The organism is Haladaptatus caseinilyticus (assembly GCF_026248685.1).
Lineage (GTDB): Archaea > Halobacteriota > Halobacteria > Halobacteriales > Haladaptataceae > Haladaptatus > Haladaptatus caseinilyticus.
In genome coordinates this window covers 1-107016 of the sequence record NZ_CP111036.1, presented here as the reverse complement: position 1 = coordinate 107016, position 107016 = coordinate 1, and the positions used below count along the sequence as shown (strand labels likewise).

General features: G+C 59.3%; 127 protein-coding genes, 2 tRNA genes and 1 pseudogene. 64 read left to right on the top strand and 66 right to left on the bottom strand.

The window, feature by feature from the left end; all coding sequences use genetic code 11:
* Window positions 1-27 precede the first annotated feature (27 nt).
* On the bottom strand, window positions 28-447 hold the full coding sequence (locus OOF89_RS00645) for an RNA-binding protein (RefSeq protein ID WP_266077614.1): 420 nt from the start codon (window positions 445-447) through the stop codon (window positions 28-30).
* 29 nt (window positions 448-476) lie between these two features.
* Window positions 477-665 carry a DUF1918 domain-containing protein gene (locus OOF89_RS00640; protein ID WP_266077612.1) on the bottom strand — a complete coding sequence of 63 codons (189 nt, stop codon included), beginning with the start codon at window positions 663-665 and terminating at the stop codon, window positions 477-479.
* 177 nt (window positions 666-842) lie between these two features.
* Between OOF89_RS00640 and OOF89_RS00635 the strand changes: the two genes are divergently transcribed.
* Window positions 843-1397: an NUDIX hydrolase gene (locus OOF89_RS00635; protein ID WP_266077610.1), complete on the top strand. Its 555-nt coding sequence runs from the start codon at window positions 843-845 to the stop codon at window positions 1395-1397.
* 40 nt (window positions 1398-1437) lie between these two features.
* On the opposite strand, the gene OOF89_RS00630 is transcribed toward OOF89_RS00635, so the two are convergent.
* A complete protein-coding gene (locus tag OOF89_RS00630) occupies window positions 1438-2262 on the bottom strand; it encodes a hypothetical protein (protein ID WP_266077609.1) in 825 nt (274 codons plus the stop codon).
* A gap of 128 nt (window positions 2263-2390) precedes the next feature.
* On the opposite strand from OOF89_RS00630, the gene OOF89_RS00625 reads away from it, so the two are divergent.
* Window positions 2391-2648 (top strand): hypothetical protein, encoded by a 258-nt coding sequence (locus OOF89_RS00625; protein WP_266077607.1) that lies wholly within the window; start codon window positions 2391-2393, stop codon window positions 2646-2648.
* Between the two features lie 75 nt (window positions 2649-2723).
* Window positions 2724-3866 (top strand): acyl-CoA dehydrogenase, encoded by a 1143-nt coding sequence (locus OOF89_RS00620; protein WP_266077605.1) that lies wholly within the window; start codon window positions 2724-2726, stop codon window positions 3864-3866.
* A gap of 220 nt (window positions 3867-4086) precedes the next feature.
* Here OOF89_RS00620 and OOF89_RS00615 read toward each other — a convergent pair whose 3' ends face one another.
* Complete coding sequence (locus tag OOF89_RS00615) at window positions 4087-4377, bottom strand: helix-turn-helix transcriptional regulator (RefSeq protein ID WP_266077603.1); 291 nt, start codon at window positions 4375-4377, stop codon at window positions 4087-4089.
* 100 nt (window positions 4378-4477) lie between these two features.
* Here OOF89_RS00615 and OOF89_RS00610 point away from each other — a divergent pair, with 100 nt between their 5' ends.
* The 3 genes from OOF89_RS00610 to OOF89_RS00600 all read left to right on the top strand — a co-directional run bounded on the left by OOF89_RS00610 (window position 4478) and on the right by OOF89_RS00600 (window position 6471).
* On the top strand, window positions 4478-4747 hold the full coding sequence (locus OOF89_RS00610; RefSeq protein WP_266079815.1) for a DUF7111 family protein: 270 nt from the start codon (window positions 4478-4480) through the stop codon (window positions 4745-4747).
* A gap of 134 nt (window positions 4748-4881) precedes the next feature.
* Window positions 4882-5694 carry a diadenylate cyclase DacZ gene (gene dacZ / locus OOF89_RS00605; protein ID WP_266077601.1) on the top strand — a complete coding sequence of 271 codons (813 nt, stop codon included), beginning with the start codon at window positions 4882-4884 and terminating at the stop codon, window positions 5692-5694.
* Window positions 5695-6471, top strand: a complete 777-nt coding sequence (locus tag OOF89_RS00600; RefSeq protein WP_266077600.1) for a mechanosensitive ion channel domain-containing protein — start codon at window positions 5695-5697, stop codon at window positions 6469-6471.
* Window positions 6472-6531: 60 nt separating this feature from the next.
* Here OOF89_RS00600 and OOF89_RS00595 read toward each other — a convergent pair whose 3' ends face one another.
* The 5 genes and pseudogenes from OOF89_RS00595 to OOF89_RS24725 form a co-directional block, all read right to left on the bottom strand.
* On the bottom strand, window positions 6532-7053 hold the full coding sequence (locus tag OOF89_RS00595; RefSeq protein ID WP_266077597.1) for an acyltransferase: 522 nt from the start codon (window positions 7051-7053) through the stop codon (window positions 6532-6534).
* Between the two features lie 31 nt (window positions 7054-7084).
* The gene (locus tag OOF89_RS00590; RefSeq protein WP_266077595.1) at window positions 7085-7381 is read right to left on the bottom strand and encodes a DUF7344 domain-containing protein; all 297 of its coding nucleotides are present in this window, start codon (window positions 7379-7381) and stop codon (window positions 7085-7087) included.
* Window positions 7382-7450: 69 nt separating this feature from the next.
* Window positions 7451-8740, bottom strand: coding sequence for a phosphoribosylamine--glycine ligase (gene purD / locus OOF89_RS00585; protein WP_266077593.1), 1290 nt, complete (start codon window positions 8738-8740; stop codon window positions 7451-7453).
* 72 nt (window positions 8741-8812) lie between these two features.
* Entirely contained in the window at window positions 8813-8977 is a 165-nt protein-coding gene (locus OOF89_RS24730) for a DUF7522 family protein (protein ID WP_456071282.1), read from the bottom strand.
* A gap of 173 nt (window positions 8978-9150) precedes the next feature.
* A pseudogene (locus OOF89_RS24725) lies at window positions 9151-9234 on the bottom strand (DUF7522 family protein); the annotation flags it as partial.
* 80 nt (window positions 9235-9314) lie between these two features.
* On the opposite strand from OOF89_RS24725, the gene OOF89_RS00575 reads away from it, so the two are divergent.
* On the top strand, window positions 9315-11432 hold the full coding sequence (locus OOF89_RS00575; RefSeq protein ID WP_266077589.1) for a thioredoxin domain-containing protein: 2118 nt from the start codon (window positions 9315-9317) through the stop codon (window positions 11430-11432).
* A 24-nt stretch (window positions 11433-11456) separates the two neighbouring features.
* On the opposite strand, the gene OOF89_RS00570 is transcribed toward OOF89_RS00575, so the two are convergent.
* Complete coding sequence (locus OOF89_RS00570) at window positions 11457-11828, bottom strand: thioredoxin family protein (protein ID WP_266077587.1); 372 nt, start codon at window positions 11826-11828, stop codon at window positions 11457-11459.
* 100 nt (window positions 11829-11928) lie between these two features.
* Between OOF89_RS00570 and OOF89_RS00565 the strand changes: the two genes are divergently transcribed.
* Window positions 11929-12939 (top strand): PLP-dependent cysteine synthase family protein, encoded by a 1011-nt coding sequence (locus OOF89_RS00565; protein ID WP_266077585.1) that lies wholly within the window; start codon window positions 11929-11931, stop codon window positions 12937-12939.
* A gap of 18 nt (window positions 12940-12957) precedes the next feature.
* On the opposite strand, the gene OOF89_RS00560 is transcribed toward OOF89_RS00565, so the two are convergent.
* The 10 genes from OOF89_RS00560 to OOF89_RS00515 form a co-directional block, all read right to left on the bottom strand.
* Window positions 12958-13791 (bottom strand): alpha/beta fold hydrolase, encoded by an 834-nt coding sequence (locus OOF89_RS00560; RefSeq protein WP_266077583.1) that lies wholly within the window; start codon window positions 13789-13791, stop codon window positions 12958-12960.
* A 51-nt stretch (window positions 13792-13842) separates the two neighbouring features.
* Entirely contained in the window at window positions 13843-14145 is a 303-nt protein-coding gene (locus OOF89_RS00555; protein ID WP_266077581.1) for a hypothetical protein, read from the bottom strand.
* A 302-nt stretch (window positions 14146-14447) separates the two neighbouring features.
* Window positions 14448-14921, bottom strand: coding sequence for a hypothetical protein (locus OOF89_RS00550; RefSeq protein ID WP_266077579.1), 474 nt, complete (start codon window positions 14919-14921; stop codon window positions 14448-14450).
* Between the two features lie 62 nt (window positions 14922-14983).
* Window positions 14984-15448 (bottom strand): DUF5804 family protein, encoded by a 465-nt coding sequence (locus tag OOF89_RS00545; RefSeq protein WP_266077577.1) that lies wholly within the window; start codon window positions 15446-15448, stop codon window positions 14984-14986.
* Between the two features lie 80 nt (window positions 15449-15528).
* Window positions 15529-15903, bottom strand: coding sequence for a CBS domain-containing protein (locus OOF89_RS00540; RefSeq protein WP_266077575.1), 375 nt, complete (start codon window positions 15901-15903; stop codon window positions 15529-15531).
* An 82-nt stretch (window positions 15904-15985) separates the two neighbouring features.
* Window positions 15986-17155 (bottom strand): tRNA sulfurtransferase, encoded by a 1170-nt coding sequence (locus OOF89_RS00535; protein ID WP_266077573.1) that lies wholly within the window; start codon window positions 17153-17155, stop codon window positions 15986-15988.
* A gap of 44 nt (window positions 17156-17199) precedes the next feature.
* Window positions 17200-18399 (bottom strand): methionine adenosyltransferase, encoded by a 1200-nt coding sequence (locus OOF89_RS00530; protein ID WP_266079813.1) that lies wholly within the window; start codon window positions 18397-18399, stop codon window positions 17200-17202.
* Window positions 18400-18458: 59 nt separating this feature from the next.
* Complete coding sequence (gene cyaB, locus OOF89_RS00525; RefSeq protein WP_266077571.1) at window positions 18459-19004, bottom strand: class IV adenylate cyclase; 546 nt, start codon at window positions 19002-19004, stop codon at window positions 18459-18461.
* Between the two features lie 66 nt (window positions 19005-19070).
* A complete protein-coding gene (locus OOF89_RS00520; protein WP_266077569.1) occupies window positions 19071-20222 on the bottom strand; it encodes a hypothetical protein in 1152 nt (383 codons plus the stop codon).
* Window positions 20223-20356: 134 nt separating this feature from the next.
* A complete protein-coding gene (locus tag OOF89_RS00515) occupies window positions 20357-21286 on the bottom strand; it encodes a complex I NDUFA9 subunit family protein (protein WP_266077567.1) in 930 nt (309 codons plus the stop codon).
* A gap of 157 nt (window positions 21287-21443) precedes the next feature.
* Between OOF89_RS00515 and OOF89_RS00510 the strand changes: the two genes are divergently transcribed.
* Both OOF89_RS00510 and moaC read left to right on the top strand, forming a co-directional pair.
* Window positions 21444-22868: an NAD(P)H-hydrate dehydratase gene (locus OOF89_RS00510; protein ID WP_266077566.1), complete on the top strand. Its 1425-nt coding sequence runs from the start codon at window positions 21444-21446 to the stop codon at window positions 22866-22868.
* Window positions 22861-23382 carry a cyclic pyranopterin monophosphate synthase MoaC gene (gene moaC / locus OOF89_RS00505; protein ID WP_266077565.1) on the top strand — a complete coding sequence of 174 codons (522 nt, stop codon included), beginning with the start codon at window positions 22861-22863 and terminating at the stop codon, window positions 23380-23382. The genes OOF89_RS00510 and moaC overlap by 8 nt, the downstream gene beginning before the upstream one ends.
* Here the strand turns inward: moaC and OOF89_RS00500 are convergent.
* Window positions 23372-23746, bottom strand: coding sequence for a winged helix-turn-helix transcriptional regulator (locus OOF89_RS00500; protein WP_266077564.1), 375 nt, complete (start codon window positions 23744-23746; stop codon window positions 23372-23374). The two genes, moaC and OOF89_RS00500, sit on opposite strands and share 11 nt — an antisense overlap.
* A 283-nt stretch (window positions 23747-24029) precedes the next feature.
* Here OOF89_RS00500 and OOF89_RS00495 point away from each other — a divergent pair, with 283 nt between their 5' ends.
* Window positions 24030-24191, top strand: a complete 162-nt coding sequence (locus tag OOF89_RS00495; protein WP_266077563.1) for a DUF7331 family protein — start codon at window positions 24030-24032, stop codon at window positions 24189-24191.
* Here OOF89_RS00495 and hflX read toward each other — a convergent pair.
* A complete protein-coding gene (gene hflX, locus OOF89_RS00490) occupies window positions 24188-25483 on the bottom strand; it encodes a GTPase HflX (RefSeq protein WP_266077561.1) in 1296 nt (431 codons plus the stop codon). The two genes, OOF89_RS00495 and hflX, sit on opposite strands and share 4 nt — an antisense overlap.
* On the bottom strand, window positions 25480-25794 hold the full coding sequence (locus OOF89_RS00485) for a DUF2209 family protein (RefSeq protein ID WP_266077559.1): 315 nt from the start codon (window positions 25792-25794) through the stop codon (window positions 25480-25482). The genes hflX and OOF89_RS00485 overlap by 4 nt, the downstream gene beginning before the upstream one ends.
* A gap of 308 nt (window positions 25795-26102) precedes the next feature.
* Between OOF89_RS00485 and OOF89_RS00480 the strand changes: the two genes are divergently transcribed.
* A complete protein-coding gene (locus OOF89_RS00480; protein ID WP_266077557.1) occupies window positions 26103-26423 on the top strand; it encodes an FUN14 domain-containing protein in 321 nt (106 codons plus the stop codon).
* 1 nt (window position 26424) lies between these two features.
* Here OOF89_RS00480 and gvpO (OOF89_RS00475) read toward each other — a convergent pair whose 3' ends face one another.
* Window positions 26425-26910 carry a gas vesicle protein GvpO, halophile-type gene (gvpO, locus tag OOF89_RS00475; RefSeq protein ID WP_266077555.1) on the bottom strand — a complete coding sequence of 162 codons (486 nt, stop codon included), beginning with the start codon at window positions 26908-26910 and terminating at the stop codon, window positions 26425-26427.
* Between the two features lie 13 nt (window positions 26911-26923).
* Entirely contained in the window at window positions 26924-27172 is a 249-nt protein-coding gene (gvpA, locus tag OOF89_RS00470) for a gas vesicle protein GvpA (RefSeq protein WP_266077553.1), read from the bottom strand.
* 247 nt (window positions 27173-27419) lie between these two features.
* Here gvpA (OOF89_RS00470) and gvpO (OOF89_RS00465) point away from each other — a divergent pair, with 247 nt between their 5' ends.
* Together gvpO (OOF89_RS00465) and OOF89_RS00460 are read left to right on the top strand one after the other, a co-directional pair.
* On the top strand, window positions 27420-27851 hold the full coding sequence (gene gvpO, locus OOF89_RS00465) for a gas vesicle protein GvpO (protein WP_266077552.1): 432 nt from the start codon (window positions 27420-27422) through the stop codon (window positions 27849-27851).
* A gap of 13 nt (window positions 27852-27864) precedes the next feature.
* On the top strand, window positions 27865-28455 hold the full coding sequence (locus OOF89_RS00460; RefSeq protein ID WP_266077550.1) for a hypothetical protein: 591 nt from the start codon (window positions 27865-27867) through the stop codon (window positions 28453-28455).
* Between the two features lie 14 nt (window positions 28456-28469).
* Here OOF89_RS00460 and gvpA (OOF89_RS00455) read toward each other — a convergent pair whose 3' ends face one another.
* Entirely contained in the window at window positions 28470-28712 is a 243-nt protein-coding gene (gene gvpA / locus OOF89_RS00455; RefSeq protein WP_266077548.1) for a gas vesicle protein GvpA, read from the bottom strand.
* A 188-nt stretch (window positions 28713-28900) separates the two neighbouring features.
* Here gvpA (OOF89_RS00455) and OOF89_RS00450 point away from each other — a divergent pair, with 188 nt between their 5' ends.
* The 10 genes from OOF89_RS00450 to OOF89_RS00405 all read left to right on the top strand — a co-directional run bounded on the left by OOF89_RS00450 (window position 28901) and on the right by OOF89_RS00405 (window position 34247).
* A complete protein-coding gene (locus OOF89_RS00450; protein WP_266077546.1) occupies window positions 28901-29527 on the top strand; it encodes a GvpL/GvpF family gas vesicle protein in 627 nt (208 codons plus the stop codon).
* Complete coding sequence (gene gvpG, locus OOF89_RS00445) at window positions 29524-29778, top strand: gas vesicle protein GvpG (protein ID WP_266077544.1); 255 nt, start codon at window positions 29524-29526, stop codon at window positions 29776-29778. The genes OOF89_RS00450 and gvpG overlap by 4 nt, the downstream gene beginning before the upstream one ends.
* Window positions 29778-30185 carry a gas vesicle protein GvpH gene (gene gvpH, locus OOF89_RS00440; RefSeq protein WP_266077542.1) on the top strand — a complete coding sequence of 136 codons (408 nt, stop codon included), beginning with the start codon at window positions 29778-29780 and terminating at the stop codon, window positions 30183-30185. The genes gvpG and gvpH overlap by 1 nt, the downstream gene beginning before the upstream one ends.
* Window positions 30178-30951 carry a hypothetical protein gene (locus tag OOF89_RS00435; RefSeq protein ID WP_266077540.1) on the top strand — a complete coding sequence of 258 codons (774 nt, stop codon included), beginning with the start codon at window positions 30178-30180 and terminating at the stop codon, window positions 30949-30951. Before gvpH ends, OOF89_RS00435 begins: the two co-directional genes overlap by 8 nt.
* Entirely contained in the window at window positions 30944-31327 is a 384-nt protein-coding gene (gene gvpJ, locus OOF89_RS00430) for a gas vesicle protein GvpJ (protein WP_266077538.1), read from the top strand. Before OOF89_RS00435 ends, gvpJ begins: the two co-directional genes overlap by 8 nt.
* Window positions 31314-31631 (top strand): gas vesicle protein K, encoded by a 318-nt coding sequence (locus OOF89_RS00425; RefSeq protein WP_266077536.1) that lies wholly within the window; start codon window positions 31314-31316, stop codon window positions 31629-31631. The genes gvpJ and OOF89_RS00425 overlap by 14 nt, the downstream gene beginning before the upstream one ends.
* Complete coding sequence (gene gvpL, locus OOF89_RS00420; RefSeq protein WP_266077534.1) at window positions 31624-32418, top strand: gas vesicle protein GvpL; 795 nt, start codon at window positions 31624-31626, stop codon at window positions 32416-32418. The genes OOF89_RS00425 and gvpL overlap by 8 nt, the downstream gene beginning before the upstream one ends.
* Window positions 32415-32663 carry a gas vesicle protein GvpM gene (gene gvpM, locus OOF89_RS00415; RefSeq protein WP_266077532.1) on the top strand — a complete coding sequence of 83 codons (249 nt, stop codon included), beginning with the start codon at window positions 32415-32417 and terminating at the stop codon, window positions 32661-32663. Before gvpL ends, gvpM begins: the two co-directional genes overlap by 4 nt.
* An 88-nt stretch (window positions 32664-32751) precedes the next feature.
* Entirely contained in the window at window positions 32752-32991 is a 240-nt protein-coding gene (locus OOF89_RS00410) for a PRC-barrel domain containing protein (RefSeq protein WP_266077530.1), read from the top strand.
* Window positions 32992-33287: 296 nt separating this feature from the next.
* Entirely contained in the window at window positions 33288-34247 is a 960-nt protein-coding gene (locus tag OOF89_RS00405) for a hypothetical protein (protein ID WP_266077528.1), read from the top strand.
* Window positions 34248-34258: 11 nt separating this feature from the next.
* Here the strand turns inward: OOF89_RS00405 and OOF89_RS00400 are convergent, their stop codons facing one another.
* The 5 genes from OOF89_RS00400 to OOF89_RS00380 all read right to left on the bottom strand — a co-directional run bounded on the left by OOF89_RS00400 (window position 34259) and on the right by OOF89_RS00380 (window position 38000).
* Complete coding sequence (locus OOF89_RS00400; protein WP_266077526.1) at window positions 34259-34984, bottom strand: ribosome assembly factor SBDS; 726 nt, start codon at window positions 34982-34984, stop codon at window positions 34259-34261.
* Window positions 34985-35038: 54 nt separating this feature from the next.
* The gene (gene psmA, locus OOF89_RS00395) at window positions 35039-35797 is read right to left on the bottom strand and encodes an archaeal proteasome endopeptidase complex subunit alpha (RefSeq protein ID WP_266077524.1); all 759 of its coding nucleotides are present in this window, start codon (window positions 35795-35797) and stop codon (window positions 35039-35041) included.
* A gap of 4 nt (window positions 35798-35801) precedes the next feature.
* Window positions 35802-36281 (bottom strand): Rpp14/Pop5 family protein, encoded by a 480-nt coding sequence (locus OOF89_RS00390; protein WP_266077522.1) that lies wholly within the window; start codon window positions 36279-36281, stop codon window positions 35802-35804.
* A gap of 416 nt (window positions 36282-36697) precedes the next feature.
* Window positions 36698-37312 carry a class I SAM-dependent methyltransferase gene (locus OOF89_RS00385; RefSeq protein WP_266077521.1) on the bottom strand — a complete coding sequence of 205 codons (615 nt, stop codon included), beginning with the start codon at window positions 37310-37312 and terminating at the stop codon, window positions 36698-36700.
* Window positions 37296-38000, bottom strand: coding sequence for an RNase P subunit p30 family protein (locus OOF89_RS00380; protein WP_266079811.1), 705 nt, complete (start codon window positions 37998-38000; stop codon window positions 37296-37298). Before OOF89_RS00380 ends, OOF89_RS00385 begins: the two co-directional genes overlap by 17 nt.
* A 161-nt stretch (window positions 38001-38161) precedes the next feature.
* Here OOF89_RS00380 and OOF89_RS00375 point away from each other — a divergent pair, with 161 nt between their 5' ends.
* Window positions 38162-39226: a phytoene/squalene synthase family protein gene (locus tag OOF89_RS00375; RefSeq protein ID WP_266077519.1), complete on the top strand. Its 1065-nt coding sequence runs from the start codon at window positions 38162-38164 to the stop codon at window positions 39224-39226.
* Window positions 39227-39330: 104 nt separating this feature from the next.
* Here OOF89_RS00375 and OOF89_RS00370 read toward each other — a convergent pair whose 3' ends face one another.
* On the bottom strand, window positions 39331-40188 hold the full coding sequence (locus OOF89_RS00370) for a 3-hydroxyacyl-CoA dehydrogenase family protein (RefSeq protein WP_266077517.1): 858 nt from the start codon (window positions 40186-40188) through the stop codon (window positions 39331-39333).
* A 187-nt stretch (window positions 40189-40375) separates the two neighbouring features.
* On the opposite strand from OOF89_RS00370, the gene OOF89_RS00365 reads away from it, so the two are divergent.
* The 3 genes from OOF89_RS00365 (at window position 40376) to OOF89_RS00355 (ending at window position 42698) form a co-directional block, all read left to right on the top strand.
* The gene (locus tag OOF89_RS00365; RefSeq protein ID WP_266077515.1) at window positions 40376-40951 is read left to right on the top strand and encodes a DUF7409 domain-containing protein; all 576 of its coding nucleotides are present in this window, start codon (window positions 40376-40378) and stop codon (window positions 40949-40951) included.
* Between the two features lie 119 nt (window positions 40952-41070).
* A complete protein-coding gene (locus OOF89_RS00360; RefSeq protein ID WP_266077513.1) occupies window positions 41071-41862 on the top strand; it encodes a class I fructose-bisphosphate aldolase in 792 nt (263 codons plus the stop codon).
* On the top strand, window positions 41862-42698 hold the full coding sequence (locus tag OOF89_RS00355) for a class 1 fructose-bisphosphatase (RefSeq protein ID WP_266077511.1): 837 nt from the start codon (window positions 41862-41864) through the stop codon (window positions 42696-42698). The genes OOF89_RS00360 and OOF89_RS00355 overlap by 1 nt, the downstream gene beginning before the upstream one ends.
* 44 nt (window positions 42699-42742) lie before the next feature.
* On the opposite strand, the gene OOF89_RS00350 is transcribed toward OOF89_RS00355, so the two are convergent.
* Window positions 42743-45220, bottom strand: a complete 2478-nt coding sequence (locus OOF89_RS00350) for a hypothetical protein (RefSeq protein WP_266077509.1) — start codon at window positions 45218-45220, stop codon at window positions 42743-42745.
* Between the two features lie 335 nt (window positions 45221-45555).
* On the opposite strand from OOF89_RS00350, the gene OOF89_RS00345 reads away from it, so the two are divergent.
* The 3 genes from OOF89_RS00345 (at window position 45556) to OOF89_RS00335 (ending at window position 48354) form a co-directional block, all read left to right on the top strand.
* A complete protein-coding gene (locus OOF89_RS00345; protein ID WP_266077507.1) occupies window positions 45556-45978 on the top strand; it encodes a DUF7344 domain-containing protein in 423 nt (140 codons plus the stop codon).
* 144 nt (window positions 45979-46122) lie between these two features.
* On the top strand, window positions 46123-47826 hold the full coding sequence (locus OOF89_RS00340) for an acyl-CoA carboxylase subunit beta (protein ID WP_266077505.1): 1704 nt from the start codon (window positions 46123-46125) through the stop codon (window positions 47824-47826).
* Between the two features lie 174 nt (window positions 47827-48000).
* Complete coding sequence (locus OOF89_RS00335; protein ID WP_266077503.1) at window positions 48001-48354, top strand: DUF5658 family protein; 354 nt, start codon at window positions 48001-48003, stop codon at window positions 48352-48354.
* 9 nt (window positions 48355-48363) lie between these two features.
* Here the strand turns inward: OOF89_RS00335 and OOF89_RS00330 are convergent, their stop codons facing one another.
* A complete protein-coding gene (locus tag OOF89_RS00330; RefSeq protein WP_266077501.1) occupies window positions 48364-48813 on the bottom strand; it encodes a MaoC family dehydratase in 450 nt (149 codons plus the stop codon).
* A 166-nt stretch (window positions 48814-48979) separates the two neighbouring features.
* Here OOF89_RS00330 and OOF89_RS00325 point away from each other — a divergent pair, with 166 nt between their 5' ends.
* Together OOF89_RS00325 and gdhB are read left to right on the top strand one after the other, a co-directional pair.
* A complete protein-coding gene (locus OOF89_RS00325; protein WP_266077499.1) occupies window positions 48980-50359 on the top strand; it encodes an outer membrane protein assembly factor BamB family protein in 1380 nt (459 codons plus the stop codon).
* A gap of 230 nt (window positions 50360-50589) precedes the next feature.
* Window positions 50590-51864 carry a glutamate dehydrogenase GdhB gene (gene gdhB / locus OOF89_RS00320; RefSeq protein ID WP_266077497.1) on the top strand — a complete coding sequence of 425 codons (1275 nt, stop codon included), beginning with the start codon at window positions 50590-50592 and terminating at the stop codon, window positions 51862-51864.
* 121 nt (window positions 51865-51985) lie between these two features.
* Here gdhB and OOF89_RS00315 read toward each other — a convergent pair whose 3' ends face one another.
* The gene (locus OOF89_RS00315) at window positions 51986-52108 is read right to left on the bottom strand and encodes a hypothetical protein (protein WP_266077495.1); all 123 of its coding nucleotides are present in this window, start codon (window positions 52106-52108) and stop codon (window positions 51986-51988) included.
* Between the two features lie 140 nt (window positions 52109-52248).
* Complete coding sequence (locus OOF89_RS00310) at window positions 52249-52449, bottom strand: hypothetical protein (protein ID WP_266077493.1); 201 nt, start codon at window positions 52447-52449, stop codon at window positions 52249-52251.
* A gap of 72 nt (window positions 52450-52521) precedes the next feature.
* Here OOF89_RS00310 and OOF89_RS00305 point away from each other — a divergent pair, with 72 nt between their 5' ends.
* Both OOF89_RS00305 and OOF89_RS00300 read left to right on the top strand, forming a co-directional pair.
* Window positions 52522-53379: an HpcH/HpaI aldolase/citrate lyase family protein gene (locus OOF89_RS00305; RefSeq protein ID WP_266077491.1), complete on the top strand. Its 858-nt coding sequence runs from the start codon at window positions 52522-52524 to the stop codon at window positions 53377-53379.
* 68 nt (window positions 53380-53447) lie between these two features.
* On the top strand, window positions 53448-54704 hold the full coding sequence (locus OOF89_RS00300; RefSeq protein WP_266077489.1) for a Glu/Leu/Phe/Val family dehydrogenase: 1257 nt from the start codon (window positions 53448-53450) through the stop codon (window positions 54702-54704).
* A gap of 74 nt (window positions 54705-54778) precedes the next feature.
* On the opposite strand, the gene OOF89_RS00295 is transcribed toward OOF89_RS00300, so the two are convergent.
* Window positions 54779-55294: a hypothetical protein gene (locus tag OOF89_RS00295; protein ID WP_266077487.1), complete on the bottom strand. Its 516-nt coding sequence runs from the start codon at window positions 55292-55294 to the stop codon at window positions 54779-54781.
* Window positions 55295-55321: 27 nt separating this feature from the next.
* Here OOF89_RS00295 and OOF89_RS00290 point away from each other — a divergent pair, with 27 nt between their 5' ends.
* Window positions 55322-55756, top strand: coding sequence for a plastocyanin/azurin family copper-binding protein (locus OOF89_RS00290; RefSeq protein WP_266077485.1), 435 nt, complete (start codon window positions 55322-55324; stop codon window positions 55754-55756).
* Window positions 55757-55822: 66 nt separating this feature from the next.
* On the opposite strand, the gene OOF89_RS00285 is transcribed toward OOF89_RS00290, so the two are convergent.
* The 4 genes from OOF89_RS00285 to OOF89_RS00270 are packed head-to-tail and all read right to left on the bottom strand — an operon-like array spanning window position 55823 to window position 58309.
* Window positions 55823-56458 (bottom strand): 30S ribosomal protein S3ae, encoded by a 636-nt coding sequence (locus OOF89_RS00285; RefSeq protein WP_266077483.1) that lies wholly within the window; start codon window positions 56456-56458, stop codon window positions 55823-55825.
* Window positions 56451-56690 (bottom strand): KEOPS complex subunit Pcc1, encoded by a 240-nt coding sequence (locus tag OOF89_RS00280; protein WP_266077481.1) that lies wholly within the window; start codon window positions 56688-56690, stop codon window positions 56451-56453. Before OOF89_RS00280 ends, OOF89_RS00285 begins: the two co-directional genes overlap by 8 nt.
* Window positions 56687-57847 carry an exonuclease RecJ gene (locus OOF89_RS00275; protein ID WP_266077479.1) on the bottom strand — a complete coding sequence of 387 codons (1161 nt, stop codon included), beginning with the start codon at window positions 57845-57847 and terminating at the stop codon, window positions 56687-56689. Before OOF89_RS00275 ends, OOF89_RS00280 begins: the two co-directional genes overlap by 4 nt.
* Window positions 57848-58309: a 30S ribosomal protein S15 gene (locus tag OOF89_RS00270; RefSeq protein ID WP_266077477.1), complete on the bottom strand. Its 462-nt coding sequence runs from the start codon at window positions 58307-58309 to the stop codon at window positions 57848-57850.
* Between the two features lie 314 nt (window positions 58310-58623).
* On the opposite strand from OOF89_RS00270, the gene OOF89_RS00265 reads away from it, so the two are divergent.
* Window positions 58624-58695 (top strand) — tRNA-Ala (locus tag OOF89_RS00265).
* Between the two features lie 195 nt (window positions 58696-58890).
* On the opposite strand, the gene OOF89_RS00260 is transcribed toward OOF89_RS00265, so the two are convergent.
* Together OOF89_RS00260 and OOF89_RS00255 are read right to left on the bottom strand one after the other, a co-directional pair.
* Window positions 58891-59229, bottom strand: a complete 339-nt coding sequence (locus OOF89_RS00260) for a DsrE family protein (protein WP_266077475.1) — start codon at window positions 59227-59229, stop codon at window positions 58891-58893.
* A 111-nt stretch (window positions 59230-59340) separates the two neighbouring features.
* Window positions 59341-59784 carry a hypothetical protein gene (locus OOF89_RS00255; protein WP_328517182.1) on the bottom strand — a complete coding sequence of 148 codons (444 nt, stop codon included), beginning with the start codon at window positions 59782-59784 and terminating at the stop codon, window positions 59341-59343.
* Window positions 59785-59914: 130 nt separating this feature from the next.
* Here OOF89_RS00255 and OOF89_RS00250 point away from each other — a divergent pair, with 130 nt between their 5' ends.
* On the top strand, window positions 59915-60394 hold the full coding sequence (locus OOF89_RS00250; RefSeq protein ID WP_266077474.1) for a hypothetical protein: 480 nt from the start codon (window positions 59915-59917) through the stop codon (window positions 60392-60394).
* Here the strand turns inward: OOF89_RS00250 and OOF89_RS00245 are convergent.
* The 3 genes from OOF89_RS00245 to OOF89_RS00235 form a co-directional block, all read right to left on the bottom strand.
* Window positions 60379-60750, bottom strand: coding sequence for a hypothetical protein (locus OOF89_RS00245; protein ID WP_266077473.1), 372 nt, complete (start codon window positions 60748-60750; stop codon window positions 60379-60381). The two genes, OOF89_RS00250 and OOF89_RS00245, sit on opposite strands and share 16 nt — an antisense overlap.
* An 88-nt stretch (window positions 60751-60838) precedes the next feature.
* Window positions 60839-60988, bottom strand: a complete 150-nt coding sequence (locus OOF89_RS00240) for a hypothetical protein (protein ID WP_266077471.1) — start codon at window positions 60986-60988, stop codon at window positions 60839-60841.
* 44 nt (window positions 60989-61032) lie between these two features.
* A complete protein-coding gene (locus OOF89_RS00235; RefSeq protein ID WP_266077469.1) occupies window positions 61033-61164 on the bottom strand; it encodes a transporter in 132 nt (43 codons plus the stop codon).
* A 182-nt stretch (window positions 61165-61346) separates the two neighbouring features.
* Between OOF89_RS00235 and OOF89_RS00230 the strand changes: the two genes are divergently transcribed.
* A complete protein-coding gene (locus OOF89_RS00230; protein ID WP_266077467.1) occupies window positions 61347-63053 on the top strand; it encodes a DUF7289 family protein in 1707 nt (568 codons plus the stop codon).
* A gap of 16 nt (window positions 63054-63069) precedes the next feature.
* Here OOF89_RS00230 and OOF89_RS00225 read toward each other — a convergent pair whose 3' ends face one another.
* The 9 genes from OOF89_RS00225 to OOF89_RS00185 form a co-directional block, all read right to left on the bottom strand.
* Complete coding sequence (locus OOF89_RS00225; RefSeq protein ID WP_266077465.1) at window positions 63070-63828, bottom strand: DUF7289 family protein; 759 nt, start codon at window positions 63826-63828, stop codon at window positions 63070-63072.
* Complete coding sequence (locus OOF89_RS00220; RefSeq protein ID WP_266077463.1) at window positions 63825-64310, bottom strand: DUF7266 family protein; 486 nt, start codon at window positions 64308-64310, stop codon at window positions 63825-63827. The genes OOF89_RS00225 and OOF89_RS00220 overlap by 4 nt, the downstream gene beginning before the upstream one ends.
* The gene (locus OOF89_RS00215; RefSeq protein ID WP_266077461.1) at window positions 64300-65250 is read right to left on the bottom strand and encodes a DUF7261 family protein; all 951 of its coding nucleotides are present in this window, start codon (window positions 65248-65250) and stop codon (window positions 64300-64302) included. Before OOF89_RS00215 ends, OOF89_RS00220 begins: the two co-directional genes overlap by 11 nt.
* Window positions 65250-65837, bottom strand: a complete 588-nt coding sequence (locus OOF89_RS00210; protein WP_266077459.1) for a DUF7288 family protein — start codon at window positions 65835-65837, stop codon at window positions 65250-65252. The genes OOF89_RS00215 and OOF89_RS00210 overlap by 1 nt, the downstream gene beginning before the upstream one ends.
* A 1-nt stretch (window position 65838) precedes the next feature.
* Window positions 65839-66288 carry a DUF7287 family protein gene (locus OOF89_RS00205; protein ID WP_266077457.1) on the bottom strand — a complete coding sequence of 150 codons (450 nt, stop codon included), beginning with the start codon at window positions 66286-66288 and terminating at the stop codon, window positions 65839-65841.
* Between the two features lie 2 nt (window positions 66289-66290).
* The gene (locus OOF89_RS00200) at window positions 66291-68312 is read right to left on the bottom strand and encodes a type II secretion system F family protein (RefSeq protein WP_266077455.1); all 2022 of its coding nucleotides are present in this window, start codon (window positions 68310-68312) and stop codon (window positions 66291-66293) included.
* The gene (locus OOF89_RS00195) at window positions 68309-71599 is read right to left on the bottom strand and encodes a type II/IV secretion system ATPase subunit (protein WP_266077453.1); all 3291 of its coding nucleotides are present in this window, start codon (window positions 71597-71599) and stop codon (window positions 68309-68311) included. The genes OOF89_RS00200 and OOF89_RS00195 overlap by 4 nt, the downstream gene beginning before the upstream one ends.
* 531 nt (window positions 71600-72130) lie before the next feature.
* Window positions 72131-72203: transfer RNA gene (locus OOF89_RS00190), tRNA-Arg, on the bottom strand.
* Window positions 72204-72238: 35 nt separating this feature from the next.
* Window positions 72239-72532, bottom strand: coding sequence for a Sec-independent protein translocase subunit TatA/TatB (locus tag OOF89_RS00185; protein WP_266077451.1), 294 nt, complete (start codon window positions 72530-72532; stop codon window positions 72239-72241).
* 136 nt (window positions 72533-72668) lie between these two features.
* Between OOF89_RS00185 and OOF89_RS00180 the strand changes: the two genes are divergently transcribed.
* Window positions 72669-73490, top strand: coding sequence for an HD domain-containing protein (locus tag OOF89_RS00180; RefSeq protein WP_266077449.1), 822 nt, complete (start codon window positions 72669-72671; stop codon window positions 73488-73490).
* Here OOF89_RS00180 and OOF89_RS00175 read toward each other — a convergent pair.
* Window positions 73487-74599 carry a glycosyltransferase gene (locus OOF89_RS00175; RefSeq protein WP_266077447.1) on the bottom strand — a complete coding sequence of 371 codons (1113 nt, stop codon included), beginning with the start codon at window positions 74597-74599 and terminating at the stop codon, window positions 73487-73489. The genes OOF89_RS00180 and OOF89_RS00175 overlap by 4 nt on opposite strands.
* Before the next feature lie 42 nt (window positions 74600-74641).
* Window positions 74642-75688 carry a glycosyltransferase family 4 protein gene (locus tag OOF89_RS00170; RefSeq protein ID WP_266077445.1) on the bottom strand — a complete coding sequence of 349 codons (1047 nt, stop codon included), beginning with the start codon at window positions 75686-75688 and terminating at the stop codon, window positions 74642-74644.
* Window positions 75689-75851: 163 nt separating this feature from the next.
* Here OOF89_RS00170 and OOF89_RS00165 point away from each other — a divergent pair, with 163 nt between their 5' ends.
* The 3 genes from OOF89_RS00165 to OOF89_RS00155 all read left to right on the top strand — a co-directional run bounded on the left by OOF89_RS00165 (window position 75852) and on the right by OOF89_RS00155 (window position 77485).
* Entirely contained in the window at window positions 75852-76127 is a 276-nt protein-coding gene (locus tag OOF89_RS00165) for a ribonuclease P protein component 4 (RefSeq protein WP_266077443.1), read from the top strand.
* Window positions 76128-76403: 276 nt separating this feature from the next.
* Window positions 76404-76850 (top strand): DUF5799 family protein, encoded by a 447-nt coding sequence (locus OOF89_RS00160; protein WP_266079808.1) that lies wholly within the window; start codon window positions 76404-76406, stop codon window positions 76848-76850.
* Window positions 76850-77485, top strand: a complete 636-nt coding sequence (locus tag OOF89_RS00155) for a protein sorting system archaetidylserine decarboxylase (RefSeq protein WP_266079806.1) — start codon at window positions 76850-76852, stop codon at window positions 77483-77485. Before OOF89_RS00160 ends, OOF89_RS00155 begins: the two co-directional genes overlap by 1 nt.
* Here OOF89_RS00155 and OOF89_RS00150 read toward each other — a convergent pair.
* Window positions 77470-77625, bottom strand: coding sequence for a DUF7557 family protein (locus tag OOF89_RS00150; RefSeq protein WP_266077441.1), 156 nt, complete (start codon window positions 77623-77625; stop codon window positions 77470-77472). The two genes, OOF89_RS00155 and OOF89_RS00150, sit on opposite strands and share 16 nt — an antisense overlap.
* A 227-nt stretch (window positions 77626-77852) precedes the next feature.
* Between OOF89_RS00150 and OOF89_RS00145 the strand changes: the two genes are divergently transcribed.
* A complete protein-coding gene (locus OOF89_RS00145; protein ID WP_266077440.1) occupies window positions 77853-78086 on the top strand; it encodes a DUF7563 family protein in 234 nt (77 codons plus the stop codon).
* A 77-nt stretch (window positions 78087-78163) separates the two neighbouring features.
* Here the strand turns inward: OOF89_RS00145 and OOF89_RS00140 are convergent, their stop codons facing one another.
* On the bottom strand, window positions 78164-78394 hold the full coding sequence (locus OOF89_RS00140; protein ID WP_407661573.1) for a hypothetical protein: 231 nt from the start codon (window positions 78392-78394) through the stop codon (window positions 78164-78166).
* 274 nt (window positions 78395-78668) lie between these two features.
* Here OOF89_RS00140 and OOF89_RS00135 point away from each other — a divergent pair, with 274 nt between their 5' ends.
* The 3 genes from OOF89_RS00135 to OOF89_RS00125 all read left to right on the top strand — a co-directional run bounded on the left by OOF89_RS00135 (window position 78669) and on the right by OOF89_RS00125 (window position 80495).
* A complete protein-coding gene (locus OOF89_RS00135) occupies window positions 78669-79121 on the top strand; it encodes a ferritin-like domain-containing protein (RefSeq protein WP_266077436.1) in 453 nt (150 codons plus the stop codon).
* Between the two features lie 38 nt (window positions 79122-79159).
* Window positions 79160-79450, top strand: a complete 291-nt coding sequence (locus OOF89_RS00130) for a DUF5779 family protein (RefSeq protein WP_266077434.1) — start codon at window positions 79160-79162, stop codon at window positions 79448-79450.
* Window positions 79451-79697: 247 nt separating this feature from the next.
* The gene (locus OOF89_RS00125; protein ID WP_266077432.1) at window positions 79698-80495 is read left to right on the top strand and encodes a helix-turn-helix transcriptional regulator; all 798 of its coding nucleotides are present in this window, start codon (window positions 79698-79700) and stop codon (window positions 80493-80495) included.
* On the opposite strand, the gene OOF89_RS00120 is transcribed toward OOF89_RS00125, so the two are convergent.
* Entirely contained in the window at window positions 80462-81154 is a 693-nt protein-coding gene (locus OOF89_RS00120) for a VOC family protein (RefSeq protein ID WP_266077430.1), read from the bottom strand. The two genes, OOF89_RS00125 and OOF89_RS00120, sit on opposite strands and share 34 nt — an antisense overlap.
* 132 nt (window positions 81155-81286) lie before the next feature.
* On the opposite strand from OOF89_RS00120, the gene OOF89_RS00115 reads away from it, so the two are divergent.
* Together OOF89_RS00115 and OOF89_RS00110 are read left to right on the top strand one after the other, a co-directional pair.
* Window positions 81287-81961: a hypothetical protein gene (locus OOF89_RS00115; RefSeq protein ID WP_266077428.1), complete on the top strand. Its 675-nt coding sequence runs from the start codon at window positions 81287-81289 to the stop codon at window positions 81959-81961.
* Window positions 81962-82305: 344 nt separating this feature from the next.
* Window positions 82306-82716, top strand: a complete 411-nt coding sequence (locus OOF89_RS00110) for a hypothetical protein (protein WP_266077426.1) — start codon at window positions 82306-82308, stop codon at window positions 82714-82716.
* Here OOF89_RS00110 and OOF89_RS00105 read toward each other — a convergent pair.
* Window positions 82708-82917, bottom strand: a complete 210-nt coding sequence (locus OOF89_RS00105; protein WP_266077424.1) for a ribbon-helix-helix domain-containing protein — start codon at window positions 82915-82917, stop codon at window positions 82708-82710. The genes OOF89_RS00110 and OOF89_RS00105 overlap by 9 nt on opposite strands.
* Before the next feature lie 497 nt (window positions 82918-83414).
* Window positions 83415-83867, bottom strand: a complete 453-nt coding sequence (locus OOF89_RS00100) for a DUF555 domain-containing protein (RefSeq protein ID WP_266077422.1) — start codon at window positions 83865-83867, stop codon at window positions 83415-83417.
* A 105-nt stretch (window positions 83868-83972) separates the two neighbouring features.
* Here OOF89_RS00100 and OOF89_RS00095 point away from each other — a divergent pair, with 105 nt between their 5' ends.
* The 5 genes from OOF89_RS00095 (at window position 83973) to asd (ending at window position 87882) form a co-directional block, all read left to right on the top strand.
* A complete protein-coding gene (locus OOF89_RS00095; RefSeq protein WP_266077420.1) occupies window positions 83973-85010 on the top strand; it encodes a dipeptidase in 1038 nt (345 codons plus the stop codon).
* Between the two features lie 68 nt (window positions 85011-85078).
* Window positions 85079-85960 carry a DNA-3-methyladenine glycosylase family protein gene (locus OOF89_RS00090; RefSeq protein WP_266077419.1) on the top strand — a complete coding sequence of 294 codons (882 nt, stop codon included), beginning with the start codon at window positions 85079-85081 and terminating at the stop codon, window positions 85958-85960.
* A gap of 268 nt (window positions 85961-86228) precedes the next feature.
* Window positions 86229-86507: an acylphosphatase gene (locus OOF89_RS00085; RefSeq protein WP_266077418.1), complete on the top strand. Its 279-nt coding sequence runs from the start codon at window positions 86229-86231 to the stop codon at window positions 86505-86507.
* 96 nt (window positions 86508-86603) lie between these two features.
* A complete protein-coding gene (locus tag OOF89_RS00080) occupies window positions 86604-86780 on the top strand; it encodes a 30S ribosomal protein S17e (protein WP_266077417.1) in 177 nt (58 codons plus the stop codon).
* Between the two features lie 67 nt (window positions 86781-86847).
* Window positions 86848-87882, top strand: a complete 1035-nt coding sequence (gene asd / locus OOF89_RS00075; RefSeq protein ID WP_266077416.1) for an aspartate-semialdehyde dehydrogenase — start codon at window positions 86848-86850, stop codon at window positions 87880-87882.
* A 273-nt stretch (window positions 87883-88155) separates the two neighbouring features.
* On the opposite strand, the gene OOF89_RS00070 is transcribed toward asd, so the two are convergent.
* Window positions 88156-88803, bottom strand: a complete 648-nt coding sequence (locus tag OOF89_RS00070; protein ID WP_266077414.1) for a 2,5-diamino-6-(ribosylamino)-4(3H)-pyrimidinone 5'-phosphate reductase — start codon at window positions 88801-88803, stop codon at window positions 88156-88158.
* Window positions 88804-88885: 82 nt separating this feature from the next.
* Between OOF89_RS00070 and OOF89_RS00065 the strand changes: the two genes are divergently transcribed.
* The 9 genes from OOF89_RS00065 (at window position 88886) to OOF89_RS00025 (ending at window position 101699) form a co-directional block, all read left to right on the top strand.
* Complete coding sequence (locus OOF89_RS00065) at window positions 88886-90256, top strand: arylsulfotransferase family protein (RefSeq protein WP_266077412.1); 1371 nt, start codon at window positions 88886-88888, stop codon at window positions 90254-90256.
* Between the two features lie 24 nt (window positions 90257-90280).
* Window positions 90281-91552, top strand: a complete 1272-nt coding sequence (locus tag OOF89_RS00060) for a Single-stranded DNA binding protein (RefSeq protein ID WP_266077410.1) — start codon at window positions 90281-90283, stop codon at window positions 91550-91552.
* Window positions 91549-93213 (top strand): hypothetical protein, encoded by a 1665-nt coding sequence (locus OOF89_RS00055; RefSeq protein WP_266077408.1) that lies wholly within the window; start codon window positions 91549-91551, stop codon window positions 93211-93213. The genes OOF89_RS00060 and OOF89_RS00055 overlap by 4 nt, the downstream gene beginning before the upstream one ends.
* Complete coding sequence (locus OOF89_RS00050) at window positions 93213-93953, top strand: metallophosphoesterase (protein WP_266077406.1); 741 nt, start codon at window positions 93213-93215, stop codon at window positions 93951-93953. Before OOF89_RS00055 ends, OOF89_RS00050 begins: the two co-directional genes overlap by 1 nt.
* A 331-nt stretch (window positions 93954-94284) precedes the next feature.
* The gene (locus tag OOF89_RS00045) at window positions 94285-97122 is read left to right on the top strand and encodes a DEAD/DEAH box helicase (RefSeq protein ID WP_266077404.1); all 2838 of its coding nucleotides are present in this window, start codon (window positions 94285-94287) and stop codon (window positions 97120-97122) included.
* A 165-nt stretch (window positions 97123-97287) separates the two neighbouring features.
* The gene (locus tag OOF89_RS00040; RefSeq protein WP_266077402.1) at window positions 97288-98340 is read left to right on the top strand and encodes a Na/Pi cotransporter family protein; all 1053 of its coding nucleotides are present in this window, start codon (window positions 97288-97290) and stop codon (window positions 98338-98340) included.
* A gap of 73 nt (window positions 98341-98413) precedes the next feature.
* A complete protein-coding gene (locus OOF89_RS00035; RefSeq protein ID WP_266077400.1) occupies window positions 98414-99058 on the top strand; it encodes a pyroglutamyl-peptidase I family protein in 645 nt (214 codons plus the stop codon).
* A gap of 55 nt (window positions 99059-99113) precedes the next feature.
* Window positions 99114-100613, top strand: a complete 1500-nt coding sequence (locus OOF89_RS00030; RefSeq protein WP_266077399.1) for an HTTM domain-containing protein — start codon at window positions 99114-99116, stop codon at window positions 100611-100613.
* A gap of 48 nt (window positions 100614-100661) precedes the next feature.
* On the top strand, window positions 100662-101699 hold the full coding sequence (locus OOF89_RS00025; protein WP_266077398.1) for a hypothetical protein: 1038 nt from the start codon (window positions 100662-100664) through the stop codon (window positions 101697-101699).
* Between the two features lie 59 nt (window positions 101700-101758).
* Here OOF89_RS00025 and OOF89_RS24520 read toward each other — a convergent pair whose 3' ends face one another.
* Complete coding sequence (locus OOF89_RS24520) at window positions 101759-102436, bottom strand: YjcZ family sporulation protein (protein WP_303657563.1); 678 nt, start codon at window positions 102434-102436, stop codon at window positions 101759-101761.
* 138 nt (window positions 102437-102574) lie between these two features.
* Complete coding sequence (locus tag OOF89_RS00015; protein WP_266077397.1) at window positions 102575-102775, bottom strand: hypothetical protein; 201 nt, start codon at window positions 102773-102775, stop codon at window positions 102575-102577.
* A 126-nt stretch (window positions 102776-102901) separates the two neighbouring features.
* Between OOF89_RS00015 and OOF89_RS00010 the strand changes: the two genes are divergently transcribed.
* The gene (locus tag OOF89_RS00010; RefSeq protein ID WP_266077395.1) at window positions 102902-104797 is read left to right on the top strand and encodes a glycosyl hydrolase family 28 protein; all 1896 of its coding nucleotides are present in this window, start codon (window positions 102902-102904) and stop codon (window positions 104795-104797) included.
* A 32-nt stretch (window positions 104798-104829) separates the two neighbouring features.
* Here the strand turns inward: OOF89_RS00010 and OOF89_RS00005 are convergent, their stop codons facing one another.
* Window positions 104830-106977 carry a CDC48 family AAA ATPase gene (locus OOF89_RS00005; RefSeq protein ID WP_266077393.1) on the bottom strand — a complete coding sequence of 716 codons (2148 nt, stop codon included), beginning with the start codon at window positions 106975-106977 and terminating at the stop codon, window positions 104830-104832.
* Window positions 106978-107016: the final 39 nt, after the last annotated feature.

The following is a 107016-nucleotide window of genomic DNA, read 5'->3' as shown; positions in this document are numbered from 1 at the left end:
CGGCGGTCGGACGCACGAAATCAACCCTCAAGCGAGGGCTTCGCGGGCGTTGTCGACCGCGGCTTCTTTCTTCGCTGGGTATGCCTCGACTTTCGCGCGAAGGGTGATCCCCTCACCGAGTTCGACCGTGTCGCGGTACGCCGACTGTTTGTCCAGCGAGACGAAAAACGAACAGTTATCATCCACACGCTGGTCCAGTTCGTCGCGTATTTGGTCGATGTCACCGAGCTCGCGGAGTTTGCCGAGAACGTGACGCATCTCGTCGGCGGTCTCGACACGTGCAGAAAGGACGATGATGCGGTCGCCGTGGTGTCCCTCGCTTTCCATGCGCTGGATTTCGAACTCGTCGGGGAGATAGGTGTCCAGCGCGGTTTCGACGCGCTGGTCGTCTTCGGTTGCGTAACAGAACGTTCGCAGGTCGATGTAGTGGAACGGGACGCTGGCCATGATAGGTGTACGAATCGGAGAAAGAAAAGTTACTCTTCGTCTTCGACGGCTTCGAGCGAGTCCTCGGGGATTCCCGTTTCCTGCCCGTCGTCGAAGCTAATCGTGTACGTCGCATCGCCGAACATGCTCTCGACGACTTGGGTGACCGTGCCCGTTTCGCCGTCGTAATCGCTGTGCTTGTCGTGCAGGATGACGTGGTCGTCTTCCTCGAAGCTCATACCGCCGAGTAACCCGTCCGGTGGTAAAAAGCGACCGATTCGGGAATGTCGGTGACCGAAGGCTTATTCCGATTGCCGAAATACCGTGGCACATGATTACACTCGTTGCGGACTTTTGCCCGCCTGCGCAGACGCCACCTCTCACGAGACCACAGGTGCGTTCATGCCGAGCGAGCGATGACGCTCGATGACCTCTGGTTTCTCGCCACCGAGGCGGAACAACGCGCCGAACAGGCGTACCATGGTCTAACGAACGCACACACTCAGTTTCTGGAGTTCTCCCGCACGTACGAGGTTTCGCGACGGCGGTTCCGAACGCTCGCCCGCAGGGTGTCCGAGAGCGGCGCACCGTACGGCGCACACACGGCAGTGTATCGACCGTCGGGAGAGTTGCTGCTCGTCTGGCACGACGGTGTCGATATGTGGGTCCTCCCCGGCGGCGGTATCCACGACGGGGAAACGTATCGTGAAGCGGCCGAGCGAGAGTTGGGTGAGGAGGCGGGCATCGAAGCCACCTACGAAGGGTTGGCGATCGCTACACGGACCGCGATTCGGTGCGGGGACTATTCGACGTGGGGTATCCTTCCGGTGTTCGAAGCGCAGGCCGAAACGACGAGCCTGACCGTCGAAGACCCCGACGGAGAAATTACCGACGCGAAGTGGTTCGTGGACCTTCCCGAAAATACTCGCGACCGCGAACAGCTGCTGGCGTGGCGGGACGGCCGGTTCTGATTTCGGACCACGAATCCGGCATCCGTTCGACTTCGACTGCTCAGTTCCCGTGTGAAACACCTTCGCGCGAATCCGCGTCCATCCGTCGAATCGCGCCGCGAGCGTTGCTCGATTCGTATCCGAAAAACACGTCCTTCGCGTAGGCGTCCGCGACTTCCGTCGCGTGAATCAAGTTATCGATGTCGATGTCTACGGCGTACAGTTCGATACTGAACGGAACATCGAGGGCATCTTCGAACCCGGTCGCGATCACTTCGAGCCAGTAGGTCGTCGAGTAGGCCATGTCGTACAACGGGACGACGAACTCATCGACGTACTCCGAAAGGGCGTCCAAATCCAATCCAGCGCGTCGGTACAGGTGTCCCGGATACGGGTCAGGGTAGAGGGTGAGATACGTTTTGCCGGGTATTCGGTCGGTCGCTTCCGCCACGAACTCCGTGATGACGTTCGCCCGCCAGGCCTGCCAGTCGTCGTACTCACTTTTGTCGAATTCCGACTCGCACTGGTCGCAATGGCAGTATTCCGCACGCGGGAAGCCAACGTCGTCCAATCGAACGTCCGAATTCGCCGCTGCGGCGTCGGAAATCATCTCCAACAAGCCTTCGCGGTATGATTTTCGGGTCGGGCAGATGTATCCCCAATCGAAGTACGGTTGCTCGCGGGTCGCCAGTTCGCCGTCGTCGCTCACCGGGACCAGCGATGGGTCGTTTGCGGCCGCATTGCTGTCGCCGAAACAGGATATCATGTTCACGCCAGATTCGACTGGTTCCGTCGCACGTCCCGTGACGTCCTTCATCTCGTAGAATCCCCATTCGAATTCGGGCCAGTCGAGTTCTTCCGGGTTCCGCGTCACCACGCCATACATGGTTCGATAGTTGGGTTCGTTCGGGTAATCGGTTTCGGACGCCGACCGTGGCCTCCGACCGGCGACTTTTTACGGACTTTCGAGTTCGCCCAGCATCTTTAGGGTGTTGTAGCTCCTGTTATCTGTCTATGCTTCGAACGCTACTCGGCGTCGTGCAATCCGGTTTCCGACTACTGTCATCGGCCGCCCCTGCCGGAAACAACTCGCTGGACAAACTGAACGTCATTTCACTGCTCGCACAGGCCGGGAACGCCTTCCGAAAGGGGCAGCCGATGAAAGGTGCGATCTTGCTCGGTGCGGCGACGATCGCGCCGAAACACCGCAAACTGTCGTACCTCGTGCAGGGCGCGATCACGATAGACGACCTTCGCAAGCGGTTCCGGTAGGATCACGCGAGGACGACACGACCGGATCGGGCGGCGATGGGAAAAGTAAAGGATTTACTACCCGCATTTTCGAGTATGGACTTCAGTCTCTCCGCAGAGCAGAAACAGATCCGGGACATGGTCGCGGAGTTCGTTGACGAGGAGATCAAGCCTCGTGCCGCAGAGATCGACGAAACCGACGAGTTCCCCGCGGACCTCGTCAGCGAGATGGCCGACCTCGGTCTGATGGGAATGCCCTTCCCGGAGGAGTACGGTGGGGCCGGGCTCGACTACCACTCCTACGCCATCGGACTCGAGGAGATTTCGCGGGGTTCTGGCGGCCTCGGCACCATCGTCGCGGCGCACACCAGCCTCGCGGGCAACATGCTCTACGAGTTCGGCAACGAAGAACAGAAACAGGAGTTCCTCACGCCGCTCAACGAAGGAACCGACATCGGTGCCTTTGCGCTATCCGAACCCGGTGCCGGGAGCGACGTACCGGCGATGGACACCACCGCGGAGCAGGACGGTAGCGAGTACGTCCTGAACGGCGGCAAACTATGGATTTCGAACGGTTCGGTCGCCGAGACGGTCACCGTCTTCGCCAAGACCGACCCCGAAGCGGGCAACAAGGGTATCTCGTCGTTCGTCGTCCGACCCGGGGAGGACGACGGCTTCTTCGTCGAGGGCACGGAGCACAAACTCGGCGACAAAGGCTGTCCGACCGCCGAACTCCGATTCGACGACATGCGAATCCCCGAAGACCGCCTGCTCGGGGAAGAGGGTCGCGGGTTCGTCCACGCCTTGAAGACGCTGAACGGCGGCCGTATCACCATCGCGGCGCGTAGTATCGGACTGGCCCGGGCCGCGAGGGACGACGCGCTCGAATACGCCCAACAGCGCGAACAGTTCGACCGCCCGATCAGCGACTTCCAGACCATCCAACACAAGCTCGCTGATATGGACACGAAAATCAGCGCCGCGAAACTGCTCATGCACCAGGCCGCGGACCGCAAGATCCGCGGCGAGGATTACATCAAACAGGCCGCACAGGCCAAACTGTACGCCAGCGAAATCTCCCGTGAGGTCGCAAACGAAGGCATCCAGATTCACGGCGGCTACGGCTACACCACCGATTTCGACGCGGAACGCTACTATCGCGACGCCAAACTGAACGAGATCTACGAGGGAACGAGCGAAGTGCTCCGGAACACGATCGCGGCCCAGATGCTGGACTGAACGGGGAACGTTGGCCGCCCTTTCGCGGGCTTCGTTCGAAGCCGGGATTTGCTCACTGCCGTTCGATAGTATGGTGTCGTAGCAAGTCACGACTCCACACACCGCACCACGTCCTCCCCAACCGATTCCATCGCTCCTTTCGTTCAGTCATCCCCCGCGTGATAGTCGGCAGTCCTTTGGAACGCACTCTGGCCTGCCGATGCACGCGCCACTCCGAATCTCAATTTGATACCGAACGTTCAACCTTTCCTCGCATCCATTCGAACTGGTCCGACAATCGTTTTTCCCCTACCTCGGTCAGCGAATACACGTCGTACAGCCCTTCGACTCGTTTCTCGACGTGCCCGCTCTCGACCAGCCTGCTCAGCGTGTTGTAGAATCGCTTGGGGTCGAGTTGCTTGTCGTAGTGCGATTCGAGTCGGGATTTGAGTCGCTGCCCGCGGAGTTCACCACCCTCCGCGAGGAGGATACAAACGTCGCGCCGGGTGCCGCTCTGATGCCATCGCGTCATGATGCGATCGAGACGCCCCCACGATACCTGCCTTTCCCTTTCCCGCCAGTTCCGCCCTCGAACCGATACCTTCGACTGTCCTGCCTTCGAACCTCCGTCCATGACCACGCTTTCGGAAAACGGAATCGCGGCGACGTATTTCGAAACCGACCACGAGCGCGTCCTCGAATTTTCGCGGAAGGGGAACACTGCCGCGGTCGCACAGAACCGCGAGGGATACGGCATGCTCAAAGTAAGAGACACCCCGGAGAGTCCGGAAATCGAGCGCTACTACGGTTTCGACATGGCCCTCGACCACGCGGCGGAACTGCTCGGGGTCCCCCCCGGCGATCTGCCCGTTCCCGAACCCGCTGCGGACATGGGTATGTGACCCTAGTTACTGATCGCGTTTTCGAACCGCGAAAACCGTAGCAGTCCGTGATGGATGACAGCTCCACAAATAGGGATGGGCGATGACATATACCCCCGCAAACCTTTTCTCCGGTGATTGAGTGCCCTTCTATAATGACCGAGCTGAGCGAACTTCTCGAGGACCTCGTCGCAGGCGTCGACGCAGTGTTCCTCTTCTCTCCAAGCGGGTCGTACTACGAGCGGTTCGCGGACGTGGACGGCCCCGACGTGGTGGTCGTCGCACCCGATAACCACGTCAGCGCGAGTGATTTCGTCGAACTTCCGCTGGAGTTCGAAAACGTCAAAGACCGGATCAGGTTCGGTATCGAAGGGGCCATCGACCACGGACTTGCTGAAGACGGCGACGAACTCGTCTGTGTCGCCAGCATGTTCGGCGACGGACTCGATACCGCGACCCGTGTTCGAGCGAACGAGGAGGCCCATTCGGGAATCTACGACCTGTTCGCCAACTCGCGGGCCGACCCCGGCGTCATTCGCGACGTATTCGAAGTCGCCATCGAGTTGGGGAAAAAGGGACAGAAAGGCAAACCCGTCGGCGCGCTGTTCGTCGTCGGCGACGCGGGAAAAGTGATGAACAAGTCCCGTCCGCTCTCGTACAACCCGTTCGAGAAGTCGCACGTCCACGTTGGCGACCCGATCGTGAACGTCATGCTGAAGGAGTTCTCTCGATTGGACGGCGCGTTCGTCATCTCGGACTCGGGGAAGATCGTCTCTGCCTACCGATATCTCGAACCGTCCGCAGAAGGCGTCGATATCCCGAAAGGACTCGGTGCACGACATATGGCGGCAGGTGCGATTACCCGCGATACGAACGCCACGGCCATCGTTCTCTCCGAGAGCGACGGTCTCGTCCGATCGTTCAAAGGCGGTGAAATCATTCTCGAACTCGATCCGGAGGAGTATTAGATGCAACCCGAGTGGCAAGTACTCCTCCGTGAGGAATACCGAATCGTCCTCGCGATACTCATTCTCGTCGTGGGTGGCATCGCGGGATATCTTCTCGGCCGACTGAACCGACGTATTCTCCGTGCTGCAGGAGTTCACGAAGTCGTCGAGGGAACGCCCTTCGAGCGTACTGCTCGGAGTCTCGGAACCACCACGGTGTCGCTCATCGCTCGGCTCACGTCGTGGTTCATCTACGGCGTCGCGATTTTGCTCGCGCTGAACACCGCCGAGTTGCCGCTTAGCACGCAGTTGTTTTGGCAAATCATCCTCTTCACACCGCAACTGTTCGTCGCGGCGTTGGTGTTCATCGTCGGCTTCGTCATCGCCGACAAAGCCGAACTGCTGGTCAGCGAACGCCTTCGGAGCGTCAAGCTCCCGGAAGTAAGCCTCATCCCACGAATCGTCAAATATAGCATCGTCTACGTCTCTACACTCATCGCGCTCAGTCAAATCGGTATCGCGGTGTTGACACTCCTCGTGCTCTTCGGCGCGTACGTCCTCGCCGTCATCGTTTTCGGCGCGGTTGCGTCCTGGGACTTGCTCCGTTCGTCCGCGGCGGGAATCTACCTCCTTCTCAACCAGCCCTACGGCATCGGCGACGAGATCCGCGTCGCTGGCAATCAGGGAATCGTCCAAGAGGTCGATATGTTCGTCACCCATATCGAGAACGACGGCGAGGAGTTCATCCTGCCGAACCACCTCGTCATGCGAAAGGGCGCGGTTCGGCTTCGGAACTGATACTCGGGAGGGTCTATCTACCGGGCCGAAAGAGTCGTGCGTTTTCACTGACGAGCCAACCTACTCGGAATCCACTTCCTCGCTCGACATCGCCGTCGCCGGGACGCCCGCAACCGTCTCGCCCGGCGGAACGTCCCTGGTCACCAACGAGTTTGCGGCCACTTGCGCCCCCGCACCGATTTCGACGCCCGGGAGGATGACGGCCCCGGCGCCAATCATCGCTCGCTCGCCAATGACGACTTCGCCGGTTCGGTACTCGTCCTGCAGAAACTCGTGGCAGAGAATCGTCGCGTTGTAGCCGATGATGGCGTGATCCTCGACGGTGATGAGGTCGGGCCAGAACACGTCCGGCGTCGATTCGAGTCCCCACGACACGCCCCGTCCGACCGTGACGCCGATTCGTCGCAGCAGCCAGTTCTTCAGCCGAAGGCTCGGGTTGATCCGGACGAGCCAGATAACGAGGTACTGCATTGCGACCCGAAGCGGACTGCGGGCCGTCGTCCAGTACTGGAGGGAGTTCAAACCGCCCGGCGTCGAATGGTGCGTGATTCGATCGTGGCGGCGGGTCGTATCGTCGCTCACGTGGCGGGATTTGTGCCCTGATAGCTTGAACTTACTCTTCCGCCAGTTCCACGAACGGTTCGAGATCGGTGGCGGCGTCGGTCAACGTCACGGTTCCAGCATCGATGTCGTACTCCACTACACCCATCCCTTCGAGTCGGGGGAGGTGCGAATGATGGAGCCCCGTCTCGATTCGTCCGGGATTTGCGTCGGCTCTGCGACCCGTCTTCTCGGCGAGTTCCGCGATGGTCGTGCCGTCGCGACAATCGAGCAAGGCCGAAATAGCGTGCCGCCGATGAGTATGTCCGAGCGCGTCGAATATTTGGTCAACCGTCAGTTCGGTATCCATGTGAATTGTATCAGGGGTGTATGACTTGGTTATGGGCTGATTGACAGTTCAGGTAAGGAGGGGCTACGCTTAGTTACGCAGTTCCTTCATGTGGTCGATGCGGCGCTGAATGAGGCTCTTGGTTCCGATGTCGTGGCGCATATGCAACCCCTCCTCACCCGCAACTGAGAGCGCCTCCTCCGCGATTTTTTCCGCCTCCGAGATGGTCTCTCCGAGTCCGACGACGGCGAAGGAACGCGACGTAGTCGTGTAGATACCGTCGTCACGTTCGTCCACGCTGGCGTAAAACAGAGTGGCGTCGCCCGCGCTCTGTTCGTCTATTCGTAATTTCGCACCGGATTCAGGATCGGTCGGATAGCCCGCAGGAACTCCGTACTTACATACCGTCGCTCGCGATTCGAAGGTGAGTTTCGGCAGATCGTCCCCGTCACGGGCCGCGACCAACACGTCGAGGAAATCGGTCGTCAACACAGGCAGGGTGTTCATGGCCTCCGGGTCGCCAAAGCGGGCGTTGAACTCGATGACTGTCACGCCGTCGGCGGTGAGCATGAACTGGCCGTATAGAACCCCTCGATAGTCGTCGAGGGCATCGACGGTGGCTTTCAGCACGTCCACCGCCTCGTGATAGTCGTCTTCCGTCATAAACGGGAGTTCAAGGCTCGCATCGCTGTAACTTCCCATCCCACCCGTGTTCGGTCCCTCGTCGCCCTCGTAGGCCCGCTTGTGGTCTTGGATGGCAGGCGTGACGCGAAGTTGTCCGTTGGCGACGAGTGCCTGGACCGTAAACTCCTCGCCGACGAGTCGTTCTTCGAGAACGACTCGGTCATAGTCGCTGTCGCGGAGGTACTCTTTGGCCCCTTCGGTGGTCACTTGGTCGCCGATAACTTTGACGCCCTTTCCACCCGTCAGTCCGGCGGGTTTGACCGCGAGGTCGCCGTCGTATTCGTCGATGTACGCACAAGCATCCTCCACATCCTCGAACGTCTCGAAGTCCGGACAGCCTGGAATGTCGTGGTTCTGCATGAACCGCCGTTGGAATGCCTTGTCCGTCTCGATTCGGGCGTCCGATTCGAACGGTCCGAAGGCGTAAATTCCGGCATCTTCCAGCGCGTCCACGATACCTGCTGCGAGTGGTGCCTCCGGCCCGACGACGGCGAGGGTCGCGTCTACGTCCTCCGCGTATGAGACGACGGCCGTCGTATTGGTGATCTCCAGCGTTTCGAAGCCGTCCGTGAGGTCGACGATTCCGGGGTTTCGATTACCCGCACAGGCGTAGAGTGTGGCGTCGCTGTCTGCCAGTGACCGAGCGATCGCATGTTCACGACCGCCGCCACCGACCAGCAGCACGGTTTCGCTCATACCGGGAAAATATAGACACAGAAGTGTAAAGGTTGTCGTTGTCCAATATGTAACTATACACGTCTGTGGATACTATTCGTCGTACTCGGTCAACATCTTCCGAAGCGAAACTGCTACTTCCTCGAAGTCGGCGATGTGGAGTTGCTCGCTGGTCAGCAGAACGCCGTGCTCGCCGACGATAACGCGACTGACGAAACCGTCCGAGAACGCACGAACGGTGAATCCGTACTCACCGATCGCCGGTTCCCTACCCCGTTCCGCGAGTCGTCCATACGCTTGTTCGTCTCGAAGCCGAGTCGCTGTTGTCGACGAAGACGGGTTTCAATTCCCGTGCTCGAGCTTTGTTGCCCCCCATAGAGATCGCTTCGGAGGTAGAGCAGGTCGAACTCTTTCGGTGTGAAGTAGATGACGCTCCGAAGGGTGTCCCCGACTCCAGTCCGGCAGGTCGTGACGAGTTCGTCAGCGAATTCGTCCGCGATGCCCGTTTCAGACATGCTGACAGAGTACGGTTCCGGTCAGTATCAGTCGTGCGGTAGTCCGGACCTTTACGTGATTCGGTGGCCAACCACCGATCATGAGCGACCCGACGCGGAGTAATCGCCTCGACGAGGAGGAGAGTCCGTACCTTCGCCAGCATGCCGACAACCCCGTGCACTGGCAACCGTGGGACGAGGACGCCCTCGAATCGGCACGCGAGCGCGACGTGCCGATTTTCCTCTCCATCGGTTACTCGGCCTGCCACTGGTGTCACGTGATGGAAGAGGAGAGTTTCGAGGACGAAGACGTGGCGGAACTGTTGAACGGGAACTTCGTTCCGATAAAAGTAGACCGCGAGGAACGACCGGATATCGACTCGATCTACATGAGCATCTGCCAGCAAGTCACCGGCGGAGGGGGGTGGCCCCTCTCGGCGTGGCTCACGCCGGATGGAAAGCCGTTCTACGTCGGGACCTACTTCCCCAAACGCTCCCGGCAGGGCCGTCCCGGGTTCATCGACCTCCTGCAAAACATCAGTAACTCGTGGCGAACCGACCGTGAGGAGATGGAAAATCGAGCCGAACAGTGGACGAGCGCCATCGAGGGCGAACTGGAATCGACACCGGAATCGGGCGACGCACCCAGTTCCGAACTACTGCACAGCGCGGCTTCGCAAGTCGTCAGGAGTGCGGACCGCGAATTCGGCGGGTTCGGGCAGGGTGGACCGAAGTTCCCACAACCCGCTCGGCTCGATGTGCTCCTTCGAGCGTTCGACCGAACCGGTGCCAATCAGTTTGCCGATGTATCCGTCGAAACGCTCGATGCGATGGCGAACGGCGGCCTGTACGACCACGTCGGCGGCGGGTTCCACCGCTACGCTACCGACCGGGGTTGGACGGTTCCACATTTCGAGAAGATGCTCTACGACAACGCGGAGCTGTCGCGAATCTATCTCGCAGGCTATCAAGTCACCGGCAACGAACGGTACGCCGACCTCGTCCGCGAGACGTTCGCATTCCTCAATCGGGAGATGCGCCATCCGGATGGCGGTTTCTACAGCACGCTCGATGCCAGAAGCGAGGACGAGGAGGGCGAAAGCGAGGAAGGCACGTTCTACGTCTGGACGCCCGACGAGATTCATAACGTAGTGAACAACGAAACCGCCGCCGACCTTTTCTGTGATCGGTACGGAATCACGAAATCGGGTAACTTCGAGGGGAAGACGGTACTTACGCTGAACGGAAGCGTTCCGGACCTCGCCGACGAGTACGACCTTCACGAAAGCGAAGTACGGGAACTACTGGACGACGCCCGAAGACACGTTTTCCAAGCGCGCGAAGAGCGCAAGCGTCCGCTACGGGACGAAAAGATTCTCGTGGGATGGAACGGTCTACTGATTTCCGCGCTCGCGGAGGGTGGTCTCGTTCTCGACGCCCAGTATATCGACCTCGCCGAGTCGGCGCTCGATTTCGTTCGGGAACGACTGTGGGACGCCGACGACCGAACGCTCTCGCGGCGGTTCAAGGATGGTGATGTCGCGATCGACGGCTATCTCGAAGATTACGCCTTCCTCGCACGGGGTGCGTTCGATCTGTATCAGGTAACCGGCAATCCCGACAATCTCGGGTTCGCACTCGACCTCACGCGGGCAATGGTGCGCGAGTTCTGGGACGACGAGCGAAAGACCCTGTACTTCACGCCCGAGAGCGGCGAGCGGCTTGTCGCTCGCCCGCAGGAACTCGCCGATCAGTCCACGCCGTCGAGTTTGGGGGTCGCGACGGACCTTCTCCTCTCCCTCTCGGAGTTCGCTCCGCACGACCGATTCGGCGACGTCGCCGAATCGGTGCTCGAAACCCACGCGAAAACCATCGAGTCGAATCCCTTCCAGTACGCCACGCTCACGCTCGCCGCGGACCGTCACGCCACGGGGTCGCTAGAACTGACGGTCGCCGGTGACGAACTCCCCGAAGCGTGGCGCGGTCGACTCGCGGAAACGTATCTGCCGACGCGGATTCTGGCGCGTCGCCCGCCGACGGAGGAGGGTGTCGTGGAGTGGTGTGAGAAACTGAAACTAGACGACGTGCCATCGATTTGGGCGAACAGGGACGCAGAGGACGAACCGACGCTCTACGTCTGTCGGTCGTTCACCTGTTCACCGCCGGTAACGGATATCGACGCCGGGCTGGAGTGGGCGGACGACCTCGCGCCCGAATAGATTCGACGGGGTCGGTCGGGAGTACTAGGCAGAGACGTCGCTTTCGAGCAATTTTTCGGCGACGAACTCCGCGGCTGGGAGTTGTTCGCTCTCCTCGAATCGAGCGACTTCGTCACCATCACGTTCCGCGACGATGGTCGGAATGAGCGTCACGTCGTACTCCTCGGTCTGTTCGCCGTTCTTGTCTCGGTCTACCTCGTATACGTGCACTTGGTCGTCGGGGACGCCTGCGGCGTCCAACGCGGCGAAGAAGTCCGGGAGTGCGTTCCGGCAGTCGACACACCAGTCCGCGCCCCAGACCCGGTACGTTACTTCGCCGATGGCCGCTTCGATCGCGCTGACGGTCTCGCTGTGTGCGTTCGCATCCCACGTCGGTGTTGGTTCGGTTGATTCCATAGTCGTGGCTTGGGCCGGGACACGATAAACCACTCTTTCTTCCGGCATCTCCTGCCGGAGTCCAGTAGGGGTTTAGGTGTGGAAACCGTATTTGCCGGATATGAAATCGTCCATCCTCGATGCCGTGGGGTCACCGCTCGTCCACGTGCGCTCGCCAGAGGGTGCGACCGTCGCCGCGAAAATCGAGTCGTTCAATCCCGGCGGGTCGGCCAAAGACCGTCCGGCGTTGGCGATGGTCGAAGCCGCGGAGCGGGCGGGCGAGTTGCAACCCGGCGACCGAATCGTCGAACCGACCAGCGGGAATACGGGTATCGGTTTGGCCGTCGTCTGCGCGGCGAGAGGCTACGACCTCACCATCGTCATGCCCGCATCGAAATCCCCGGAGCGTCGGCAACTTCTCAAAGCGTACGGGGCGGACCTCGAACTCGTGAGTGGAAACATGGAATCGGCCCGCACACGGGCGGACGAACTCACCGAGTCCGAGAATACGATACAACTCGGGCAGTTCGAAAACCGAGCCAACGCGGAGGCACACTACCGAACGACTGCGGAGGAAATCATCGAACAGGTCGAGGGACGGGAAATCGACGCCCTCGTCGCAGGTGTCGGTACGGGTGGAACGATCACTGGGACCGCAACACGCCTATTGGAGGAGTACCCCGACATGGAGATTGTCGCAGTCGAACCGGAACGAAACGCAGTCCTCTCGACGGGAGAGCCGGGCGAGGACGAGTATCAGGGCATGGGACCCGGATTCGTCAGCGACCTCCTCGACACCGACCTCCTCGATTCGGTCGAGACCGTTTCGTTGGAGGCGGCCGAAGAAGAGGCTCGCCGACTCGCTCGCGAGGAAGGGATCCTGGTAGGTCAGTCCAGCGGTGCAGCGAGCGTCGCCGCCTACCGCGTCGCCGAGCGACTCGCTCAACCCGACCTCAACTGTCCGGAGATGCCCGAGGAATGGAGCGAGATGATGGAAGGCGGTGAATTCGACTCGCCATCTCCGGTGACGTCCGACGGCGGGGTCGAACAGGGATACGACGACTGTCCCCTCGTCATCACTCTCTTCCCGGACAGCGGCGAACGATACCTCTCGACCGGGATGTTCGATTGAAGAGTCGCTTCGGTTCGATCAGCAGAACTCACGAACGAGTTCGTTGAACTCCGTCGGTTTTTCACGGGGTGGCATGTGGCCGCAGTTCGGTATGAGACGGGCTTTTACGTCAGGAATCAAGGTCCCTGCCCGTACCGCCCACGAAACGGGCACGATCGGATCGTGTTCACCGTGAACCACCAGCGTCGGTACCGCGAGGTCGGGTAGACGACCGATGTAGTTCGTTCGAAGGCCCCAGGGTCCGACTTCGTTTTTCTGAAACGCGTCCCATGTCGTTCCGTCGTGGCGTCGAAGTCCGGCGAACGCCTCGGAAACGAGTACGTCGTCCGGTTTGCCCTCGATGACGCTGCGAAGCGCGAGGGCAGTCATCGTTCGACTTCGGGAGAGGAGGGAAAACGTGAGGCCGGTCAGGCCAAGTCGGGTGAAGGCGTAGCCAAGCGGTCCCCCCGGAACTGTTCCACCGAGGCCGTAGCTATCGACCAGCACCAGTTTGGAAACACGGTCCGGATCGTCAAGGGCGAATCCGAGGGCGATTCCGCCACCCATCGAGATGCCGATGAGAGCGGTCGTGTCGATGGCGACCGCGTCGAGAAACCTGCCGAGGACGGAGACGTAATACTCCATGGAGACTGAGGCGTCGGGTGGGTCGCTCCCTCCGTATCCCGGCAAGTCGGGTGCGATGACTCGAAAATCGTCCGCGAGGGCTGGAATCGTGTGCTTCCACGAAAGACCTGCCGAGTCGAAACCGCCACCATGTAGCAGGACGACCGGTGGGTTTTCAGGGGTGCCTGCGGAGCGGTAGTGAACTTTGAGCCCAGCACAGTTAGCAACGGTCGAAACGACGTCGGTCATCGCTCGACAGAACGATGGTCTGAAATAAATAGTTGGTTCGCTCCGGATTCGTCACTCGGCGAATCGGATTCGAACCCCGCCGATTCCGAGTCCACTACAGATGAAAAAGCATCCGAGTCCGAGGTGATAGGCCGCGGACATCGGTGAGCGACTTACTCCGGAAACGTTCGACGGCAACCGGACCAACTCGTCGAGAGTGAGCGGCAACTGAAGCAGGTCGAATCCGAATGACAACACCTGTACGCCGACGAACGCAAAAAAGAGTCCGACGAGTTGGAACAGAAGCGTCGTGTCCCGAATTCGTATCGGACCGACGGCCTTTCGGACTCGGATATCGGACGAGTTGGAGGACATTATCTCTAATATCGTCGATGTCCGTAAATAACCATATCGCTCCGGACTAGGGAACTCGAACTCTCGGCGGACGATGGGTCGAACGCGACTTTCGAGTCAACAGACACGCATCCGAGTTGAATTACGCGGGGGGGCCGATAACGGCGAAACTGGGTCCGATACACCACCATTTTCACGAACCGGGAACGACGAACTGGTATTTTTACCCCGGCGTGGCTCCAGCCAAACGGGTTCGAGCACGACCCAACCCATCCATTGACAACCCACTGACGCTCGGCCCACTCCTCCACTGACAGTACCCCCTACCCATTTTGACGGGCTTCGAGCAGCATCGTGACCGTATTTTGGAGATATCGCATGGCGGTCGCGAGACTCATCAGCCCTTCCATCATCGCCTGTCTGCTCGCGCCGTCGGGATAGATCCTGTGTTCGAGTTGAATCGAGTGTGCGTCCGTAAACTCACACGAGGTACCCTCCCCGTCGAGGAACGTGTAGAATCCCGGCGTCACCGCCAAGACTGGTCCTATTCGGGTCAGTAGTTCGTTTCTGTCCTCGTCGCTTTCCATGAGATTCCGAGTGCGCTCGGTGTCGAACCCGGTGTTACTGACCAGCCGAATCGGTCCCCTCGTCTCCTCTTTGATGACGTGAAGCGGCAGTCGTGCGAGCCGAAGCTCGATGTTGAACTCGGTCTCGTCGTCGGTTACGCGCTGAACGTCGTTGACGACTTTCCCGTCGAGCCACGCGATGACCTGCTCTTCGCCGATTACCCCCACCATACGTTCCACTCGCCGAGAACGTCGAAAAGGGTTGCGTCGGTGGTCGCAGGTAGCCGCCGAGCTTACGACCGAAATTCGTCTTCAGTCACGCGGACTACCATCGTCTCGTCCACCTCGCGCAGGTCGTACTCCGGAACCCCGTCCACGGTCCGCGCTACATACATCGGCTCCACGAGTGTCGTACCGGATTCGTCCTTCTCTACACCGTAAATTTTGAGCAGCGGGTCGGTTTCGGCGGGTTCGAGATCCCCGTCCCGAACCCTGGCGGCGAGTTTGCGCGATAGCCACTCGTCGTCGCTGATACTCGGTTCGAGGACGAGCGCCTCGTCCACGAAGCGGACGAGATACCAGTTCAGATCATTCAACAGCGAGGTCGCGGAACCGACGCTGATGGTTTCCAGTTCGAGGCAGTTTTGGTACGGTTCGCGGAGTTGGAACGTTGCGAGGGCGTCTCGCGCCGTCTCCCGGGAGAACAGTTCGGCGCGTAAATCGACCTCCTCCGAACCGACGAGCAGGACGCGGGTCACTGTTTCTGGGTTGGAGTGGCTGACTAAATCGATTTCGTCTTCTATCGGTGAGAAGTGAGGATATCGGCTTCGGTGCCCCCTCAGGAGAGGAGGGTGGTAACGTCGGTCGATGAAACCATTCCGACGTAATCGCCGTCGACGACGGGTAGGTGTTTGATACCGAAGGTAGTCATCATCGCGGCTACCTCCTCCATGTAAAGGTCGGGAGTAACGGTCTCGACATCTGTCGTCATTACATCAGAAACCCGTAAATCGGTCGGATCCAGACCGTCGGCAGCGGCATCGAGCACGTCGGAACTACTGATGATCGATCGCGGGGTGGTCGTCACGACGAGTGCACTAATATCGTTTTCCCGCATTACTTTCGCGGCGTCTGTAACAGTCGCGTCCGGTGAAATCGTCATTAACGGTGTCGACATCATATCTTTGACACGGGTTCTATCGTCGGTGCTCATATCGATACGAACGGTATCGAGAACTATTGTTGTTTCCCACGGTACGACACCGGGATATTGTAATCGGCTGGTCGAGGAATGCTCAGAGTTCCACGATTTCGACGTTTTCGGCGGCTTCTTTCGCCAGTTCGAACAAGTCGTCCGGGTCGGCGTCTCGCGCGATTTCCAGGGTTGCGTTCGTCTCGGGATAGTCCGGCGCGATTCGGTTGCATCCCGCCGGAATCGTAGAATCGTCGAACGTATCGATTTTCCGGGCGCGGGCCACGATGTCGCTTTTGTCCATCGTGAGGAGCGGTCGGTGGACGGGCATGGTCGTCGCTGCGCTGACGACGCCGAGATTGCGTGCGGTCTGACTCGATTTCTGCCCGATAGCCTCCCCGGTGACGATGCCGTGGGCGGATTCCTCTCGGGCGATGTGCTCCGCGACGCGATACATGAACCGCCGAAAAGTCAACATCCGAGCCGGTCCGACTTCGTCCGCGAGGCGGTTCATGGCCTCCCCCGCAGGGACCTTTCGAACCCGCATATCCTTGTTCGGTGCGTATTTTTGGAGTTTGCGAACCGTCTCGATTGCCCGCGCTTCGTGGTCGAGTCCGCCGTAGTCCCCCAACTCGAGGTAGACGGGAATCACTGGACTCCCGCGTTTCATCACCTCCCATGTCGAGACGGGGGAGTCGATACCGCCGCTGATCAACGAGACGAGTTTCGTCTGCGTACCGAGTGGGAGACCGCCCGGCCCGTCGCGTTTTTCGACGAAGACGAACGCTTCGGTCTTGCGGACTTCGACGGAGAAGGTGATGTCCGGGTCGTCCAAATCGACTTCCGGACGTTCGACCGCGTCCCAGATAGCAGTTCCGCCGTCACGTTCGAGGTCTTCGCTCGTGAAGGGGTGGTCTTTCGACGAGCGACGGGCGCGAACGGCGAACGTTCCTCCGTTATAGTGTTCGCGAGCGGCATCGACGAGCGTTTCCTCGATATGTTCCTGTTCCGGCGAGACGACGACCGCCGGACTGGCGGATTGCACGCCGAACGTGTCCGCCGCCGCAGTCGTCGCGTCCTCGACCAATTCTTCGTCCGTGTGGACGAGCAGGCGGGACCAGCGACGTTCGACCTCCGCGTCGATGCCGCGGTCTTCGAGTATCGCCGCCATGTTGTCGCGGAGCCGTCGCTCCATCTCCGTCTGCACTTTCCCACTTTTCACGCCCACGTCCCCGTGTCGGACGAGGACGGTATCGGCTCCCGACGGGTGCATAGACGGGCATAACAGTGGCCGCAATAAACGAGTGTCGAAGGCGATTAGAACGTCGTTACGTCGCCGTTGACCGCGCGTTCCGTAATGTTCGTAACGTTTGCCAGTTCTTCGTCCACGATGGCGACGATATCGTCCTCGATATCCGCCAGTGAAACTCCCGCTTCCGTGACGACTTGCGCGTCCGCGACGTGCGGTTTGTCGATCGGCCGGCCGATTTGCGAGAGCAGGCGAATCCGCATGTCTCGGATGCCATCGACTTCCGCGACGACGGTTTCGGCGATGCTGGTGCTGAGCAGGTTGTAAATCTTCCCGATGTGATTGACGGGGTTCTTCCCGCTCGTGGCTTCCATACTCATCGAGCGGTTCGGCGTGATGAGACCGTTCGCGCGGTTCCCGCGTCCGACGGAGCCGTCGTCACCCATCTCGGCGCTCGTTCCGGTCGTGGTGAGATAGATGCTGTCGTCCGCGTCGGCGGTGTTGACGTGAACGTTCACCTCGCGGTCGGTGTACTCCTCGGCGACGTCGAGAACGTATTCGCGGACGTTTTCGACCATCGTGTCGTAGTCGTTCCGGTCGTCGATGTAGGTATCCACCATCGCGGCGGCGACGGTCACGTCGATGGTGTCCCGTTCGCGTTTGCCCATGATTTTCACGTCCGGGCCGAGCGCAGGGTAGTCCGCGACGAATTCGCTGTTGAGCCGCTGTTCGGCGTTGAGGACGATTTGCTCGGTTTCGCTGAGGGGGGCGTGTCCGACGCCAAAACTCGTGTCGTTCGCCATCGGGACCGTCGCGCCATCCTCGGAGAAGACGCTCTGGAGGTCGCCACTACCCTCACCGAGTTTGACGTCGAGGATGACGTCCGTGCCGACGTCGAGTTCCGGAATGTTCTCGTTCAGGTAGTTACGCGCCGCTTCCAGTGCGATGGTGTCGGTCGGGATTTTGGTTCCCTCGTACTCCTTCGTCGCACGTCCGGTGAGAAGAATGTAGATGGGTTCCACCATTTCGCCGCCGCCGAACTCCGGATTCGAACTGCCTGCGACGAGTTGCGTTTCGTCCGTATTGTAGTGGAGCACTTTTCCGACACGGTCGAGATATGCCTGCGAAAGTGCGCTAGAAACCGCTTCCGCGATACCGTCACAGATAGAGTCAGGATGACCGATTCCCTTTCGCTCGACGATTTCGATATCCTGATCTTCGACTGCCCGACGGTCGATCGGTTCGACCTGAATGTTCCGCTCTGTCATCATATCTGGTTCTCAGTCACGGATTCTATAACTTGCGGAAACGGTCTGCCGTGTCTGTATTACTCCCGTGTATCTTCGAGTAACAGACCGAGGTACGACGTTCGGACTTGTTCGTTCGGATCGAGATTCAAATCGACGAGCACGTCGAAGGCACCCTCCCGAACCGACTCCACATCGTCCGCTTTCGCCGCCGCCTCGACTTCCACGAATTCGCCGAGTCCCGTCACCGAATCCAAGGTGACGACGTACCCGTCGAGTTCGTACCGTTCTCGCTCCTTGTGAACCGTTTCCGTCGCCTCGAAGCCGAGCGCGGACAACAACGCGTCCACCGTCTCACTGTCCCCTACGACGGTTTCGTGTTCCTTTCGGGTCTTGGACTCCTCCTCGACCAACGGTCCCTTATACGTCACGACCTCGACGGTTTCGTCCTCACCGGCCTCCTGACGGATCCGGAGCGCTTCGTCGGTTTTCGCAAAGTCACGATGAGGGGCGTCGTAGTAGAAATCCTCCTGTGTAACCGTCCCGAGCGCTCGTGCACCGAGCTCGTTGAGGCGGTCACGAACCGCCTCGTGGTCGGCACGAACCTTCACTTCGACCTCGTACATGTTCGAGGGGATGAGCGCTACAGTGAAAAGATGCGCGGGACCGTTGCTCGTAACGCGTGCGCACGATCAGTCGATACTACGTCGGGGTTCACAGGCGATCTCGTCGGCGGACCGAACGAGACTGGACGTCAACAGTAGAACGCTCACCGCGAAGAACGTCCCGCCGACGGGTGAGGTTGGATCCATGAATGCCCAGTAGATCGGACTCGCGGCCACACCCATTACCGCGCTGACGACACCGTACATCGCGGGTGCACAGCAACAACAGGCCGTCGCCCCCGACGCCGCGAGGGAACCGGCGAACACCGAACTCGAACCGGTATCGGATGCTCGCTCCCATTGATTTGCGACGAAGGCCGCGTTCAGTCCGACGAGCGACCCGATGAATCCGAACAGCAGAACCGTCCCGACCGAAACGAATCCCGAGAGGGGGATACTCGGAAAATAAAACTCGACAGCAGGCCAGGAGACGAGTGGATCCGCGAGCATCACCGTCGTTATCGTTCGCGTCTCCGGCATTCCGATTCCCGCATCCGGATTCGTGCTCAGCGTCCCTGCCGAGAACGCGAAGAAAATCATGAAAAGGACGCCCGAAAGCACTCCAACACCCGATACGAGCCGGCTCGTACGAAGGCGAGAGAGGAGCGGCTTCGCATCGTGCCGGATGATATACCCCGTTAGCAGTACGACGCTCAGAACCAGTAGGTAGCCGATCGGGTTCGTCACCCCGTTGTTGGGGAGCACCACCGGATAGCTAATCCACGCGCCAAGCAACCCACCCAGCATGGCATACCGTGGGCGGTCCGGCCATCGCAACCGAACGATGACGAAGCTCCCGACCAAGGTGATCGATCCGATGAAGAGGCTGGCGAGGGGGTACCAGCGGTAGAATCCCCTGCTCGGGCCTGCAGGGGCGACGACTTGGATTTCGACGAGGCCGATTCCACCGAACATCGCCAGCAGACCACCGAGAAAAACACCGACGATACCGACACGTCCGACTACCCACGCGCGTCGAACCCCCATACTACTCAGACCGAGGACGCCCAGTCCCGTGATCACGAACAGAAGCAGCAACCAGTGTGGCGTTCCGGCATGCGTCGTCCCGCTGTGAGCGGCCGCGACCGGAAATCCGACGGCGGCACTTGCGACGAGCGTTGTGACCTGTGCAGTTCGACGAACGAAGGTACGCACGGCGTTCGATGAATTCAGACTCATGAATCGGGTGTCCGATGCCCTATATGGGTATCACTCCGAACGTTTGCAGTACCGGCTTGAACGGTTTTTGGTTCGATCCTCGAACGCCGGTTCGATGCTTCGAGAAGGAGCCGAACCGGATGAAGGACGCCGGTTTACGCAGTTCTCGGCGTCGTCCCGCCCGTCGCAGTCGCTCCCGAGGACTCCTCTATCCCGAGGTAGTTCGCCAGAGTTCGGAGGTCACTCGGATCGCGGCCGAACGATCCTACGTCGTTCTCCGCGACCGTGTTGTCGAACTTCAGGGAGCGATACTGGTCGCCCCCCATAGGGACGAACGGTAGCGGGTCGGCGAGGGCCAGGCCGATTCCAGCGAGTGGCATGGGAATCGGGAGGATGACGACCGATTTACCTTCCGCACGATAGGCGAGTTTCGTTACGTCAGCGAGGGTGAGCACTTCGGGTCCACCGAGTTCGACCGTCCGCCCGATGTACGATTCATCCTCGACGCAGTCGGCCAGTATCGGCGCGAGGTCGCCCACCCAGATGGGTTGGAAACGTGTCTCGCCGCCGCCGGGAAGCCCCGTGACGTAGGGTGTAGTCAGGACTTTCGTGAACGAGACGAACTCGCCGCCGTCGCCGAACACGACGGAGGGACGAACCAGAACCCACTCGAGGGAGGAATCCCGAACGACGTTTTCGGCCTCCCCCTTGGCACGGATGTAGGCGGTTGGGCCGTCCGGGTCCGCGCCGAGGGCGCTCATCTGGACGAGTTTCGGGACGGCACGTTCCTCACACGCCCGGACGACGTTCTCGGTACCGCCGAGGTGAACGTCCTCGTGGCTCGCGCCGGATGGCTGAAATAGCGGGGAGAGCGCGACGAGGTTGACCACGACCTCCTGTCCGTCGAACGCGTTTTCGATGGAACCGTAGTCGGTCACGTCGCCAGAAACGGTTTCTACGTCCGCTGGAAGGGCAGCGTCATCCGGGGAGCGCGCGAGCACGGTCACGTCGTATCCACGCGCGTCGAGTTCCTTCGTGAGAGCGGTTCCGACGAATCCGGTGCCACCGACGATGAGTACTCGCATACATCTTCGTTCAACGCTTGGGAACTTTACGTCACTCCCTGACGTGTTGGACACGGCATGTCGTCATGTCGTGGCGATGCTTTCGTGGCGTCAAGGGTCGCGTTCGTCGTCCCGTTTACCCACAACGTTAACCCCGAATCCGGGCGAAGTGCCGCGTATGATTGGCGCAGAAAGGATGGCCGCAGTGGACCGAAACGCCGAGGCGCTCGGTGTGCCGCGCAAACAGTTGATGGAATCGAGTGGCAACGCCATTGCCCGCGAGGTGCGCGAACTCGCGTCGTCGGGCGCGACAATCGCCGTCGTTGCCGGTCGGGGAAACAACGGCGGAGATGCGTTCGTCGCGGTTCGGTTTTTGGACGAGTATGACGTGTCGATACACCTCCTCGGTCGGGCCGAAACGATCGGGACGGACATCGCTCGCGAGAACTGGGTTGCATTGCAGGACGGGGAGTACGAGACGACGGAAGTGACGGATTCTCGTGACTTCGATCTTCCCGAGGCAGACGTTATCGTGGACGCCATGCTCGGAACCGGCGTGACTGGCGCGCTCCGTGAACCCGAGGCGACTGCGGCGAAACGGATCAACGATTCGAATACGACAGTTCTCGCGGTGGACGTCCCGTCCGGCGTAAACGCCGATACCGGTGAATCGGACGGAGCGGCGGTCGAGGCGGACCGGGTCGTCACCTTCCACGACACGAAACCCGGACTCGAAGGTTTGGACTGTAAAGTGACGGTCGCGGACATCGGAATTCCCGCCGCCGCCGAGCGATTCGTCGGGCCGGGTGACCTCGATAACGTTCGCGGCGACGTGGGCGGTCGCGTCTTCGTCATCGGTGGCGGGCCGTACACGGGCGCGCCAGCGCTCGCCGGACAATCCGCTTTGCGGGCGGGTGCGGACCTCTCGTTCGTCGCCGCACCGAACACCGTGGCGAGCGAGATTCAAGGATACGCCGAGGACCTCATCGTTCAACCCTACGAGGGCGACCGACTCACACCCGAACAGGTAGATGGATTGGTCGAAACGGCGGCGTCGTACGACGACACGGTCGTCCTCGGACCTGGGCTGGGAAATGCCGACGAGACTATCGAGGCCGCAGTCCGATTTCTCGAATCGTTTTCGGGCCGTGCAGTGGTCGATGCCGACGCGCTTCCCGCGATTCCCGACCTCGATACGGAAGCGACGTTGGTCTGTACCCCGAACCGCAAGGAACTCACGGAGCTGGGTGGGCCGGAAACGAACGACCTGCGGGAGGTTACCGACGAAATAGAACGCCTCGCCGACGACCTCGGCCACGTCGTGCTTGCGAAGGGCGCGACCGACGTGATTTCGGACGGCGAACGGACCCGAATCGTTCGAACGGGCAATACGGGAATGAAAGTCGGTGGGACGGGCGACGTGCTCGCCGGCATCGTGGCCGGACTGTTCGGAACCGCGGACGCCTTCGACGCCGCCTGTGTCGGGTCCTACGTCAACGGACGAGCGGGAGACCTGCTGTACGACGAGCGAGGAGAGGGTCTGCTCGCTTCCGACATATTGGAGACGGTGCCGGTCGCAATCTGGGGTGAGAGCGATGAGTAAGAAACCGGCGGACGAATCCACCGACGAATCGCCTGCTGACACCCTGACCCACACCGACGATGCTGGCGAGGTGCAGATGGTAAACGTGGGGGAGAAGCCCGACACTGCCAGACGGGCGGTTGCGGCGGGTGAGATTCACCTTCGGCCATCGACCATCCTGGCGATTCGAGACAACGATTTGAAAAAGGGGGACGTACTGGCGACCGGACGTATCGGCGCGGTACAGGCAGTCAAACACACATGGGAGATGATTCCGATGTGTCACCAGATACCGATCACGAACGTCGATACGGATTTCGTGATGAACGACGACCGCGTCGAACTCACCGTCGCCGTCGAGACGACCGGCAAAACCGGCTGTGAGATGGAGGCGCTCGAAGGCGTCACGACGGGCTTGAACGTCGTCTGGGATATGGTAAAAGCCGCCGAAAAGAGCGAGGATGGGAGTTATCCCGACACCGCGATTCGAAACGTTCGGGTGGTGGAAAAGGAAAAGCGGTCGATCACGCGATAGACGAGTTTTTGTTCTCGGCGGGTTCGAGATACTCCAGTCCCCAATCGCGCATGGCATGGATAACCGGTTGAAGTGACTTCCCCGTCTGAGTGAGGGAGTATTCGACACGGACCGGTTTCTCGCTCACGATTTCGCGGTCGACGAGCCGTTTTTGCTCCAGATCACCCAAACTGTCCGAGAGTACCTTGCTCGAAATCCCGTCTACTTCCTCTTTGAGGGCATTAAATCCCAGCGGCCCGTTTTGTAGCAGTCGATGCACGATAACCGGGTGCCACTTCTTCCCGACGAGGTCCGCCGTCGTGGTAATCGGACACCACTCCTCCCCGGCACACCACATCGACAACTGTTCCGATTCGTTGGTCATGTAGGCTTCTACGGTACTCGACCGGCAAAAAGTTACGTTATGAAATCGAGTTACCACTTGTAATCGAACAAGAACGATTCGTCGAGGACCCACGTAAACGATTTTCGTTCTTCCTCCTCCCGTGACAAACCGAATTGACGGAAGATGATCTTTCACCGAAAACTTCTAATCCGACTGCCGCCTAGCGGATACCGAGTTACTTTGACAATAGGTAACATTTATCAGTGACCGAATGGTACCTACTACTGTAGAGTAAGTCGATAACGACACGCTACCCAATGGCATGACTCCGAGCAAACACGAAGAAGACGATTCCCGACGGCGGGACGACGACCGATACGCCGAGCTGGCGGTGCAGGACGATTCCGTCCTTATCTACGACCAGAAGAATCATACCGCGTGGATTCGCTCGGACGAGCCTGTATCGCTTTCTTCGATGATTTAAGCCGACGGTGCTGTCGTCAAGTCGCTTGCTTTTGCCCGCGACTGCTGGATAATGGACGGCCGAGCCTCGAACTCGACGACGACTTCGTCGTCGGTATACGTTACGTCCTCGACGCGTCCGTGGTCGTGCACCCACGAGACGACACTCATCGTTTCCTCGGTCATCGGCATGACGAGTCGTTCGAACTCCCAGTCGGGAAGTTCGATATCGATACGCCGCTTCAGTTCGTCGATGTTCAGGCCATCCTGTCCGCTGATAGCGACCGGACTCGGTGCGAGTGCGGACAGCGCGTCCCGCTTTTCCGCGAGTTCCTCGTCGCTCACGGCGTCGATTTTGTTTAATACCGTCACGATGGGTGCCTGGTTTCGCTCGTACAGCGTGTCGTGACAGGTAACCAGTTTCTCCCGAATCTCGTCTATCGGTTCGCTTACGTCCACGACCAGAAGAACGAGGTCGGCATAGTACACCGCATCCAACGTGGATTTGAACGATTCGACCAGCCAGTGGGGAAGTTCGCTGATGAATCCGACGGTGTCGGTGACGAGCACGTCACGGCGGTCGATCGCCGCCTTTCGCGTCGTCGTCCCAAGCGTGGTAAAGAGGCGGTCTTCCGCCTCCGCCGTAGGGTCGAGGTCGGGATGGAGTTCTTCGTTCGCGCCGATCTCTAGATCCTCCGCGACCTGCTGCAGGAGCGTGGACTTACCGGCGTTGGTGTATCCGGCGAGAGCGACGAGGTCGAATCCGGATTCCCGACGTTTCTGCCTGCGGTCCGCTTCCTTGTCCGCGATGGCGTCGAGTTCGTTCTTGATCCTGCTGATCTGGTCTTTGATGTCCTGTTCGTGACTCTCGTCGTACTCGCCCAGCCCCATGAACCCCGGACGCTCGTCACGTTTCGCGAGACTCGTTTTCGCCTCGACCCGGGGGAGTTCGTACCGGAGTTCGGCCAGCTCCACCTGTAACTGTGCCTTGCGTGTCTGTGCACGCTGACCGAAGATTTCGAGGATGAGCCGAAATCTGTCGATCACTTTGGTTCCGTCAGGCAACCGTTGGCCCAGATTGTAGGTCTGATACGGGCCGAGTTGGTTGTCGAAGACGACCAACTCGGCCTCCGTTGCAGTCACGGTCTGTACGAGTTCCGCGACCTTGCCCTCGCCGAACTGGAATGCGGCGTCCTCTTCACGCGACTGTGTGAGTTCGCCCGCGATTTCGTAGCCAGCGGCGCGGGTAAGGTCCCGTAGTTCGTCCGTGTGAGCAGTTCCAGCGTCTACTCGTTTTGCCAGTATCGCTTTCATAGGAGTAGTTTGCGGGCGGCGTACGCGGCGTGGTGTGCGGCCTGCACGGTTTCACGTTCTGCTATGCTCTCGACGTACTTAAATTCAGGTTCGAGATGCTGTTCGACCATCCACTCGGGCTCTTCGTAAAACTCGCCACGTTCGGCGACGACAGGGCCGTCTGTCGGTTCCGGCAAGTCACCGACTGCGTCCGAAACCAGTTCCATGATAGCGGACAGCGTCGGTTTTTCGTGACTAACTGCGTATCCCATCCCCCGAATGCATCGAACGCGCGTCGTTCCGACGGTTGCGTGGACGGCGGCGGCTACCATCAGGTAGTCGCCGTCCTCTTCGTGACGGCCGCTGATGTCGATGCCGACTACGTCAGCCGTGCCGGGCCTTCACTCCGGTTCGTGCCGCGTTTCCGTACACGGTCGACCGTAAGCCGCGCTCGTTATTCAATCTCCCGCCCACATCGATATCGGCATCGGTTTCCTTTCGAAAAAATGTTAATTATTCCCGTTTCGTCCCCATGTGTCGCTTGGCAATGATGGCCGCCCAACGTAACGGTGCACGAATGAGACTGGTCATCTCAGCTAGACCACAAAACTCTTAACCTGTCGCTCTACTGAATCGGATAATGCAATTCGGGATCGAACCTCAACAACTCTTACCGGAATTCGGAGGCGGTGCTCTCATCGGCGGTATCATCGGATTTGCGGCGAAGAAGGTCGCCAAACTCGTCGCCGTCATCGTCGGCCTCGAGCTCGCCCTGTTCAAATTCCTGGAATCGCGCGGAATACTGTCCGTCGATTGGGACAAACTCACGGCAGGAATGCTCAAATCGACCGAAGCGGCACAGAGCGGCGCGCCACCATCGTGGGTGACGACGCTTCTCTCGACGCTCTCGGTGAGCGCGGGCTTCGTCGGCGGCTTCATGCTCGGCTTCAGAAAAGGGTAGGTTAGCGTTCTCGGTCGTCTCCGCGTCGATATCGTTCCCGCAGTCGATACCCGGTTACATCCCCAGATTCGTCCAACGACACCGCGTACTGCCCGAGGATGTCCTGCGTGTCGGGAATCGAACTCCGTTCGACCATCTCCACGACGACTTCCCAACCGTCGTCTTCGGGGGCGATCTCGATGATACCGTCCAGCGGATGGCCTACGAGTTCGGTTGCGACGTCCTCTATCGTCTCTCGGACGTCCATGACGTCGAACTCACCGTTTTGTTCCGCCGCCCCTTCATCGGAATTCGATTCGCTTTCGTCCTGTTCGGTCTCCTGGCTCACGTCTTCCTCGTTTTCGCCGTCCGTTTGTTCTTCATCGGAGTCATCTATCGTCTCGTCGTCCGAATCGTGCTGATAACAAAAGCCGTCGTCCTGTGCCGGACGGGTGCACCGCTCGCCGTCCTCGGTGAGCGCCCGGCACTGCTCTTCTGCATCCGACATGGTCACGTCGTGATTACGACGGTGTGACCTCTACTTCTTCGAGACTGGTGTCGTCGGATGCCGTTGCTTGTTCTATCCTGGACATTTCCTTCGCATAGTGGAGGAACGTATCGACAGACGCGACGACCACGCGTGCTTCGACCGTCAGTACTTCGATACCGACGACGGAAATGCGTGCCCACACGTCGATGACGACGCCCTTGTCGAGGATGCGGTCTAATACGTCCGCGAGACTGGAGGTGTCAGGTCCTGCTTGTACCATTGATTATCGACGGGAGTCTGCTCCCGATGGTACGTAATCGTGCAGGGGTCTATATCACGGTTGGGGCCGCCGATGCAAGTCATTTTTAAAGAAGGATGCGGAGGGAGATCGGAGATAACGTTCCAGATCGCCTCTCGCGGTCGAAAATCCCACTTATCGGCGTTCGTCGAGGTGATGGGATGTAACGCACCTCAGAGAGGCACACGAGTTATCATCCTTCGCCTCGACCTGTTTGCAGGGGGGACGGATGAGCGAACAATCGAACCACGCAGATAGGGAGTTCGACGTACTGCTCGGTAAACTCGAAGAAGCGGTCGATGCAACACGGAACGAGACGTCTCACGAACGATCCGAGATGAACGGCGAACCGGCACGCACCGATTCGAACGAAAAAATCGACGTTCGGGGCGCGCGCGACGCGTGTCGAGACGTGGCGGAGGAGCTGACCGGGTCGCCGCTCGACGGAATCGTCGAGGTCGAACACGAGGACGGTGAGGGCTGGCGCGTCGTCGCGGAAGTGATCGAACGGAGTTCGATTCCCGATACGCAGGACATCATCGGAAGGTATGTCATCAGTCTCGATACGTCGGGAACCGTTCTCGGGTACGGTCGTGCTGGACGATATCGGCGGGCGAGTTTCGACCACCAACGCGAGGCTATCGCCGCGAACGAACACTAAGTGGGGAACGACAATGAGCGATAACGAAGACGATACAACACGGTCGATGCAGGAACTGCTCGAAAAAACAGTACAGGAGGAGATGGGTGTCGAACAGTTGTTCGACGAACTCACCAAACTCGAACGAAAGAACGGCGACTCGTTGGGACGAAACCTCGGTGGCGTGGTCGGATGCGGATTAGGGATGCTCGCCGGTCGAAAGGTCGGCGAGTCGTTGGGAACGCGACTCGAAGGACGGTTCGGGGGAGAGGAGGAACCGTCGCGAAAACAGCTCGTTCGGCAGCGCGTACAGGACGCCTTCGAGGTGAGCAAGGAAGAGGCAAAGCAGATAGTTGCCAACGCGAACATCCTCGACGACGATGACGAGGAGAACGAATCGACCGAGGAAAGCGACGCGGAGCCCACCGAAGACGCGGAAACGAAAGCCGAGGATGAAACCGAGGAAGAGGAAGAAGTAGATGACGCTAAACGGGACGACGAAAGCGAATCCGAAACCACGGACGAATCGGAAGACCAACTCTCGTTGGACGAACTATCGGACGATGATCTCCAGTCGCTGGCGGACGACCTACTCACCGAGCTCGAACAGAGAAAAACAGCATAACGAATGGTTGCCCGTCAGGCCGGTACCGAAACCGCTCGTTGTGAGTCGTCCGGCACCGTCCCGGCCTCGATTGCACCGATTTCCGCACAGTAGTGCAGAAACGTATCGACGGAAACGACGACGATCCGTGCTTCTATCGTGATCAGCTCGAGTCCGACGACGGCGATACGCGCCCATACGTCGGTGACGACACCTTTATCGAGGATTCTGTCCAGTACCGCCGCCAGACTCGAACTCTGTGGCGTTTGCTGTGTCATTGTCTACCATCCCACAGACCGAGTACGGGATGCAGGCACCTGAGTGTTCGTGGGATAATTAGGGACGCTCCACGGCTGTACCCAACGTTTGACGAAGAATGGGGACGCGTGCTTGCAGTTTCCGCCACACAACTTATTAATGCACCCACCGTCGTGTCACAGTCGAGGGACCAGCCCCGCCTACAACGATGAGTTCAAACCGATACGTCTACGGAGTCGTCGAAAGCAATGACTTCGAATTCGATGCCGACGCGGTTGCTGGCGCGGACCGAGTGTACACTGTAAACTACCGGACGCTCTCCGCAGTCGTCTCGGACATCGACACGACCGACCCAGAACGAACGGACGAAGACAGTAGGAGGCACGACGAGGTGCTCCGACAGGTGCTCGAACGAGATGACGTCAGCGCCGTCGTTCCGATGCAGTTCGGAATGGCGTTCAAAGACAACCGTGCGCTGAAAACCGTTCTTCGAAGCGCGCGCCGAGCGTTCACGAAAGCCCTCCGCGAGGTGGACGGCCATGTGGAGCTCGGCGTCAAACTCGTCGCCGAAGAGGATGCCGACCTCCAACGGGAGGAGATTCGGGACGAAATCGGTTCGCGACTGTCGAAGCTCGCCGAGAGCGAGACCGACGATGACCTGTTCAGTGACCGTCTCGTACTGAACCGCTCGTATCTCGTTTCCGTCAGCGACAAGGAGGCGTTCGACGAAACAGTTGCCGACGTGCGCGAAGCGTACGACGACCTCACCGTCCAGTACACCGGGCCGTGGGCGCCGTACAACTTCGTCGATATTCACATCGGTGCACAGCGATGATTCTCGTAGACGACCTGCTGATGAGACCGCTGGTGTCGATAGCGGACGTACTGCATTCGCTGGCGGTCAGTGAGCTGTACGACGTTGCGGGGATTCAAGACGAACTCAAAGAGACACATCTGCTCTATGAACTCGGTGAGCTATCACACGAGGAGTATGAGCAACAGAAAGCAGCCCTCGAAACACGATTGGAAGTCGCGGAAGAAGCGCACGAACGATTGCGGAACGGGAAAATCGAGGTGAAACGATAATGGGACTCATCGATCAGTTGGTTAGATTGGCGAACGCGCTGTCCGAAGAGGACACGAGTAGAACACACACCGGAGAAATCAACGGCGTCAGCGGGCGGATCAACTACGCGGTGACGCTCGACTCAGTCGGGACGGGGCACACCCAGCAGCGAGAACACCGACCGAGATACCTGACTGACGTTCGGAAAGCGGGCGACGAACTCGTCGTGACGGTGGACCTGCCGGGCGTGTCGGACGACGACCTTTCGGTGACGTTCGACGAGGAGACGAGTACGATCGTGATTCGGGACGCGGGCCACACGATAAAGCGCCTCGGACTGCGATGGAGCGATGCGGTGGTCAGGGAAGCGACGTACAACAACCAGATACTCGAATTGCGTATCGGAGGAGCAACACAGGATGGATAGCGACCGACTCGACGAATTCACGAAAAATGTACAGTCCGGGATAGACGCGCTCGAATCGGCGTTCGAGTCGTCCGACTCCTTCGAGGACGTCTCGGCTGAAGCGGAAAACCTCTGGGACGTGATGGACGAGGGAGAGGACGTTCTCGACGAAATCGATCTCGCCGACCTACCGGATGTCGTCAATGCAAAGCGCATCCCCGATGCCATCGAGTTCGGAGACCTTCCGGACGCGATTTCGGACGGCGACCCGAAACAGGCCATCGATACGTGGGGACTCATCAAGGCAGTCAAGCTTCGCGAACTATGGGACTCCACCGACATGCGGGAACTATGGCGCGAAACACGGGAGTTCGACGACGCGTTCGACGAGTTCCTCGACGGGGGGAGCGATGCCGACGAAGAAAGCGGAATGCTATCCGGCGTCGACGCCGACGTGGACGGTTCCGGTATCGACGGCGAGATGCAGTCGGAACTGTATCAGTCGAAGGTTCAGTCGGAACTGCACGAAAGCGTCGAGTCGTTCCGGGAAAAACTGCTCGAAACTCGCGACCAACTCGCCGAAATCAAACGGGAGAACGAGTCGAAGGGCGGGGCGGGCCAACCGAACTCCCGCAATCCCACGGCGTACTCCACCATACCGGGTTCACGCCGCGATATCGGAAACTCGACGCGGTTTTCGACCGTTCCAAAGGAGGGGTGGCACTCCTCGGCACCGAACTCGAAACGAATCTACGGGGATCGATTCGAGGAGGAGGACGATGCGTGAAACCGGACCGACGCGGAGTCAATCGGACCTCGCGGAGATGCTCGAACTCCTGTTGGACAAGGGTGTCGTCATCAACGCCGACATCGCAGTGACCGTCGGGGAGACGGAACTGCTCGGCGTGAAACTCCGGGCTGCCATCGCCTCGTTCGAGACGGCCGCGAAGTACGGCCTCGAATTTCCGGAAGGCACCGACATGAAACGCGTCGAGGACGCCGCCGGTGTCGAAGAACTCGCCGAAGAAGAGACCGTTCCGGTCGAATCCGGCGGCGGAAGTTCGGAAGCGAACGACGATGGAGAAAACGACGAGGAAGCAGAGGAAGCGTCGGAGGCGGACGAAGACGCAGAAAAAGCGGAGGCGAAGCATGACGGCGATTGAGATAGACGAGGACGACGCCGGCAAGGGACTCATCTCCCTGGTCATCACGGTGGTCGAACTCCTGGTCGATGCGCTGGAACGCGAAGCGGTTCGCCGGATGGAACACGACGACCTCTCGCCGGAGGAAATCGAGCGACTCGGCGCACAGTTGGCGGCGCTGGAGGACGAACTCGAACGGTTGAAGGAATCTGAGGGAATCGAGCGCGAGGTCGAAACCCTCCGCGGCGATTTGGACGACCTGCTGACCGATGCGCTGGTCGATGTCGCAAAGCGTGAACCCGAACTGGAGGGGTTCGGTGGTTGAGGCGTTCGAGGAGGGGCGCTACCTCTACTGTGTCGTCGATGCCGACGCCACGAGTGAAACGGGCGAACCGTTTTCGATGGCGGGAATCGACGACGAAACGGTGTCGGTGGTCGCGGAAAACGGTATCGGCGCAGTCGTCCAATCCTGCGAATCGCCCTACGACACGGACGACCTCGAACTAGTGCGGGATTGGTTGCTCACGCATCAGGAAGTCGTCGATGCCGCTGGAGAAACGTTCGGAACGCCGCTTCCGTTTCGGTTCGATACGATTCTGAAGGGTGATGACGACCGCGTTCGGACGTGGTTGACCGACCAGCGCGAGACGCTCGAAACGCATCTCGCGGACTTCGCCGGACACTGGGAGTATCGCGTCGGCGTAGCGTGGGACGGCGAACTCGTCCGGGAGGAACTCGAATCGAGCGACGACGAGTTGGCCGACCTACGCGACCGAATCGACGAGGCAAGTGAGGGAACCGCCTTCCTGCTGGAAAAGCAGTACGACAGCCGGATTCGAGACCTTCGACAGGCCCGCAAAGAGTCGTTGACGAGTCGCCTCCGCGAGAACCTCGAACCGCTCGTTCGAGAGATAGATGTACTCGATTCGCACCAAAACGTGCTCGGAGAGGGTTCGTCCGACGAAGTGGTACAAGTCGCGTTTCTCGCACACGAGGAGCGAGAAGCGGACATCGGAACCGTATTGGACGACATCGCGGCGGAACCGGGTATCGAAGTGCGGTTCACTGGCCCGTGGCCGCCGTACTCCTTCGCCCCGGAGTTAGACGCATGAAACCGACGAAAGACGACCACGCAGTGGTCGATTTGCTCGACGTACTCCTTCGAGATGGGGCCATCATTCAGGCCGACGTGGTCATCACCGTTGCGGACATTCCGCTGGTCGGCCTGAGCCTTCGCGCCGCAATCGCCGGAATGTCCACGATGACCGACTACGGCTACTTCGAGGAGTGGGATACGGTCCAACGACAACTCGCGCGCGCACCGGACGACCATCCACTGCTTCCGAACGAGGATTGAGGCCAAACGTACTCCCGCGGAAGACGGATAACTGACCTGCATTGGCAACCACGACGCCTACCCACGGACACGCTGAAACACGACTGCAATGGCAGCAACTCAAATCACCGACGACGACGAGGGGAAGAAAGTCGTAGACCAGAACGGCGACGAAGTCGGTATCGTCTCGGACGTTCAGCACGGGACGGCCCACGTCAACCCGAACCCGGGTCTCACCGACAAGCTGAAATCGAAGCTCGGCTGGGGCGACGCGGACGAGGATACCTACCCGTTGCAGGACGAGATGGTCCAGTCGGTCACGGACGACGAAATCCGACTGAACCACTAACCGCCATATTGCGCTTTTCGCCGCACCCACGCGGCTGAAAACGACTACTGTTTTCCGTGCGCTCGAACCCGAGCAACGGCTATGCAGTCATTTTGCTTCAAACGAGGAAGTCTCCGATAGCGATATCCGCCGACTACCCGAAGGGGACACCGACAATCGGGGCGAGCACACCAGACTTTCGAGGCAGTCGCAATATCGTCCGGATCGGCGATCTGCCGAAGAACCCTTCGCGTTCGGTGACAGGTCGGTTTTTCCGGCCATTCGACTTTTCACAGAACGATGGGTAGTACTGAAGGATGTTAGATGAATCTGTCGTGACGGACGACGATGGGGGAATCGCGGAGTGGGTGCTCCTCTCCGGCAATCGGTTCGTTCTCACTGCTGGAATCTGTGTCGCGGTCGTTGCGATCCTCGCGGTGCTGACCGTCACCGGAATAATCTCGGTCGGGCTCAAGAGTTCTGTTCGCAGCCTGTTGTCGAGCGGTATCGCCTCCGGACTGCTCACGCTCATCACGGTGGCACTCTCGATCAATCAGCTCATTCTCTCACGGGTCTTTGGCTCGCCAAACGAACTCTCCGACAGACTCGACGGGACGCTCGAATTTCGTCGCATCGTCGAGGAGATCGCAGGACGCTCGTCGAGTCCCACCGACCCGACGGACTTTCTAGCCCTCGTCTTTCAAACGATTCACGACCGAATCACCGACTTCGATCTCTCGGGTGTTGCGGACGAGACGGGCGAATATCAGTCACAACTCGCCTCCTACACGGACACCCTCAGCGAGCGAGTGAAGAACGAGGACGATATGGTCGGTGTACTCACACGAATTCTCGGAACCGAGTACGCCGAGTTTATGGCGTCGACCCGACACGTCCAAAACGAGTTCGGTGACGACGTCTCCGATTCCGCACAGTCCGGGTTGGAAGACGTGCTCGAACTGCTCAAATCGATCGCGATCGCTCGGCAGTACTTCAAGACGCTCGCCATCCAGCAGGACCTCGCTCGACTATCACGATTCGTCGCCTACTCCGGTCTCACCGCGTTCGTGACAACCATCTGTCTCACGCTCCTTTACAAGTCGAGCTCGGGCGCGTACATCGGTCAACCAGAACTCACCATCGTCGTCATCCTCGGTTTTGGTGTCATCGTCAGTCCACTCGCAGTGCTCATCTCGTACATCCTTCGCGTCGCAACCATCGCTCGCTACACCGTCTCAGTCGGACCGTTCGTGCCGCCAAAAGAGGAAGCCGAGTAGGTTCGAACGAACTACCGCGTCTGCAAGTCGTCTTCGTCCTTGATGATTCGCGTCTCGGCCTCGCCGCTCGTGTGTTCGTTGACGAGGTTGTAGAATTCGTTTTGCATCCCTGCCGGGAACGTCATGACTCCAACCCACGAACCGTCGTTTTGCCATTCTTCACGCTCCAAATCACCGAACTGTCGAATTCGGGCCTGTGCACTCCCGGCGTAGTTCGCTGGCACTTGCACCGCGATGGTCACCTCGTCGAACCGAATCGGGATGACCGGCCGAAGGGCATCGAGTGCGTCGTCGACCTGCTGGCTGACCGGTTCCATCGGGTCAACGGAAAAGCCTGCCTCATCCAACGCGTTTTCGATTCGCTCCGGCGGATGGGGAGCGTTGTCCATCTGCGGGTTGACGGCGTTGCGCGTGATGCGGTTTACCAACTGTTTGCGCTTCTGTTCTTGCATCTCCTTGCGCTGTTCCGCCGTGATCTGAATCTCCCCACGCGTGATGACCTCGGGGATGATTTTCAACGGATCGGTCGTCTCGAAGACCGTCTCCAAATCCTCTTCGGCGGGTCGGTCGCCCCTGCTCGCGTTCTCGAACACGTCCTCCGCGGCGATGACGTCCTCGATATCGCCGTCGAACTCGCCGCGTTTGATGGCGAGCGCCGCGTCGGGGTCTACCAACACTTCGAAACGCGCGCCGTGTGATTCGAGACGCGCCGTCACCGCCTCTTCGAGTGATATCATACCCGGAGGTAAACGCGCGTACCTAAAAGATGTTTCCCGGCAAAAACGTCGAAATTACTCGTCCGACTCGTCGTCGTCCTCGTCTTCGAGGATACCGAGCTCGTCGAGGTATCCCTCGACCTCCTCGTCGTCGAGCATTCGGAATCGCTCACTCTCGACATCGACGGTGGCGAGACCGACACCTGTCGGGGAGAGCTGGTCGTCGTTGACCGTCCCGAGCGCGCTGAGTGCGAGGTCGATACCGCCGTCGAGGTCCATTCCCTCGTTGTAGTTCGTTTCGAGGTAATCCTGAATCTCGCCGCGGTCCGCACCGACTGCGAGCGCTTTCCACTCGTACGGGGTTCCGGACGGGTCCGTCTCGTACAGTCGTGGTTCGCCGTTCTCGATACCCCCGATGATGAGCGCGACACCGAACGGTCGTGCGCCGCCGACCTGCGTGTACTGCTGGATGTGGTCGGTGACTTCCTTCGTCAGCGTCTCGACACCGATGGGTTCGCCGTAGCGCAGTCGGTTGATCTGCGATTGACGGCGTGCGAAATCGATGAGCTGACGAGCGTCAGCGACGTGGCCCGCGCTGGCGATACCGATGTGGTCGTCGGTCTTGTGTAGCTTTTCGACGCTCGTGCGCTCCATAAGCGGCGAGCGTGTCTGTTTATCGACGGCGAGAACGACGCCGCCTTCCGTTCGAACGCCGATGCTGGCGCTCCCTCGTTTGACGGCCTCCCGTGCATATTCGACTTGGTAGAGACGGCCGTCCGGGGAGAAAATCGTAATCCCGCGGTCGTACGCCTGCTGTTGGGCTTGTCCCTGCATAGTATCACTCGAAATCGAGTTCCGCCGCGCCGACGAACGCGTTATCGACCCGTACGTCGAAGATACCGTCCCGAACGACGGCCGGTCGTTTCGCGTCCGCAAACACGACGCTTCTCTCCCCCGAAAGTTCCCTACGACGACCTAAATACTTTTCTTCACAACCCCGTACCGTCCCGCTTATACCGCGGACGAAGACGCCGACCGGGTCGCCGTGTACCTCGTCGATGCATGCCAACGCTGCTCTCGCATCGTCGGTGTATCCGCGCCGGACCCGAACCAGTGCCTCGCCCTCGCCGTCCTCGAACTCGAAGTTGTACACCGTCAGGTCGGCGTCCGCGCTCCCGGCATCGCCGATGAGGTTCTGTGCCGAAAACCAGAGACTTCGCTGGAACGCTCTACGGTCGATGTCAGCGTCGGGCCAGCCTTCGAGACCGACCGCGAGGTAGCGCCAGTGCGGTCGAAGATGTTTGGGGAGATGTTTCATTCGAGGCTCTGATTCGTGGGTTGGTCGTCGGAGGGTTTGAATCGTGCGTTCTCCTGGCAGGGAGATCGACGTGATAGCGTCCGGTTTGCACTGTTCGACGGTACACGAGAAACGACGTTCGGCTGGGTAACGAAAGGAAACAGGAGGGACGAGCGCGTCGGTATCACGGCAGCAATCGAGCCGCCACCGCACTACCAGTGTCCCCACACCTCCCCGCCAGTGTGGATGTGCACTCGTAGCTCACCCCATTTGCTACTCGTGCAATCCGCTGGCGAAGCCTTCTAGCAAGATGCAAGCGATATGGCGCGCACTGACGAGACGTTTCGGGCACGATCGGCCAGGACGTAGTAAAGCAACCCTAACCGAAAGGTATCGACCGAACGGAAATCGACCCTTCGCTACCGACGAACTCGCGACTATTCGCCGTATCGCTCCGCAACCAATACGCCGACCTGCTCGTGAACGCGCTCCACCGCGGTCAGCGAAAACCCGTTATCCGTAAGCACGTCCGCCAGATGGCCAACGGTCGATGGGTCATCGACTTCGGGGCTGTAAAACGGCTCGTCGGGGTCCGGGCTGCCGAAGAACATCACGTCTCCCAGCACGAACTTTCGCGGACCCAGTCCGGCAATCACTTCGATCGCCTCGCGCTTTTCGTCGTCCGAGAGGTGATGCATGGCGAAGTTGGAGACCACGATATCGACGTCCTCGTTATCGACGTTCGGTCCCCTGAAACGACCCTCACCGAACTCGACGTTCTCTAGCCCCTGCTCGTCGGCCTTCTTTCGACCTTCGTCCATCATTCCCTCGCTGATATCGCGGGCGACGACTCGCTTTGCGTCGGGTGCCAGCGCGAGGGCGATTGCGCCCGTTCCGGTACCCAAATCGAGGACCGTATCGTCGGCGTTCGGGTCGGCGTGCTCCACGACGAGACTCACGCAGGCACGATACTCGTCGCTGTCCTGATCGTCGTCGTAGTCGCCAGCGATCTCCGAAAAACGGTCCGCGTGTTCCTCAATCGTCTTCTTCATACGGACCACGTTTCACGCCCGGCGCTATGAAATCGTCGGAGCGAATCTCACGATTTCGTTCGGCGAGTCGGCCCCACTCCCGGAGTCCGGTTTCGATTTGCTCGGACGAGAACCCGATCGTTTCCCCGATTGCCAACAGTTCGCGGGGGCCACGCAGTTGCAGGTGTGAGTGTGCGTCCGCGCTGACCACGAAGGGGGTGTCGTACTTCGTAACGATTTCGCGCAGTTTCCGCAGGTCCTTGATGGCCTGCACCCGTCTGCCGCCGTCGGCCCGGAGGATGCGAGAGAAATTGAACTCCACCCTGACGCCGTTTTCTTTGGCGGCCTTCGCCAGCACGTGGTTGAAGTCGCCGCGTCCCTGCATGGGATGGGCAAGCACGTCGATTCGCTCCTCCTCGACGGCGAACCGGTTGAGCTTCGACGTACCACCGTGAAACAGGAGGATCGTCGTTTTAGGTCGGAAGTTGCCCACGTGCCCACTGGCCTGCGAGGGGTTGTCTGCGCGGATTTCGAGACCGTTCACCACATCCACGCCGTACACGTCGCTCACTCCGTCGGCATCGAACTCCGTTCGGGAATCGCCGTGATTTCGGACGACGATGCCGTCGAATCCGTACTCGGTGGCCGTGGCCGCGAAGCGCGCGACGGTGCTGTCCCCGTCGGGGACGGCGTGGACGCTCTCGTACATCGTTCGTGCGATGCTCGGAGACCGCGAGACTTGGCGTTTGCGACTCGGCTCGTTCCCGTTCGTCGGATTCGGAAGGGATTTGCCTCTCGAAGTAAACACGACAGGTAAGCCCAAGGGGTTTTCACGTTACAACTCGAAGGGCCAGAAGGTTCAGTAACAGAATGGACAGCCATCCACCGACTCCCGCGAGTTCCGACCAGCCATCCCGAGCCGACCTCGATTGGTGTCATCAGGCGGTCCAGGGGGTTTCCCGGACGTTCGCTATCACTATCGACCTGCTCGACCAGCCGATGGCGGACGCCATCTGCGTCGGCTATCTCTTGTGTCGGGTTGCCGACACGATAGAGGACGCAGGTCATATCCCACCGGAAGAGCAGGCACACCTGCTCCGACAGTACAACGATGTTCTCGACCCCGATGACCCGACGACAGTAGACGAATTTCATGCGGATGCCAAAGAGTGGATTCCCGACGACGGCGGTGATGACTGGGCTGTCGTCACACACGCCCCGCGAGTCGTCGAGACGTTTGCAACCTGTCCGCAGTCGGTTCGGCAAGCGGTCAGACCACCGGTTCAGGAACTCGTCGGTGGGATGGCGATGTTCGTCGAACGGTACGAGGACACGGATGGCCTTCGAATCCGGACCCTTCCGGAACTCGAAGAGTACTGTTACTACGTCGCCGGGACGGTCGGAAAGCTCATTACGAACCTCGTCTGTCGCAGTGCTGATGAAGACCAAGCCGACCGTCTCCGGGAGAATTCGGAGTCGTTCGCCCTCCTCCTCCAACTCGTCAACGTCTCGAAGGACGTCTACGTCGACTACCACGACGAGAACAACGTGTACCTCCCGGCAACGTGGCTGGGCGACGAAGGCGTCCCCCAAGACGAACTCTGTGACCCGGAACACCACGATGAAGTCGCGGCGGTCGTCGCACGTACCGCAGAACACGCCGACGGGTTCGCCGACGACGCCCAAACCTACTTGGAGAGTATGCCCCGAACGAACGGAAACCGTCTCGTCGCGTGGACGATTCCCTACCTTCTCGCGGTCGGTACCCTTCGTGAAGTCCGAAAACGACCGGAAGACGCCCTTCGACGCGCCGGAATCAAAGTATCGCGGGAAGAAGTACACGCACTCATCACATCTCTGTCGGGTGGCGTTGACCGCGACATGCTCGGCGAACTGCGCCGAACGATTGCGGAACGACCGTTCCATCGCGCGTAACTGATGTAATCGCCCCTTTCACTGCCGCTGTTTTCGGAATACTGAATGGGAGCAAACGCTACCGAATCAGTGGCTATCCGCGGTGAGTGCGAACAGCACCCGTTTCAGTACTCGTAGAAGCCCTTTCCGGTCTTTTTCCCCAAGTCACCAGCATCGACTTTCCGCTTCAGCAAATAAGCCGGTTTGTATCGGTCGCCTAACTCCTCGAACAACGTTTCGCTGGCGTCGAGACAGATATCCAGTCCGATGTGGTCCGCGAGCGTGAGTGGTCCCATCGGGACGTTCGTTCCGAGGGTCATCCCCTTGTCGATGTCCTCCTTGTTGGCGACACCTTCGTCGTAGGCCCGGATACCTTCGTTGATCCACGGCATGAGGATGCGGTTGGTGACGAATCCGGGTTTGTCATCGGACTGCCACGTTCCCTTGCCGAGCGCTTCCGCGATGTCGTGTGCAAGGGAGACCACTTCGTCGTCGGTCTTCTCGCCGACGACGAGTTCGACGCCCTTCATGATTGGTACGGGGTTCATGAAGTGGAGACCGACGATGAGTTCTTCGCGGTCGGTTACGCTTGCGATCGTCGTGATCGAGAGCGTGCTGGTGTTCGTCGCGAGCACCACGTCGTCGGGGAGCACCTCGTCCAACTCCGCGAAGATGTCCTGTTTGATGTCCATGTTCTCGACGGCGGCCTCGATTACCAAATCACAATCCGCGAGATCATCGAGGTCGGTCGTGCCCGTGATTCGACCGACGGCCTCGTCGGCCTCCGCTCGACTCATCTCGTCCTTGCCGACGAAGCGGTCGAGGCTACTCTCGATGGTATCGAAGCCGTTCTCGACGAACTCGTCTTTGATGTCGCGCATGACCACGTCGAACCCATTCGTGGCGGCTACCTGCGCGATGCCGCTACCCATGGTACCTGCGCCGATTACGCCGATGCTGTCGATGTCGGAGAGCGTACGCATGTCGGTGACTGCTCCGGGAACGGTTGTAAGGATAGCGGAACGCGGGCGAACCCTCGTCGAACTAGCCACGGTCGCGGACAGGAACTACCGAACTGTCCATCTTCGAAGATAGTAACCAAGTAGATAAGTCGGGTGACGAAACATTCAAGATAACTGAGTGAGAGGCAAAAACAAGTCGGTGAGGGTAGTGACCGAAAACGACACTTCAGGGAGAGAAACTGCATGCACTCGTCCGACTGACGTACAGCACGTCGGGCCAGCGACGGCAACGATAATCGAGGAAGCACCGTTCGACGCCGAGGATATCCGGCGTCGAGATGTCTCGTACGAAATGCTACGCGAGGCAGGCGTCAACCCGGGGGTTGCCGGTCGCCTTCGACGGGAACACTCCCTGTCGTGGTCGTTCGAATCCGGCACCGACCTCACTGACCGGTCGAGTCAGATCCGTGGCTTGCAGGACGACGAACGAGCATGGATCGCTGCCAGTTCCGGCGATTGGGAACTACGGGCCGCCGAAACCGCCACGACTGACGGAAGCGGCGATACCGAGGCCGAGGAGGCCGCGTGGCGCGACCGGAGTCGTCCCGACCCGGTAACCTACGTGCCGGAAGTAAACGAAAGCGTGGCGACGGAACTCGCGGAAGCGGGTATCACGTCGGTTCGAAGCATGGCTATCGCCGACCCGGAACGGGTAGCCGACTCGCTATCGTTCGATCACGAACGGGTCAACGACTGGCGAAACGCCGCCCGCGATCTGCTGTAATTTTACTACGATCGTAGTTCAAAGAATGGACAATAGACATATCGAGGGCTATGAATACGGGCTTTTAGACTCGCGCGGTACCAGTAGACTCATATATTTTGTCGGTGCAGTTCGGAACGATGATTCCGCTGACTGACTCGCAAGTCACGCGAGACGGCAAAGCACTTATTCTCGCAATGGACCACGGTCTGGAGCACGGCCCCTCTGCTGACTTTAGCTCCGTTCCGGACACACTCGACCCGGAGAAGATCTTCGAAACCGCGACCCACGACGCAGTGACCTGTCTCGCGGTACAGAAAGGTGTCGCAGAGACGTACTACCCATCCTACGACGACGACGTGAACCTGCTCGCCAAACTCAACGGGACGAGCAACCTCTGGATGGGAGAACCCTACTCGCCGAAGAATTGGACCGTCGATTACGCCGCCGAACTCGGTGCGGACGCCGTCGGGTACACCGTCTACTCCGGTTCGAACCACGAGACGAAGATGTACGAGGACTTCCGCGACGTGCAGGAGCGAGCACACCGCGAGTATGATATGCCCGTCGTCATGTGGTCGTATCCGCGCGGACAGGGGCTCAAAAACGACACCAAAGAGAGCACCATCGCCTATGCGACACGGATCGCGCTCGAAATCGGTGCGGACATGGCGAAGGTCAAGTACCCCGGTTCCCGCGAATCCATGGAGTGGGCCGTGAAGTCCGCCGCGGACATGCCGGTCGTCATGAGCGGCGGTTCGAAGACCAGCGACTACGAGTTCCTCTCCAGCGTCGAAGCCGTAATGGACGCGGGCGGAGCAGGACTCGCAGTCGGACGTAACGTCTGGCAACGCGAGGACCCGGAGCGCATCCTCGACGCACTCGAAAAGGTAATCTTCGAGGACGCGACCGCCGACGAAGCGCTCGAATAATGGAAACGCTCGACAAAATCATCGACGTCGTTGCGGCTTCCGCCCCGGACATTCGGGGCGGACTCGCCGGTCGTCGTCGAAAGGCTGACGAGGAAAACCCTAGCGGGGAAACCCAGATGGCGGCGGACGTCTGGGCCGACGAGTACCTCGAGAGCGAACTAACGGCAATCGAGGGCGTCGGCGAGTTCGCCAGCGAGGAACGTGAGGACGTCATCGACTGCGGAGAGGGCCTCTCGGTCGCGATCGACCCGCTCGATGGCTCGTCGAACATCAAATCGAACAACTCGATGGGAACCATCGTCGGCGTCTACGACGCACCCCTCCCCGCATCGGGGAGAGACCTCGTCGCGTCGGCTTATGTCCTGTTCGGCCCGATTACGACGATGGTGGTCGCCCGAGCGGGAACCGTGACGGAGTACGTCGTCGAAGACGGTAACCTCCGACCGGTGAAAAAGGACCTGACGCTTCCCCACGACCCAGTCGTGTACGGGTTTGGTGGTCGTGTCCCGGACTGGACCGACGGCTTTGCCGACTATGTCGATGAAATCGAGGACGAACTCAAACTCCGGTACGGAGGTGCGATGATCGGTGACATCAATCAGGTGCTGACCTACGGCGGCGTGTTCGCCTACCCCGGACTCCAGTCGCGTCCGGAAGGAAAGCTCCGCCTCCAGTTCGAGGGGAACCCGATGGCGTACATCCTCGAATCGGCGGGTGGCCGGTCGTCTGACGGCGAGCAGTCGCTCCTCGACGTCGAACCCGAGAGCCTTCACCAGCGGGTTCCGGTTCACCTCGGTAACGATGATCTCATCGACCGACTCGAATCGACGCTGTAGTCGGCTCTTTTTCGAAAATCGATATTTTGTTCGTCAGTTCGACACTAGCTGAACTGCGTCGTCACGGTCGGTGGCGGTCCTGTATTCGTTCCGAAAAGCGGCGTCGTCGTCGCGATCGTAGTGGTTCCGACGGTGGTCGTTCCGCCGAAGGTCGTTTGTTGTCCCGTCACCTGCGCCGTCGGTAGTGCCGTGGTCGGTGGTGCCTGCGGTGTCTGACCGACAGGCGTCCGTTGTCCGGTTGCTTGGTCGATACACGCCTGCACGTCGTCCTGTTCGACCGTTGTGACCTCTTCGCCGTTCGCGTCGACGAACGTCGCGTTGAGGAAGACGAATCCTTCGGCGTCGAGGTCGGCGGTCGTGTTCGTCCACGTGAAGGTCCCGTCCGGTGCTTGCTCGAAGTCGTTCGCGGAAACGTTCCGCGTGACTTGGATTCCCGATTCGGGGTTCGAGGCGTCGACCAGCACTGCCACCAGTTGGACGTCCTGCGGTTGCGTCGTGCTGGCCGATACTTCGGTACAAGACAGATCGGCCGTCAGCTCGGCAGGTGGCGTCGCTGTGGTCGTAGCGTTCGCTGTGGTCGTGACATTGGGTGTGGTCGTGATGTTAGGGCTGGTCGTAGCGTTCACCGTCGTCGTAGCCGGTGCCGTTGTGGGCTCAGCAGTAGCGTTCGCCGTCGTCGTGCCAATCTGAGTCGTCGTGACGGGCGGCGCGGGCGTAGCGTTCGTTGCACTCGTCGTCTGCGTCTGAGCCGTCGTCGTAACGTTCGTCGTTCTCACAGTCGTCGGCTGTTGTGTCGTCTCCGGCTGTTGTGCAGTGGTTACACGGGGTTGCGTCGTGGCGGGCGGTTGGGTCGTCGTCACCTCCGTGATCTGGCTCGCCTCGTTCTGTGCGACCGATTGAATCTCCTGTGGCGCAACGCCCTCCGTCGTGGCGATTCGGTCGCTCGCCCGTGCCGTTCCTTCACGGGCTGCCTGCTGAATCTGGCTCGCATCGTTTACGTTCTGCTCGGCCGCGGCTTGTGCCGCACCGGCCGCGGACCCGACGGACGCCGCCTGCACCTGTTCGACCGTTCCCTGCTGTATCTGCGTGATGCCGCCGGTCGCCGCACCACGTGCGGCGGATTGAATCTGGATGACGTTCGCCTGCTGACTTTGGGAAACCGCGCCAGTCGCCGCACCGCGCGTCGCGGCTTGCACCTGCTGGATGGTGGCTTGTTGCGTCTGACTTGCGGTCACCCCGCCCGTCGCCGAACCCTGTGCGGCGGCCTGTACTTGGACCACACTCGCCTGTTGGCTCTGCGTGACGGCACCCGCGGCGGCCCCCAGAGACGAAGCCTGGACCTGTCGTATTCGCACGGTCTGAACTTGTGTGATTCCACCTCGGGCGGCCCCCTTCGCGGCGGCCTGTATCTGTTTCACGTCGGCGACTTGCTTCTGGACGGCACCCTGAATTGCGCCCTGTGACGCGCCTTGTGCGACGACCTGTATCTGGACGATGTTCACGATCTGAATCTGGGTGATACTCAATGCCCCCACCGCCGCGCCCCGGCAAGCCGCTTGCACCTGTTTAACGGTCGCTTGCTGTGATTGCACGATACCGCCCTTCGCCGCACCTTGCGCAGCCTCCTGAATCTGGACGATGCTCACCTGCTGACTCTGGGAAATCGCACCCGCCGCCGCACCCTGGCAGGCCGCTTGCACCTGTCGAACAGTGACGCGTTGGGCCTGCGTCACGCCACCCTTTGCCGCCCCCAACGCGGCCACTTGTACTTGTTTTGCGTTCGCACGCTGAAATTGAAGCGCACCCGTGGCAGCCCCTTGCGCCGCGAACTGTATCTGTTTGACGGCGACCTGCTGACGCTGGTCGAGTGCGCCGAAAGCCGCACCCTGCGCAGCCTCCTGAATCTGTGAAACACTGGCTTCCTGTCGTTGGACCGCACCGGTTGCGGCACCGTTCGCGGCACCGCGTGCTGCGACCTGCACTTGCTTCACGCTTACCTGCTGGCTCTGTGCGACTGCACCGTGTCCAGCACCGAACGCCGCGGCTTGTACCTGTTTGACGTCTGCACGCTGTACTTGTGTGGTCGCACCGGTCGTCGCCCCCTGTGTTGCCACCTGTATTTGTCGAGCATCGACGTCTTGACTCTGGAGCAGTGTTCCGTGTGCTGCGCCGCGAGCGGCGGCTTGTACCTGCTTTACGCTCGCCTGTTGATTCTGCGACACTGATTGTACAGCACCCTGAACCGCGGCCTGTCGTTGTTGCTGACTGATGGTGACGCCCTGTCGTTGCGCCAACGTCGCCCCTTCTCTAGCCCCCTGTGCGGCCGCCGCTTCGCGCTCGGAGCGTTGCTGGAGACTTGCTGCCGATAGGGAACTGTCGATTTGTTCACTCGGTGGGAGTACTTCCGGCGTTCCGATCGATGTAGGTGTATCCATCGATGGACCCGCAGTAGGACGTACCACCGAGACGACTCCAGTGCTCGCGAGACTCACGACGAGAACGAGCACGACTGTTGTCCGCATGAACCGCCTCATAATCGTCCATTAGACGCTTCGTTCAGGTTTCAACATTCGACACCGTTAATTCCGTTCTCCCTTCGATGGCGGTCAGTTGTGGTGGTACTACCGATAACCAACCTCGGATACCGCTCGCAACTGCACCGAACCGTCGTGGTAATCACCGTTTCGCACGCCGTGGACGTTCGATTCAGCCGCCGACGGCCAACCCGAATATAATCGGCTATGTATTTATTAGAAATAAACCCTATTGGCCATCGTGTTCATTTCGACTGCCACCTTTCTAGGTGTCTAGATTCACCATTCTTTATCCACGGTGGTCAACTGCCGATGAGCGTCGCATGAGCAATGAGTCACCATACCGGGACGACTCGGGGAAACGTCCATCTACAGACCCGCCCCACGTACTCCGTTCTGAACCAGCAGTGAGCAGGCCGTCTTTCGACGATATCTTCAAACTGCTGTCGGAGAAACGACGGCGATATGCCATCCATTATCTCTCATCGACACCAGATGGCTTTGCGGCACTATCGGATCTCGTCGAACAGGTCGCCGCATGGGAGACCGAAACGATGGCCGCCGACGTCCCGGACGATTACCGACGGCGTGTCGAAGCATCCCTTCACCATACACACCTGCCGAAACTCGATGACGTCAACATCATCGACTACGACGCGCGTAGCGAATCGGTTCGGTACTGGGGACAGCCGGTCCTCGAAGAGTACGCCGAGCACGTTGCCGCAATGGAACTGCCCGAACGATAGCCGGTAACCAGGGTCCGTCCCGACCCCCTGAAGACGCTTCTGAACTCTCCGAGATGATGCTCGTTGCGAGTGCGATTCGCAGTCGAAAGTTTTGCCGCGTGCGAAAGGGAAAATGGTTTGAAATCACCCCACGGACACGCAAACATGAAAGTCCGCATCGGTCCGGGGGCAACCGAGGAGGAAGCCTCAGCCATCGCGAGCGCACTCGCTCAGCATGTCGGGAGCGAAGTAAACGTGTACGTCGGCGACGCAGACGAGCCGACCGTTACGTGGAGTGAATCCGAAGAACCGCCGGAGGACGATTTTGGACCCACGGAGCGCGAAAACAAACTATGGGAGGAAATCGAAGCCATCGAAGCAGGTGGCCCGGAAAAGTACAAAGAACGACTCGCCGAGAAGGGGAAACTGTTCGTCCGCGACCGACTCGACCTCTGGTTCGGTGAGGACGGTCTCAAGTTCGAGGACGGCCGATTCGCCGAGTTCGACGCCGAGGATACGCTTCCGGCGGATGGGCTCCTCACCGGTGCGGCTGAGTTCGAAGGCCGGGACGTTCACTTCATGGCGAACGACTTCACGGTCAAGGCAGGAAGCATGGCCGCGAAGGGCGTCGAGAAATTCCTTCGCATGCAACAGCGCGCTCTACAGAGCGGCAATCCCGTCCTCTACTTGATGGACTCCTCCGGGGGGCGGATCGACCAGCAGACCGGCTTCTTCGCCAACCGGGAAGGCATCGGCAAATACTACTACAACCACTCGATGCTCTCCGGACGCGTCCCACAGATCTGTGTCCTGTACGGACCGTGCATCGCGGGAGCGGCGTACACTCCCGTTTTCGCTGACTTCACGATCATGGTCGAGGAGATGTCCGCGATGGCAATCGCCTCCCCACGGATGGTGAAAATGGTCACCGGCGAAGACATCAGCATGCAGGACCTCGGAGGTGCGAAGATGCACGCCGAACACTCCGGCAGCGCCGACCTCGTCGCCCGCGACGAGGAACACGCCCGCGAACTCGTCGCCGACCTCATCACGTATCTCCCGAACAAGGCGCACGAGAAACCACCCCGAAGCGAACCGAAAGCGCCGAAAAAATCCCCCGAAGGCATCGACGAGGTCATCCCACAGAGTCCGAACCGGGCATACGACATGACCGACGTGATAGAGCGCGTGGTGGATGCGGATTCCTACTTCGAACTCCGTCCCGACTACGGCGGGGAAATCATCACCGCGTTCGCGCGAATCGACGGCCGACCGGTCGGAATCGTCGCGAATCAACCGGCACAGCGGTCGGGCGCCATTTTCCCCGACGCCGCGGAAAAGGCCGCAGAGTTCATCTGGAAATGCGATGCGTTCGAAGTTTCGCTGCTCTACCTCTGTGACACGCCGGGGTTCATGGCCGGGTCGCAGGTCGAGAAGGACGCCATTCTGGAGAAAGGCAAGAAGATGATTTATGCCACCTCCTCTTCGACCGTGCCAAAACAGTCCGTCGTCGTTCGGAAAGCCTACGGTGCGGGCATCTACGCCATGTCCGGGCCGGCGTACGACCCACAGAGCATCATCGGACTTCCGTCGGGTGAAATCGGGATCATGGGTCCCGAAGCCGCGATCAACGCGGTGTACGCGAACAAACTGAACGCCATCGAGGACGAAGAGGAACGCGCCCAACGTGAACAGGAACTTCGCGAGGAGTATCGCGAGGACATCGACGTTCACCGCATGGCGAGCGAGATGGTCATCGACGATATCGTTCCGCCGAGCACCCTGCGCGAAGAACTCGAAAACCGATTCGAGTTCTACGCGGACATGGAAAAGAGTCTGCCGGACAAAAAACACGGGACGATCCTGTAACGCGGCCCGTTACCGGAATCGGTTCTCCGAGAACCGATTTCAAACTGTCTCACGGAGGACTGTTTCAGCTGGTTTAAGGTGTTCTTTACCGACTGCAAGCCAGTTCATAATAAAGACCCATTCTACCGTCGCTGTCGATAGCCCACGTGAAAACGGGGCGTGTGTAATACACCCATGAGCTACCGACGACGACGGTTACCTACGCGACTTCGACGCGCGATTCTTCCCGGCCTCGGTACGTTCGAGCGACTGCTGTGGGTATTCGTGTTCGTCGTCCTGGTCGGTGACCTACTGACGACGTACGTCGGCTTGAACGCCGGTTTGACTGAATCGAATCCCGTCGCGCGCAGTGCGCTCTCACGGTTTGGGTTCGTGGCGCTCGTCGGACTGAAGGCGTTTTCGCTCACGGTTGGAGTCATCTGCCGACGGTTCGTCCCGCGGGAGTACGTTGCGCTCGTTCCTGCGGGACTCGCGCTTCCGTGGACGATTGCCGTACTCGTCAACCTCTCCCTGTTCGTCAGCTTTTGAACGGGGGAATCATTCCGGTTTCTTGAGCGAGAGAATCGTGCGCTTGAACTCACACACGAGTTCGTCGTCCTGATTGAACACTTCGACGTGCATCGTAACGACGCCGCGCTCGCCGTCGCTCGTCTCGCGCTTTTCGGTGATGGTCGATTGTGCGTGGATCGTATCGCCGTGGAACACCGGTTTCGGATGTGAAACATCATCGTAGGAGAGGTTTGCGACGATGGTTCCGTCGGTCGTGTCCGGAATCGAGAGTCCGACCGCGAGACTCATCGTGTAGAGTCCGTTGACCAGTCGCTCGCCGAACTGCGTGTCGCCGGCGAACTCCGCATCCAGATGGAGCGGTTGCTGGTTCATCGTCATGTCGCAAAACTGTTGATTGTCGCTCTCGCTTATCGTGCGGCCTTTCTCGTGTGAGATCATTTGACCGACTTCGAACTCCTCGTAATAGAGCCCCGTCATGACGATATCTGTATCCGGTACCGGAAAAATGCTGTCGGTCTGGCCCCGATTGTTCCAACCGTTCCAACTGTTGCATCGGCGATGAGCGACTGTATGCGGTCCATAACAAAGTAGACAGTATCCGAAAATTGAGACAGTCAGTAAAATTTCAGATCAGGAGAAAAATATGAAGGACGAAAACACGCGAGACTCGGCGGCGAATCGACGTGAGTTCGATACGACAGGATATTCGTTCGAATCCGAGGATAATACCGACGGTATCGACGTGAGTGCGACCGGCGAATTTCAGTTCGACCAGGTGGTCACCCGAGGGGACACCACAGTTTCGCGGAGCGTCGAATGGTCGTTCGAGTGTTCCGAGACGACCGACGATATGCATCGTGAGGGTTCCGAAACGAACGACGGTACGACGGCGACCCGCGAAGACGTGAAGCGGTTCGTCTCGGACGGCGGCTGCGACTCGAAGTCGGACCGAGTCGCACCAGACGGTGGCGTGGACGAGCAAGGGAGGTCGTTCGAAGCGGACGCGACTCCGACGCCAGCGACGGGCGGGAAACCACCAAAAGGCGAACTCGACGGAGAGACGGTTCATGCACGCTGGTACGCACAGGTCGGTGGCCCCGTCGAAACCGCACCCATCGTCCGAGACGGGTCGGTGTACGTCGGCACCGAAAACGGGTTCGTCTGTGACATCGACCATCGAGACGGCGTGAGCAACTGGCTGTTTCAGGCGCCCAACGCCGTCGGAACGCCCGAGGTCGGCGACGACGGACGAATCTACGTTGGTGACCGCAGCGGAAACTTGTTCGCGCTCGACTCGGCAAGCGGTGCACGCGAGTGGCGGTTCGAAACGAACGCCGGTCTCGAAGTGTCCCCCTCACTCCTCGGGGACACCCTCTACGTCGCGGCGCGAGACGGACAGGTGTTCGGTCTCGATGCGCAGACCGGTGACAAGCGGGTTTCGTTCCGCAGTCCGGCACGAGCACTCACCTCGCTTCGAATCGCTGGCAACACCCTGTACGCGACCGGTCTCGACGGTGGTCTCTTCGCCCACGATATCACTGACGGAACGGAGCAGTTCCGGTTTGCCCCGTCCCTCGCAATCGCCGGTGCGCCGGAAGTCGTCGATGACACGGCTTACGTCGGCACCGTCGATGGCGACAGGGTGTACGCTATCGATGCCACGACCGGGGAAACGAAGTGGCGTCATCGCCTGGATGCGGGCGTTTGGTCGTCTCCGGTCGTCGTCGGTGGCATCGTCTACGTCGGGTGTGCCGATGGCAACGTCTACGCGTTGGACGCCCGCGAAGGGACCGTCCGATGGCGCGTCCAGACCGGCGCTCGTGTTTGGGGAACGCCGGTCGTTACGAACGAACTGATGTACGTTACCAACGACGATGGCTTCGTGTTCGCGCTCGACCGGGCTGACGGTCGTGTTCGGTGGCAGTACCACGTACAGGATTCACTCGTCGCCTCGCCGACGGTCGGACGACACGGCGTCTATGTCGGTGACGTGACCGGAACGGTGTACGCCTTCCCACGATAGCTGACCGGATGCCCCTCCCATAGAACAGTCCCTACACGCGCGTCGTCACGATATCGGCCGTTCTAATCCCGTCCCCGAACTCGTTGTTTATTTTTCGACGAAGGACCGGTACGGTTCGTATTTTTGTCATCGCTTGTCGTGGTATTGCGTATCACTTCGGCTTCGGATGGTAAGGACTTTCTTCGGTCGGGTAAGAATTGCCGGTCAGACCTCGCAGAGGCCCCCTCATCATGTCAGCAACTGGGAAACAGAAGGAAGAGGAACCGGAGACGGCGGCAGAGACGGCGCGGCGGCAACTCGAACGCGCCGCGGCACACCTCGACGTCGAGCGTGGAATCATCGAACGGCTGAAACATCCCGATCAAGTCCACCGAGTTTCGGTACCGCTCAAGCGAGATGACGGCGATACGGAAATTTTCACCGGTTATCGTGCGCAACACGATAGCGTCCGCGGGCCGTTCAAGGGTGGCATGCGATATCACCCGGGAGTGACCGAAGAAGAATGTACCGGTCTCTCGATGTGGATGACGTGGAAGTGTGCCGTCATGAACCTCCCGTTCGGCGGCGCGAAAGGCGGAATCGTCGTGAACCCGAAGGAGCTGAGCACCGAGGAAAAGGAGCGACTTACGCGACGCTTCGCCGAAGAACTCCGCGACTTCATCGGCCCGATGCGCGACATTCCTGCACCGGACATGGGAACCGACGCGCAGACGATGGCGTGGTTCATGGACGCCTACTCGATGCAGGAAGGGGAAACCCAACCCGGTGTCGTCACGGGCAAACCGCCGGTTGTCGGTGGCTCCTACGGGCGCGAAGAGTCCCCCGGACGCTCGGTCGCAATCATCGCACGGGAAGCGTGTGAGTACTACGATTACCCACTCGAAGATACGACCATCGCCATTCAAGGGTTCGGAAGTGTCGGCGCGAACGCTGCACTCTCGCTTCACGAATGGGGTGCAAACGTCGTCGCAGTCTCCGACGTGAACGGTGCGATTTACGACCCCGATGGGTTGGATATCGACGACATCCCGACGCACGAAGAACAGCCGGAAGCGGTCACGACCTACGACGCACCGCAGAAGGTCTCCAACGATGAACTCCTCGAACTCGACGTGGACGTGCTCATCCCGGCGGCAATCGGTAACGTTCTCACCGAGTCGAATGCCCACGAGGTCAAAGCGGACATCGTCGTCGAGGGAGCGAACGGCCCGACGACGACCACCGCGGACGAAATCATGGAAAAGCGTGGCATCCACGTTATTCCCGACATCCTCGCCAACGCGGGCGGCGTGACGGTGTCGTACTTCGAATGGCTGCAGGACATCAATCGCCGTCAGTGGTCGCTCGAACGCGTCAACGATGAACTCGAATCCGAGATGCTCAACGCGTGGAACGACGTGCGCGCCGAAGTGGAAACGCGCGACGTGACGTGGCGTGATGCGGCGTACATCGTTGGCCTCTCACGTATCTCGGAAGCGCATCAGGCGCGCGGACTCTGGCCATAGTACGGTTGCAGCGGTGGGCCGTATCGGCTTGCGGCGGAAAACAACCCGATTGTTCTCCCGTTCCATAGTGGACCCCGACTAACAGGCACAGTACGACTCACTATCCGCCTCGCTGTCGGATTTACTCGCGTTTCGACTGGCCAGTCTCGAACGCGACACCGAATACGGCGCCGAGCGCCACTCCCACCGCGAGATTATCCATCAGCAGACCGATCGTGACACCGAGCCCGATGCCGAGACCCATCCAGCCACCCCTCCACGTTCAGGCGTCGTTTTTTCCGTCATCGGTGCTGTAATCGTTCGTGTCTGCAGTTCGGACCATAGTTCAGTACTGGGGGCGATCAATGGTAACTGTTCTCAGTGCGTTACGGAAATCCGCTGGTATCATCGGTTCGTCAATCCGGTACCGATTGCGATGCCGATAGCCATCCCCATCCCTACTCCAAGTGCCAGGTTGTCCATCGCGACACCGATTCCGGTGCCGATGGCGACACCGAGCCCAACGCCGAGACCCATGTTTCGCCCATCGACGGCCGCCAGTTCATCGTTTTCGTCGTGTTTGCTACTGTCAGTGTTTCGAACCATGGACCCCTATTGTTGGAAAACGACATAACTGTTCCCGGTGGGTTGAAATCTCATCCCCGCGTCGCCTCGCGTATGCCACGACGAAGCGTTATGTTTACGCCGGGCGATCGCCCGGAGATGATGCACAAAGCGCCCGAAGCAGGGGCAGACGTAATCGTATTCGACTTAGAGGACGCGGTCGCACCGGAACGGAAAGACGAGGCACGCGAGGCGATTCGTGAGGTTCTCACCGACCCAGCGTTCGACCCCGATTGTGAACTGTGTGTTCGAGTCAATCCGGCAGGAGTCTCCGCCGACGACGACCTCCGAGGAATCGCGGCGGGGGCGGACATGCTCAACTCGGTGATGCTTCCGAAAACGGAATCCGCGGACGATGTTGAAACGCTCTCCCGCCTGCTCTCGGAGCACGACTGTTCGGTCCCAGTTCTCGCACTGGTCGAAACTGCACGGGGCGTACTCAACGCGGCCGAAATCGGCGCGGAACCGGCGGCGGACGCGCTCGTTTTCGGCGCCGAAGATCTCTCGGCGGATATCGGCGCAACCCGAACCGACGAGGGAACGGAAGTCCTCTACGCCCGCGAACACGTCGTGTTGGCCGCGAGCGCGACCGATGTGGATGCTATCGACACGGTGTTCACCGATTTCGGGGACACGGACGGGTTGACCGAAGAAACCGAGTTCGCTATCGAACTCGGCTACGACGGTAAGATGGCGATTCACCCGGCACAGGTATCGCCCATCAACGATGCCTTCACGCCGGACCCCGAACGCGTCGAATGGGCGGAGAAGGTGCTCTCGGCGAAGTCAGCGGCGGACGACGACGGACGCGGCGTTTTCCGAGTCGATGGGGAGATGATAGATGCGCCGCTCATCGCACAGGCAGAACGGATCCTGGAGTATGCGGATGTCGGTTTGAAGCAAGACCAGTGACCACGATTTAGGAATAATTCATCCTATTTTCGCCATGCTTAACAGTGGGTGGGTGTCATTGACAGACGATGTCCGAACAAGCGAATCCGTTCGAGAGTCTGCAGGAACAAATCGATGACGCGGCCGAATACATCGACGCGTCCCCGGACGTTCTCGAACGGCTCAAACACCCCGAGCGCGTGCTCGAAACGAACCTCTCCGTCGAGATGGACGACGGTTCTATCGAGGTGTTCAAAGCGTTCCGCTCACAGTTCAACGGCGACCGCGGCCCGTACAAAGGCGGTATCCGGTACCACCCGAACGTCAGCCGTGACGAAGTGAAAGCGCTCTCCGGATGGATGGTATACAAAACCGCCGTCGTAGACATCCCGTACGGTGGCGGTAAGGGTGGCATCGTCATCGACCCTGACGAGTATAGCGAGGACGAACTCGAACGAATCACTCGGTCGTTCGCCAAGGAACTCCGCCCCATCATCGGCGAGGACCGGGACATCCCCGCGCCGGACGTGAATACCGGTCAGCGCGAGATGAACTGGATCAAAGACACCTACGAGACGCTCGAAAACACCACGGCTCCGGGCGTCATCACTGGCAAGGCGCTCGACTCCGGCGGCAGTGAGGGGCGCGTCGAAGCGACCGGTCGCTCGACCATGCTTACCGCTCGCGAGGCGTTCGACTACCTCGGCAAGGAGATGGAAGGTGCGAGCGTCGCCGTACAGGGCTACGGAAACGCCGGCTGGATCGCCGCGAAACTCCTCGAAAACCTCGGCGCGAAAATCGTCGCCGTTTCGGACTCCAGCGGCGCGATCTACAACGACGACGGGCTTCACGCCATCGACGTGAAAGACCACAAAAACGAGACCGGAAGCGTTTCGGGTTACGCCGGTGCGAGCGAGGAGATGAGCAACGAAGACCTGCTCACGCTCGACGTCGATCTGCTCGTGCCTGCGGCACTCGAAAACGCCATCGACGGCGACCTCGCGAAGGAGGTACAAGCGGATGTCGTCGTGGAGGCCGCAAACGGTCCACTCACCCCCGATGCCGACGACGTACTCACGGAGCGCGACGTGCACGTCTTTCCCGACATCCTCGCCAACGCGGGCGGCGTGACGGTGTCGTACTTCGAATGGGTGCAGAACCGCCAGCGCTTCTACTGGGACGAAGAGCGCGTCAACGACGAACTCGAAAGCATCATCGTCTCCTCGTTCGACGACCTGACCAACGCATACGAGGAACACGACCTGCCGAACTTCCGCACTGCGGCCTACGTCGTCGCCCTCCAGCGCGTCATCGACGCCTACGAGGAATCCGGCAACTGGCCGTAGACGCGGCAGAAAGCGGTCGGGTTTTCACCGGCGTTTTTCGCAGCTCTGGGACCTCCATTTTTGTGAGCGATGTCTCAGGGAGTCACCGACTCCAAACATCGCAACAGCCACCGCCAGCGCCCCCACTCCTCCCCGCCAACGCGGGGTTGCACTCGGTGTTCGCTTCGCTCACGACTCACTGCTTCGCCGTCGTCTCGCGGCAGTGCCGCTCGACAGTCCACGGAACTCCGTTCCGCGCTATTCGTCGCCTCGCTCCCCTCGTGCGAACTCGCTGGGGCAACCGTTCGGCAAGTCACCCATCCGTCGTGAATCGCCAGTTCGTTCAGCCGACAGGACGCGCCGGGAGTCGGGGGTGAGCCATTCACGGCGAAGCCCTGACTCCCGGCGCGGGGAGGATGGGGCGTCGCGGGCAGGTGCGCCGACCGCTGGCGCACCTGCCCGCATGCGGAGGCGGTTATTTGAAGTCGGCAGTTGCGGACTGCTCGGGAACGACCGATGCCGTTGCAGTAGTCGGCGCGGAAACTACCGCTGTCGTACACCAAAACCCACACACAACCCATTCCCACTTTCGTAGAACTTTCGAGAGACATATACGGGGAGCAACCCGAGTTCGAACTATGAACCGCCGAGCGTTTCTGGCCGGCATCGTCGGGTCCGCATCCGTCACTTTGGCGGGATGTGCTGGAATCATGGACACCGGCCGAAACACCTCACAGGGCGACTTCGACGTCGGGATGGGGTCGAACGCCTTCCATCCGCGTGAACTCGAAGTGACCCCCGGAACGACCGTCGTCTGGAAAAACACCGGTATGCGCAGACACACCGTCACCGCCTACGGAAACGGTGGGATTCCGAAGGGTGCCGAATACTTCGCCTCCGGTGGCTACGACTCCGAGCAGGCCGCCCGCGATGCGTGGCAAAGCGGGTACGGCGGCTCGATAGATCAAGGCACGACATACGAACACACGTTCGAGGTGCCGGGTAGTTACTCTTACTTCTGTGTTCCCCACGAACCCAGCGGCATGTCCGGCAGTATCGTCGTAACGGAGTAGTGACTCCCCGAGTCGTTTTTCAAACGTTCGAGCGAGCGACAAAAAACGAAACAGTTTGTGCGTCGATTAGACTTCGACGTCTTCTTCTTCCACGTCCACGGAGGTCTCCTCCTCTTCGGCGACCTCTTCCGGGTAGGCTTCCAGCGTCGCTTTCTGGATTTCGACCCGGCGGAGTGGGTAGATGGTTTTCGCCTCGCCGTAGATCGCACTGGAGATGCGACCTTCGACGATGCTATCGACGACCTCCTTGAACGTGCGTTCCTGCACTGCGTCCCGCACGAGGTCGATCATCGTTCGGCGGATGGCCTTCTCCTGGCTGTGGTCCGCCTTCTTCGTCGTGAACGCGACTGGCTGAATCTGGACGCGGTAGTCGTCCGAGGTCAGCACAGTGATGTACGCCTCGATTTTCGAGGCACCGCGGCGGCCGAGACTACGGAGATAGTCGCGGGTGAGTTCGTGTCGAACGAACTCGGTGTACGCCGAGTCGCTTCCGACGTCGTTGATTTTGAAGGTCAACTTCGTGTTGTTCTCGCTGGCGTTGTTCGTCAGTTCGCCCAGCGTGGTTTCGATGGTGCGGCCGAGCACCTTGTCCGGTTCATCTGCGGGGGTCGTTCCAAGCTCCTCTCGGTCGAACTGCTCGGGAGCGAGGACGGTGTACCACCGCTTTTCCTGTGACTTCTTAGAGACTGATCGTTCACTCATGGTTCGTGTCGTTGTAATCGTTCGCTATCTGTACTGTCTGTGCTGCCACCGAGAGGTTGACGACGTAATCGTCCACGGTAGATTGGAGTCCGCCGGTCGTCTCGCGTTCGATGTGCGTCACTATCGTTCCGTCCTCCACGCTCGTTTCGATTTCGGGCGTGTTGTCCGGTTCGAGCGACGCGGCGAGCACGTCGGCATCGTCCAACTCCGTGCGGATCGTTGCTCGTCTCATAGTGCCTCCCGAAACGCCGATAGGAACTCCTTTGCGTCCGCGTCGAACCGCGCATACCCGCGATGCGTGCTTCCCGTCCCAGCGCCGCCGAGTCCGTCTGCGGCCGTTGCCATCGCATCGCCGAGGGTCGGCGAGGCCGAATCGGGTTCCCCGCCGCGCCCATCGACTGCCACGGCAGCAGCCTCGTCGTCCGTGACGACCAGCGCGATCGGCTCCGGTGAGCGATAATCGCCCAACAGCCGAGCAGCCGTCTCGACGGGTGCACCGTCCGTCCGAGCGACGAACAGGCCATCGTATCGACCCGTCGTCGCCTCTTGGAGCACCGCGTGGGCGCTTTCCGCGTGGTCACGCCACGCGTCCAGTGCGGGTGCACGGGCGTCGTGTCCGAGCGCTAGCGCGATGCCCGTTCCGGACTGCTCGTGTGCGACCGCATCGAGCACGTCGGCATAACCGCCGAGCGTCGCAAATGGGCCGTCCACGAGTTCGTAGGGATGGAGTACACGTTCGACCATCTTACCTGCTCTCGGCGTCGCGCTTTCCGGTCCTGTGACCGAGAGCGCGACGAGCGAGGCGACTCGCCGATGCGCGTCATCGTCGAGTTCGACGGGGAGATCGATCTCCGCGAGTTCGGCCTGCACCGCGCCTGGATTGCCCGAGAAGCCGGTGTGAATCAGCGTCGAATGTGCCAATCCATCCGCGAGGTCTTCCGTCGGCGTCGCAACGCCGGGTCTACGGGTAAGTCGGTCGGAAGCCGCATCCAACAGGTGGGCGCAATCGTCCGCGCCCGGTGGGGTTCCTGCAGCGACAGCACCAGCGAGGGCGAGAACCGGGTCAGGGCCACCGCCGAGTCCATCCGCAGCCTCGAAGGCCACGATGCTCGCTGGACGCTCAGTGAGTGCAACGGTGCCACCCGGTGCGCCAACCGTCACGACGACATCGTCGCCGTGGGAGTCGGCACGTTGGGTGGGAAATCGCGTGGCACTTACTTGGAACGGGATTCCGATGTTCGCGCAGGTGCGGGCGAGGACGCCACTGGCCGCGAGTCCGTCGCCGTCCGGATAGGCGACGATTCGAACGAAGCCAGCGTCGCGAAGCGTCGCTGTCACGTCGCTCGCGGTTGGGGCGTCCTCGGAAGCGGTTCGACCGGATGTTGCCATCTATAGGAGTTCTTTCGCGGTATCGTAGGTGTAGGTGAAGTCCTCGTCGAGTTCGTCGCCGCGGTAGTAGTTGACGAGGCGTCGAACTTTCGACTCAGTGTTCTGCAGCGCACGTTTGTTGTGCTTGTCCTGCGGATTGTCGTTGACGTGTTCACGCAGGCGCACGGCGCGCGCCATCAGGTTCCGGAGGTCTTCGGGCAGGTCGGGATCTGCGTCGTTCTCCTCCAGAATCTCGGTCACTTTCTTGCCGGTGACGAGCTTCACGTTCGGGACGGGCGTACCGGTTACGCCTTCGTCACGGAGCTTCAGTCCGATTTCGCTCGGGCTGTGTCCGTCTTCCGCGAGTTCGACGACGCGGTCTTCCACGTCGTCTGCTTCTACGTCACTCCACTCCGGTGGTTCGTCTGCCACAGGTCGGTCCGAACCGGACGACCCACGGCGTCGGGTGTGCATTCGTGCCATTGTTCGAGGATAGGAACTGCACGAGCCGCTAGAGTGTGATCGGCGGAAAGTCCGCCGGTCGTGGCGATCGCCACGGTGCACGTCCGCAATCCCAAGTTGCGCAAAGGGGACGAATTGTCCCGGAAGAGAGCGGGCAACTGCCCGCGAACGCGCGCAACGAGTCGGATTTGCGGCTGTGCCGTTCCCGTATCAGGACGAAAACTCCGAAGACAGTTAAATCGTTGCTATTCGGTTCGCCGTGCTACAGTCCGCCGAGGCCACACTGATTTCGAGAGGTTTATCAGTGGTGCCGAGGAAGAAACGAGTGCAGACGCGGGCTCGTAGATCAGTGGTAGATCACTCCCTTGGCATGGGAGAGGCCCCGGGTTCAAATCCCGGCGAGTCCACTTCTTTCGTTTCACTTCGCTCACTCAGTGGGCTCACCGACCTTCGCAAGCAGACCACCGTTTGCTCAGTCCCGGCGAGTCCACTACCACTAGTAAGGAAGGGTCGGGCGAAACGAATCGTCGATACATCTCGAAGGGTCACCGAAAATCGATCCTTGAATCGACGTTTTTGACTCGGTTGATGTACATCTCCCACTACGGCCGCATGTACGCGTAGCCCTCGTTTTCCAACCGAGTCACTTCGACGGCCCCTTCCGGAACGGTTTCGACGCCGTCGATGAGGTCGGATTCGTCGAGATTCATCACGTCGAGCGTGTTGGTACAGGCTTTGAACGGGACGCCATCGTCCAACAGCGACAGCACTCGTTCCTCCCTGTCGCCACCGTTGATGACCGACTCGATTCCCTTCGACTGAGCCACGACTGCGACGTCATCGATGGTGCCGCTTTCGTCGTCTAACAGATTCCTCGCGATCGCGAGTGCGGTATCTTGTTCGCTTTCGTCCCCCGAGATGAGGTGAATCACGGATTTCATGCGGTAAACGGAGAAGGTTGCGACGTTCTAAGACCTATCGGCCCCACTCGTGAAAGCTAGATTGGATAGTGGTTACGATTTTGACGGGTGTGAGGAACGACGGGAGCGGAGCTACGTGGCGGACTCGTTCGATTCGTCGGAATCCACGTCCTCCGTATCGTTTTGCAGTTCATCCGCCTCGGCTTCCGTCGCCGACTGAACGTCGTCGATGTCGATATCTGAACCCAGTTCGTCCTCGTCGATCGCGGCTTCGAGGGTTTCGGTATCAGTCACTGCATCGAGTCCGTTTTCATCGACGGCCGAACGGATGGTTTTCGTGTCGATGGCAGTATCGACGTCCTTTCCCTTCACGACCGATTTGACGGCGCGTCTCACTGCGATATACCCGATGAGTCCGGCACTTCCGGACACGACCGCACCCGGTATCCCGAACCGCTTGTACCCGAATTTCGCCGCCTTCTTCCCGACTGTAAGTGGTCCGAACATCGTGCTATACAGTAGCGTCCGAACGAGCGTAAGGGTCGGGCCTGCATACGAAAGGATTCGATAGTACACGAGTTCCTCAGCGCTCGATACGACGATGAGACTGGCTATCGCGATCGGACGATGATGGAAAAGAACCCCGCCGAAAGGGCTAATCGTGACTCGGTCGTAACTCAGTCAGCCCGTATGTAGGTCGTTACCAATGACGAATTCGAACACGAGACGGAGTCTCCTTCGACAGGTCGCTGTCATGGGAGGCACACTGACCGGAATCGGAACTGGACCACCGGCGAGAGCGGTCCGGAAGGAAATCACAGGTGACGCGGACGCGCCCGCTGCCGTGAAATTGTACACCTGTGATGTCACGAGTGAGGACGATCCGACACCGGACGTAAACGACCGACTACTGCTCGAACGAGCCGAGGGGACGTTCGGGCCGACCAAGCCGGAATGTTTCGAGGAAAAGACGCTCCTGTACCGGTATCTCGTTACGGTGTTCGAAGGGGACGAACCACGAGGACGGCAAGGGATCGCATTCGCCACGCAAAAGCAAATTCCGAAGGACACGTACAGAATCGCGACGATATTCACGTGCGTCGATGCGCCGAGCGGATTCTGTGCGGTGTGGCCGTTCTATGGGGTCGTCGCTCGACGTGAGGATGCCCGTTACTTACGCGTTTGAGACCACTCGGAACACAGCTCCACGACGGGGAGAATCGGAACATCGTCGTTGTCGAAACCGACGAAGAGCGATCCGGACGTCTGAGAAAACTGTACGATGACGGCCGTGTCGAACGTATAGATCGCAAAGTTGAGCGACCCGGCTCGAAACACGTTTTCGGTATTCTCACGGGACGTATCCGCGAGCAGCGATTCGTCGTGAAGCCGATCGAAATCGGCCGGTGTGAATCGACCGGTCACGTCGTTGCGCGTGTAAAGCACATCGTACCGTCCGTTTCGTCGGCTAGCGACCGTCTGGAGCGCGGAACCGATATGAGACTGCAGGGCGTTGACGAACGCTTCGTCTGATTCGAACACGGTTGCTCGAACGTTCGGTAAGCGGAACCATCAACGTTGGTGACGGTCTGGACTCGAGACGCCACTCCGCGAACGACCGAACGGAGGGTTAGACTCGTTCGATATCGGGCGAGTCGCAGTACGGACAGCGCAAATCCGGCAGTTCGACGGAATACGCGAACGTCCGACGGCAGTAGTTACACCGATACTCGTCCCCCTCTATCGTGAAAATCCGTTTGACCGAATCGAAGCGCCCCATTCGAGAACAGTTCGCCGTAGACACACTTAACGTTCGCCGACGGATTAGGCGATACTGAGCAGTCGCATCGCCAATCCAGCCAGAATGACGAGGAGACCGATTCCCGACGTTATCGGCTCCGGGATGAAGAACATAACGACACCTGCGAGCATCACGACCGTCGAAGTTCGAGCCATATTATGACTTCATCGGTGTGGGATTGTACCTGTTGTGGCCGTATTAGCAGGCGGATCGAGGATTAAAATAGTCGGTTAATGGATAGCAACCGTTAGAAACGGCAGACTACTTCGGCCTTTAAAATGACCTCTTTCCGATAAAATTGCAGACGTTTATTACTGCCGACGAAAGAGTTGCTTGCATGGTACACCCGTCAACTCGCGCACAGAGCGAAACGGTGGGCGTCGTCCTTCTTCTTTTGATCACGCTCGCGGGGACGGGAGCCATCGTCGCCTACGGATCATCAATGTTAGACGATTCGAAACGAGTGACCGAACTCGACAGCGCGGAGCACGCGATGACACAACTGGACTCCAAAGCCAGTTTGGTGGGTATCGGCGAGACGGATATGCAAAAAGTGAACCTTGGCGTACGAAACGATGGGCGGACGATTACCCGCAGTCGAGACGGTTGGATGCGCATCGAAGTGGACCCCGACGATGGGGTGGCAGTAGAAGTGATGAATCAAACGCTCGGGTCGATCGTCTATCGAAACGAGCGAACGTCCATCGCCTATCAAGGAGGGGGTGTGTGGCGTCATGATGGGGACGGTTCGACGATGGTTTCACCCCCTGAATTTCACTACCGCAAAACGACACTCACGCTCCCACTCGTTACTGTCGGTGGCGAAGGTGCACTCGACTCGCGCCTCGAAGTTAGAAAAAACGGAAGCGTCGAGCCAAAATTTCCGCTCGCCGAATCAGAAAAAACCAACCCACTCTCTGAAGCGACGGTAAACGTCACTGTCCAGAGCGACTACTATCTGGCATGGGGACAGTTTTTCGAACGGCGGACTGGTGGCGAAGTCCAGTACGACGACGTTGCAAAAACGGTGACACTCACCCTCGTCACGCCGACGAAAGCCCCGAAAATAAAACAAGGTCTGGCGTCTACCTCGCCACAGGAACTCACCATCAAAGGGTCCGGTGGTAATCCGTCGTTCACCGATAGCTACAATTCCTCGGTCGGAACGTACAGCATGACCAGCGGGTCGAATGGAACTATCAAGACCGTCGGCGGCGTCACGATGCGTGGCGGGGCCGAGATTCGCGGTGATCTCGTTTCCGGTGGGGGACAGATAGAGTTAAAAAGCGGCAATAGCGCAGTGAGGGGAAATATCTCCTATGGCGGGAGCGAACCGGAACTACACAAAAAAGCAAGCGTCGATGGCTGGGTCGCAAATAACGGAAGTGTCGACACGATCGACCCTGTCGATAAGATGATCGATCACGAAATCGAAGCGGTCGGTGACGAAAACGACAATGATGCCACGACCGCCATTGAAGGGTCGAAACTGGATACATCGACCGTCACGTGGACGCTTACCGCGGGCGATTACCACCTCGACTCGCTCTCACTCACCGGTAGCGACGAACTCGTTTTTGACCTTTCCGACGGAGATGTCGACCTCGTCGTCGATGGCGATGTGAGCGTAAACGGTGGGAAAATTCGAGTCGTCGCACCGCAAAACGGTACTGCGAACGTCTACATGGGCGGAACCACGCTGTCGGTGACCAATGGAGCGAACGTATCTGTATCCGGTGACCGTTCACCTGCATTCAGAATCTACGGTCCCCCGGGGACGAACGCCGACTTTTCCGATGCGAAGTTTACTGGGGTCCTGTACGCTCCGAACTCCGATAGCCATCGAGGACGGATCTCGGTGACGACACACTCGAGCGTCTTTGGTGCGCTGGTCGGTGGACAGACGCTTCTCCAATCGGGCGGCGTCGTTCATTACGATCAGTCGCTCGTCCAGGCCCAGACACTCCCGGCGGAGTACACCGCGATTCCGCGAGTCACCTACATGCATGTCTCGGTCAACCGAGTGAACGTCACGTCTGTCTGAAGGAGACGCAGTTCGACTATCGCTTCAGTTCGAACTCGACCACTGTTTCGGGGACGACGACCCGATCGGTGACTAATTGGTACGTGACGCTTCCGTCGGTCGCGTCACCGTCTATCGCTGTCAATCCCTTTCGCTCAAAATATCGTTTCCACGCCACTGCCCGCGGTGACTCGACAGTTACGTTCGTCCGTACGTCCGCCGTAGAACCGGTTCGGAACTGACCGTCGAGGGCGGCAGATTGATGGTATGCAACGATCAGAACGGTCGAATCCCCGGAAATACTGTCAGTGTCGCCGCGCGGATAAGTGATGAGAAACGGAATGACAACGCGCTCGTCGTCGAACACATAGCCCGGTTCACGGCGCATCACGCTCCCTCCATTACTACTTCGAAACACCGCACCGCCAACGTAGACGAGTTCGCTATCCTCGACGCCCGAGTAAACGAGGGGGTTGGTGTTCATCACGTATGTCGCGTTTCTGGTCGATGGACCGGTCTCGTTCACTTGCACGCGAATCGTCACGGGATCGCGATAGTCGAGCGTCGCACCCCCCAATCGGAGTTCGGTCGCCCGACTCGGCACGCCCTCCCGGTGCACGTCCGCGACGTTATCGGCGAGCACGTCGAAGGCACGCTCCGCGTTGTTCACTTGCTCGAATCGTTGTGCGTCGTGAAGCCCCTCGATACCCGTCGCATACACCGCTCCGATCGTCGCCGTTACGAGAACGAACGCGAGAACGAATCCCACGGTTTCGCTCGCGGCGCGGTCGTTCATCCCCGCACCTCCAACTCGCCGTCGTCGGTTCGGACGATCGTTACCGAACCACCGGAAGTCGTCGTTTCCTTGACTGGCGTGGCAGTGGCAAAGGAGACACGCACGGTCACCTGTGGCCCAGTTGTTTTCAGTACGAACGCGTCGGGTTCGACGGTTACCGAATAGGAAACCCCAGCAACGCGTTCGGGTAGCGACGTTTCGACGACAACCGTTTTACCCCCCACCTGAACGAGTCTGTCGGCAGTCTGTGTGTCGGCCGAGAGTCGCTGGCCGATGACGTGGAGTTCCGTTCGTGCCGCGTCTCTCCGGTGGTCTTCGACCATTCCGGCCGTTGCAGTCAACAGTCCCGCGATGAGCACCGTCGCGACAACAAGGTTGAGAGCATAGTTCACCGTCACCGAAACACCTCGATTGCAGTCGATCGACGTTCCCGTCCGATCACGGTCGATCACCGCTCGCATTCGTCCGGGGTCAATCATCATGCTCACCCGGGGCGACCCGAATACGCTCGGCGTAGGTCAGTTTCGGCGTCCGAAAGTAGCTGTCGAACGTCGCACTGTAGACGGCGTGGCTGGTGTATGGCGATGAATTGGAGCCATCTGTTACGAAGTTCGTGGCGGTCACTCCCGCGCCGGCCGACGTGTTCACGACGACGGAGTAGGTCCCGTTCGCCTCGTTTCCGTATCGGTATTCGACCGAGTACGGGTCGTCCAGCCCACCAGCGAAATCTATCGGACAGGGTTCCTCGGCAAACGTCTCGTCGGTAAGTGAGAACGTGGTTTTCGCGGTCGTCGCCGAGCAAACCGGGGTCGGTGAACCACCCGCATCCGTGTTCGTGGCGACGACGATATCGCCCGCCTGCCGATAGACGAACGCACGCCACGCGTCGTCGCCGTCATCGAGGACGATTCGGAACGACTGGGACGGCGACGATGCGAGTGGTTCCCGTGCCAGTTCGAACTGGAATCGCCGGAGTTGACCCTCGCCGATGTTCGTCGCCAGCGTCCAGTTTTTTGCCCCGCTTTTGCTGGTGAACGTTCGCGTTCCGTTCCGATGGCGTAACGCCATCCCGGTCGAAACGGTGAGGTTCGATACTTCAACCACTGAAGCGCGTTCGAGATAGTACCGTTCCGATAGATCGGCATATCGACGGATACCGTCCGTAGCGTTCGTGGTCACGGCTCCCGGCGACGAGTGGTTAGCCTGATTCTCGTGAACGACAACTGCCCCGACTCCGTCCGTGGCGAGGTTTCGGAACTCGACCACGTCATGACCACCGACATCCGCGCCGCGGGTGGCGAGGTTTTCGGTATAGATGACCGTGTTGAGCAGAAGGACGAGTGCGACCAGAATGGCCGCGATAGCAAGCCCCGTCACGAGGATGAGTTGCCCGCGGTCGGTACCTCGTATACGAACCGACATCACATCCTCCATACGACGATCCTAACCTCCACGACGTTGTATAGCGCCGCGTTCGGCGCGGCGTCCGGTGCGTAAAACGATTCCCCGACGGTCCCACCGCCGGGCGATGTGAGTTCGTCACCGTCGAACAGCGGGATGGTGCGGGTCGCAACGACGGCGTTATCGCTGGGAGCACCCATGTACACCATCGTCTTTCGCCGGGTTTCGTTGGTTGGCATCCGGTAGACCACGAACACGTCGTATGCGATTCGACTACCGCCAGACGTGATGTTGCCGAACGTCTCGTTCAGTGTTCTGCCAAAGCCATTCGGTGGACCACCGTTCGCGTGAATCCCATCGTCGTTTGACCCGGCGAATTTCCTGCCGGTGTCGTTCCAGTACAGGACGGCCTCGCGGAGTCGGCCGTCGTCAGCCGTAACCGATAGCAATCCGTCAGCCGTCGCTTCCTCCTGATTCTCGATATGCTGATTCGACGTGCTCGCAGTGAGTGGCGTCACCGCCGTCGCCTGGAGCGAGAAGATGATAGCACTGACTATCAACAGCGCCGCGGTAAACGCCTCCAACGTGTGTGCTTGTGCCCTATCCATGTTACCACATCCTGACGTACAACGTATGTTCGTCGCCGTCGATAGCGACGAGTCGAGTCGCAACGACGACGGAACCCCTCGTTGGAACCGACGGCCCCGCACTGAGTTCGACCCCACCGACCGTTCGGATCGCGCCGTTCGACTCGATGGTGACGTTCACGCGTTGCTGTGACCCCACGCCGAGCGCGGCGTTGAGGTCCGACGGATTGCAGGCTCCCGGTGCACCGAAAAACTGCGTGGTGCACGTCTCGTTCAGGATCCCCGGTTGGCCGCGCCGGGCGAGTGTCCCGTCAGAGAGATGTGAAGCGACCCGGTCTACACTGAGTAATTCGGCGCTCTCGTCCCCGGTGAACGGTACGAACGAGTTCGGGAGCGCCATGAACACGAAGGCTACTGTGAGCAGAAAGACGCTCATTCCGACCAAAAAGTCGATGCTCGTTTGTGCTCGCATAGTTAGATGAAAGTGAACGTGACGAGGGCGATCGTCGGAAGGACGACGGCGAATTTCACGCCGGAGAGCAAGTCGGCATCGCGGATGTAGCCCGCGATGAATCCGGAGAGAATGGCTTGTATCGTTACGGCGTGGAAAAAGAGCATCGACAGCATCGTCGTGTCGATACTACTTCCGAAGCTCATTCCCTGTGGCGAATCCTTGTTCGACGCTTGTCCCGCGAGTCCAGCCATCACGTCGATGAACTGCGTTTTCAAGATGGCCATTACAGCGAGCAGGGTAAGGTAGGTCATGATGATGATGACGACCTGCATTCTGGCGCGGGATCGCCGCTCTCTTGCGATGTCGTCCTGGTTCTCGCTGGTCTGTGCCGCAGTCGTCAGGACGGCAGTAATCTGGCTCGACGCCTCCTGTGCCTTGCTGATGAGTTTCACCGTCCGTGCGAGTCGCGGCAGGTGATAGCGGTTGTTGAACTCGATGAACGCCGTTTTCATGCTCATGCCGTACTGTACCTTGGCGTGAATTCGGTCGAACTCATCCGAGAGCTTGCCGGAGGACGTGTCCGCAACGGTTTTGATGGATTCGAGGAGCGTCAACCCGGTGTCGTTCGCACTCGATAGCTTTCGAAGGTCGTCGGAGAGCTTTCGAACGACAGTCCGCCGGGAGTGGACGTTCCACTCGCGGAAGATGGCGAGTGGAACGCCGTTCACGTACAGCGGGACGTAGACGGAGACGAACGTCGTCCAGACTGGATTCGAAATGAATTCATCCACGGATGCTGGAACCGCACCGGTCCACACCGCGCTGGCGACCAGCACCATCGACACCGGTATCGTGATTCCGAGAACGTACAGCGGATTATCGCGGAAAAAGTAGTGTGGCCGCCGCAGCAGTTCGATGGTGGTATGCGTTCCTTCCCGACTTTTGATTCGGTCGAACACCGAGAACTCGCCGATGAACTCCTCGACGAGACCGAGATGCAGCAGTCCAGCGCCGGAGACGGTCTCCAACTGATCACCGTCGTTGTCAGGTTCGAGATAACCACTACCGGGATCGTCCTGCTTCACGGTCGAAACGAGGACGAGGAACCCGACGCCGATGAGCGGAATCAACCCGTACACCGTGGCGTAGAGCAGGGTCTGCTTCGCTTCCCCCATGATGCCCATGATGACGAGGATGATGATGAGCAGGAGCGGAAACAGCGAGAGAGTCATGTACATCTCGCCGAACAGTTCCAGCGTTTCGAGCGTCAGTTCCTGCTCCTGTTTTGCCGTCCGCATATGCTTGTCCTTTTTGTCGTCCAAAAACTGCGTCATGTTCCCGCCGCTGTTGACGATGGATAGCATATCGGTGAAAAACTGCCCCAACTCGTTGCTGGGCGTTTCGAGCGCGCGCTTTCGGATTGCAGTTCGGTAGTCCGTATCGAAGTACTCCGTCTCCTGAACGATGCTCCGGAACTCGTGGGACACCTCGCCATACGTATCGTCCGCTCTCGCCATCGCTTCCAAGATCTCCAGTTGGTTCAGTCCGCCGATGGAGAGAGCATACATGAACGAGATGGCGTCCGGCAGGAGCATGTTGATCTCACGCTTTCGCGCGCTCGCCCTGCTGTACGGAATGGCAACGACCGTTCCGAACCCGGCCGCGAAACCGACGGTTCCGAGAACGACGCCAATACCGAGAATCAGGGTCGGTATCTTCAATGCGTTCAGCACGTCCGCCGTCGCGCCCGAAACAGGGACACCGAGCCACGTCCCGCCCCCGATGAAACCGACCGAGACCAACAGGTAGCCGAGAAGGAGCCCGACCAACCACAACACGAGTCCGACGAGTGTTCCGACCGCGAGACCGCGCGAGACGTACAACTCGGCGGTTTCTGGCATTCGAGCTTCGGCGAGTTTCTCTTCGAGGGTTGCCGCGAAATCACTGTTCTCGTCGAAGAGACGGTCGTACAACGGATAGAAGGCATCGGCGAGTCTATCGGCACTGGTCCCGCTGTTGCTGGTCGCAGTCCCGAGGCTCATTCGTCGTCCTCCCCTGCGCTTTCAGAATGTTCGTCGTCTGCGAACGTCGCTTCCTCGAACTCGCCGAAGTGATGGCCGTCCATGTCGGATCTCCCGTCGCCAGTGTGTGGTACCCCGCCGGACGCGCGATCGCGAGTCGGTTCGTCCGTGGGGTTCGCGGTATCGACTAACGCGACTGCGAGGTCGCTTCCAGTGACGTGCATATCGCGATACTGGTCGAACAGTCGGTCGTCCGCCTCGGCGAGGATGTCCTTCGAGAGTTGGACGATTTCCTCGTTCGGGTCGGGTCGTGGCACCATCTCCTCCTTTTTCGGATCGATATCGATGAGGACGCTTTCCATCTCGCGAAGATCGGCGAGACTGTCTTCGAGCGTCTCGTTTGCGACCAGTGCGAGGATAGTGTCCGGATCGTTGATGAACGCCTGAATCGTCGCGGCCACCTGTGTGTACTCGTTCAGCCCGTTATCGAGGAGATATGCGAGGATGGCTCGCCGCATGAGCAGTTCCGTCTCGAGCTGGTCCTGATTCCACCCGCGGTCGAACTTGATCTCCTCCAGCGTGTTCGACCCGGTGAGACGTTCGTGTTCGTCTGTCTCCGCACGCCACTGGAACACGTCCTTGACGTTGATCTCGTCGTTCTCGGTATCGTAGTGATTTATTTCCGTGAGTGACTTCGTCCGCCTGACTTTGCTTCCCTTGACCCGTGTCTGTGTCTGAACGGAAACGAGGTCGAGCGCGGTGAACAGCGTTTTCGATACGTTGATGGGTTCCGTGGTGAATCGCTTGAGAACCTCGCCGACGGTATCCGCGTGGAAAGTCGTGTAGGTCGTGTGTCCGGTGGACATGACTTGGAAGAGGGTTCGACCTTCTTCGCCCCGAATCTCCCCCATCACGATGTAGTCGGGTCGCTGGCGGAGAGCAGCCTCGAGCAGATCGAACTCGTCCACGTCGCCCTTGTCGTCGTCGGAGAAGGAGGGACGAGTGACGCTCGCAATCCAGTTTCGCTGTGGGAGTTCGACCTCGCGGGTGTCCTCGATGGAGACGATTTTCGTGTTGCTAGGAATGAACAGTGACACTGCATTCAGACTGGTCGTTTTTCCGGACGCGGTACCCCCTGCGAAGATAAGCGACCGATGGTTTTCGATGGCCAACCAGAGAAACGCCATTTCGTCTAGCGAGAAGGTGTTCCAGTTGATCAGGTCGAGTGGCGTGAACGGCACGTCCTTGAACTGACGAATGGTGTAGTTCGTCCCGTGGTCGGACACCTCCCGGCCGAGGGTCAACTGGGCGCGGGAGCCATCGGGCAGCGTCGCATCCACCTGCGGCTGCCGTTTACTGATACCTTTCCCCGACCGCTGTGCGAGCTTGACGACGAAGTCGTCCAACTCGCTTTCCCCGTGATGGACGTTCGTGATTATCTGTTCGTAGTCGGAGTGGTAGACGAACACCGGGGAATTGTAGCCGTCACAGGAGATATCCTCCACGTTGATGTCGTGTTTGATGCCGTCGATTCGCTCGTAGCCGATGAAATCCCGCTTCAGTAGGTACAGCAATTTTTCGACCTGATACTCGGAGAGGGTATCGGAATCCTCCGCCAGCAAGGCCGGTTCGGGACGTGCCATGATCCCATCGAGTTCGCAGTTCTCATCGTCGGCCTCGTGCTCCTCGATGAGTTCTTCGACTCGCGTTCGTACTCCCCGTCGTACACTTTCGTTGCCGACGTGTTTCTCGAGCAGGGCCTTCCAGCGCGTTCCGAGCTCGTTCAGACGACCTTGCGTAGAGGATGACGGTTGGGATTCCCGTTCGTTTGACGGTCCATCCCCGATTTCGTCCGATTCCGGTTCCTCGGGGACGGTTCCATCGTCGCCCGGTTTCGTCGGTTCTCCGTCGTCGAAATCGGGCACAGATTCCCCAGTTGTTTCATCCGCGTTGGTACTCCGTTCGTCCCCACATTCTGCTGGGTCGTCCTTCCGGAACCGTTCGAAGTACGGTTCAGTCTCCTCGCGAAGCGTTCGAATCGCCGTATCGGTTTGTGCTCGCGTTTCGGCTCCGTACCGGTTCCACGTTTCACGAGCGTTGTCGTACCGGGTCAGCAGTGCCGTGAGGCTTTCAGCTATTTCGTCGTCGCCGGGCACGTAGAGGTCGTAGCGCGAGAGCAATCGAAGGGTTTCCCGTTCGATGACGGTTTGACGGTCTTTCCCGTCGGTTTCCGCGACCACGTCGTCGCTCGCGTATTTGATGGCGGTCCGGAGTTTGCCGGTGAGAAACGCTTGCAGGTCGTCTTCGATCGGTGTTCGATACGGTTCGATGAGGTAGTATTTCGTCTCGTTTTCCTTCCCCGAGTGAAAAATACAGACGAACGAGAAGGGTTTGTTCACCCAGTAGCGGTCTACTTCGCGAAAGTGCCTCTTTTTCGGGAAGGCAACCGCCTTCTCCAAGTCGTAGCGATTGACGACCGTCGTGTGGCCCTCGACGGTCGAAAAAAAGGCGTCCTCGTCCAACTCGTCGGGGACATCGAGCGTCCGTTCGTCTTCGATTCCGAGGAGGACGCTCGCCTTGGCCGCACCCTCGGTGAGACGATCCGGTAGGTCATCCTCCTCGAATCCGAGCCACTCTGCCTTCTCGAACTCGACGACGTTTCCATCCCCGTCATGTGGTTTTTGGTGGGGTTTCTCGCGGTCGGGGTCGTAGTAGTATTCGTAGCGAAAATGCTCCCAGAGGTACTCGCCGACCGTGACGGGTGTCGTGGCTGGATCGAGAAACGCCTCGAATCGTTCGCTTCCGCGATTTCCGGCGAACGCGCCCCGAAAGAGACGTTTCGGGAGTTCGTCCTCCTCGAACCCGAGCCACGTCGCTTTGTCGAATTCGACGACGTTCCCGTCCACGTCGCGGGGCTTTTCGTGGGGTTTCTCGCGGCCGGGGTCGTAGTAATATTCGTAGCGAAAATGCTCCCAGAGATACTCGCCGAGTGAAACCGACGTTTCTTCCGGGACGAGAAATGCCTCGAAATATGTCCCAAGTGCGGTTGCGCGTTTCGCCCCCGTTCTGATGCGTGACGTGGTTTCTTCCGGGGCGAACCCGAGAAATTCCTCGGCCGGAAACGGACGGGATTTCCCACGCCAATTCGTCGGTGGTCTCCCGTTCTCGTAGAAATACTCCGCCTTGAAATCCTCCCACGTGTACGTACCGAGAGCGACACGGGCGGGTGCCCCGTCTGCGAGATGGATGCCGTCGGGGGAAGCGTCGGGGCCCCCACCCCCGAACACCTCTGATTCATCACTAGCCATTGAGTATCGTCAAACACTAATCCATTAAAAGTCCTTGTTAAAATTAATATACATTTGTAGTCTGTTAGATGGGAAGGTACGAGCTTTCAGTCTTGCGATTTATATTTTATCTCTTTTCTATATGTATGTATAATGAACATTTGGTTCGGAGGGGAGAACCGAAATCAATCATGACACGATCTCGCATGAGAACTCCGTGATGGACTCCAGTGATGCCTGATGTGGCTTTCCGGCGATACCTTCGAAACGAAAGCACCGCATTCATCACTGTCTCCCGATTGGTAATAAATCTTTCATTAGGAAGTAGCGATTAGAATTCCGTCGATGGTGCCCCCCGCATTACGGTCGTTGGGCACGAACCCGAGCGAGCGTAGTGAGCGAGTGGGGTAAACGTTCGATGATCGAACGCGGGAGACGGATATGATATGGGCGATTCTCGGGGTCAGAAACGTAACCGGGTACGATACGTCTCTCTGGTCTGTTCTCCTTGCGCACCGCAATCTCTCGTTCGCATCGCTCACTACGAAATAGCGGGCGTGGCGGGATTCGAACCCGCGGTCGAGAGGTTAGGAACCTCTCGCCCTATCCGCTAGGCCACACGCCCTGTAGTTAAAACAATGAATCGACGCAGAAAAACGCTTACTGTCCGGATTCGGATTCGGTATTCGTCTCGGTGCTGGTTTCGGTTTCCGTGGGGCGCGGTTCGTCGTCGAGGTCGCTCGTACTACTGGACGTCGTATCGGACTCCTGCATCTCGCGGAGTTCGGTTTCGACTTCTTGCCGCCCTTTCTTGAACTCTCCCATTGCCTCACCCGTCGAGCGCGCGAGCTTCGGAATCTTGTTCGCACCGAATAGGAGCACTGCGATGAGCAAAATCACCGCAAGCTCCATTCCGCCCGGAATTGGCCCGAATAGTGGAATCATTTCGTACATCCTCTACCAGTTGCTTACCCATTGGCAATTATAGGCTTTTTGCTCTAAACGGGTTCGGATGGCATCAGTTCGCCAACTCGTTCTCCATCGGGACTGTGCCCGAGACATTTTTTGCGCCGGAACGAGAGGTACGGTCATGGACGAACCAGAAACGGAACCCGTCGAAAACGGACGGCGTGCGTACGATCCGGACGCCGACCACGCGTTCCCGGACGAGAAACTGAACGCAGTTCTGGAGTTTATCGACAACGACGTCGAAATTCAGACGTATCTCGACGCTCAGAACGTCAATGCCGTAGCGAGGAAGGGCTACAACGACCACGGGTCGAAGCACATCGAAATCGTACTCAATCGTGCCCTCCTCCTCTATGACCTGCTAAAGCGCGGTGGGGTCGAGTTCAACGGCGCCGCGGACGAAGGGTTAGACGAGGAGGACGAAAGCGTTATCATCGCGTTCGCTGCTGTACTCCACGATATCGGCCACATCGTCCACCGTGACGACCACTCCTACTATTCGATTCCGCTGGCCGCAGACGTTCTCGACCGCGTTCTTCCGAACTTCTACGACACTGCAAACACGGTTCGAATGAAGGGCGAAATCCTTCACGCGATCCTCTGTCACCACACCGAAGAGGACCCGCTGACGACCGAAGCAGGGGTAATTCGCGTCGCGGATGCCCTCGACATGGAACACGGTCGCTCGCGTATCCCGTACGAAAAGGGTGGTCGAGGCATCAACACGGTTTCCAGTCAGGCGATCCAGAAAGTCAGCCTTCGAGAGGGAGACACCGTGCCCGTTCTGGTCGAAATCGAGATGATGAACGCGGCGGGAGTGTATCAGGTGGACAACCTTCTCAAGGCGAAACTTCACAAATCCGGATTGGAAGACGACATCCGAATCGTCGCGCTGAACGTCCGCGAGGGAAGCGACGCGATCGTTGAACGAATGGAACTCTAACGACGGTCGATACGCTCGTACACCCGCCCCAGTTTTTCGACCGCCCGTTCGACGCTGACTTCCGAGCGCCGGGCGAGACACGATTCTCGAAGTCGGTCGCGATTCGATAGTGTACGCCGGATCGCATCCTGAAACCCTTCGATATCACCGCTTTCGAAATGATGCCCCGTCTTTCCCTCCGAAATAGTGTTTTCCAATGCACCCGCATTTGCACCGACGACGGGTGTTCCGCAGGCGTTCGCTTCGAGGGCGACAAGACCTTGGGTTTCGACCGGGCTCGGGAAGGCAAACACGTCCAACGCGGAGTAAAAGGCTGGCATCTCTTCACGTTCTAGAAAGCCCAGGAATCGAACGTCGGCGTCGGATTCGCGAGCCTGTTTTTCGAGCGATTTTCGTGCGGGACCGTCACCGCCGAAAACGACCGTAAGCTCCATTCCCTCCGCGGCCGAGACGAGTTCCGAGAGACGCTTTTCGTAGCCATGTCGGCCTGTATACCCGATAAGCGGTCGCCCCCCGTCGAGGTCGTATTTCTCGACGAATGCGGCGGTTTCGACGGGATGGAACCGTTCGATGTCGATTCCGTTCGGCACGACGTGAACGGGTGCGTCCACGCCGACGGTTTCGACGACGTGCTTCCGTGTCGCCTCGCTCGGCGTGAGCACCGCATCGGAACGTCCGAAAAACCAGCGTTCGTAGGCGACGGACGCACGCTCGACGTACTCGGCCGCGGATTCGTTCGAAACGAGATAGTCCGCGTACTCCCCAGTCGGCGTGTGATACGAAGTCACAAACGGTGTATCCTCTTTCCACGCGAGTCGAAGTCCGCCGAGTCCGATGGCAAACGGTGTGTGAGCGTGGACGATATCGGCATCGATGACGGCTTTCGGAATCCGTGGCGTGCCGAGTCGGTAGCCGTCGTAAAAGGGGAACGGTAGGCTGCCGACGGGATGTTCACCTTTTTCGGGCGTGTACTCGTCCGATCGCGGGTAGATGACGTCCATCCGGCCGTCGTTTTTCTCCCAACAGTCGCGCCACGACCTGATCGTGTAGGTGACGCCGTTTATCGTCGGTAAGTACGTATCCGTGAACGCGGCGACCCATCGGCTCATTATCTCCGCATTCGAGGAGTAGGTCTTAAGGACTTGTGACTTTCAGACGAGTTCGCGGTACGTCTCACTGAGCCGGTCACCCAGCCGTTCCAAACTATGTTGCGCAGCGGTTTTCCTTGCGTTCTCACCGAGTTGCTCACGCAGGCCGGGATTTCGTGCGAGCAGTTCCAGCGCGCGCTTGAACTCCGCTTCCGTCTCGCACATCAAACAGTCCTCGCCGTGGGTGTAAAACTCGTTGAACACCGGAATATCACGGAGCACGACGGCTTTCCCGCAAGCCATCGCCTCGAGCACGGCGATCCCTTGATTTTCGTCCTTGGCCGGGAAACAGAGTACGTCACCTGCCGCGAATGCTCCTCGCTTGTCGTCTACCCAGCCGGTGAAGGTAACGTTCTCCGGTGGGTTTTCCACCCATTTTCTAACGGTCGAACTCGCCTGTGGTCCGGTGTCGTACGGACCGAACCACGCGAAGTCGAAGTCGGTCGCCTGCGCGAGTCGGCAAAAAGTCGTGAGGCCCTTTCGCTCGAAGACGTTGCCCATCGTGAATGCGACCATCCCGTCCAAATCGTATCGGTCTCGGTACTCCTCACGTAGCGATTCGAACCCTTCGAGCGACTCCGTATCGACGCCGTTCGAAATCGGACGGATCGGCGTATCGATGGGATACGATTCGAGGACGGATTTCGTGTACTGGCTCGGACAGAGGACCACGTCCGCCAGCGAGTAAAACCACCTCAGATATCGTCGAAGGGGTCGCGCGGCGAGTGTCGAGCCGCGAAAACTCTCCGCAAAATCCTCGCTGGTGACGTGCGCGTGAAGCACGAGTGGAATCCGCGCGCGCTTCGCGTGGCGGGCGACGGCGACGGAGCCCGGTCCGATGACGTTACAGTGAGCGATGTCGAAATCGGCGAAGAAACCACGTCCTACTGCCCGGGACGCCACCCCATGAACTGGCGTGCCGCCGCGCCACGGCGAGGTGACGACATCCACCGAAGTCCCCGCGAGCGCCTTCCGCTGGTGCCGTGTGGAGGTACCGATGCCGCTCCGTTCCAAGCGGGATTCGAGTTCCAGATAGTTGAGTGCACGCATTGAAGCAGTGATGGAATAGTCCGCCATTACCGCTTTCGGAAAGGGATCGTTAAACGACCACAAAGTATTTGTTACCACGGGAGTATGGGGGGAATGGGGCAATACAGGAAAACTTCTATCCTTATCCTGTCTCGCCCCGGAAACCCCCACCCCCCCATTCCGAATGACTGTAGCTGAAGAGCGAATAGAGCGCCTCGCGGGACTTGCGAGGGACGCTGCCGTCGATTGTAACGAGGAGCGAGCACGGGAGTACGTTCAGCTTGCCAGACGAATCGCCGAGCGAAATCGGCTTTCGCTTCCGCACCAGTTCAAGCGATTCACCTGTGACGCTTGCGACACCTATCTCCGACCGGGGAAGAACGCCCGCGTTCGACTACAAAGTGGCCACGTCGTCATTACCTGCGACTGTGGCGCGCAAGCTCGCTATCCGTACGAATAACGGTATGATCTACGAATTTGACAGCTTGTTTGTGGCACGGGTTTCCTCGGAAATCAGTGATTACGGCCGGAATCCGTTCGCGTAGGCACTGCCTACCGCCGTGTTCTACGGATGTTCGGTTCGGGTTTCGAACACATCCCTGAAAGGATGGCGAAACCGACGGTGTTCGTGACTGCGAACGGTCGTAACCACCGTAATCGAAGCCCGTTCCGAGAACTCGCCAAACACGCTATCGCAGACGAAAACGACAAGTCTCAGGCACTACGATTCACACTCATGGCCAGACAACAGTGGACGGACATGATCGTGGGGGACAGAATGGCCGTTGATAGGGAGTTCGCCCAGCGAATCACGGATTCGCAGTTCTCTCGGCAGGAGTGGGGACTGATAATGACCGCTGTGGAGTTCGACATCGACCATCCCGAAGACGACGAGCGGGCGAAGTTGGTCGCCGACACCAGCAAGGTTCGACAGGTGATGCCCGAGATGGAGAACATCCAATCGCAAATGAACGCGATGGGTGGAAAACCCGCCAGCAAGGAGAGCAAAGGTATCTTCAGTTCGCTCAAAGACGCCCTCGGAATGGGCGGTAGTGGGAGCGGAATCGACGAGGACCGACTTAGCGCCGCCGAGGGGTTGGCCGAGGAGTATGCCGACGAACTGCAAACTCGACTCGAATCGAACGGCAAGTGGAAGCGAGTCCGGACGGCGGTTCAAGAGTGATACGGCTCGCTCCTACCGCGTGGCGGTACGCGCTTCCGGCGTTTCTGCTCGCCGGACCAGTCGGGTTTCTATCGCCGGTTGCAACCCTCTTCGCACTCGGGTTGGGGTGTGCGATTTTACTCTTCTTCCGCGACCCCGACCGTGTCCCGCCTGAAAGCGGGATTCTCTCACCTGCTGACGGTCGAGTCTCGGTCATTCGCGAGGAAGGAAATCGGGTTCGCGTCGGCGTGTTCATGAACGTCACGGACGTGCACGTTAATCGCGCACCACTGGCCGGGCACGTCGAATCGGTGGAACACGAACCGGGAAACCACCGCCCCGCGTTCAGCAAGGAGTCGGATAACAACGAAAAAGTACACGTTCGGTTTTCCGAGTGTGACCTAACGCTCATCGCGGGCGCGTTCGCTCGGCGAATCCATCCGTACGTCGAAGGCGGCGAAACGCTGGAGCGAGGCGAGCGACTCGGACACATCGCGTTCGGCAGTCGCGCGGACGTACTCCTCCCCGAGTCGTTCGATTCGGCTGCTGTTCTGGTCTCGAAGGGGGAGCGGGTTCGCGCAGGTGAAACCGTTCTCGCGCGGTCCGATGGCACCGATTCCGTGAATGAGGATACCTCGTCTCAGTCGCTCGAATAGTCCCCACCGTGGAACAGGGTCAACTCTTCTGCCTCGTAGATGTTGATGAGTTCGTTGACGATTTCGTCGTACGATTCGTCTTCGATTCGAAGGCTGTCGAGGCGCGAAACGGTGTCCTCGTCGAGTGTTATTTTTGGCATCGATGTACCCTAACGCTCGCGGACGGTATTAAAACATAGGCCGACAACGCTTTGAGGTCTCATTTTTCTCGTTCGTTGAAACCCGAATTTCGTCGATTCGACCAAGTAACCACCCGTTACCGATTTCGTAGACCGCTCTTTCCCGGCGGCAGGGGTTGCTTTCGACCGAACAGTGACCGGATAACAAAGTACCCACACTGTTGTTACACGTATCGCTGAGGTTCACTATGACAACGACAGAAAGCAGGGTTACAGGTCGAAACGACACCGTCACCGAAAACCGATGCCAAAGCTGTGGGTCGTTCGTGACCCGTGATTTCGCTCGTGTGTTCGGGAACAACCACAACGAGGTATTCGGGTGCCTCGAATGTATGACCGCCACGGAAGTGAAGAAGGGTGGGGCACGGGCGGAGCAAGTAGATACGGCCAAGCTCATCGGTGGCCGTGAACCGCTCCGCTAAGTGGGGATAGTCGGGGGACGGGGTGACGGGGCGAAAAGAAAGACGTCGGTCAGCTCTTTTTCGGGTCCTGACGCTTGCTAGCGTCTGCCTTCGTTACCGCGCTCGAACACTCGGTTCGCATCGGGTGCTTCGTGTGGCGGCGTGTGATCGACGTCCGCCATCGTCCGTTTTTCTCTGCCACCGTCGCTCATCACCCGCGGTCCGCGGGCAAAGAAATCCGGTGCTCTCCGACTCGTGTGTGGATTTGTGTGGCTCATTTCTCGCATCGTCCGTCGGTTCCTGGTCGTGGGTCGTCGTCGGTCTGTCATGGTGTTTCTCGGTCTGTGAATGATGTTCCGTCGTCTCTCATCTGCAGTGCAGCGGGTCCGATGTGGGAACGAGTAGGGAGCATCAGACCCCTCCGTTCAGAATCGAGCCGACAGCGACACTGCTCGCGACATCCGTATGCGAGTCAGTGACTATCATTCCCATCGTACTGTGTTACTCAGTGACCCAGTGTTTATAATTCTTGCGTGAGTTGCAGCGACTGCCACACGAGTTCGCCACAACGATAACGTGGGTCGACGCCGTACGAAGTGTACGATGACGAACGACGAAGTCACTGAACTTCTGCGAAAAGCGTACAGCGACGAAATCGAGACGGTAATGAACTACCTCACGAACTCCATCGTTCTCGACGGGGTGAGTGCCGAGGAAGTAAAAGAGAGCCTTGCGGAGGACATTCAAGAAGAGCTCGGCCACGCGGAGATGATCGGCCAGCGACTCAAACAGTTGGACGAACGCCCGCCGGCATCGTACGACTTCGAAGCGCGTCAGGAAAGCCTCCAGCCCCCGGCCGAAAGCACCGACGTACTGTCCGTCATCGAGGGCGTGCTCGAAGCCGAAGAGGATGCTATCGATACGTATCGGAACGTCATATCTGCGGCCGAGGACGCCAACGACCCAGTCACCGAGGACCTCGGCGTTACCATCCTCGCTGACGAAGAGGCTCATCGGACGGAGTTCCGTGGATTCAAACGCGAATACGAAAAATAAGGCAAGGATTTTTCTCGGGGGGATGAGAGGTGCCGCGTATGGGCAATTCGGGTTTCGACCTCGACCTGCAAACGGCCGAGAGCGAAATGGACTTCGATGACGACGAACAAGTCATTTTAGGAATACTCGATGGGACGACTCCCGTCGCGAAGCGAATCGAGGCGATCGAACGCGGAAACGTGTTAGTCCTCGCGATCGATGGCGAGTTGAACGAACTCGCTGCTGAGCTTGCACCGGCGGTAAAAAAGCAGGGTGGAAACCTAGTGCATTTCAGGAAGTTTCTCATAATCTCGCCGCCGGGCCTCGAAATCAATACGAGCGAACTCTGAAGTACTCCGGGCTGATGGAGGTTCGGGGACAGTTTGTAACTATCGTCGTGATTCGTACCCGAAAGACGTCAGCGGGGGCCACAGGGGGCCCGGCTCATAGAAACGTTTAGAGATATATAAAAATTCCATTCCATTTCTAGGAAATTTGCAAACAGAATAGACTAATCCAAATAGTTTGTAATGTGATAGCTGGCGCCAGGAGAACGATAGCAAAAAGAACCGAGCGAAATAATCGATATCTGTCGCCATGGAGAAAACACGGCCCTTCGTCGAGTACGTCCTTCGTTCGGGGGCACGAACTGACGTACTGTTGGCCGTTTTCGACGGTCACAACTCGACACAGGCACTGCTGAACCAAAACCTCGCAAGCGAGTCGGCAGTGTACAACGCCCTGACTGAATTGGAAAACCGCGGTCTGATCTACGTGCCGAAAACGAAACGCTGGGCAGTAACGGGTACAGGATCGGTCGTCGCCGACCTCATTCGTCAGCAACGAGCGACGGAACGTGTTCTTCAGATGGATACCGATTACTGGCAGAATCACGACGTTACCGCCCTCCCTGAGCCGTTTCGCTCACAGTTGGCCGCTCTCTCGGATGGTGAAATCATCCGAGCGACCGATACGCAACCCTCGCGCGCCGTCCGCGAGGTCGAAAAGCGACTTCAATCCGCGTCTAACCCTTCCGTCATCGCGCCGATTTTCAGCGAACGGCTATCGGACGCGTTCGTCGACAACTGCGACGATCCCCGTCTCGTATTGGGAAAAAGCGTCCTCGCGGACTTACTGACGGATACGACATTCAACCGGGACGAAGACGACCGGATCGACGTTCGCGTGGCGGATGTGGCGTTCGCACTCACGGTGACCGATGAAAGCCTTCTGCTTTCGCTTCCGCACCTGGACGGGTCGTACGACGTACAGACGGAGTTCGTCGCCGAATCGGAGCGCGCCCGTCGCTGGGGAACGAAACTGTTCGAACACGTTTGGACGAGCGCCGAATGCGTGACTGCTTACGCGGAATCGATGGACAGAAACGTCAAATAATGGCCATCCGGGTCGCGAACTCGTATCCCGGAATCGACCGATTCGACCACGCACGAACGTTCCTCCACTGACTCTTTCACCGCTATCGGGTCGTCAGCGATAAACCCGATATCGACGTGAAGGCCGCCTCTGGCGTCTGCGATGCCGAGCTGTGGTTCCCAGAGTTCGAGGTCGAATGGGCCGCTCATCCGGACCCGTTTTCGGTCCCCCCCTCGATTGTACGTCTCAAATCCGAGGTCGGTGTAAAATCGCTCGGCTCGCTCGAGGGTTTCGACTTCGAGGACGATTTCGAAGATACCCGTGATGTCATCACCGTCCGTATCCGTGCCACCGATCTCGACGCAGTTGCCGTCCGGGTCGTAAAAGTACAGCGATCGTGCCGACCCAAAATCGTGCTCCACGAGGTCGAACTCGGGGACGAGTCGGTCGTGCCAGTCGTCGTAGCGCGCTTCCGGAGTTGAAAAGGCGTAGTGAGTGTGAACCCCGCCGCGAGGGATACCATGCGGTTTACGCAGGACGAGCGTATGCTCCCCCACATCGAAAACGACCTCCTGCTCGTTGGCCTCCCGAACCGAGAGATCGAGATACGTCTCGTAAAATTCCCGTGCCCGGTCGAGATACTTCACTTCCAGTGCAAGCCAGCGGAGACCCGAGAGCATAGTCCCGAATACACAGCGGCGGCGCTTAAAACGTCGCCCTGACGTAGTCGAGCCGCGAATAACCGTCCGAACCTGTCCCTGCCAAACGTATCGCCCCGTCGATTTAAGCCTCGCGCGGCGCTACAGTTGGGTATGCCGCTCAAAGAAACCCACACTTCGGAGGGATTCCGTGAAATCGACAGATGGGACGGTGGTGTCGGGTGGATGGCGCATCCGGACGAGACGATGCAACGGGCGAGTCATGCCCTCGTTCACGATGGCGACCTCTGGATAATCGACCCGGTGGATGCATCGGAACTCGACGATTTGCTTGCCGATTTCGGCGACGTTGCCGGCGTGGTTGTCCTTCTCGACCGGCATATGCGCGATGCGGAGGAGATCGCCCGCAGACACGAAGTACCGCTCTATCTGCCGACGTGGGTGCGACGGAGCGTGAGCGGGATTCCGGTTCGGCGATTCGAACGAACCCTCGCCGACACCGACTTTCGAGTGCTCAAACTGTTCGACAACCCGGCGTGGCAGGAGGCAGGACTGTACGACGAGACGACCGGAACGCTCGTCGTTCCCGAATCCGTCGGCACTGCCGAATACTTCCGGACAGGTCGCGAACGACTTGGTGTCCATCCGATGGTTCGACTCCTGCCACCGAACGAACTCCGTGGACTGACGCCCGAACGAATCCTCGTCGGTCACGGAGCAGGTGTGTTCGACGACGCCGCAGTAACGCTCGCCGACACCCTCGATGGTTCCCGCCGACGGTACCCTTCGTTGTTAGCTTCGACAGTTCGTCGCCTCTCACCGCTCTAGTTGCGTGAATGTTACAAATACTCGATACCGTTTTATAATCGATCGAAATCGTCGTGCCACTGCCCCACACGCCTGTTACAACGCCCGTATTACATTGCCCGTCTGTGACAGTATGGAAACGATAGTGGACAGCACGCCGATCATTGTGGAATACCCTTCGAGGTAGGTGGTGAGATCGTATACAACCATCATAAAATTCGATAATTCTATAATAGACTAAGAAATATTCCTCCCGACGGGTCCAGTTGGTTTATCGGAGTTTGTACAGTATTTGTCACAGATTGTGTGTCAGAGGAATGTCATTAATTCGATGATGTTATTTTACCCCGACACGAAAGGGAGGTGTGGTCTTCGTTACTCGTGGATTGAGGGATGCACTCCTCGAACTGGCGTCGGATGCCGAACCGGAGATGGTAACCGTTTCGCTCGCGGTGACATCCGCAGGAAAGTTGCGTGGCGAAGAGGAACTCCCTTCGGAAACACCCGTGTTTACGCACTTTTATCCACCGAACACGGGCGGGGCGGTCAGTGCTGTCTTCGGGATGGACCTTTCCATTCCTGCCGGACAGACACAAGGTCGATTCATCTCGCATCCACAAGGCCGTCTCGAAGTCGCACGAACGGACAAGCTGCACGAAATCATGCTGATCGCGGTACCACCGTGGACGACGGATATGCTCGCAGCATTCGACAGGGCGGGTCGAAAACAGGAGTTGATCGTTGTCGATGCGGAACCTCCCGCAGAACTACTCTAGATACCCCAACTCACGTAGCTGATCGGTGATCTCGGTGAATTCGGACTCCGTCAATCGCCCCTGTCGCTGGTGTTGGATGACGATACTCCGCAAGAGGAATCGGACGAGGTCACTGGTACTGGAAAAACTCGTCCCCTCGATAGTCTCCTCGATACGGTCGGCTAGGTCCTTCGGGATGGAAACCGTCGTATAATCCGTCATACTCACTCGTTGGTTGTCATCCGGGTTATCGTTTATGACCTCTCGCGGTTTCAAACTCCAGACAGTGTCAAAAAATAAAACGGACGTGGCGGCGGGACACGATCATGATACGAGAATGTGGCAGTCCCGTTTGACACTTCTCGGGGGAAGCCACGGGTGAAGCAACTGACGGACGAATGCTGAGTGGTCGTCCATCGAGTGGTTGAATCCGTTTGCTATCGCGTTCGAAAAGACGTATTGCGCCCGAAACACGGCCAGTCGGGGATGGCCTGATCGAATGAGAACCACCGAAAATCGAACGTCCCTCGGCTCTGGAGGGAAGGGTACTATCGGTGCCTGGCTCTGTTTCCTGAGTCGGAGCGTTCACGCTGTCGTTCTCGGAACACACGAGCTCATCTTCACAAAAACCTGACTCGAACCTGACCTACAAATCTCTTTGGAGCGCACGCAACCCCGATCCTGACGATGACCCGGTGTATCAACGCGAACCGACGCGATTATTCGACGAGGTCTTCGAACTCCGGCAATACGTCGTCCTCTTCGGTCGAATCCTCATCGTTTCCCTCGTCGGACTCGCTTTTTTCGGCCTCCGATTCTTCCTCCCCGTCGTCCTCGTCTTCGAGCACTTTGACATCGAGGACGGTGAGCGGAATGTTTTCCAGTCGTTGGCCGATTTCCTTGCGAGCGATGCGTGAAGCGTGTTCCTCACGCTCGACGTTGAACACGGTCATCTCCAGTTCCAACGCCACGAGCGCCTCGTCCGCGGCGATGAACGCCGGAGGGAGTTCCTCACCGGATGGCGAGGTCCGTTCGCCCATGTTGATCTCGACGTAGTTCAGATCCGGGTTCAGCAACTCGCCAGTTTTCGAGATGGCGATCCGCACCGCTTCATCCGGCGTCGAAACGTCGTACACCGGGATCGCGGCTTCGACGACAACTCTGCAGTTCATGATCCCAAAGACAGTTACACAGCCAGTAGTATGAATTTTCGCCCTATATAGGAATTTTGACACATATCGAAAGCACTTATGTCGTTTTCGGACACATCCCCTGCAATGATCGACGCGTCGATTATCGACGGCCACAACGATACTCTCTTACGGTTGCTGGAGACGGAAAACCCACTAGCCGCGTTTACCGACGGATGTGAAGACATCCACATCGATCTTCCATCCGCCCACGAAGCGGGACTCGCTGCCGGATTTTTTGCGGTGTTCGTCCTGAGCAGTGAGGAACATGACCCCATTTCGACGGCAGACGGGTACGAACATCCCCTTCCGAATGCCGTCTCCCACGATGACGCACGAGCGGTCACGTATCGAACGCTCGAACTGCTCTCCCGACTCGCACACGAGGTCGATGGCTTTCGCGTGATTCGGACGCTGTCCGACCTCGATGTCTGTCTCGAGTCGGACATCCTCGGCGCGATTCCACATCTCGAAGGCGCGGCTGGTGTCGCACCGGATCTCGCCAATCTCGACTTTCTGTATTCGGCAGGAGTTCGTTCCATCGGCCCTGTGTGGAGTCGTCCGAACGCCTTCGGTGACGGCGTTCAATCGCGCTATCCAGGGAACCCGGATACCGGTTCCGGACTCACGGGCGCGGGACGTGACCTCGTCCAAGCATGTGAAGACCGCGGGATCGTGGTCGATTGTGCACACATGACCGAGCAAGGGTTCTGGGACGTCGCCGAGTTGACCGATACACCACTCGTCGTCTCCCATTCCGGCGTTCACGAACTGTGTCCACACTCCCGGAACCTAACCGACGAACAGTTGGTCACCGTGGCCGAATCCGGTGGCGTCGTGGGAATCACGTTCCACGAGCCGGGATTGGCCGACGACCCTGACCCGGACGCCGAAATCACCGCCGAAACCATCGTTGACCACATCGAGTACGTGTCGGATTTCGTGGGAATCGAACACGTTGTGTTCGGCTCGGATTTCGATGGCGCGAGGATTCCGGATGCAGTTGGCGACGTAACCGGTCTCCGGGTGATAGTAAACGGCCTTCGGGAGCGTGGATTTGGCGACGAAGCTATCGAGAAAATAACCCGCGGAAACTGGCGGCGCGTACTCGCGGAAACGTGGTGAAGTGGAACCGTCGAATCCCCAATCCGCGAATCGAAAGACTTGCTCCCTCGCGCTCCAATCACCGGCTAATGGAAACCGGTTCGATACCCGTCGCCGACCTTTCGGGTGGGTTCGACCTGCAATCGACCGTCGAAAGCGGACAGAGCTACCTCTGGCGGCGCGAGGACGGGCGAATGTACGAAACGACCCACGCCTACGGCGGCGATGCGTGGTACTACACCGTCGTGGATGGCGACGTCGTTCGCGCGCGCCAACGGGATGGCCAAATCGAATGGAAAGCGACTGCCGACGCCGAACCGCTGCTGTTCGACCTGCTCCGTCTCGACGACGATTTGGACGCCATCGTGAATCGAACTCCTGCCGATCCGCTGGTCGAGTCGGCTTGCGAGGAGTACCGTGGAATGCGAATCGTCCGCGACCCGTTCTTTCCGTGTCTCGTCTCGTTCATCTGCTCGGCGCAGATGCGCGTGAGTCGGATCTACGGCATGCAGACAGCGCTCGCCCGTGAGTTCGGTGACACGATCGATTTCGACGGAAAGACGTACCACCAGTTCCCGACACCCGAACAGCTGGCGACTGCCACCGAAGACGACCTGCGTGACCTCAACCTCGGCTATCGCGCGCCATACGTCCGAAAGACCGCGCAACTCGTCGCATCCGGTGAGGCCTCGGCGACGGACGTTCGAGGGATGAAGTACGAGGATGCTCGCGACGCCATGCAAGTGTTCGTCGGCGTCGGCGACAAAGTAGCCGACTGTGTTCTACTCTTTTCGCTCGGCTACCTCGAAGCGGTGCCACTCGACACGTGGATTCAAAGCGCGATCGAAGAACGGTATCCCCACTGCGAGCAGGGGTCGTACACGAAAACCTCGCGGGCGATTCGGGAGCAGTTCGGAAACGAGTACGCCGGATACGCACAGACGTACGTGTTCCACTATTTGCGGAGCTAACCTGCCCGTCGAATGGTATATTCACATATCGTCTAGCGGTAGGATATGGCCGCGGGGTTCTTCGGGATCGGTACCGGCCGTATCGTCGCCGTTCTTGGTTAGCATCGACGCGCTTCGAACCTTCGTCTACGACGAACTCGGACTCACGAAAAGCGAAGTTCGAACCGCGGTCAAGCATCCGACCGACGAGCCAAGTGCGAACGAGTGACTGACCTCGTCGATGACGTCGGCCCCATCGATTTTGTCGCGTGACGAAGAACCGTCTCACATGACCGACCGAACCCGCGCACACGTCTTCGTTTCCGGAAACGTACAGGGCGTCTACTATCGAGCGAACACCCGCGACACGGCGCGAGAATTGGATGTCGATGGCTGGGTGCAGAATCTCTCGGATGGCCGCGTCGAGGCCGTTTTCGAAGGTTCCGAGGAGGCGGTCGACGAGATGGTGGACTGGTGTCACACGGGAAGTCCGGCCGCGAATGTGGACGGCGTGGAAGTCGAATACGGCGACCCAAAGGGTGAAGACGGCTTCCGAATCCGCCGGTAGATTTCGGTACGCCGGACGCAACCGGCTACAATGGCTATTCACGCTCGGCGAGTGCGAACGAATGCTTTTAAGACCCGCAACCGGCAACAGTTCGACATGGCAATCAAACCCGACTACGTCAAGAAGACGGGAACCATCCTGTTGGAGCGATACCCGACCGCATTCACGAAGGACTTCGACCAGAACAAAGATAGCGTCGAGAAACTGACCGACATCGACTCGAAGGGCGTCCGTAACCGAATCGCTGGCTACGTCACCCGTAAGAAAGAATAATCGTTTCCGCGGCAAGCACCGACGCCGTCGAAAGCTACTTGCGAATCCTCTTGCAACCCATCTTCATATGAGTGTCAACGTTGGAATCCTCGGTGGCACCGGGGCAGTTGGGCAGCGATTCATTCAACTCCTGGACGGCCATCCCGATTTCGAACTGGTAACGATCACGGCGAGCGACGAGAGCGCGGGCAAATCCTACCGCGAGGCCGCGAAGTGGCGCGTCGATTCGCCGATTCCGGACTGGGTCGGCGACATCGAAGTCCGCGCGACCGACCCGCAAGCGGTGTCGGACGACGTTGACCTGCTCTTCTCTTCGCTTCCCTCGGGCGTCGCAGAGGTCGTCGAACCACAGTTCACCGAGGCGGGGTACGTCGTCTCCTCGAACTCCTCGAACTCCCGGATGGCGGACGACGTTCCCCTCGTCATTCCCGAAGTCAACGGCGAACATCTGGACCTTCTCGAGGTTCAACAGGACGAGCGAGGTTGGGACGGCGCACTCGTGAAGAACCCGAACTGCTCGACCATCACGATGGTGCCAACCCTCGCGGCCCTCGACCGGTTCGGGTTGGAAACGGTACACGTCTCGACTCTGCAAGCGGTCTCCGGCGCGGGCTACGACGGCGTGACTTCGATGGAGATCATCGATAACGTCATCCCGCATATCGGGGGCGAGGAGTCGAAGATGGAGGCCGAACCGCGAAAACTCCTCGGCACGTTCGACGGAAGCGAAATCGACCACCACGAAGTAAACGTGTCGGCGTCCTGTAACCGAGTACCGACGCTCGATGGCCACTTGGAGAACGTCTGGGCTGAGACGGCCGAACACATCGACATCGACGATGCACGCGAAGCGTTCAGCGACGCGCCGACGCTCGACCTCCCCAGCGCTCCGGACCCACTCATCGAAGTGTTCGACAACCCCGACCGCCCGCAACCCCGACTCGACCGCACTCTCGGTGGGGGCATGCAAATCGCAGTCGGCGGATTACAAGACACGCCGAGTGGACTCCAGTACAACTGTCTCGCCCACAACACGATTCGCGGTGCCGCCGGAGCGAGCCTCCTGAACGGGGAACTCCTCGTCCGTGAAGGATGGGTCTGAGGCCGGCATAAATGACCGCACGATAGAGGATCCATTTACTGCCACGGAGTTGCTCGTTCTACCTGCGTTTTCCGGATACACGGAATGAAACGAATACTCACGGTCCTCGTCCCCACTTCGGTGCAGGGGATCGCCTTTCACGTTCGTAGCGACAACGACGTCCGGGTCGATACCGACTTCTGACCAGCAGTCCGATTCAGCAACGATCGGAAACTCGAACGACGAACAGCCATCGCGAGTTGGGAGGATCCGGAGCGTAGCAGGAAGTCGTCATCACGATTTTTCGAACGACGATACCGAATAGCGGAGCAGTACGCCGTCGTCGATTCGTTCGACAGTCGTCAGTTCGAGGGGCGGGAACTCCCCGCGCGCGACGAATCCCTCACCATCAGCCAACGTGGGAGCGTCACGGCCGCCGATAATCAGTGACCCGACGTACAGACGCAGTTCGTCCACCAGTCCGTCGGCGAACAGCGAAAAAATGAGTTCGCCGCCCCCTTCGACCATCACCTGTTCGACGCCGCGCGATTCGAGGTCCGAGAAGGCCGTTTCGAGCGAAACGCGTTCGTCGCCCGCGACGACGACTTTCCCGCCCGCATCCCGGAGCTTTCCGATCCGCTCGTCCGACGCGCTTTCGGACACGAAAACGACGGTGTCCGCACGGTCGTCCAGTATCCGAGCGTCGGTCGGCGTCCGAGCGCGTGAATCCGCGACGACGCGGAGCGGATTCGTCCCACCGTCGGCGGTGAGTGACGGATCGTCCGCGAGCACTGTCCCGACACCGACGACGATAGCGTCACTCTCGACGCGTAGGGTGTCCATCCGGTCGAAGTCGTCCGGACCGCTGATGGCGACTTGTTCGCGTCGCCGTGAGGAGAGTTTTCCGTCGGCGCTCATCGCGGCGTTGACGACCACATGCATGCTCGCGGATTGGCACCCGCCGTGAAAACCGCTTTCGGTGCTATCAGGAACTTTATGCACTTCGCCCCGAACGAATCGGGTAATGGTTTCCCGGAAGGCTTATCGAGCGTTCTTCGCCGCGCTCATCCTCCTCTGTTCGGCGACGGTGGGCTACGCGTACACCACCTCTCCCGTCCGAGATGCGGTCGACGAATATCACGAGCAATCTGACGTTCCACAGGACCAACGAGAGGCAGTCGCGCCACCGACGTCGGGTGTCACCGTGGTAGCGGGGCACGGCATGAACGGCGACCAATCCGTTCTCGCCGCATTTGGGCGAAACGGAACCGTTCTATATCACGACGACGATTACACCGGATACTTCGACGTCGATCCGGTTTCGAACGAGTCCATGACGGTCGAGTACGTCGCGGAAAAGCCACTTTCCGGGCCACGGGCGAACGCGTGCGATGCGAAATGCACCCTCTCGTTCGTCGAGCGGGTGAATCTCACGACGGGAGAGAAGACGCGGATTTTCGAACGAGTCATCCCACAGGACAGGGGCGCGAACTGGCACGACGTGGACCGGATCGGCGATGAACACCTTCTCGTCGGCGATATCCATCAAGACCAAGTGTACGTCGTCAACACCACGACGAACATCACGTCCTGGCGCTGGGACGCACAGGACGACTTTCCCATCACCGAGGGTGGGCCGTATCCCGTCGATTGGGCGCATTTGAACGACGTGGAACGATTGCCGGACGGTCGCTACATGGCCAGCCTTCGTAATCAGGACCAGGTCGTTTTCCTGAACGAGAGCGGCATGATGGAGTCGTGGACGCTCGGCCAGGAAGACGACTTCAGCGTGCTGTACGAACAGCACAACCCGGATTACATCCCCGAATCACGGGGTGGCCCCGCCGTCATCGTCGCCGATTCGCTGAACGACCGTGTCGTCGAGTACCAGCGAGAAGACGGCGAGTGGAAACAGACCTGGGAATGGAACGATTCCGACACCGTGTGGACGCGCGATGCCGACCGCCTACCGAACGGCCATACGTTGGTCGCCGATACCAACGGCAACCGTGTTGTGGAAGTAAACCGGCAAGGACGTGCGATCTGGGAACTGCCCTTCTACTCCCCGTACGAAGTGGAACGACTGGAAACGGGGGACGAAAGCACGAGGGGACCGAGCGCGACGCAAGCAGAAATTCGGTCGTCCACCACGACGGTTAGTGAGCGTGGTATCTACGAACGATTGGCGCACGCGCTCTTCTCGAAGAAAACCGTGAGCGGGTTCTGGTTCGTCCTGCCGATGTGGGCCGGACTTGGGGAGTTAGTTGCGGTGGTCCTCGCAGTTCTGACGCTACTCGTTTGGGGTGTCTACGAACTCCAACACCTGAATCTCCGTATCGAGACGAAGGTTCCGATTCGAGTGTCGCGAGAAACGAACGACGACGAACACTTTTAATCCATCCCGACCGAACTTCGAGTGATGAACGTGGACGAACATGCCGAGGCGCTTGCCTCCGACCTCGGTGTCGACAAAGAGGAGGTCAAAGCAGACCTGCAGAACCTCATCGAGTACAGTGTCCCAGTCAACGAAGCGAAACAAAGCCTCCGCCGAAAGTACGGCGGCGGAAGCACGGGAAGTTCGGAACCGTCCTCCGCCGACATCGCTGACGTAACCACCGACATGGGCAACGTCACCGTGACGGCGAAGGTGCTCACCGTCGGAAAGCGCTCGATTCGGTACCAAGGCAACGAGCAAACGATTTTCGAGGGCGAACTCGCCGACGAGACCGGGAAAATCAGCTACACCGCGTGGAACGATTTCAGCCTCTCGCCGGGTGAAGTCATCACCGCGGGCAATGCGGGGGTGCGAGAATGGGAAGGCAACCCCGAGCTCAACCTCGGTGAAAGCACCAACGTCGTCCGAGAAGGGACCGACATCGACGTTCCGTACGATGTCGGCGGCGACGCGTCGCTCGCCGACGTTCGCCCCGGCGACAGGGGTGTGTCGCTCGAACTGACCGTCCTCGAAGCCGAGGACAAAGTCATCGACGGGCGCGACGGCGAGACGGAGATCAAAAGCGGAGTGGTTGCCGACGAGACTGCCCGCCTCCCCTTCACTGACTGGGAAGCCCGCGAGGAACTCACGGAGGGCGCAACCATCCGCGCTGACAACATCTACGTCCGCGAGTTCCGGGGTGTCCCCTCCATCAACTTCTCCGAGTTTACCACCGTCGAACCGCTCGCCCGCGACGTAGACGTAAAGGACAGCGCGACACGACTATCCGTTCGCGAAGCGGTCGACACCGGCGGTGCGTTCGACGTGGAGGTCATCGGTAACATCGTCGCGGTGCGCGACGGGTCCGGCCTCATCCAGCGGTGTCCGGAATGCGGTCGCGTCGTCCAGAAGGGCCAGTGCCGAAGCCACGGCCAAGTGGACGGCGAGGACGACCTGCGGGTGAAAGCGATCGTGGACGACGGAACCGGCACCGTCACCGCGATTTTGGACGACGAACTCACGGCCGACGTGTACGGCGGTGGTCTGGAAAAGGCGCGCCAGCAGGCCCGCGATGCGATGGATCAGGAAGTCGTCGCGGACTCCATCCGCGAGAAAATCGTCGGTCACGAGTACCGCGTTCGCGGTAATCTCTCGGTGGACGACTACGGTGCGAACCTCGAAGCGAGCGAGTTCGATGAAACCGAGGACGACCCGGTGGACCGTGCAAAAGCCCTCCTCACGGAGGTGGACGCATGAGTTCACAGGGTGATGCTGGCCGACGGGAAGTCGCGTGGCGCGTCTTCGCGGCGGAATACAACGACTCGTCGCTCGAACACTCCGACAGCGACGAGGAGCGCGCACCGAACTACGTCGTTACTCCGACCGGTGCGCGGATCAACCGACTGTTCGTCGTCGGCGTACTGACCGAAATCGAAACGGTCGGCGACGAAGTCCTCCGCGCTCGAATCGTGGATCCGACCGGTGGATTCGTCGTGTACGCAGGCCAGTACCAACCGGATGCACTCGCGTTCCTCGAACGCGCGACGCCGCCGATGTTCGTCGCCGTGACGGGCAAGGCCCGAACGTTCCAACCGGACGATTCCGATCTGGTGTACACCTCCATCCGACCGGAGAGCATCAACGCAGTCGATGCCGAAACCCGGGACCGATGGTCGGTGCAAACCGCGGAACAGACGCTCGCCCGCGTGGAATCGTTTGCACAGGCGTTGGATTCGAGCGAACGAGGGGACGATCTCCAACGAGTACTCCGAGCCAACGACGTCGATGAAGGACTCGCAACGGGTGTCCCGCTGGCGCTCGAACACTACCACACGACGACGCCGTACCTCGCAGCATTGCAGGACGTGGCACTCGACGCCGCTCGCGTCGTCGCGGCCGAGGAGGACGAAGTGCGACCGCTCGATGCAGAACCGGACGAACCCGGTGAAGCAGTTATCGATTTCGACGTGTCGCTCGAATCGGCCGGGTCGGAGCCGGAAACGGCCGAATCCGAAGCCGCCGCCGAACCTGACGGGGAGTTAGACACCGAATCGGAACCACGGACCGAAGCTGAACCCGCTCCGGACTCCGGCCCCGACACGACCACGCCCCCCGCACAAGCCCGTGAACCGGATCAGGGAGACGAACCAGCCGAACCGACCACAGCGGAAACCGAGTCGGACGAAACGGACGTGGCCGAAACCGACGTCGCAAGCGAATCGTTCGACACCGGTGACGAACTGGAGGATTTCGACACGGAGGAGTCGGAGCCCGAACAGACGGACGATCTCGGGGATTTCGATTCGGGTGCATCCCAGACCGCGGACGAATCGGACGAACTCGACGACTTCGACAGGCAACCGATGGGCGAAGACGTGAGCGGCGAAATGTACGAGTTCGAGGAGGGAGAACGCGAACGAATCGAAGCGGAGTACGGCACCGAGTTCTCGACCGGGTCGGAAGTCGATTCACCGGGCGAAGCGGACATCGAAACGCCAGACCCCGAAATCGAGCCGGACACCGAGTCTGAACCGAACACCGCCGCCGAACCCGCGGAAGCGACCGGGCCGGATGCCGAGGCAGGGCAACCGGCACAGACGGAGGCAACCGAACCCGAGCCGGAACCGAACGAAATCGAGGAGTCCGAAGTCGAGGACGCGTCCCGGACGGACACCGAAGCCGAATCCGATGCGTCGGACTCGGTCTCGGAGAAGGAAGCGCCCGGAAACCTCGAAAACACGGTGATGGAGCAGATGAAGGAGTTGAACGAGGGCGACGGCGTGGAACGCGAACGACTACTGGCCGCGGTGGTGAACTCCTACGACGTGACTCCTGCTGCTGTCGAGGACGCACTGAAGGACGCGCTCATGGCCGGTCGCTGTTATGAATCCGGCGAGGACACACTGAAGCCGATCTGATGGCGCTGGTCGAGCCGATTCCGGGCGAACCCGCCGCGACCGCCGACCTCGGCGACGAACGAGCACTCGTCGTCGCCGACTACCACGCGGGAATCGAGGATCACCTCCGGTACGAGCAGGGAATCAACCTCGACAGTCGGGCGGGCGAACGACGCGATGCGATGGCCACACTGTTAGACCGCACCCACCCCGACAGGGTCGTCTTTCTTGGCGATTTGATGCAGTCCATCGCGGGACCGGGCGGTGCCGAGCGTGGCGAAATCGAAGTCCTGCTTGAGTCCATCGACGTGCCGGTGACGCTAGTGAAGGGCAACCACGACGGTGGGGTCGAATCGTGGATTCAGTGCGAGGTGACACCCGGTGATGGCGCTCGATTCGGAAACGTGGGGTTCGTCCACGGGCACACGTGGCCCTCGCGGGACGTACTCTCGGCGGATGTAATCTGCGTCGGCCACGAACACCCATGCGTTCGGTTGAAGGATTCGGTCGGTGGCAGTCGGGTAGAACGCGTCTGGTTGCGTGGCGGACTGAACCCGGAACCGTTCGAAGCGCACGTGGGCGATGATTTGACCGCGGATGGCGAGTTAATCGTCTTTCCCGCGTTCAACGACCTGACCGGCGGAACGTGGGTAAACGTCGAGGGACAGGGTTTTCTCGCGCCGTTTCTACCCGACGGGCTGGTCGACGGCGAGGCGTATCTGCTGAATGGGACCAGACTGGGTAGCTACGGAAGCGTTTGAGATGTCGTTCGGAGATGGGTCGTGATGCCGTCGTTGATTCCGGTGCGGTTGATTATGTGTTTCGGAAGACACACCAGCGGAGAGCGAGCGCCGTGAAGCTTGTCTCCCGCCGAGCGAATCGTAGAGTCGGTCAGGGGGATGTGTGGAAGTTCCGATACGGTAGCGGGTGCGGGTTCATCGTGGTCGGCAATAGCTAGCGACGTATTCACAAAGATAGTGTCGGACACATCTTTTACGGTAACCTTCGCTACCGACCGACTCACCGAAATCGAGGGTCGAGCGTAACGGGCAACGTGCTTAATTCGTTCGAGTCCCTACCCGGAAATCACGAATGAGCGACCAGCAGGCCGCCGGTTCTGCGGCCTTCGCGCGACTCGGGAGCGAGGTTCGGTCGGCCCTCTCGGAACGCGGGTTCAAAACCCCGACCGAACCGCAAAAGCGCGCGATTCCACCACTCGCCGAGGGACACCATGGTCTCGTCATCGCGCCGACCGGAACTGGCAAGACCGAGACGGCGATGTTACCGGTGTTCGACTCCATAGCGCAGGCGGAGCCACGGTTCGGCATCTCCGCGCTCTACATCACGCCGCTTCGGGCGCTGAACCGCGACATGCGCGAACGATTGGAGTGGTGGGGGGAGACCCTCGACATCGACATCGACGTTCGCCACGGCGACACCACTGATTATCAGCGTCAGAAGCAAGCGAACGACCCGCCGGACGTGCTGGTGACGACGCCGGAAACGTTGCAGGCAATGCTGACCGGGTCAAAGCTCCGGAAGGCGCTGGAAGACGTTCACCACGTCATCGTGGACGAGGTGCACGAACTCGCCAGTGCGAAGCGTGGGGCACAGCTGACCATCGGGTTAGAACGACTCCACGAGCTGTCGGGCGAGTTCCAGCGAATCGGACTCTCCGCGACTGTCGGCGACCCGACGGAGGTCGGGAAATTCCTCACCGGAAATCGTGGCTGTGAGATAATCGAGGTAGACGTGGGGAGCAAGGTCGATTTCCGCGTTCGCGAACCCGATACTCGGGACGAAGACGAGGCGTTGGCGCGCGAACTGATGACCAACCCCGACATCGCCAGTCACGTCCGGGCGATTCGTGACATCGTGACCGAGCACGATTCGACGCTGATTTTCGTCAACACGCGTCAAACCGCCGAGGCGTTGGGGTCCCGGTTCAAGGAACTCGGGGCGAACATCGGCGTTCATCACGGTAGCTTGTCGAAGGAGGCCCGAATCGACGTGGAAGACCGGTTCAAGGCCGGCGAGATCGACGCGCTCCTCTGTACCTCTTCCATGGAACTCGGCATCGACGTGGGGCGAATCGACCACGTCGTCCAGTATCAGAGTCCACGTGAAGTCGCCCGACTCCTCCAACGAGTCGGACGGGCGGGCCACCGAATGGACGAGGTGTCGGAGGGAACCATCATTACCTCGCACCCCGACGACGCGCTCGAATCGATGGCAATCGCCCGACGTGCGGTCGAAGGCGAGGTCGAACCGGCACATATCCACCATGCGAGTCTCGACACGGTCGCGAACCAAATCGTCGGCGTGGTGATGGACTTCGGCGAAATCGATGCCCGGCGAGCGTACGAAATCGTCACCCGAGCCTACCCGTTTCGCGACCTCGTCGAAGACGAGTTCAAGGGTGTGGTCCGGGAATTGAAGGGGAATCGATTGGTATGGCTGAACGAGGAAAAAGACCAAATCGAGAAGTCGGGGAAGACGTGGCAGTACTTCTACGCAAACCTCTCGATGATTCCCGACGAGGAAACCTTCGAGGTGTACGACATGGCCAGCGGGTCACAGATCGGGACGCTTGACGAGCGGTTCGTCGTCAACTTCGCGGAACCGGGCGAGGTGTTCATCCAACGCGGCGAGATGTGGCGCATCGCCGAAATCGACGAAGAAGAGAGTCGTGTCAACGTCTCCCCCATCGAAGATCCCGGTGGTGAGGTACCGTCGTGGGTCGGTGAGGAGATTCCGGTTCCATACGATGTGGCCCAGGAGGTGGGTGAGATGCGGGCGGTTGCCGGGCCACAGTTCGAGCGGGGGGCACCGCGCGACGGTGTCGCAAAGGAGTTCACGAATCGATATCCCACCGACCAGTACACCGCCGAATCCGCACTCGAACAGACGGACAGGCAGGCGGAAACCGAGAATCAGACCCCGACGAGCGACCGACTCGTGGTGGAGCACGCTGCCGGGAAAATCGTCGTCAACGCCTGTTTCGGCCACAAGGTGAACGAAACGCTCGGCCGCATGCTTTCGTCGCTCGTCGGCCAACGGACCGGATCGTCGGTCGGAATGGAGATCGACCCCTATCGAATCGAGTTGGACGTCCCGGCGAAACTGGACGGTCGAGAAATCATCGAGGTGTTGGAAGAGACCGACCCCGAGCACGTCGGTCCGCTCATCGAACTCTCGCTCAAACGCTCCGATACGCTGAAGTTCACCCTCGCACAGGTGGCCGCGAAGTTCGGGTCGCTGAATCGTTGGGAGGGACAGGGCCGGTTCTCGATGGGGCGGTTGCTGAGTGCGCTGGAAGACACCCCGATCTACGACGAAGCGGTCCGTGAAGTGTTCCACGACGATCTCGATGTCGAACGAGCGGAGGACGTTCTTCGGCAAATCCACGCGGGCGACATCGAAGTGGTCACCACGGGGGGACGAACTCCGGTCGGAAGTGGCGGGCGTTCGTCCGGGCGAGAGCTGCTCGCGCCGGAAAACGCCGACGCCAGCGTCATCGAAACGGTCAGGGAACGAATCCGAAACGACGAGATGTTGCTGTTCTGTCTGCACTGTCAGGACTGGCGACGAAAGACGACGGTGAAGAAAATCGACGACCAGCCGAAATGCATTCACTGCGGTTCCACGCGAATCGCCGCCCTCAATCCGTGGGCCGACGAAGTGCTCAAAGCAGTCCGAGCGGACGACAAGGACGACGAGCAAGAGAAGATGACGAGACGAGCCTACAAATCCGCGAATCTCGTTCAGAGCCACGGAAAGCGGGCAATCATCGCACTCGCGGCGAGGGGTGTCGGCCCGCAGAATGCCGCCAGAATCATCGCGAAGTTGCGCGAGGACGAGGACGATTTCTATCGGGATATTCTCTCGAAGGAGCGCCAGTACGCTCGAACGCAGGCCTTCTGGGATTAGGTTTCACGTACGGTCCGTCGATGGGTACTTCCACATCTTCACAGCAAGGGGGGCGATTCGAGGAACAAACGAGCGTCAGCTTAGTCCGGGGACAATCCTTTAGCTGATTTACGCCGTATTTCAGTTCGGTGGGTGGGCATTAGTTGGGATTCCATTCACGATCGGTTGACCAAGCGACCATCCGTGTTGATTTCGGTCAAAATCATCGTGACTATCGGTCTGTTCCTGTTCGCAGTACGGCTGCTAGGGGATACAACCCACGCGCTTTCGCCCCTTCTCCGGCGGAGCTTTCAACGAGTTATCGTCGGCAACGTGCCCGCCCTCGGCATCAGTTGGCTCGCAGCGTATATGGTGGCAAGTGGGACTATCGTCGCCGCACTCGCACTCTCGTTGTTCGATTCAAATCTCATCACTCCCACCCAGTTGTTTCTGATGATCGTCGGTTCTCGACTCGGAAGTGCTGCGATCATCGTTTTCATCGGTGCATTCGATTACATCAACGAGGAGGTTGGGTCGCTTCGCGAGTCCGTCCGTTTAGGTCTGCTCACCTTCCTCCTCACCCATTCAGTATATCTGCCCGCGATGGCGCTTGGATACGTTCTGATTTCGGTGGCGTTTCCAGCGACGTCGATCGATGAAAGCATCTTCCCGGCGGGACTGCGAACACCGGCTGTACTTTCGATACTTACCGGTGGGATACTCGAATCGGTCGGTTCGGGTGCGGCATTCGTCATCGCAATCGCTGCCCTCCTGCTGAGCATGCGATCGTTCGACCGAATCCTCAAGCGCGTAAACAAACGGAAGCTCCGAGCCCGATACCTCTCCCGATTGAGTGACAAATGGACGTCGTTCGGCCTCGGTCTCGTCGTCACCAGTCTCACGACGAGCGTCGCGTTCTCCCTCGGCGTAGTCGTTCCGCTCTACAACCGCGGCCACATCAACCGAAATGAAATCGTCCCGTACATCCTCGGGGCAAACATCGGAACGTTGGTCGATACGCTCATCATTGCCATCGCTCTGAATACATCTATCGGTGCTCTAATCGTGGTCTTGCTGTTGGCAACCGGCCTGGTGGTGACGGTGCTGTGTTTGCTACTCTTCCCCACGTACAGTCGATTCGTCGATACGCTACAGGACGGAGTTATCGAAAGCGATGGCTACGTTGTCGGATTTCTCCTGTCGCTCCTGATACTACCGCTTTTGCTCGTCTTCCTCTGATTTGTACTGCAGTTCAAACACGTACGCTTCCGGAAGCCGACCAACTAAGCCATCTTCCCGAAAACGAGTTCCCATGACACTCCTCGTGACGGGGTACGAACCGTTCGGTGACCACAACGAAAACCCGAGCGCGATGGTTGCCTGCGAAATCGACGGCGAGGAAATCGCAGGACACGAAATTATCGGCCACGTTCTTCCGGTCGAGTTCGACAGGACCGCGGAGGAAATGCGGAACCTCATCGAAACTCACGACCCGACCGCAATCGTCGCAACCGGTCTCGCGGCGGGACGCGCAGGTATCAGCGTCGAGCGCGTCGGTATCAACGTCAACGATTGCGGGAGTACGCCCGACAATGCGAACGTCGAACCGCGAAACGAGCGCATTCGACCCGACGATCGAGCGGGATACTTCGCTACGCTTCCCGTCGTTTCGGTGGTCGAGGAACTGCTCGAACGCGGAATTCCGGCCCACGTTTCGAACAGCGCCGGAACCCACCTCTGCAACAACGTTCTCTACTCGACGCGGGCGTATCTGGAAGACAAGGCGAACACCGCCCCCATGGGATTCGTCCACCTCCCCTGTACGCCCGGCATGGCCGCCGAACAGGCGCGTGTCGGAAACGGAACCAGTGGAGCATCGGTGAAACCGAGTCTGTCGCTGGCGATGCAAGCCGAAGCGATTCGACGGACGTTCGAGGTGACACTCAGGGACGAGTGACGTCGATTCGGGTGAAAGATAGAAGACTTATCCTGGCTCGTCAAAATGACCGGCCATGGACTTGTGTACGTTGCTGGCGAGGGTACGCGCCCGTGGCCAGACTGCGCTCGCCCATCGAGTCGGAATCGATATGCGAGCGCTGGCCGTCTTCAGGATTTCGCTCGGTCTCGTCCTCCTTTCGGATTTGCTACTTCGCTCACGTGACCTCGTCGCCTTCTACACCGATTCAGGCGTGCTGCCGCGGTCGATACTCCGAGAGCAGTTCCCCAATTTCTCCCAGCTTTCGATTCACACGCTCTCCGGTGCTGCGTGGTTTCAGGGATTGATGTTCGTCGTCGCTGGGATCTTCGCCGTATTGGTGCTCGTCGGCTACCGTACCAGATTCGCAACCGCGATTTCGTTGGTGTTGCTGGTATCACTCCACGCCCGTAACCCCGTCCTCCTGAACGCCGGGGATTCCCTGCTTCGACGACTGCTGCTGTGGGGAGTCTTTCTTCCATTGGGTGGCCGTTTATCCGTCGATGCACTTCACGACGACAAACGGCAGAATCGAGTTGTGAGCCTCGCGTCCGCAGGCTTGCTGTTGCAGGTCGTGGTCATCTACACCGTAAACGCCCTGTTCAAACTCCGCGGGGATCTTTGGGTGCGCGGGGTCGCCGTTCAGTACGTGTTCAGCCTCGACCATCTCACCGTGTTTCTCGGTGACTTCTTCGCTCGATTTCCTGCACTCCTTGAGCTATTCGACACGATCTGGCTCATGCTCGTCGCATCTTCAGTGTTATTGTTGCTCCTGACAGGGTGGTCACGGGCCGTATTCGCCTCGCTGTTCATCGGAATGCATCTTGGAATGCTTCTCACCATGCGCCTCGGTCCCTTTCCGCTGGTTTCTATCACCGCTCTCATACCATTTCTTCCGGGCATCGTCTGGGACTCGACGATGGGTGTTGCCGACCAAGTCACCGATGACTTCGACACTGCTCGCATTCGAGGCCGGGTCGATATGCTCCCCGCGTTTCGTCCGTTCGAAATCCCGAGACAAATCACCCAGTTGACCGCCCGAACCGTCCCGATCGTGCTGGCCGGTCTCATCGTGTTCGTTCTCGTCTGGAATGCTGCAACGTTGGGGTACGTCGAGACGCCTCCTGAAGTGAAATCGGCCGTTGATCCGGGTGAACATCGTTGGAGCATGTTCGCTCCCGAACCTCGAACAACGGACGGTTGGTATGTCGTTCCGGGCCGACTCGAATCCGGAAAACGAACCGATGCGTTTCATCAACGGACAATCCGGTGGCGTCAGCCACCGGACGTTGCCCAGGGGTTCCCCAGCCATCGATGGCTGGTGTATCTCCTCGACCTCCAACGGGATGGATACGAAGGACTCCGTCCCTCGTTCGCGGAGCACGTCTGCAATCGCTGGAACAGCAACCACGAGGATGAACTGACCGAGCTTTCGGTCTATTACGTCGAGCAGCCGACGCGACTCCATGGTCCTGAACCGACGAACCGAATCGAACTCGTGCAGTATTCGTGCATTTCCGGAGACACTATCGAATAACTGCTGAGACAATAGAAAACTTATACCTCCCGTCAATCTCATTCGACCGTGGATTGGCCACGGACACCGTTTGATTTCGAAGTCGGCGAGTTCAGCCGCCGCCAGTTGTTGTTCGGGCTCGGTGGTGGAGCGACAGCAATCGCCACCGGGAAAGCGATCGACAACGTCGTTCTCGGATTTGGTCCCCTCACCGGAACGAACCTCCGTGAACAGAATCCGGGCGCCGAAGCACGCAAGCGGTTCGAGCCATCACGGTTCACAACGGTCGTCTCGGGAAATCGCCTTCAGTTCCACGACGACGAAATTCGTGTCTACGACGGAGAAACGAACGAAATCGTACGTACCCTGTCACGGTTCTCGTCGACGGATGAAGCCGCCGCAGTAGACTCCGATCTTGGGTTGGTTGGCAGCCCCGTAGAGCAACTCGTCAGGGACCTCTCGGCTATCGATGCCGACGATATTCGGTTCGAGTTCTCGCAGTACGAACCGTTTTTTGACCGGTTACAAAATACGAACACCCGACCGTTTACGGTGCAGGCGATGCGTAGCAATCAGTTTTCGGACGTTTCATCTGCGACCATCGAATCCTTCGCGAACGCCTCGCCGACCGACCCAAAAGCAGTCCTCGAAGGGTTGGTTGAGGGGTTTCGGAGGCACACGTACTACAATACTCCGCGATACGTTGCCGGGTCTATCGAGGACAACATCATTTTCGACGTGGCCGACCTCCGCCACCATTTCGAATCCCCGACCACCTTTGCCGCACTCGAATCGGGGGAGACGAACGGGATGCTCTGCTGGGATTTTACGTGGCGTGCAATTGAGGCATTGCATGCGGTTCCGGCGCATCGCCAACGCCCACCGATTGTAGGCGCGAAAGTGGTTGACGACCGCCACGGACACGTGTACGTGGGCGTCGCCAGTATCGTCCGCGAAAACGATGCTGTCGTCGTTCCGATGACGTTTGTCGATTATAGAAATTCGACACTGTACGATGACTTCTCCCTCGGGGAATTCCTTCCCGGCGACGGATTAGCGGCATACGACGAGCGCCATCGAGCGACGGATATCTATTGGCAACCCTGATCGACGTACCGAGGTCCGGCTATCGAAGACGGAGGCCGGATACGCAGTATCGACCCGCGCTATCGGCAATCTTCGTCGGAAGGGCGACCGGTTCCGACTCCAAAACCCGCACCGATGATGACGAGTAGAATGAAAAGGACCAAGATCAGGACGAACCCTCCACCGGAGTAATCCCCGCTTGCACCATTGTTGATACGGTGTTCCAACGTACCCGCAACACCGTCGTTTTCCATAGCCGTTCGAACGTGCTCGAAGTGTCGAGTATCGATGTGGTCGAGATATTCGGCCATCACGTTCGGGGCGGTGTCGAATTCACTGGAGGCGTTCCCGGCCGCGAGATGGCCGACGAGTTCGAGAATGAGTTCCTCGAGGTCCTCGTGGATGTCGATGTAATCGACGCCCATGTCGGTCACAGCGTCGCTCTCGACAGTAGCCGCAAAACCCTCACAGATGAGCATCTCCTCCGTCTCGCCATCGACTGTTGGCGTGAACTGCAACCATTCGAGATGGAACTCGTCGTCGGTAAACGAGAGGCCGGTCCAATCGAAAGCACCGTTCCGTCCGTCTTCGTAACCGGCATTCGTGCGCTTCATCTCGGAGACGTCACCGTCACCGGCGACAGACCCGGCAATCGCCCCGGTAGCGATTGCCGAACCGAGGAGCTGAACGAGAGTGCGCCGTGTTGCTTGGAACGGGATACCGTTCTCATCGGTCGTCGAAGTATTTTCGTCGGACATCGGTTGTATACGATCGAACCACAAGCGGTCGTTTAGTTACTCGCCTCCTGAACGGAAGGACAAAACGCCACGTCAGCAGTCGATGGCGACAAGAACCGCGTACTGCAGTACGTGCACTCCTCGAGAGAAGTAGTGGTTCTACTGCTCATCCGACAGCATGAACGGTCCACGGTGGAACGGATCCACGGAGTCGTCATTTTCGGGCGACACCCAACTCGATAATGTCGTTTTTATGGTATCGACCGTCTGTCTGCCGTCCCACAAATGTGAGACGGTCGGACCGTAGACGTCTTCGACGCCGCCGCCAGTGACGATGACCGTGTGAACAACGGTTACCAATAAGACAGAGAACTGCGAAGGAGTGGTGACGACACGGACGATGTGTCTTCATGCTCATGAGGTGTAGTTCGACACTTCCACCTTGGGGCTATATTTTACATAAACGAAGGCCATAATAATATTGCGATGGAGAATACGACACGAAATCACGACTTGCGACGGTTTCCGAGTGGCGAAGCGAAGAACAGCCTCAGAGAGCGCTGGAACAGAAACGTCGAAACGATAGACCGACTCCTTCCGGTACGGGACCGCGAGGAGAATCGAAGTGAATACCACCCCTACGAACGGGCCGAATTTCGCGCGACCGACACGGGCGCGGTTTACCAGGGTACCGGTTCGGACTGGGAACTCGCGGACGCGGAGCTCGCGTCGGTGGAAGCGAACTCGGTCAACTGCGTCCAGTACGTTTCGACCGAGTCGGAACTCGAAAACGCACTTCCTTCGGGAGGTATCGTGGTCGTTTGCGACGACATCACGCTCACCTCGACTGTCGAAGCGACAGTGACCGACGAACTGTGGTTGATATGCAGGCCACATACGATTCGCCGAGGGGACGGAATGAATGCGACGATGCTCGACCTAACGGCGTCCGCAAACGTCTGGATAGAGGGAGGGATCGTCGATGGCAACAGGGCAGGACAGAACTTCCCGGCCGAAAAGCACGACGAAATCATTCTCACGAACGACGGAACCGATTTCCTCTTCATCGACGGTCTCACTGTCGTCGATAACACGAATTTCTCGGTTCGCGCTCGGCAGTGGATGGGTATTCTCGCGAGCGATTACACCCAGCGAACCCATCCGGAAACGATTTCGAATCCATCGGATGCCGCCGGACTCGATGGATTCCACGCCTTCGATTCGGAATCCGTTCTGTTGGTCAATCCCGACATCAGGTCGGGTGATGATGCGATCGCAGTCGGTGCGCGAACTGCCGTGACGAAACACGTCAACGTTCGAGGCGGAACGGTGAGTTCGCCAGTACACGCGAACGGTGTCAAACTCCACACGGAGTACGACGCCGACCCAGTCGCAGCCATCGAAACCGCCGTTATCGACTGTCAGGTCTACGATACTTACGGGCACGGTGTTACCATCGTAGACGACGGAAATACGGGAAACTCAGTCGATGATGTCGTTATCAGGGGACTCATTACCGACGTCGGAATGGACGGCGTGTACGTGGGAGCGACGTGCAACAACATCAAAGCGAACATACAGGTGGCGGAATCCGCGAATCATATGATCAACCTCGCCGGTGGCGGCCAAAACGCCGCCGTTCGCGTCGATGGAACACACGACGGAACGGTCGGTCAAGCGGCGACCGGCTGTCGGGTGGCCGGATACAACGAAGTCGATGTTCGTGGAACCTACGACGGACGAGGAGTAGGGACGACGGGAATCCTCCTCGAATCGGTCTCGGACGTAACCGTCGATGCAAACGTCACCTCGTTCAACGATGCGGGGATTCGAATCGACGGAAGCGGCCAACCGAACGATATCTCCGACAATATCATGATCGATGCCAGAGTCGCTGACGTGGGCGGTGACGGTTTCCTGTCGGTAATCCCCATTCAAACTGCAAGGCTAGACGTTCAGGCAGACGACGTCGGAAACCACGGTATCAACGTGGACGGTGGCGGCAGCGACATTCGACTCGATGCGACGGTGTACGACCAACGCCAGTCGGGGATTCGCCTCTCATCGGTCGATATCGTAGCCGTCTCCGGAATCGTAGATGGGGACGGCGGTGGGACGAACGGTATTCTTCTCGAAGACGTAACGAACGCGCGACTAGAAGCAGTCGTCCGGAACGTTGACGGCAATGGAATCACGGGGATAGACACTGACTATGTCACGGTCAGCGGTTGTGCTCTATCGGGGCTGGCCGGTCGGCCGGTATACTCCACCGGCACGTCGAACTACTGGGTCATGACGGGCAACGAAGGACACGGGAACGGGAGCACGAATACGGTCCTCGCAGGACCGCAAAAGACGGTGGGACACAACCTGTTCACGTAGGCAGGAGGCGGTGAGCAACCACCGACGAGTTCCTACTCGAACGTCGGTCGAACGAACTCCCGCGCGACGTCGAAATGGCGCCGTTCGATGACGATTTCGTCCGCCCGTTCGTTTGCCTCTTCCGGACTCCATTTCTCCGCTGCCTCGCGGATAGCCCGCATCGAAGCGTTCCGGACGAGCGCTTCCAAATCCGCCCCCGTGTAGCCATCCAGTTCCTCGGCGAGTGCATCCAAATCTACATCGTCGGAGAGCGGCTTGTCGGCCGCATGCACGTCGAGTATTTTTCGTCGGCCTGCTTCGTCGGGCGCTGGAACCTCGATATGTGATTCGATCCGTCCAGGTCGTAAGAGCGCCGGATCGATCGCATCCCGACGGTTCGTCGCCGCGAGGACGATGAGATTCGGGTTTTCGGTCAGTCCATCCAGTTCGGTCAGCAACTGGGAGACGACGCGCTCCGTCACCTCGTGGGATTCGCCGCGTTGGGTGGCAAGCGCGTCGATCTCGTCGAAGAAGATGATCGCAGGGGATGCCTGTCTGGCCCGGTCGAACACCTCACGAACTGACTTTTCACTTTCGCCGACGTATCTATCGAGCAGTTCCGGTCCCGCCACCGAGACGAAGTTCACGTCACTCTGCCCCGCCAACGCCCGTGCGAGGAGCGTCTTTCCGGTTCCGGGTGGGCCGTACAACAAGACACCGCTCGGCGGTTCCGTCCTCGTCGCTTCGAAGAGATTAGCGTAGGAGAGCGGCCACTCCACAGCTTCGATGAGGGTTTGTTTCGCGTCGTCCAATCCCCCCACGTCCTCGAACGAGATGTCGGGTGCTTCGGCGACGAATTCGCGCATTGCGGACGGTTCGACGCTCGCCAGTGCGGTGTTGAAATCGCTGCGGGTAACTTCGACGGAGAGGAGTTCCTCGTCGTCCGAACCCGCATCCCGTGCTCGTCGAAGGGCGGCCATCGCGGCCTCCGTGACGAGTGCGTGGAGGTCCGCCCCGACGAAGCCGTGGGTCGTCGCCGCGAGTCGGTCGATGGATACGTCGTCCGTGAGCGGCATGCCGCGGGTGTGTACTTCGAGGATTTCGTGTCGGCCGCCCTCGTCCGGTGCACCGATTTCGATCTCGCGGTCGAATCGACCGCCGCGCCGAAGGGCGGGGTCGATCGCATCGACGCGGTTCGTCGCCCCGATGACGACGACTTCTCCTCGAGATTCGAGGCCGTCCATCAACGAGAGCATCTGAGCGACGAGTCGGTTTTCCATATCGCTCTCGTCGTCTCGCTTTCCGCCGAGGCTGTCCACCTCGTCGAAGAAGATGATGGATGGCGCGTTTTCACTCGCCTCGTCGAAGATTTCGCGGAGACGTTCCTCGCTCTCACCCTTGTATTTGCTCATCACTTCCGGACCGGAAACGGAGACGAAATGGGCATTGACCTCGTTTGCGACTGCTTTCGCGATAAGCGTCTTCCCGGTTCCGGGTGGGCCATATAGGAGTACGCCCTTCGGTGGGTCGATACCCAGTCGGCGAAACAGCGCGGGGTTCGAGAGGGGAAGTTCGACCATCTCCCGAACGCGGCGAAGTTCCTCGTCCATTCCGCCGATATCTTCGTAGGTTGCACCGGTCACCTCGGTTGTGTCAGTCGTTTCGTTGGAGGTCGACTGTGTCACGGAATCCGCGAGTTTCGACAGGGAGACCGTCACGTCAGTCTCGTTCGTTACCCGGACGGTTCCGCCGGGATCGGTCTTCGAGACGACGAACAGACCTGCATCACCTAATCGCTCGATTCGGGCACGCTCACCGGCGCTCACGGGGCGGTCCAACAGTTCTCGCTTCGTCGCGGATTCCAGTGTCTTCACATCGTCCAGCGAGAAGTTAGCCTTCGGTACGACGGTTATCGAATCGGCATCTGAAACCGTTATCGGGCGAACCGACAGGGTGTCGCCGATTTTGACACCAGCGTTCGCTCGGGTCTCGGCGTCGATCTGTATCGAATCCTCCGGGACCGTACTCGCGGCGGGCCACACCTTGACGACGGTCGTTTGGGTTCCATCGAGGGCGATAGTGTCGCCACTGAGAACACCGAGTTGCTGTCGCGCCGTATCCGGGATACGAGCGATACCCCGCCCACCGTCGCGCTTTTCGGCGCCACGAACGGTGAGGGAAATCGTCGGCTTTTCAGTCATATTGCTTACTCGTCGCCCGATTGTCTTCAGGGTTTCCCG

Excerpts from the sequence above, each read along its gene's own strand:
- OOF89_RS00435 (WP_266077540.1), top strand. The coding sequence starts at position 30,178 with ATGGATAGCGACCGACTCGACGAATTCACGAAAAATGTACAGTCCGGG.
- OOF89_RS00510 (WP_266077566.1), top strand. The coding sequence starts at position 21,444 with ATGATTGGCGCAGAAAGGATGGCCGCAGTGGACCGAAACGCCGAGGCG.
- OOF89_RS00065 (WP_266077412.1), top strand. The coding sequence starts at position 88,886 with ATGGTTTCCCGGAAGGCTTATCGAGCGTTCTTCGCCGCGCTCATCCTC.
- OOF89_RS00360 (WP_266077513.1), top strand. The coding sequence starts at position 41,071 with ATGATTCCGCTGACTGACTCGCAAGTCACGCGAGACGGCAAAGCACTT.
- OOF89_RS00325 (WP_266077499.1), top strand. The coding sequence starts at position 48,980 with ATGAAGGACGAAAACACGCGAGACTCGGCGGCGAATCGACGTGAGTTC.
- gvpG (WP_266077544.1), top strand. The coding sequence starts at position 29,524 with ATGATTCTCGTAGACGACCTGCTGATGAGACCGCTGGTGTCGATAGCG.
- OOF89_RS00385 (WP_266077521.1), bottom strand. The coding sequence starts at position 37,312 with ATGAAGAAGACGATTGAGGAACACGCGGACCGTTTTTCGGAGATCGCT.
- hflX (WP_266077561.1), bottom strand. The coding sequence starts at position 25,483 with ATGAAAGCGATACTGGCAAAACGAGTAGACGCTGGAACTGCTCACACG.
- OOF89_RS00030 (WP_266077399.1), top strand. The coding sequence starts at position 99,114 with ATGGACTTGTGTACGTTGCTGGCGAGGGTACGCGCCCGTGGCCAGACT.
- OOF89_RS00210 (WP_266077459.1), bottom strand. The coding sequence starts at position 65,837 with ATGGATAGGGCACAAGCACACACGTTGGAGGCGTTTACCGCGGCGCTG.
- OOF89_RS00150 (WP_266077441.1), bottom strand. The coding sequence starts at position 77,625 with ATGCCAAAAATAACACTCGACGAGGACACCGTTTCGCGCCTCGACAGC.
- OOF89_RS00270 (WP_266077477.1), bottom strand. The coding sequence starts at position 58,309 with ATGGCACGAATGCACACCCGACGCCGTGGGTCGTCCGGTTCGGACCGA.
- OOF89_RS00460 (WP_266077550.1), top strand. The coding sequence starts at position 27,865 with ATGAGCGATAACGAAGACGATACAACACGGTCGATGCAGGAACTGCTC.
- OOF89_RS00060 (WP_266077410.1), top strand. The coding sequence starts at position 90,281 with ATGAACGTGGACGAACATGCCGAGGCGCTTGCCTCCGACCTCGGTGTC.
- OOF89_RS00375 (WP_266077519.1), top strand. The coding sequence starts at position 38,162 with ATGGACAGCCATCCACCGACTCCCGCGAGTTCCGACCAGCCATCCCGA.
- OOF89_RS00120 (WP_266077430.1), bottom strand. The coding sequence starts at position 81,154 with ATGCTCTCGGGTCTCCGCTGGCTTGCACTGGAAGTGAAGTATCTCGAC.
- OOF89_RS00050 (WP_266077406.1), top strand. The coding sequence starts at position 93,213 with ATGGCGCTGGTCGAGCCGATTCCGGGCGAACCCGCCGCGACCGCCGAC.
- OOF89_RS00275 (WP_266077479.1), bottom strand. The coding sequence starts at position 57,847 with ATGGCAACATCCGGTCGAACCGCTTCCGAGGACGCCCCAACCGCGAGC.
- OOF89_RS00145 (WP_266077440.1), top strand. The coding sequence starts at position 77,853 with ATGACAACGACAGAAAGCAGGGTTACAGGTCGAAACGACACCGTCACC.
- OOF89_RS00515 (WP_266077567.1), bottom strand. The coding sequence starts at position 21,286 with ATGCGAGTACTCATCGTCGGTGGCACCGGATTCGTCGGAACCGCTCTC.
- OOF89_RS00590 (WP_266077595.1), bottom strand. The coding sequence starts at position 7,381 with ATGGATACCGAACTGACGGTTGACCAAATATTCGACGCGCTCGGACAT.
- OOF89_RS00165 (WP_266077443.1), top strand. The coding sequence starts at position 75,852 with ATGACTGTAGCTGAAGAGCGAATAGAGCGCCTCGCGGGACTTGCGAGG.
- gvpA (WP_266077548.1), bottom strand. The coding sequence starts at position 28,712 with ATGACACAGCAAACGCCACAGAGTTCGAGTCTGGCGGCGGTACTGGAC.
- gvpA (WP_266077553.1), bottom strand. The coding sequence starts at position 27,172 with ATGGTACAAGCAGGACCTGACACCTCCAGTCTCGCGGACGTATTAGAC.
- OOF89_RS00615 (WP_266077603.1), bottom strand. The coding sequence starts at position 4,377 with ATGACGCGATGGCATCAGAGCGGCACCCGGCGCGACGTTTGTATCCTC.
- OOF89_RS00205 (WP_266077457.1), bottom strand. The coding sequence starts at position 66,288 with ATGCGAGCACAAACGAGCATCGACTTTTTGGTCGGAATGAGCGTCTTT.
- OOF89_RS00520 (WP_266077569.1), bottom strand. The coding sequence starts at position 20,222 with ATGAGTCTGAATTCATCGAACGCCGTGCGTACCTTCGTTCGTCGAACT.
- OOF89_RS00410 (WP_266077530.1), top strand. The coding sequence starts at position 32,752 with ATGGCAGCAACTCAAATCACCGACGACGACGAGGGGAAGAAAGTCGTA.
- OOF89_RS00260 (WP_266077475.1), bottom strand. The coding sequence starts at position 59,229 with ATGAAATCCGTGATTCACCTCATCTCGGGGGACGAAAGCGAACAAGAT.
- OOF89_RS00140 (WP_407661573.1), bottom strand. The coding sequence starts at position 78,394 with ATGACAGACCGACGACGACCCACGACCAGGAACCGACGGACGATGCGA.
- OOF89_RS00610 (WP_266079815.1), top strand. The coding sequence starts at position 4,478 with ATGACCACGCTTTCGGAAAACGGAATCGCGGCGACGTATTTCGAAACC.
- psmA (WP_266077524.1), bottom strand. The coding sequence starts at position 35,797 with ATGCAGGGACAAGCCCAACAGCAGGCGTACGACCGCGGGATTACGATT.
- OOF89_RS00500 (WP_266077564.1), bottom strand. The coding sequence starts at position 23,746 with ATGACCAACGAATCGGAACAGTTGTCGATGTGGTGTGCCGGGGAGGAG.
- OOF89_RS00085 (WP_266077418.1), top strand. The coding sequence starts at position 86,229 with ATGACCGACCGAACCCGCGCACACGTCTTCGTTTCCGGAAACGTACAG.
- OOF89_RS24520 (WP_303657563.1), bottom strand. The coding sequence starts at position 102,436 with ATGTCCGACGAAAATACTTCGACGACCGATGAGAACGGTATCCCGTTC.
- OOF89_RS00175 (WP_266077447.1), bottom strand. The coding sequence starts at position 74,599 with ATGAGCCGATGGGTCGCCGCGTTCACGGATACGTACTTACCGACGATA.
- OOF89_RS00160 (WP_266079808.1), top strand. The coding sequence starts at position 76,404 with ATGGCCAGACAACAGTGGACGGACATGATCGTGGGGGACAGAATGGCC.
- OOF89_RS00185 (WP_266077451.1), bottom strand. The coding sequence starts at position 72,532 with ATGTACGAAATGATTCCACTATTCGGGCCAATTCCGGGCGGAATGGAG.
- OOF89_RS00390 (WP_266077522.1), bottom strand. The coding sequence starts at position 36,281 with ATGAAACATCTCCCCAAACATCTTCGACCGCACTGGCGCTACCTCGCG.
- OOF89_RS00035 (WP_266077400.1), top strand. The coding sequence starts at position 98,414 with ATGACACTCCTCGTGACGGGGTACGAACCGTTCGGTGACCACAACGAA.
- asd (WP_266077416.1), top strand. The coding sequence starts at position 86,848 with ATGAGTGTCAACGTTGGAATCCTCGGTGGCACCGGGGCAGTTGGGCAG.
- OOF89_RS00495 (WP_266077563.1), top strand. The coding sequence starts at position 24,030 with ATGACTCCGAGCAAACACGAAGAAGACGATTCCCGACGGCGGGACGAC.
- OOF89_RS00350 (WP_266077509.1), bottom strand. The coding sequence starts at position 45,220 with ATGCGGACAACAGTCGTGCTCGTTCTCGTCGTGAGTCTCGCGAGCACT.
- OOF89_RS00070 (WP_266077414.1), bottom strand. The coding sequence starts at position 88,803 with ATGCATGTGGTCGTCAACGCCGCGATGAGCGCCGACGGAAAACTCTCC.
- OOF89_RS00125 (WP_266077432.1), top strand. The coding sequence starts at position 79,698 with ATGGAGAAAACACGGCCCTTCGTCGAGTACGTCCTTCGTTCGGGGGCA.
- OOF89_RS00220 (WP_266077463.1), bottom strand. The coding sequence starts at position 64,310 with ATGATGATTGACCCCGGACGAATGCGAGCGGTGATCGACCGTGATCGG.
- OOF89_RS00130 (WP_266077434.1), top strand. The coding sequence starts at position 79,160 with ATGGGCAATTCGGGTTTCGACCTCGACCTGCAAACGGCCGAGAGCGAA.
- OOF89_RS00230 (WP_266077467.1), top strand. The coding sequence starts at position 61,347 with ATGGTACACCCGTCAACTCGCGCACAGAGCGAAACGGTGGGCGTCGTC.
- OOF89_RS00635 (WP_266077610.1), top strand. The coding sequence starts at position 843 with ATGACGCTCGATGACCTCTGGTTTCTCGCCACCGAGGCGGAACAACGC.
- OOF89_RS00055 (WP_266077408.1), top strand. The coding sequence starts at position 91,549 with ATGAGTTCACAGGGTGATGCTGGCCGACGGGAAGTCGCGTGGCGCGTC.
- OOF89_RS00340 (WP_266077505.1), top strand. The coding sequence starts at position 46,123 with ATGAAAGTCCGCATCGGTCCGGGGGCAACCGAGGAGGAAGCCTCAGCC.
- OOF89_RS00535 (WP_266077573.1), bottom strand. The coding sequence starts at position 17,155 with ATGCACCCGTCGGGAGCCGATACCGTCCTCGTCCGACACGGGGACGTG.
- OOF89_RS00240 (WP_266077471.1), bottom strand. The coding sequence starts at position 60,988 with ATGGGGCGCTTCGATTCGGTCAAACGGATTTTCACGATAGAGGGGGAC.
- OOF89_RS00235 (WP_266077469.1), bottom strand. The coding sequence starts at position 61,164 with ATGGCTCGAACTTCGACGGTCGTGATGCTCGCAGGTGTCGTTATGTTC.
- OOF89_RS00180 (WP_266077449.1), top strand. The coding sequence starts at position 72,669 with ATGGACGAACCAGAAACGGAACCCGTCGAAAACGGACGGCGTGCGTAC.
- OOF89_RS00195 (WP_266077453.1), bottom strand. The coding sequence starts at position 71,599 with ATGGCTAGTGATGAATCAGAGGTGTTCGGGGGTGGGGGCCCCGACGCT.
- OOF89_RS00555 (WP_266077581.1), bottom strand. The coding sequence starts at position 14,145 with ATGTCCTCCAACTCGTCCGATATCCGAGTCCGAAAGGCCGTCGGTCCG.
- OOF89_RS00330 (WP_266077501.1), bottom strand. The coding sequence starts at position 48,813 with ATGACGGGGCTCTATTACGAGGAGTTCGAAGTCGGTCAAATGATCTCA.
- OOF89_RS00425 (WP_266077536.1), top strand. The coding sequence starts at position 31,314 with ATGACGGCGATTGAGATAGACGAGGACGACGCCGGCAAGGGACTCATC.
- OOF89_RS00355 (WP_266077511.1), top strand. The coding sequence starts at position 41,862 with ATGGAAACGCTCGACAAAATCATCGACGTCGTTGCGGCTTCCGCCCCG.
- gvpM (WP_266077532.1), top strand. The coding sequence starts at position 32,415 with ATGAAACCGACGAAAGACGACCACGCAGTGGTCGATTTGCTCGACGTA.
- OOF89_RS00570 (WP_266077587.1), bottom strand. The coding sequence starts at position 11,828 with ATGGAATCAACCGAACCAACACCGACGTGGGATGCGAACGCACACAGC.
- OOF89_RS00100 (WP_266077422.1), bottom strand. The coding sequence starts at position 83,867 with ATGAACTGCAGAGTTGTCGTCGAAGCCGCGATCCCGGTGTACGACGTT.
- OOF89_RS00225 (WP_266077465.1), bottom strand. The coding sequence starts at position 63,828 with ATGAACGACCGCGCCGCGAGCGAAACCGTGGGATTCGTTCTCGCGTTC.
- moaC (WP_266077565.1), top strand. The coding sequence starts at position 22,861 with ATGAGTAAGAAACCGGCGGACGAATCCACCGACGAATCGCCTGCTGAC.
- OOF89_RS00310 (WP_266077493.1), bottom strand. The coding sequence starts at position 52,449 with ATGGTTCGAAACACTGACAGTAGCAAACACGACGAAAACGATGAACTG.
- OOF89_RS00400 (WP_266077526.1), bottom strand. The coding sequence starts at position 34,984 with ATGATATCACTCGAAGAGGCGGTGACGGCGCGTCTCGAATCACACGGC.
- OOF89_RS00620 (WP_266077605.1), top strand. The coding sequence starts at position 2,724 with ATGGACTTCAGTCTCTCCGCAGAGCAGAAACAGATCCGGGACATGGTC.
- OOF89_RS00540 (WP_266077575.1), bottom strand. The coding sequence starts at position 15,903 with ATGAGCACCGACGATAGAACCCGTGTCAAAGATATGATGTCGACACCG.
- OOF89_RS00095 (WP_266077420.1), top strand. The coding sequence starts at position 83,973 with ATGATCGACGCGTCGATTATCGACGGCCACAACGATACTCTCTTACGG.
- OOF89_RS00280 (WP_266077481.1), bottom strand. The coding sequence starts at position 56,690 with ATGAGACGAGCAACGATCCGCACGGAGTTGGACGATGCCGACGTGCTC.
- OOF89_RS00560 (WP_266077583.1), bottom strand. The coding sequence starts at position 13,791 with ATGACCGACGTCGTTTCGACCGTTGCTAACTGTGCTGGGCTCAAAGTT.
- OOF89_RS00575 (WP_266077589.1), top strand. The coding sequence starts at position 9,315 with ATGAGCGACCCGACGCGGAGTAATCGCCTCGACGAGGAGGAGAGTCCG.
- OOF89_RS00380 (WP_266079811.1), bottom strand. The coding sequence starts at position 38,000 with ATGTACGAGAGCGTCCACGCCGTCCCCGACGGGGACAGCACCGTCGCG.
- OOF89_RS00600 (WP_266077600.1), top strand. The coding sequence starts at position 5,695 with ATGCAACCCGAGTGGCAAGTACTCCTCCGTGAGGAATACCGAATCGTC.
- OOF89_RS00300 (WP_266077489.1), top strand. The coding sequence starts at position 53,448 with ATGTCCGAACAAGCGAATCCGTTCGAGAGTCTGCAGGAACAAATCGAT.
- OOF89_RS00305 (WP_266077491.1), top strand. The coding sequence starts at position 52,522 with ATGCCACGACGAAGCGTTATGTTTACGCCGGGCGATCGCCCGGAGATG.
- OOF89_RS00630 (WP_266077609.1), bottom strand. The coding sequence starts at position 2,262 with ATGTATGGCGTGGTGACGCGGAACCCGGAAGAACTCGACTGGCCCGAA.
- OOF89_RS00565 (WP_266077585.1), top strand. The coding sequence starts at position 11,929 with ATGAAATCGTCCATCCTCGATGCCGTGGGGTCACCGCTCGTCCACGTG.
- OOF89_RS00485 (WP_266077559.1), bottom strand. The coding sequence starts at position 25,794 with ATGGTAGCCGCCGCCGTCCACGCAACCGTCGGAACGACGCGCGTTCGA.
- purD (WP_266077593.1), bottom strand. The coding sequence starts at position 8,740 with ATGAGCGAAACCGTGCTGCTGGTCGGTGGCGGCGGTCGTGAACATGCG.
- OOF89_RS00640 (WP_266077612.1), bottom strand. The coding sequence starts at position 665 with ATGAGCTTCGAGGAAGACGACCACGTCATCCTGCACGACAAGCACAGC.
- OOF89_RS00215 (WP_266077461.1), bottom strand. The coding sequence starts at position 65,250 with ATGTCGGTTCGTATACGAGGTACCGACCGCGGGCAACTCATCCTCGTG.
- OOF89_RS00285 (WP_266077483.1), bottom strand. The coding sequence starts at position 56,458 with ATGAGTGAACGATCAGTCTCTAAGAAGTCACAGGAAAAGCGGTGGTAC.
- OOF89_RS00010 (WP_266077395.1), top strand. The coding sequence starts at position 102,902 with ATGGAGAATACGACACGAAATCACGACTTGCGACGGTTTCCGAGTGGC.
- OOF89_RS00090 (WP_266077419.1), top strand. The coding sequence starts at position 85,079 with ATGGAAACCGGTTCGATACCCGTCGCCGACCTTTCGGGTGGGTTCGAC.
- gdhB (WP_266077497.1), top strand. The coding sequence starts at position 50,590 with ATGTCAGCAACTGGGAAACAGAAGGAAGAGGAACCGGAGACGGCGGCA.
- OOF89_RS00315 (WP_266077495.1), bottom strand. The coding sequence starts at position 52,108 with ATGGGTCTCGGCATCGGGCTCGGTGTCACGATCGGTCTGCTGATGGAT.
- OOF89_RS00345 (WP_266077507.1), top strand. The coding sequence starts at position 45,556 with ATGAGCAATGAGTCACCATACCGGGACGACTCGGGGAAACGTCCATCT.
- OOF89_RS00105 (WP_266077424.1), bottom strand. The coding sequence starts at position 82,917 with ATGACGGATTATACGACGGTTTCCATCCCGAAGGACCTAGCCGACCGT.
- OOF89_RS00530 (WP_266079813.1), bottom strand. The coding sequence starts at position 18,399 with ATGACAGAGCGGAACATTCAGGTCGAACCGATCGACCGTCGGGCAGTC.
- gvpO (WP_266077552.1), top strand. The coding sequence starts at position 27,420 with ATGAGCGAACAATCGAACCACGCAGATAGGGAGTTCGACGTACTGCTC.
- dacZ (WP_266077601.1), top strand. The coding sequence starts at position 4,882 with ATGACCGAGCTGAGCGAACTTCTCGAGGACCTCGTCGCAGGCGTCGAC.
- cyaB (WP_266077571.1), bottom strand. The coding sequence starts at position 19,004 with ATGTACGAGGTCGAAGTGAAGGTTCGTGCCGACCACGAGGCGGTTCGT.
- OOF89_RS00370 (WP_266077517.1), bottom strand. The coding sequence starts at position 40,188 with ATGCGTACGCTCTCCGACATCGACAGCATCGGCGTAATCGGCGCAGGT.
- OOF89_RS00335 (WP_266077503.1), top strand. The coding sequence starts at position 48,001 with ATGAGCTACCGACGACGACGGTTACCTACGCGACTTCGACGCGCGATT.
- OOF89_RS00625 (WP_266077607.1), top strand. The coding sequence starts at position 2,391 with ATGCTTCGAACGCTACTCGGCGTCGTGCAATCCGGTTTCCGACTACTG.
- OOF89_RS00645 (WP_266077614.1), bottom strand. The coding sequence starts at position 447 with ATGGCCAGCGTCCCGTTCCACTACATCGACCTGCGAACGTTCTGTTAC.
- OOF89_RS00045 (WP_266077404.1), top strand. The coding sequence starts at position 94,285 with ATGAGCGACCAGCAGGCCGCCGGTTCTGCGGCCTTCGCGCGACTCGGG.
- OOF89_RS00480 (WP_266077557.1), top strand. The coding sequence starts at position 26,103 with ATGCAATTCGGGATCGAACCTCAACAACTCTTACCGGAATTCGGAGGC.
- OOF89_RS00250 (WP_266077474.1), top strand. The coding sequence starts at position 59,915 with ATGACGAATTCGAACACGAGACGGAGTCTCCTTCGACAGGTCGCTGTC.
- OOF89_RS00290 (WP_266077485.1), top strand. The coding sequence starts at position 55,322 with ATGAACCGCCGAGCGTTTCTGGCCGGCATCGTCGGGTCCGCATCCGTC.
- gvpO (WP_266077555.1), bottom strand. The coding sequence starts at position 26,910 with ATGTCGGATGCAGAAGAGCAGTGCCGGGCGCTCACCGAGGACGGCGAG.
- OOF89_RS00080 (WP_266077417.1), top strand. The coding sequence starts at position 86,604 with ATGGCAATCAAACCCGACTACGTCAAGAAGACGGGAACCATCCTGTTG.
- OOF89_RS00550 (WP_266077579.1), bottom strand. The coding sequence starts at position 14,921 with ATGGTGGGGGTAATCGGCGAAGAGCAGGTCATCGCGTGGCTCGACGGG.
- gvpJ (WP_266077538.1), top strand. The coding sequence starts at position 30,944 with ATGCGTGAAACCGGACCGACGCGGAGTCAATCGGACCTCGCGGAGATG.
- OOF89_RS00170 (WP_266077445.1), bottom strand. The coding sequence starts at position 75,688 with ATGCGTGCACTCAACTATCTGGAACTCGAATCCCGCTTGGAACGGAGC.
- OOF89_RS00115 (WP_266077428.1), top strand. The coding sequence starts at position 81,287 with ATGCCGCTCAAAGAAACCCACACTTCGGAGGGATTCCGTGAAATCGAC.
- OOF89_RS00200 (WP_266077455.1), bottom strand. The coding sequence starts at position 68,312 with ATGAGCCTCGGGACTGCGACCAGCAACAGCGGGACCAGTGCCGATAGA.
- OOF89_RS00135 (WP_266077436.1), top strand. The coding sequence starts at position 78,669 with ATGACGAACGACGAAGTCACTGAACTTCTGCGAAAAGCGTACAGCGAC.
- gvpH (WP_266077542.1), top strand. The coding sequence starts at position 29,778 with ATGGGACTCATCGATCAGTTGGTTAGATTGGCGAACGCGCTGTCCGAA.
- OOF89_RS00450 (WP_266077546.1), top strand. The coding sequence starts at position 28,901 with ATGAGTTCAAACCGATACGTCTACGGAGTCGTCGAAAGCAATGACTTC.
- OOF89_RS00405 (WP_266077528.1), top strand. The coding sequence starts at position 33,288 with ATGTTAGATGAATCTGTCGTGACGGACGACGATGGGGGAATCGCGGAG.
- OOF89_RS00005 (WP_266077393.1), bottom strand. The coding sequence starts at position 106,977 with ATGACTGAAAAGCCGACGATTTCCCTCACCGTTCGTGGCGCCGAAAAG.
- OOF89_RS00295 (WP_266077487.1), bottom strand. The coding sequence starts at position 55,294 with ATGTCTCTCGAAAGTTCTACGAAAGTGGGAATGGGTTGTGTGTGGGTT.